112 protein-coding genes and 2 tRNA genes (2 of these 114 only partly in view) are annotated in these 113,963 nt (G+C 69.9%); 84 read left to right on the top strand and 30 right to left on the bottom strand.

Annotated elements, in window-relative coordinates:
* The 24 genes from AB0300_RS03485 to AB0300_RS03600 form a co-directional block, all read left to right on the top strand.
* Position 1: a 1-nt sliver of a hypothetical protein gene (locus tag AB0300_RS03485; RefSeq protein ID WP_025105093.1), read on the top strand. The gene continues 572 nt to the left of window position 1, outside the view; just 1 of its 573 coding nucleotides falls inside the window; its start codon lies beyond the left edge, outside the window; the stop codon is cut by the window's left edge — 1 of its three bases falls inside, at position 1.
* Between the two features lie 25 nt (positions 2-26).
* Complete coding sequence (locus AB0300_RS03490) at positions 27-1,796, top strand: penicillin-binding protein 2 (protein ID WP_025105092.1); 1,770 nt, start codon at positions 27-29, stop codon at positions 1,794-1,796.
* A 27-nt stretch (positions 1,797-1,823) separates the two neighbouring features.
* A complete protein-coding gene (murF, locus tag AB0300_RS03495) occupies positions 1,824-3,236 on the top strand; it encodes a UDP-N-acetylmuramoyl-tripeptide--D-alanyl-D-alanine ligase (RefSeq protein ID WP_366215475.1) in 1,413 nt (470 codons plus the stop codon).
* Complete coding sequence (gene mraY, locus AB0300_RS03500; RefSeq protein ID WP_025105090.1) at positions 3,233-4,339, top strand: phospho-N-acetylmuramoyl-pentapeptide-transferase; 1,107 nt, start codon at positions 3,233-3,235, stop codon at positions 4,337-4,339. The genes murF and mraY overlap by 4 nt, the downstream gene beginning before the upstream one ends.
* On the top strand, positions 4,329-5,864 hold the full coding sequence (gene murD, locus AB0300_RS03505) for a UDP-N-acetylmuramoyl-L-alanine--D-glutamate ligase (RefSeq protein ID WP_366215476.1): 1,536 nt from the start codon (positions 4,329-4,331) through the stop codon (positions 5,862-5,864). Before mraY ends, murD begins: the two co-directional genes overlap by 11 nt.
* A complete protein-coding gene (ftsW, locus tag AB0300_RS03510; RefSeq protein ID WP_062633985.1) occupies positions 5,833-7,038 on the top strand; it encodes a putative lipid II flippase FtsW in 1,206 nt (401 codons plus the stop codon). Before murD ends, ftsW begins: the two co-directional genes overlap by 32 nt.
* Positions 7,035-8,111, top strand: coding sequence for a UDP-N-acetylglucosamine--N-acetylmuramyl-(pentapeptide) pyrophosphoryl-undecaprenol N-acetylglucosamine transferase (locus AB0300_RS03515; protein WP_366215477.1), 1,077 nt, complete (start codon positions 7,035-7,037; stop codon positions 8,109-8,111). The genes ftsW and AB0300_RS03515 overlap by 4 nt, the downstream gene beginning before the upstream one ends.
* A gap of 42 nt (positions 8,112-8,153) precedes the next feature.
* Complete coding sequence (gene murC / locus AB0300_RS03520) at positions 8,154-9,554, top strand: UDP-N-acetylmuramate--L-alanine ligase (protein ID WP_249521072.1); 1,401 nt, start codon at positions 8,154-8,156, stop codon at positions 9,552-9,554.
* A gap of 3 nt (positions 9,555-9,557) precedes the next feature.
* Positions 9,558-10,481, top strand: a complete 924-nt coding sequence (locus AB0300_RS03525) for an FtsQ-type POTRA domain-containing protein (protein ID WP_366215478.1) — start codon at positions 9,558-9,560, stop codon at positions 10,479-10,481.
* Positions 10,482-10,643: 162 nt separating this feature from the next.
* Positions 10,644-11,798 (top strand): cell division protein FtsZ, encoded by a 1,155-nt coding sequence (gene ftsZ / locus AB0300_RS03530; protein ID WP_025105084.1) that lies wholly within the window; start codon positions 10,644-10,646, stop codon positions 11,796-11,798.
* Positions 11,795-12,502: a YggS family pyridoxal phosphate-dependent enzyme gene (locus tag AB0300_RS03535; RefSeq protein ID WP_303708622.1), complete on the top strand. Its 708-nt coding sequence runs from the start codon at positions 11,795-11,797 to the stop codon at positions 12,500-12,502. Before ftsZ ends, AB0300_RS03535 begins: the two co-directional genes overlap by 4 nt.
* A gap of 43 nt (positions 12,503-12,545) precedes the next feature.
* Positions 12,546-13,019 (top strand): cell division protein SepF, encoded by a 474-nt coding sequence (gene sepF, locus AB0300_RS03540; protein ID WP_366215479.1) that lies wholly within the window; start codon positions 12,546-12,548, stop codon positions 13,017-13,019.
* Positions 13,020-13,022: 3 nt separating this feature from the next.
* A complete protein-coding gene (locus AB0300_RS03545; RefSeq protein WP_025105081.1) occupies positions 13,023-13,322 on the top strand; it encodes a YggT family protein in 300 nt (99 codons plus the stop codon).
* Positions 13,323-13,503: 181 nt separating this feature from the next.
* On the top strand, positions 13,504-14,106 hold the full coding sequence (locus AB0300_RS03550; protein WP_025105080.1) for a DivIVA domain-containing protein: 603 nt from the start codon (positions 13,504-13,506) through the stop codon (positions 14,104-14,106).
* Positions 14,107-14,157: 51 nt separating this feature from the next.
* Positions 14,158-14,688: a signal peptidase II gene (gene lspA / locus AB0300_RS03555; RefSeq protein ID WP_081811638.1), complete on the top strand. Its 531-nt coding sequence runs from the start codon at positions 14,158-14,160 to the stop codon at positions 14,686-14,688.
* 2 nt (positions 14,689-14,690) lie between these two features.
* Complete coding sequence (locus AB0300_RS03560) at positions 14,691-15,611, top strand: RluA family pseudouridine synthase (protein WP_025105078.1); 921 nt, start codon at positions 14,691-14,693, stop codon at positions 15,609-15,611.
* Positions 15,612-15,667: 56 nt separating this feature from the next.
* Positions 15,668-16,249 (top strand): GNAT family N-acetyltransferase, encoded by a 582-nt coding sequence (locus AB0300_RS03565; protein ID WP_366215480.1) that lies wholly within the window; start codon positions 15,668-15,670, stop codon positions 16,247-16,249.
* Positions 16,250-16,280: 31 nt separating this feature from the next.
* Positions 16,281-16,883 carry a sigma-70 family RNA polymerase sigma factor gene (locus tag AB0300_RS03570; RefSeq protein WP_025105076.1) on the top strand — a complete coding sequence of 201 codons (603 nt, stop codon included), beginning with the start codon at positions 16,281-16,283 and terminating at the stop codon, positions 16,881-16,883.
* Complete coding sequence (locus tag AB0300_RS03575) at positions 16,858-17,922, top strand: hypothetical protein (protein ID WP_366215481.1); 1,065 nt, start codon at positions 16,858-16,860, stop codon at positions 17,920-17,922. Before AB0300_RS03570 ends, AB0300_RS03575 begins: the two co-directional genes overlap by 26 nt.
* Before the next feature lie 38 nt (positions 17,923-17,960).
* Entirely contained in the window at positions 17,961-21,479 is a 3,519-nt protein-coding gene (dnaE, locus tag AB0300_RS03580; protein WP_025105074.1) for a DNA polymerase III subunit alpha, read from the top strand.
* A gap of 67 nt (positions 21,480-21,546) precedes the next feature.
* Positions 21,547-22,809, top strand: a complete 1,263-nt coding sequence (locus tag AB0300_RS03585) for a hypothetical protein (protein ID WP_366215482.1) — start codon at positions 21,547-21,549, stop codon at positions 22,807-22,809.
* Position 22,810: 1 nt separating this feature from the next.
* On the top strand, positions 22,811-24,115 hold the full coding sequence (hisD, locus tag AB0300_RS03590; RefSeq protein ID WP_062766863.1) for a histidinol dehydrogenase: 1,305 nt from the start codon (positions 22,811-22,813) through the stop codon (positions 24,113-24,115).
* 10 nt (positions 24,116-24,125) lie between these two features.
* The gene (gene nrdR / locus AB0300_RS03595; protein ID WP_025105071.1) at positions 24,126-24,596 is read left to right on the top strand and encodes a transcriptional regulator NrdR; all 471 of its coding nucleotides are present in this window, start codon (positions 24,126-24,128) and stop codon (positions 24,594-24,596) included.
* Positions 24,597-24,606: 10 nt separating this feature from the next.
* Positions 24,607-25,644, top strand: a complete 1,038-nt coding sequence (locus tag AB0300_RS03600) for a quinone-dependent dihydroorotate dehydrogenase (protein WP_366215483.1) — start codon at positions 24,607-24,609, stop codon at positions 25,642-25,644.
* Here the strand turns inward: AB0300_RS03600 and AB0300_RS03605 are convergent.
* Positions 25,619-26,191, bottom strand: coding sequence for a DUF3043 domain-containing protein (locus tag AB0300_RS03605; protein ID WP_366215484.1), 573 nt, complete (start codon positions 26,189-26,191; stop codon positions 25,619-25,621). The two genes, AB0300_RS03600 and AB0300_RS03605, sit on opposite strands and share 26 nt — an antisense overlap.
* A 45-nt stretch (positions 26,192-26,236) precedes the next feature.
* Here AB0300_RS03605 and AB0300_RS03610 point away from each other — a divergent pair, with 45 nt between their 5' ends.
* The 5 genes from AB0300_RS03610 to AB0300_RS03630 all read left to right on the top strand — a co-directional run bounded on the left by AB0300_RS03610 (position 26,237) and on the right by AB0300_RS03630 (position 31,281).
* Complete coding sequence (locus AB0300_RS03610) at positions 26,237-27,640, top strand: dipeptidase (protein ID WP_025105068.1); 1,404 nt, start codon at positions 26,237-26,239, stop codon at positions 27,638-27,640.
* 67 nt (positions 27,641-27,707) lie between these two features.
* Positions 27,708-28,070, top strand: coding sequence for an iron-sulfur cluster insertion protein ErpA (gene erpA / locus AB0300_RS03615; protein WP_025105067.1), 363 nt, complete (start codon positions 27,708-27,710; stop codon positions 28,068-28,070).
* A 139-nt stretch (positions 28,071-28,209) separates the two neighbouring features.
* Positions 28,210-29,106, top strand: a complete 897-nt coding sequence (gene coxB / locus AB0300_RS03620; protein ID WP_102209599.1) for a cytochrome c oxidase subunit II — start codon at positions 28,210-28,212, stop codon at positions 29,104-29,106.
* A gap of 3 nt (positions 29,107-29,109) precedes the next feature.
* Entirely contained in the window at positions 29,110-30,843 is a 1,734-nt protein-coding gene (gene ctaD / locus AB0300_RS03625) for a cytochrome c oxidase subunit I (RefSeq protein WP_025105065.1), read from the top strand.
* A 3-nt stretch (positions 30,844-30,846) separates the two neighbouring features.
* On the top strand, positions 30,847-31,281 hold the full coding sequence (locus tag AB0300_RS03630; RefSeq protein ID WP_126892922.1) for a cytochrome c oxidase subunit 4: 435 nt from the start codon (positions 30,847-30,849) through the stop codon (positions 31,279-31,281).
* A gap of 63 nt (positions 31,282-31,344) precedes the next feature.
* Here AB0300_RS03630 and AB0300_RS03635 read toward each other — a convergent pair whose 3' ends face one another.
* From AB0300_RS03635 to AB0300_RS03665, 7 genes are all read right to left on the bottom strand, one after another.
* Positions 31,345-31,764, bottom strand: coding sequence for a rhodanese-like domain-containing protein (locus tag AB0300_RS03635; RefSeq protein ID WP_315106168.1), 420 nt, complete (start codon positions 31,762-31,764; stop codon positions 31,345-31,347).
* A gap of 80 nt (positions 31,765-31,844) precedes the next feature.
* Entirely contained in the window at positions 31,845-32,369 is a 525-nt protein-coding gene (locus AB0300_RS03640; RefSeq protein ID WP_366215485.1) for a GNAT family N-acetyltransferase, read from the bottom strand.
* Positions 32,366-32,779, bottom strand: coding sequence for a Rid family hydrolase (locus tag AB0300_RS03645; protein WP_366215486.1), 414 nt, complete (start codon positions 32,777-32,779; stop codon positions 32,366-32,368). The genes AB0300_RS03640 and AB0300_RS03645 overlap by 4 nt, the downstream gene beginning before the upstream one ends.
* 78 nt (positions 32,780-32,857) lie before the next feature.
* Entirely contained in the window at positions 32,858-34,672 is a 1,815-nt protein-coding gene (locus tag AB0300_RS03650) for a cytochrome bc complex cytochrome b subunit (RefSeq protein WP_366215487.1), read from the bottom strand.
* Entirely contained in the window at positions 34,669-35,745 is a 1,077-nt protein-coding gene (locus AB0300_RS03655; RefSeq protein ID WP_025105059.1) for a Rieske (2Fe-2S) protein, read from the bottom strand. The genes AB0300_RS03650 and AB0300_RS03655 overlap by 4 nt, the downstream gene beginning before the upstream one ends.
* Before the next feature lie 36 nt (positions 35,746-35,781).
* The gene (locus AB0300_RS03660; RefSeq protein WP_025105058.1) at positions 35,782-36,582 is read right to left on the bottom strand and encodes a cytochrome c; all 801 of its coding nucleotides are present in this window, start codon (positions 36,580-36,582) and stop codon (positions 35,782-35,784) included.
* Positions 36,583-36,602: 20 nt separating this feature from the next.
* On the bottom strand, positions 36,603-37,160 hold the full coding sequence (locus tag AB0300_RS03665; protein WP_231729617.1) for a heme-copper oxidase subunit III: 558 nt from the start codon (positions 37,158-37,160) through the stop codon (positions 36,603-36,605).
* A gap of 288 nt (positions 37,161-37,448) precedes the next feature.
* Between AB0300_RS03665 and trpD the strand changes: the two genes are divergently transcribed.
* Positions 37,449-38,519 (top strand): anthranilate phosphoribosyltransferase, encoded by a 1,071-nt coding sequence (gene trpD, locus AB0300_RS03670; RefSeq protein WP_062766848.1) that lies wholly within the window; start codon positions 37,449-37,451, stop codon positions 38,517-38,519.
* Between the two features lie 2 nt (positions 38,520-38,521).
* A complete protein-coding gene (locus tag AB0300_RS03675) occupies positions 38,522-39,508 on the top strand; it encodes a PHP domain-containing protein (protein WP_025105055.1) in 987 nt (328 codons plus the stop codon).
* Positions 39,509-39,520: 12 nt separating this feature from the next.
* Here AB0300_RS03675 and AB0300_RS03680 read toward each other — a convergent pair whose 3' ends face one another.
* The 3 genes from AB0300_RS03680 to AB0300_RS03690 form a co-directional block, all read right to left on the bottom strand.
* Complete coding sequence (locus AB0300_RS03680) at positions 39,521-40,471, bottom strand: 5'-3' exonuclease (protein WP_062766845.1); 951 nt, start codon at positions 40,469-40,471, stop codon at positions 39,521-39,523.
* Between the two features lie 32 nt (positions 40,472-40,503).
* Positions 40,504-41,004, bottom strand: coding sequence for a hypothetical protein (locus tag AB0300_RS03685; RefSeq protein WP_366215488.1), 501 nt, complete (start codon positions 41,002-41,004; stop codon positions 40,504-40,506).
* A gap of 227 nt (positions 41,005-41,231) precedes the next feature.
* On the bottom strand, positions 41,232-41,744 hold the full coding sequence (locus AB0300_RS03690) for a hypothetical protein (RefSeq protein WP_366215489.1): 513 nt from the start codon (positions 41,742-41,744) through the stop codon (positions 41,232-41,234).
* Positions 41,745-42,002: 258 nt separating this feature from the next.
* Between AB0300_RS03690 and rpsA the strand changes: the two genes are divergently transcribed.
* The 7 genes from rpsA (at position 42,003) to AB0300_RS03725 (ending at position 50,211) form a co-directional block, all read left to right on the top strand.
* Entirely contained in the window at positions 42,003-43,457 is a 1,455-nt protein-coding gene (gene rpsA, locus AB0300_RS03695; RefSeq protein WP_025105051.1) for a 30S ribosomal protein S1, read from the top strand.
* Between the two features lie 144 nt (positions 43,458-43,601).
* On the top strand, positions 43,602-44,453 hold the full coding sequence (locus AB0300_RS03700; protein ID WP_366215490.1) for an ABC transporter ATP-binding protein: 852 nt from the start codon (positions 43,602-43,604) through the stop codon (positions 44,451-44,453).
* Positions 44,450-45,490, top strand: a complete 1,041-nt coding sequence (locus AB0300_RS03705) for an aliphatic sulfonate ABC transporter substrate-binding protein (protein WP_366215491.1) — start codon at positions 44,450-44,452, stop codon at positions 45,488-45,490. Before AB0300_RS03700 ends, AB0300_RS03705 begins: the two co-directional genes overlap by 4 nt.
* A complete protein-coding gene (locus AB0300_RS03710; RefSeq protein WP_366215492.1) occupies positions 45,487-46,344 on the top strand; it encodes an ABC transporter permease in 858 nt (285 codons plus the stop codon). Before AB0300_RS03705 ends, AB0300_RS03710 begins: the two co-directional genes overlap by 4 nt.
* Entirely contained in the window at positions 46,335-48,341 is a 2,007-nt protein-coding gene (gene acs, locus AB0300_RS03715; protein ID WP_366215493.1) for an acetate--CoA ligase, read from the top strand. The genes AB0300_RS03710 and acs overlap by 10 nt, the downstream gene beginning before the upstream one ends.
* Positions 48,338-49,642 (top strand): O-acetylhomoserine aminocarboxypropyltransferase/cysteine synthase family protein, encoded by a 1,305-nt coding sequence (locus tag AB0300_RS03720; protein ID WP_366215494.1) that lies wholly within the window; start codon positions 48,338-48,340, stop codon positions 49,640-49,642. The genes acs and AB0300_RS03720 overlap by 4 nt, the downstream gene beginning before the upstream one ends.
* A complete protein-coding gene (locus AB0300_RS03725) occupies positions 49,639-50,211 on the top strand; it encodes a CoA-binding protein (protein ID WP_085607851.1) in 573 nt (190 codons plus the stop codon). Before AB0300_RS03720 ends, AB0300_RS03725 begins: the two co-directional genes overlap by 4 nt.
* A gap of 26 nt (positions 50,212-50,237) precedes the next feature.
* On the opposite strand, the gene AB0300_RS03730 is transcribed toward AB0300_RS03725, so the two are convergent.
* Genes AB0300_RS03730 through AB0300_RS03740 form a run of 3 tightly spaced genes read right to left on the bottom strand, consistent with a single transcriptional unit; the run spans position 50,238 to position 51,874 of the window.
* The gene (locus AB0300_RS03730) at positions 50,238-50,768 is read right to left on the bottom strand and encodes a hypothetical protein (protein ID WP_139833351.1); all 531 of its coding nucleotides are present in this window, start codon (positions 50,766-50,768) and stop codon (positions 50,238-50,240) included.
* Positions 50,765-51,280 (bottom strand): signal peptidase I, encoded by a 516-nt coding sequence (locus AB0300_RS03735; protein ID WP_253247466.1) that lies wholly within the window; start codon positions 51,278-51,280, stop codon positions 50,765-50,767. Before AB0300_RS03735 ends, AB0300_RS03730 begins: the two co-directional genes overlap by 4 nt.
* 36 nt (positions 51,281-51,316) lie before the next feature.
* Complete coding sequence (locus tag AB0300_RS03740; protein WP_062634042.1) at positions 51,317-51,874, bottom strand: hypothetical protein; 558 nt, start codon at positions 51,872-51,874, stop codon at positions 51,317-51,319.
* Between the two features lie 126 nt (positions 51,875-52,000).
* On the opposite strand from AB0300_RS03740, the gene coaE reads away from it, so the two are divergent.
* From coaE to AB0300_RS03755, 3 genes are read left to right on the top strand one after another with little or no spacing between them, the layout of a single operon-like run.
* A complete protein-coding gene (gene coaE, locus AB0300_RS03745) occupies positions 52,001-52,600 on the top strand; it encodes a dephospho-CoA kinase (protein WP_025105041.1) in 600 nt (199 codons plus the stop codon).
* A gap of 57 nt (positions 52,601-52,657) precedes the next feature.
* On the top strand, positions 52,658-54,730 hold the full coding sequence (gene uvrB, locus AB0300_RS03750; protein ID WP_025105040.1) for an excinuclease ABC subunit UvrB: 2,073 nt from the start codon (positions 52,658-52,660) through the stop codon (positions 54,728-54,730).
* A gap of 11 nt (positions 54,731-54,741) precedes the next feature.
* A complete protein-coding gene (locus AB0300_RS03755; RefSeq protein WP_249521026.1) occupies positions 54,742-55,089 on the top strand; it encodes a TfoX/Sxy family protein in 348 nt (115 codons plus the stop codon).
* 12 nt (positions 55,090-55,101) lie between these two features.
* Here the strand turns inward: AB0300_RS03755 and AB0300_RS03760 are convergent, their stop codons facing one another.
* Complete coding sequence (locus AB0300_RS03760) at positions 55,102-55,350, bottom strand: hypothetical protein (RefSeq protein WP_060921196.1); 249 nt, start codon at positions 55,348-55,350, stop codon at positions 55,102-55,104.
* Between the two features lie 39 nt (positions 55,351-55,389).
* On the opposite strand from AB0300_RS03760, the gene AB0300_RS03765 reads away from it, so the two are divergent.
* From AB0300_RS03765 to AB0300_RS03840, 16 genes are all read left to right on the top strand, one after another.
* Positions 55,390-55,833, top strand: coding sequence for a MarR family transcriptional regulator (locus AB0300_RS03765; protein WP_315106120.1), 444 nt, complete (start codon positions 55,390-55,392; stop codon positions 55,831-55,833).
* Positions 55,834-55,896: 63 nt separating this feature from the next.
* Positions 55,897-56,652, top strand: coding sequence for a DUF4129 domain-containing protein (locus tag AB0300_RS03770; RefSeq protein ID WP_315106117.1), 756 nt, complete (start codon positions 55,897-55,899; stop codon positions 56,650-56,652).
* Positions 56,649-57,119: a hypothetical protein gene (locus tag AB0300_RS03775; protein WP_315106114.1), complete on the top strand. Its 471-nt coding sequence runs from the start codon at positions 56,649-56,651 to the stop codon at positions 57,117-57,119. The genes AB0300_RS03770 and AB0300_RS03775 overlap by 4 nt, the downstream gene beginning before the upstream one ends.
* Complete coding sequence (locus AB0300_RS03780; RefSeq protein ID WP_315106112.1) at positions 57,116-58,087, top strand: MoxR family ATPase; 972 nt, start codon at positions 57,116-57,118, stop codon at positions 58,085-58,087. Before AB0300_RS03775 ends, AB0300_RS03780 begins: the two co-directional genes overlap by 4 nt.
* A complete protein-coding gene (locus AB0300_RS03785; RefSeq protein ID WP_315106106.1) occupies positions 58,084-59,391 on the top strand; it encodes a DUF58 domain-containing protein in 1,308 nt (435 codons plus the stop codon). Before AB0300_RS03780 ends, AB0300_RS03785 begins: the two co-directional genes overlap by 4 nt.
* A complete protein-coding gene (locus tag AB0300_RS03790; protein WP_315106103.1) occupies positions 59,388-59,963 on the top strand; it encodes a hypothetical protein in 576 nt (191 codons plus the stop codon). The genes AB0300_RS03785 and AB0300_RS03790 overlap by 4 nt, the downstream gene beginning before the upstream one ends.
* Positions 59,964-59,972: 9 nt before the next feature.
* Complete coding sequence (uvrA, locus tag AB0300_RS03795) at positions 59,973-62,861, top strand: excinuclease ABC subunit UvrA (RefSeq protein WP_025105031.1); 2,889 nt, start codon at positions 59,973-59,975, stop codon at positions 62,859-62,861.
* Positions 62,861-64,765 carry an excinuclease ABC subunit UvrC gene (gene uvrC / locus AB0300_RS03800; RefSeq protein ID WP_062766796.1) on the top strand — a complete coding sequence of 635 codons (1,905 nt, stop codon included), beginning with the start codon at positions 62,861-62,863 and terminating at the stop codon, positions 64,763-64,765. Before uvrA ends, uvrC begins: the two co-directional genes overlap by 1 nt.
* 35 nt (positions 64,766-64,800) lie before the next feature.
* Complete coding sequence (rapZ, locus tag AB0300_RS03805; protein ID WP_025105029.1) at positions 64,801-65,673, top strand: RNase adapter RapZ; 873 nt, start codon at positions 64,801-64,803, stop codon at positions 65,671-65,673.
* A 63-nt stretch (positions 65,674-65,736) separates the two neighbouring features.
* A complete protein-coding gene (whiA, locus tag AB0300_RS03810; protein WP_025105028.1) occupies positions 65,737-66,714 on the top strand; it encodes a DNA-binding protein WhiA in 978 nt (325 codons plus the stop codon).
* 161 nt (positions 66,715-66,875) lie between these two features.
* Positions 66,876-67,502 carry a superoxide dismutase gene (locus AB0300_RS03815; protein ID WP_025105027.1) on the top strand — a complete coding sequence of 209 codons (627 nt, stop codon included), beginning with the start codon at positions 66,876-66,878 and terminating at the stop codon, positions 67,500-67,502.
* A gap of 115 nt (positions 67,503-67,617) precedes the next feature.
* Complete coding sequence (gene gap / locus AB0300_RS03820) at positions 67,618-68,628, top strand: type I glyceraldehyde-3-phosphate dehydrogenase (RefSeq protein WP_025105026.1); 1,011 nt, start codon at positions 67,618-67,620, stop codon at positions 68,626-68,628.
* A 10-nt stretch (positions 68,629-68,638) separates the two neighbouring features.
* Positions 68,639-69,853, top strand: coding sequence for a phosphoglycerate kinase (locus AB0300_RS03825; protein WP_102209576.1), 1,215 nt, complete (start codon positions 68,639-68,641; stop codon positions 69,851-69,853).
* Positions 69,844-70,635, top strand: a complete 792-nt coding sequence (gene tpiA / locus AB0300_RS03830; protein ID WP_025105024.1) for a triose-phosphate isomerase — start codon at positions 69,844-69,846, stop codon at positions 70,633-70,635. The genes AB0300_RS03825 and tpiA overlap by 10 nt, the downstream gene beginning before the upstream one ends.
* 80 nt (positions 70,636-70,715) lie before the next feature.
* On the top strand, positions 70,716-70,964 hold the full coding sequence (gene secG / locus AB0300_RS03835) for a preprotein translocase subunit SecG (protein ID WP_025105023.1): 249 nt from the start codon (positions 70,716-70,718) through the stop codon (positions 70,962-70,964).
* Positions 70,964-71,317 (top strand): RNA polymerase-binding protein RbpA, encoded by a 354-nt coding sequence (locus AB0300_RS03840; RefSeq protein ID WP_025105022.1) that lies wholly within the window; start codon positions 70,964-70,966, stop codon positions 71,315-71,317. The genes secG and AB0300_RS03840 overlap by 1 nt, the downstream gene beginning before the upstream one ends.
* 56 nt (positions 71,318-71,373) lie before the next feature.
* Here AB0300_RS03840 and AB0300_RS03845 read toward each other — a convergent pair whose 3' ends face one another.
* Both AB0300_RS03845 and AB0300_RS03850 read right to left on the bottom strand, forming a co-directional pair.
* Entirely contained in the window at positions 71,374-72,603 is a 1,230-nt protein-coding gene (locus tag AB0300_RS03845) for a hypothetical protein (RefSeq protein ID WP_249521020.1), read from the bottom strand.
* Positions 72,604-72,674: 71 nt separating this feature from the next.
* A tRNA-Gly gene (locus tag AB0300_RS03850) sits at positions 72,675-72,748 on the bottom strand.
* A 94-nt stretch (positions 72,749-72,842) separates the two neighbouring features.
* On the opposite strand from AB0300_RS03850, the gene AB0300_RS03855 reads away from it, so the two are divergent.
* From AB0300_RS03855 to clpX, 11 genes are all read left to right on the top strand, one after another.
* A tRNA-Pro gene (locus AB0300_RS03855) sits at positions 72,843-72,916 on the top strand.
* 60 nt (positions 72,917-72,976) lie between these two features.
* Entirely contained in the window at positions 72,977-74,455 is a 1,479-nt protein-coding gene (gene tig, locus AB0300_RS03860) for a trigger factor (RefSeq protein WP_085607830.1), read from the top strand.
* A 72-nt stretch (positions 74,456-74,527) separates the two neighbouring features.
* A complete protein-coding gene (locus AB0300_RS03865; RefSeq protein ID WP_366215495.1) occupies positions 74,528-75,022 on the top strand; it encodes a tetratricopeptide repeat protein in 495 nt (164 codons plus the stop codon).
* A gap of 81 nt (positions 75,023-75,103) precedes the next feature.
* A complete protein-coding gene (locus AB0300_RS03870; protein WP_025105018.1) occupies positions 75,104-75,691 on the top strand; it encodes an ATP-dependent Clp protease proteolytic subunit in 588 nt (195 codons plus the stop codon).
* Positions 75,692-75,708: 17 nt separating this feature from the next.
* A complete protein-coding gene (locus tag AB0300_RS03875; RefSeq protein WP_025105017.1) occupies positions 75,709-76,350 on the top strand; it encodes an ATP-dependent Clp protease proteolytic subunit in 642 nt (213 codons plus the stop codon).
* Between the two features lie 154 nt (positions 76,351-76,504).
* Positions 76,505-77,440 carry a sugar-binding transcriptional regulator gene (locus AB0300_RS03880; protein ID WP_060921184.1) on the top strand — a complete coding sequence of 312 codons (936 nt, stop codon included), beginning with the start codon at positions 76,505-76,507 and terminating at the stop codon, positions 77,438-77,440.
* Complete coding sequence (deoC, locus tag AB0300_RS03885; protein WP_025105015.1) at positions 77,437-78,438, top strand: deoxyribose-phosphate aldolase; 1,002 nt, start codon at positions 77,437-77,439, stop codon at positions 78,436-78,438. The genes AB0300_RS03880 and deoC overlap by 4 nt, the downstream gene beginning before the upstream one ends.
* Before the next feature lie 10 nt (positions 78,439-78,448).
* Positions 78,449-79,891, top strand: a complete 1,443-nt coding sequence (locus AB0300_RS03890) for an aldehyde dehydrogenase family protein (RefSeq protein WP_062766778.1) — start codon at positions 78,449-78,451, stop codon at positions 79,889-79,891.
* Positions 79,888-80,739, top strand: a complete 852-nt coding sequence (locus AB0300_RS03895; protein ID WP_025105013.1) for an aldehyde dehydrogenase family protein — start codon at positions 79,888-79,890, stop codon at positions 80,737-80,739. The genes AB0300_RS03890 and AB0300_RS03895 overlap by 4 nt, the downstream gene beginning before the upstream one ends.
* Positions 80,740-80,842: 103 nt before the next feature.
* Positions 80,843-81,367 carry a hypothetical protein gene (locus tag AB0300_RS03900; protein WP_366215496.1) on the top strand — a complete coding sequence of 175 codons (525 nt, stop codon included), beginning with the start codon at positions 80,843-80,845 and terminating at the stop codon, positions 81,365-81,367.
* Positions 81,368-81,485: 118 nt separating this feature from the next.
* Positions 81,486-82,754 (top strand): ATP-dependent Clp protease ATP-binding subunit ClpX, encoded by a 1,269-nt coding sequence (gene clpX, locus AB0300_RS03905; RefSeq protein ID WP_025105011.1) that lies wholly within the window; start codon positions 81,486-81,488, stop codon positions 82,752-82,754.
* An 8-nt stretch (positions 82,755-82,762) separates the two neighbouring features.
* On the opposite strand, the gene AB0300_RS03910 is transcribed toward clpX, so the two are convergent.
* The 3 genes from AB0300_RS03910 to AB0300_RS03920 are packed head-to-tail and all read right to left on the bottom strand — an operon-like array spanning position 82,763 to position 86,273.
* Positions 82,763-83,260 (bottom strand): GyrI-like domain-containing protein, encoded by a 498-nt coding sequence (locus tag AB0300_RS03910; RefSeq protein ID WP_366215497.1) that lies wholly within the window; start codon positions 83,258-83,260, stop codon positions 82,763-82,765.
* A gap of 19 nt (positions 83,261-83,279) precedes the next feature.
* A complete protein-coding gene (locus tag AB0300_RS03915) occupies positions 83,280-85,331 on the bottom strand; it encodes a M3 family metallopeptidase (protein ID WP_366215498.1) in 2,052 nt (683 codons plus the stop codon).
* Positions 85,332-85,340: 9 nt separating this feature from the next.
* Entirely contained in the window at positions 85,341-86,273 is a 933-nt protein-coding gene (locus tag AB0300_RS03920) for a LysR family transcriptional regulator (protein WP_366215499.1), read from the bottom strand.
* A gap of 81 nt (positions 86,274-86,354) precedes the next feature.
* Between AB0300_RS03920 and tdh the strand changes: the two genes are divergently transcribed.
* Genes tdh through AB0300_RS03940 form a run of 4 tightly spaced genes read left to right on the top strand, consistent with a single transcriptional unit; the run spans position 86,355 to position 89,460 of the window.
* A complete protein-coding gene (gene tdh, locus AB0300_RS03925; RefSeq protein WP_062634086.1) occupies positions 86,355-87,398 on the top strand; it encodes an L-threonine 3-dehydrogenase in 1,044 nt (347 codons plus the stop codon).
* A complete protein-coding gene (locus AB0300_RS03930) occupies positions 87,398-88,576 on the top strand; it encodes a glycine C-acetyltransferase (protein WP_366215500.1) in 1,179 nt (392 codons plus the stop codon). The genes tdh and AB0300_RS03930 overlap by 1 nt, the downstream gene beginning before the upstream one ends.
* Positions 88,577-88,630: 54 nt before the next feature.
* Positions 88,631-89,245, top strand: coding sequence for a helix-turn-helix domain-containing protein (locus AB0300_RS03935; protein WP_085607814.1), 615 nt, complete (start codon positions 88,631-88,633; stop codon positions 89,243-89,245).
* On the top strand, positions 89,242-89,460 hold the full coding sequence (locus AB0300_RS03940) for a hypothetical protein (protein ID WP_085607812.1): 219 nt from the start codon (positions 89,242-89,244) through the stop codon (positions 89,458-89,460). Before AB0300_RS03935 ends, AB0300_RS03940 begins: the two co-directional genes overlap by 4 nt.
* Before the next feature lie 84 nt (positions 89,461-89,544).
* Here the strand turns inward: AB0300_RS03940 and AB0300_RS03945 are convergent, their stop codons facing one another.
* A complete protein-coding gene (locus AB0300_RS03945) occupies positions 89,545-89,754 on the bottom strand; it encodes a hypothetical protein (protein ID WP_025105004.1) in 210 nt (69 codons plus the stop codon).
* Positions 89,754-92,348 (bottom strand): valine--tRNA ligase, encoded by a 2,595-nt coding sequence (valS, locus tag AB0300_RS03950; RefSeq protein ID WP_366215501.1) that lies wholly within the window; start codon positions 92,346-92,348, stop codon positions 89,754-89,756. Before valS ends, AB0300_RS03945 begins: the two co-directional genes overlap by 1 nt.
* 157 nt (positions 92,349-92,505) lie before the next feature.
* Between valS and AB0300_RS03955 the strand changes: the two genes are divergently transcribed.
* Positions 92,506-93,555, top strand: coding sequence for a P1 family peptidase (locus AB0300_RS03955; protein WP_062766748.1), 1,050 nt, complete (start codon positions 92,506-92,508; stop codon positions 93,553-93,555).
* Positions 93,556-93,567: 12 nt separating this feature from the next.
* Here AB0300_RS03955 and AB0300_RS03960 read toward each other — a convergent pair whose 3' ends face one another.
* The 8 genes from AB0300_RS03960 to AB0300_RS03995 all read right to left on the bottom strand — a co-directional run bounded on the left by AB0300_RS03960 (position 93,568) and on the right by AB0300_RS03995 (position 103,112).
* The gene (locus tag AB0300_RS03960) at positions 93,568-94,380 is read right to left on the bottom strand and encodes a serine hydrolase (RefSeq protein WP_062766745.1); all 813 of its coding nucleotides are present in this window, start codon (positions 94,378-94,380) and stop codon (positions 93,568-93,570) included.
* Positions 94,377-95,210 carry a serine hydrolase gene (locus tag AB0300_RS03965; protein WP_366215502.1) on the bottom strand — a complete coding sequence of 278 codons (834 nt, stop codon included), beginning with the start codon at positions 95,208-95,210 and terminating at the stop codon, positions 94,377-94,379. Before AB0300_RS03965 ends, AB0300_RS03960 begins: the two co-directional genes overlap by 4 nt.
* Positions 95,207-96,169 (bottom strand): LD-carboxypeptidase, encoded by a 963-nt coding sequence (locus AB0300_RS03970; protein ID WP_062634101.1) that lies wholly within the window; start codon positions 96,167-96,169, stop codon positions 95,207-95,209. The genes AB0300_RS03965 and AB0300_RS03970 overlap by 4 nt, the downstream gene beginning before the upstream one ends.
* Positions 96,166-97,815, bottom strand: a complete 1,650-nt coding sequence (locus AB0300_RS03975) for an ABC transporter ATP-binding protein (protein ID WP_366215503.1) — start codon at positions 97,813-97,815, stop codon at positions 96,166-96,168. Before AB0300_RS03975 ends, AB0300_RS03970 begins: the two co-directional genes overlap by 4 nt.
* Before the next feature lies 1 nt (position 97,816).
* Entirely contained in the window at positions 97,817-98,731 is a 915-nt protein-coding gene (locus AB0300_RS03980; protein WP_082758500.1) for an ABC transporter permease, read from the bottom strand.
* Complete coding sequence (locus AB0300_RS03985; RefSeq protein ID WP_366215504.1) at positions 98,728-99,771, bottom strand: ABC transporter permease; 1,044 nt, start codon at positions 99,769-99,771, stop codon at positions 98,728-98,730. The genes AB0300_RS03980 and AB0300_RS03985 overlap by 4 nt, the downstream gene beginning before the upstream one ends.
* Positions 99,772-99,843: 72 nt before the next feature.
* Positions 99,844-101,649, bottom strand: a complete 1,806-nt coding sequence (locus tag AB0300_RS03990) for an ABC transporter substrate-binding protein (protein ID WP_366215505.1) — start codon at positions 101,647-101,649, stop codon at positions 99,844-99,846.
* A gap of 314 nt (positions 101,650-101,963) precedes the next feature.
* Entirely contained in the window at positions 101,964-103,112 is a 1,149-nt protein-coding gene (locus tag AB0300_RS03995) for a M20/M25/M40 family metallo-hydrolase (protein WP_366215506.1), read from the bottom strand.
* Positions 103,113-103,205: 93 nt separating this feature from the next.
* On the opposite strand from AB0300_RS03995, the gene AB0300_RS04000 reads away from it, so the two are divergent.
* The 11 genes from AB0300_RS04000 to AB0300_RS04050 all read left to right on the top strand — a co-directional run.
* Positions 103,206-103,982, top strand: coding sequence for a GNAT family N-acetyltransferase (locus AB0300_RS04000; RefSeq protein ID WP_366215507.1), 777 nt, complete (start codon positions 103,206-103,208; stop codon positions 103,980-103,982).
* Positions 103,979-104,662 (top strand): SIS domain-containing protein, encoded by a 684-nt coding sequence (locus AB0300_RS04005; RefSeq protein ID WP_366215508.1) that lies wholly within the window; start codon positions 103,979-103,981, stop codon positions 104,660-104,662. The genes AB0300_RS04000 and AB0300_RS04005 overlap by 4 nt, the downstream gene beginning before the upstream one ends.
* Positions 104,659-105,807, top strand: a complete 1,149-nt coding sequence (gene menC / locus AB0300_RS04010) for an o-succinylbenzoate synthase (protein WP_366215509.1) — start codon at positions 104,659-104,661, stop codon at positions 105,805-105,807. Before AB0300_RS04005 ends, menC begins: the two co-directional genes overlap by 4 nt.
* A gap of 32 nt (positions 105,808-105,839) precedes the next feature.
* Positions 105,840-106,727 carry an aminotransferase class IV gene (locus AB0300_RS04015; RefSeq protein ID WP_338566262.1) on the top strand — a complete coding sequence of 296 codons (888 nt, stop codon included), beginning with the start codon at positions 105,840-105,842 and terminating at the stop codon, positions 106,725-106,727.
* 1 nt (position 106,728) lies between these two features.
* The gene (locus AB0300_RS04020; RefSeq protein ID WP_216353905.1) at positions 106,729-107,841 is read left to right on the top strand and encodes a dipeptidase; all 1,113 of its coding nucleotides are present in this window, start codon (positions 106,729-106,731) and stop codon (positions 107,839-107,841) included.
* Entirely contained in the window at positions 107,838-108,551 is a 714-nt protein-coding gene (locus AB0300_RS04025) for a type 1 glutamine amidotransferase (protein ID WP_303708669.1), read from the top strand. The genes AB0300_RS04020 and AB0300_RS04025 overlap by 4 nt, the downstream gene beginning before the upstream one ends.
* Positions 108,548-110,074 carry a serine hydrolase domain-containing protein gene (locus tag AB0300_RS04030; RefSeq protein ID WP_366215510.1) on the top strand — a complete coding sequence of 509 codons (1,527 nt, stop codon included), beginning with the start codon at positions 108,548-108,550 and terminating at the stop codon, positions 110,072-110,074. The genes AB0300_RS04025 and AB0300_RS04030 overlap by 4 nt, the downstream gene beginning before the upstream one ends.
* An 84-nt stretch (positions 110,075-110,158) precedes the next feature.
* Positions 110,159-111,772, top strand: coding sequence for an ABC transporter substrate-binding protein (locus AB0300_RS04035; protein WP_303708671.1), 1,614 nt, complete (start codon positions 110,159-110,161; stop codon positions 111,770-111,772).
* Positions 111,773-111,818: 46 nt separating this feature from the next.
* Complete coding sequence (locus tag AB0300_RS04040) at positions 111,819-112,766, top strand: ABC transporter permease (protein ID WP_249521689.1); 948 nt, start codon at positions 111,819-111,821, stop codon at positions 112,764-112,766.
* The gene (locus AB0300_RS04045; protein ID WP_062634134.1) at positions 112,763-113,575 is read left to right on the top strand and encodes an ABC transporter permease; all 813 of its coding nucleotides are present in this window, start codon (positions 112,763-112,765) and stop codon (positions 113,573-113,575) included. The genes AB0300_RS04040 and AB0300_RS04045 overlap by 4 nt, the downstream gene beginning before the upstream one ends.
* On the top strand, positions 113,572-113,963 hold the 5' end (the start) of the coding sequence (locus tag AB0300_RS04050) for an ABC transporter ATP-binding protein (protein ID WP_366215511.1). Its footprint extends 1,117 nt past the window's final position; the window shows 392 of its 1,509 coding nt (coding positions 1-392); the start codon lies at positions 113,572-113,574; its stop codon lies beyond the right edge, outside the window. Before AB0300_RS04045 ends, AB0300_RS04050 begins: the two co-directional genes overlap by 4 nt.

Here is a 113,963-nt window from a genome sequence, read left to right on the forward strand (position 1 = left end):
ACCATCCCGATCGACGGAGAGATCCCATGACGACACGAGCCACGCGCGGACCGCGGCGACGCACCGTCGTCGCACTGGCGGTCATCCTCTCGGTGCTGGTGGCGTTCGTCGTCCGCCTCATCGACATCCAGGTCGTGAGCGCCGACGAGCACGTCAGCCAATCCCTCGAGCACATCGGGGACGGGTCGACGATCCCCGGACAGCGCGGCTCCATCGTCGACGCGGAGGGCACCGTCCTCGCGTCGAGCGTCATGGTGTACGACGCCCAGCTCAGCCCGCAGGTGATCCGACTCACGGAGGAGAAGGACCCGGCGCTGCCGTGGGCCGAGGCCTCCGAGAAGATCGCCGAGATCACGGGCGTGCCGGGCGACGAGATCCGCAAGCGGGTCTCGGACGCCCTGGCCGAGAACCCGAACAGCCAGTACGCGCCCTTGAAGACCGGGTTGAACACCGAGCAGTACATCGCGCTCCGCGACCTCGGCCTCGGGTCCTACCTGGCGCTGAAGCCGCGCGAGACGCGGGTCTATCCGAACGGCGCGGTCGCCGGCAACGTGCTGGGCTTCCTCGACAACACGGGCGAGGCCAAAGCCGGTGTGGAGCAGCTCGAGGAGTCGTGCCTCGCGCCCGTGGACGGTGAGAAGACGTACCGCAAGGGCAAGGACGGGGTCGTGATCCCGGGCAGCGAGTCCGTCACCGACGCCGTGAACGGCGGCACCGTGCAGCTCACGATCAACAGCGACCTCCAGTGGTACCTCCAGCAGATGGTCGGCGAGGAGGCCCAGAAGCAGGGCGCGAAGGGCGGGACCGTGACGGTGGTCGAGGTGGGCACCGGCAAGATCCGCGCCGCCGCCGAGTGGCCCGCCATGGACCCCAACGACCTGGACTCCTCGACGCCGGAGACGCGTTACAGTCAGATCTTCCACCGCGACTTCGAGCCGGGCTCGACGTTCAAGGCGATCACGGCGGCGGCGGCGATGGAGGGTGCCGGCCTCACTCCGCTCAGCACCGTCACGGCCTCGTCGCGGGAGACCTTCCCCAACGGCGCCGTGGTCAACGACGCGTTCAGCCACCCCGCGTACAACTACACGCTGGCCGGCGGACTCATCGACTCGTCCAACACGGCGCTGTCGAAGTTCGGCACGATGGTCGCCCCCGAGGTCCGCTACGACTACCTGCAGCGATTCGGCGTCGGTCAGAAGACGCTGGACTTCCCCTCCGAGGTGGGGGGCATCCTCCACCCGGTGAGCGACTGGGACAGCCAGTCGCTCTACACGACGACGTTCGGCCAGTACTTCACCGTGACGGCTCCTCAGCTCGCCGGCGCGTACCAGGCCATCGCCAACGGCGGGGAGAAGATCGACCTGACGATGGTCGAGTCCTGCACCGCACCCGACGGGACGGTCACGGAGACCCCGAAGCCGAAGCACGAGCAGATCGTGAAGGAGCAGACCGCGGCCGATCTGACGCGCATGCTCGAGAACGTGGCCGTGCAGGGCGGGAACGCCGATCGCATCCAGGTGCCCGGCTATCGCGTGACCAGCAAGACCGGTACCGCACAGGTCTCCGACGGCAAGGGCGGCTACAAGGCGGGCGTCTACTACACCAGCATGGTGGGCTTCGCTCCCGTCGACGACCCCCAGTACGTCGTCGTGGTGACCCTCGACGAGCCGACTAAGGTTGTATCGTCCGCGGCCACCGCTTCCGCCTTCCAGAAGGCGATGACGCAGGTGATGAAGACCTATCGCGTGATGCCGTCCTCTGTCCCGATGGACGCGCTCCTCCCCAAGTTCGGATAGCCGGCGAGAGCCGCGCATGGAGATGACATGATCGCCCTGACGCTCGCTGAGATCGCCGCCGCCGTCGGTGGTGAGCTGCGCGTGGCCGGAGCGCACACGCCGGAGACGGTGGTCGACGGCATCGTCGACACCGATTCCCGAACCATGGAGGCCGGGTCGATCTTCGTCGCCAAGCCCGGAGCCGAGACGGACGGACACCGCTTCGTCGGCGCCGCCGTCGAAGCCGGCGCGGTGCTGGCGATCGTCGAGCGCCCGGTCGACGTCGCGGTTTCACAGATCGTCGTCTCGGATGCCGTCGCCGCGCTCGGCGACCTCGCCCGCGAGGTCGTGGCGCGCGTACGCGCTGGCGGGAACCTGCGCATCGTCGGCATCACCGGCTCCAACGGCAAGACGACGACGAAGAACTTCCTCGCCCGCATCCTCGAGGACGAGGGCGAGACCGTCGCTCCGGTGAAGTCTTTCAACAACGAGGTCGGCGCCCCGGTGACGATGCTCCGCGTCACGCACGACACCCGCTTCCTCGTGAGCGAGTTCGGCGCCGCCGCGCCGGGCAGCATCGCGCGGCTCGCCGGCCTCGTCGAGCCCGACCTCGTCGTCGTGCTCATGGTCGGGATGGCGCACGCCGGGGGCTTCGGCGGCATCGAGGCCACCGCGAAGGCCAAGTCCGAGCTCGTCGCCGCGGCCCGCGTGCCCGGCACGGCCGTGCTCAACGCCGACGACGCCCGGGTGTGGGCGATGCGCGAGCTCGCGGAGAGCCGCGGCCTCCGGGTCGTCGGCTTCGGCCAGTCCGCCGCGGCCGCCGTGCACGCGCGCGACATCGAGGTCTCGGCCTCCGGCACGCAGTGCGTGATCGAGGTCTCGGGGGAGCGGCTGCCGCTGCGGCTGCGCGTCCTCGGGGCCCACCACGTCACGAACGCCCTCGCCGCGATCAGTGCCGCCGTAGAGCTCGGTGTGGCCCCTGCCGACGCCGTCGCCCGCTTGGAGACCGTCGAGATCGCCGAACGCTGGCGCATGCAGCCCCTGGGCAACGACCGCGTCCGCATCATCAACGACGCCTACAACGCCAGCCCCGACTCGATGGCAGCCGCCCTGCGGACCCTCGCCCAGATCACCGGCCCCGACGAGCGCACCGTCGCCGTCCTCGGCGCGATGAGCGAGCTCGGCGAGAGCGCGGGGGAGGAGCACGACCGCATCGGCCTCCTCGCGGTGCGCCTCAACATCCGGCGCATCGTCGTCGTCGGCCCGGAGGCCCGTCGGCTCTACCTCGCCGCCGTCGGCGAGGGATCGTGGGACAGCGAGGCCGTGCATCTGCCGGACCAGGACGCCGCGTTCGAGTACCTCCGCACCGAGCTGCGCGACGGCGACCGGGTCCTCGTGAAGTCGTCCAACTCCGTGGGCCTCCGGCATCTCGGCGATCGTCTGGGAGAATTGTTCTCGTGAGGTCCCTCATCATGGCGGCGGCCATCTCGCTCGCCTTCACTCTCTTCCTGACTCCCGTCTTCCTCCGGCTCTTCCGGAAGTGGGGCTGGGGGCAGGTCATCCGCACCCCGGAAGCCGCCGGCAACCCGAGCCACGAGGCCAAGCGCGGCACGCCCACGATGGGCGGGGTCATCTTCATCCTCGGCTCGATCGTCGGCTACTTCACCGGCGTCCTCGTCAGCGGCGAGACCCCGGCGCTGTCCGCGATCCTCGTCATCTGGCTCATGGTGGGATTCGGCGTGGTCGGGTTCATCGACGACTACATGAAGGTGCGCAGCCAGCGCAGCCTCGGGCTGTCCGGATGGCGGAAGGTGATCGGGCAGCTCATCGTCGTGATCCCGTTCGGGATCGTGGCGCTGAACTTCCCGAACAAGTGGGGGCAGACGCCGGCCAGTGCGTCCATCTCCCTCTTCCGCGACATCACCTGGCTGAACCTCTTCGCGTTCGGCGTCATCCTCGGCTGGATCCTGTACCTCGCCTGGATCTCGATCATCGGGGTCGCGACCTCCAACAGCGTCAACCTCACCGACGGCCTCGACGGCCTCGCCGCCGGTGCCGGCGTGATCGTCGTCGGTGCGTACAGCCTCATCGCCTTCTGGCAGTTCAAGCAGCCCTGCATCGGCGGAGACCCCGGTTCCCTCGGCGGCTGCTACGAGGTGCGCGACCCGTTCAACCTCGCCATCATCTCGGCCTCGTTCGCCGCCAGCCTCATCGGCTTCCTGTGGTGGAACGCCCCGAAGGCCAAGGTGTTCATGGGAGATGTGGGTTCGATGGCCATCGGCGGCGTCATCACCGCGATGGCGGTCATGACCCGCACCGAGCTGCTGCTCCTCATCATCGCCGGTGTCTTCGTGCTCGCCTCCGGATCCGTGATCCTGCAGCGCGCCTACTTCAAGATCACCCGCGGCAAGCGGCTCTTCCTCATGAGCCCGTTCCACCACCACCTCGAGATGCGGGGATGGTCGGAGGTCACCATCGTGGTGCGCATGTGGATCATCGCGGGTCTGCTCGCCGTCTCCGCCGTCGGTCTCTTCTACGTCGAATGGCTGACCCGTGTCGGCTGAGCGCCTGGCCGGGCTGACGAGCTGGCACGCCGACTGGCGTGGCCTGCGCGTCGCCGTCCTCGGCCTCTCCATGACCGGCTTCTCCGTCGCCGACACCCTCGCCGAGCTCGGTGCCGACGTCCTCGTGCTCAGCGCGTCGGCGGAGGAGGAGTACGCCCGTCTGCTCCCCGTCATCGGCGCCCGGCTGGAGCTCGGTCCGCTGGACGCGGTGCCCGAGGCGCTGACGGCGTTCGCGCCCGAGGTCGTCATCGCCTCCCCGGGTTTCGCTCCGTCGCACCCCGTCATCCGCTGGGTCCAGGACGAGGGCATCGCGCTCTGGGGCGACGTCGAGCTCGCCTGGCGCGTGCGTGACAAGGTCCTCCGCGCGGACGGCACGCCGGCCGACTGGGTGCTCATCACCGGCACCAACGGCAAGACGACCACGACCCAGCTCACGGCGACGCTGCTCGTCGCCGGCGGACTGCGCGCCGCACCCTGCGGCAACATCGGCGTCCCCGTGCTCGACGCGGTCCGGGATCCGGCCGGCTTCGACGTGCTCGTCGTCGAACTCTCCAGCCACCAGCTCTGGTATCTCGGCCTGTCGCGCCCGGAGGGGGAGCTCTTCCCGTACGCCGCGGTCTGCCTCAACCTCGCCGACGATCATCTCGTCTGGCACGGCAGCGCCCAGGCGTACCGGGACGCGAAGGCCCTGGTCTATCGGAACACCCGCGTCGCCTGCGTCTACAACAAGGCCGACGAGGCCACCCGGCGGATGGTCGAGGAAGCCGAGGTCGTCGAGGGTGCTCGTGCCATCGGCTTCGACCTGGGCATCCCCGGCCCGAGCGACCTCGGCGTCGTGGAGGGGCTGCTCGTCGATCGGGCCTTCCTCGACGACCGGGCCCGCAGTGCCCTGGAGCTGACGACGGTCGCCGACCTGGAGGCGGCAGGCCTGTCGGCCCCGCACATCGTGCAGAACATCCTCGCCGCCAGTGCTCTCGCCCGGTCCCTCGGAATCGAGCCCGAGGCGATCCACGGGGCGCTGCAGAGCTTCCGGCTGGACGCGCACCGCATCGAGGTGGTCGCGCGGCATGCCGGCATCACCTGGATCGACGACTCCAAGGCGACGAACCCGCACGCCGCCGCCTCCTCGCTGCGCGCGTACCCGGGCGCGGTATGGGTCGTGGGCGGCGATCTCAAGGGCGTCGACATCGCCGATCTCGTCGCGGACGCCGGCTCGACCGCGCGCGCAGCGGTGGTCATCGGAGTGGACCGCACGGCCGTCGTCGCGGCATTCGAGCGACACGCGCCGACGGTGCCGGTCTTCGAGGTCGATGCTGGCGACACTGGACAGGTCATGAACCGCGTCGTGGAGATCGCGGCGGGGATCGTCGACGGGGAGGGCACCGTGCTCCTCGCTCCCGCCGCCGCATCCTTCGACCAGTTCTCCAGCTACGCGGATCGCGGCCACCGCTTCGCCGAAGCGGTGCAGGAATGGATCGATCGGGGGAGCACCGATGACGCAGGTGGCTCGCCCTCCGCGGTCTGAGTCGGGCGGGCTCGCGGCCCGGGTCTCGCTCGGGCGCCGGTTCACGCCGGTCTCGACCGAGTTCTTGCTGATCGCGTCGACCGCCCTGCTCCTCACGATCTTCGGCCTCGTCATGGTGCTGTCCGCGACGAGCGCCACCGCCGTGGCCAACGCGCAGAACCCGTTGGACGGCGCCCTCCGGCAGGGTGTGTTCGCCCTGCTCGGCATCCCGATGATGTTCCTCATCAGCCGCTTCCCCGTGGACTTCCTCAAGCGCATGGCCTGGCCGGCGCTGTTCGGCGCAGTGGCCCTCCAGCTCCTGGTGTTCACGCCGCTCGGCATCGCCGACGGCGGAAACCGGAACTGGATCCAGGTGGCGGGCTTCCAGATGCAGCCGTCCGAGTTCCTCAAGCTGGCGCTCGCCCTGTGGATCGCCGCGGTGCTGCTGCGCAAGCAGACCATGCTCGGCACCTGGCACCACGTCTTCATCCCCGTCGTGCCGGTCGGCGCGCTGGCGATCGGCACCGTGCTCGCGGGCAAGGACCTCGGCACCGCGATGGTGATGGTCCTCATCCTCCTCGGCTGCCTCTTCTTCTCCGGCGTGAAGCTGCGGCTGTTCATCATCCCGATGATCCTGGGCGTGGTCGCGGTGCTGGCCTACGCGCTCTCCAGCGAGGACCGCATGCGCCGCATCACCGCCACCTGCGACGACATGGCGCTGTACTACACGGACTGCTACCAGTCGATCCACGGCATCTGGGGCATGGCCTCCGGCGGTGTCTTCGGCCTCGGTCTCGGCAATTCCCAGGAGAAGTACGGGTGGCTGCCCGCCGCCGGCAACGACTTCATCTTCGCGATCGTCGGCGAGGAGCTGGGGCTGATCGGCTGCATCGTCGTGCTCGCCCTCTTCACGTTCTTCACCGTGGGCGCGTTCCACGTGATCCGCAAGACCTCGGACCCCTTCATCCGCGTCGCGGCCGGGGGGATCACGGTCTGGATCGTCGGCCAGGCGGTCCTGAACATCGGCGTCGTCATCGGGGTCTTCCCCGTCATGGGCGTGCCGCTTCCCTTCATGTCCCAGGGAGGGACGGCGCTCTTCGCGGTGCTCATCGCCTGCGGTGTGCTGCTGGCCTTCGCGCGGACCATCCCGGTCGCCGAGAAGCAGTCAGCCGAGCGGGGTAGGGTCGCGAGGTGACTTCGTACCTCCTCGCCGGCGGTGGCACCGCCGGCCATGTCAATCCGCTGCTCGCCGTCGCCGACGCGCTCCGCGAGCGCGACCCCGACGCGACGGTCCTCGTGCTCGGCACGGCCGAAGGCCTGGAGTCCCGCCTCGTCCCCGAGCGCGGCTACGAGCTGCTCATCGTCGACAAGGTGCCGTTCCCGCGGCGGCCGAACGCGCAGGCCGCCGCGTTCCCCGCGCGATTCCGTCGGGCGATCGCGCAGGTGCGCGCGCACATCCGGCAGCGCGGCATCGACGTCGTCGTCGGCTTCGGCGGCTACGCCTCCGCACCCGCCTACGTCGCCGCGCGTCGCGAGCGCGTGCCCTTCGTCGTCCACGAGGCCAACGCGAAGCCCGGGCTGGCGAACGTGCTCGGTGCCCGTGCGGCCGCGGGCGTGGGCGTCGCGTTCGCCGGGACGCCCCTCCGCGGAAGCGAGGTGGTCGGCATGCCGCTGCGGCGCGAGGTCATCACGCTCGACCGGGTGGCACGGCGCGCCGAGGCCGCGGAGTACTTCGGGCTCGACCCCGATCGCCCCGTGCTGCTCGTCTTCGGCGGCTCGCTCGGAGCGCAGCGCTTGAACGACGCTCTGGCGGATTCCTGGCGCGACATCCTCGCCGCCGGCTGGCAACTGCTGCACGTGACGGGGGAGCGCAGCGACCTTCCCGATCCGGGCGTCGCCGGCTATGCCCTCCGGCGGTACGTCGACCGCATGGATCTGGCGTTCGCCCTGGCCGACCTCATCGTGTCGCGCTCGGGGTCGGCGACGGTCAGCGAGATCAGCGCGCTCGGCATCCCCGCGCTGTACGTGCCGTACTCGGTGGGCAACGGGGAGCAGCGTCTGAACGCCGGGTCGGCCGTGGCCGCCGGTGCCGCGCAGCTCCTCGACGACGCGACCTTCGACGGCGACGCCGTCCGGCGTATCGTCGTGCCGCTGCTCGGCGATCCCGACCGCATCCGGAGGATGGCGGAGGCCGCGGAGACCGCGGGCACCCGCACCGGGACCGAGAACGTCGTGGCGATGATCGATCGTGCCCTCGGTGCGGCGTGACGCCGCCGACCGGACGCGAACGAAAAGTAGACTGAAGCGGACATGATCAGACCCGACCTCTCCCTCCCCATCCCCGACACGATCACCGCCGCGCACTTCATCGGCATCGGTGGATCCGGGATGAGCGGACTCGCCAAGATGTTCCTCGACGCGGGCATCCGCGTCTCCGGCAGCGACCGTGCCGACAGCGACAACCTGCGGGCGCTGGCCGCCGCGGGGGCGACGGTCCACGTCGGTCACGATGCCGCCCACCTCGGCGACGCCGACACGGTCGTGCACACCGGCGCCATCTGGCCGGAGAACCCCGAGTTCGTCACCGCCAAGGAGCGGGGCCTCCACGTCATCCACCGGTCCCAGGCGCTGCACTGGCTGATCGGCACGCGGCGCCTCGTCTCGGTGGCGGGCGCGCACGGCAAGACGACCTCGACGGGCATGATCGTCACCGCGTTGCGTGACCTCGGCGCCGATCCGCACTTCGTCAACGGTGGCGTGATCGAGCAGCTCGGCACGTCCAGCGCCACCGGGAGCGGCGACCTCTTCGTCATCGAGGCCGACGAATCGGACGGCACCTTCCTCCTCTACGACACGGCGGTGGCGCTCATCACGAACGTCGACCCCGATCACCTCGACCACTATGGCTCGGACGAGGCCTTCCACGACGCCTTCGTGCGCTTCGCGGACGCCGCGTCGGAGGCGGTCGTCATCTCCAGCGACGACCCCGGCGCGCTCCGGGTCCTGGCAGGACTGTCCCACCCGCGGGTCCTGACGTTCGGTCAGGCCGAGGGTGCCGACGTCCGAGTCAGCGAGATCGTTACGGCAGGTCCCGTCGCCGCGGTCGTCTCGCACGGCGGCGAGACCGAGCGCATGCAGCTCGCCGTCCCCGGCGTGCACAACGCGATCAACGCCACCGGGGCGGTCGCCGTGCTGCTCGCGCTCGGCCACCCGCTCCGCGACGCCGTGCGCGCCGTCGAAGGCTTCGCGGGGACCGTCCGTCGTCTCGAGCGTCATGGCGAGGAGCGCGGGGTCACGGTCTACGACGACTACTCCCACCACCCGACCGAGGTGCGTGCGGCGCTCGAAGCCATGCGCAGCATCGCCGGCTCCGGACGGTTGATCGCGATCCAGCAGCCGCACACCTACTCGCGGACGCAGCACATGTACCAGGAGTTCGCGGACGTCCTGGAGGAGCTCGCCGACCACACCGTGATGCTGGACGTCTACGGCGCCAGAGAAGATCCGGTGCCCGGCGTCACCGGCGAGCTGGTGAGCGGCGCGTTCCACGACCCCTCCCGTGTGCACTTCGTCGCCGACTGGCAGGAGGCGGCCGACTACACGGCATCCGTGGCGACCGACGGCGACTTCGTCGTGACCCTCGGCTGCGGCAACGTCTATCAGATCATCCCGCAGGTGCTGGACTCGCTGCGCCGGACCGACGGGGCGTAGCCCATGCGCCGGCCGCCCCCGCTCCCGAGCGCCCCGGATGCACCGGAGGAGACGGACGCCGCATCCGCGCGCAGCCTCCGCCGCCGCGGTGCCGCTCCGTCGCCGGCGGACGAGGCTGTCCAGGACGATCTCGGCGCCCCCGGGGTCGAGGGGGAGCAGGAAGCGGCCGTCCCGAGCTCCTCGATGGACGTCTGGCGGGCTGCGCGCGCGCGTCGCAAGGCCCTCCGCGCGGAGATCCGTCGGTTCACCCAGCGCTCGCGTCGGCGCCGCATCACCTGGCTGAGCGTCGTCGGCGCGATCGTGCTGCTGATCGGCGGAAGCGTCGCGGCGGCCTACAGTCCGCTCTTCGCGGTCGAGCGCATCACGGTCACCGGGACGACCACGATCGATCCGGCGGTGATCGAGGGCGCGTTGGCGGACCAGATGGGCACGCCGCTCGCGCTCGTCGACACCAGTGAGGTCAAGGCCGCGCTGCTGGCCTTCCCGCTCATCGAGACCTACGCGCTGGAGGCGAGACCCCCGCACGACCTCACGGTCCGTATCGTCGAGCGCACACCGATCGGCGTGATCGAGTCCGATGCCGGCTTCACCCTCGTCGACGCCGCGGGCGTCGCGCTCTCGACGACCGAGGAGCGCCCGGCAGGTCAGCCGCTGGTGGAGGTCGAGGGGGGCGTGGACTCCTCGGCGTTCCGCAGCGCCGGGCTCGTCGTGCGTGCCCTCCCCGCCGACATCCGCAGCGCCCTCACGGGGGTCCGTGCCTCGACGGCGGACGACGTGACCCTCACCCTCGACTCCGGCCTCACGGTCGTGTGGGGGAGCGAGGAAGACAGCGCGCTGAAGGCGCTCGCGCTCTCCGCGGCGCTCGTGAAGAACCCCACGGCCTCGTCGATCGACGTGACCTCGCCCGACGTCGCGGTCGTCGGCTGAGCGCTTTCCGCAGGAATGGCGCGACACGCCCACGGCGTTGCGGGCGCGCGGGCGGGCGGCGCTTACCTTCGATCTGAGAGAACGCAATACCGGGAAATACTTTACACCTCTAGTTGAGGTTTAAGGTTCCCCCTTCCAGGCTCTACTAATCGGAGGCCGGCCATGAGCCAGAACCAGAACTACCTCGCCGTGATCAAGGTCGTCGGCGTCGGCGGTGGCGGCGTCAACGCCGTCAACCGCATGATCGAGCTCGGTCTCCGCGGAGTCGAGTTCATCGCCGTCAACACCGACGCCCAGGCGCTGCTCATGAGCGACGCCGACGTCAAGCTGGACGTGGGCCGCGAGCTCACCCGCGGCCTCGGTGCCGGTGCCGACCCCGAGGTGGGTCGTCGTGCCGCAGAGGACCACGCGGAGGAGATCGAGCAGGCGCTGACCGGCGCCGACATGGTCTTCGTCACCGCCGGAGAGGGCGGTGGCACCGGAACGGGTGGCGCTCCCGTCGTCGCCCGCATCGCGAAGTCGATCGGTGCGCTCACCATCGGTGTCGTCACGAAGCCGTTCTCCTTCGAGGGGCGTCGCCGCCAGAGCCAGGCCGAGGCGGGCGTCGCGAAGCTGAAGGAAGAGGTCGACACCCTCATCGTCGTCCCGAACGACCGTCTGCTCGAGATCAGCGACCGCGGCATCTCGATGATCGAGGCGTTCGCCACCGCCGACCAGGTCCTCCTCGCCGGTGTGCAGGGCATCACCGACCTCATCACGACCCCCGGTCTCATCAACCTGGACTTCGCCGATGTGAAGTCGGTCATGCAGGGAGCCGGATCCGCCTTGATGGGCATCGGCTCGGCCCGCGGCGCCGACCGCGCGATCAAGGCGGCGGAGCTCGCCGTCGAGTCGCCGCTGCTCGAGGCCTCCATCGAAGGCGCCCACGGGGTGCTGCTCTCGATCCAGGGTGGCTCGAACCTCGGCATCTTCGAGATCCACGACGCGGCGGACCTCGTCAAGGAGGCCGCGCACCCCGAGGCCAACATCATCTTCGGTACGGTCATCGACGACACGCTTGGCGACGAGGTGCGGGTGACCGTGATCGCCGCGGGCTTCGACGGCGGGGAGCCCTCGCTGCGACTGGACCCGATGGTCGTCTCGCGTCCCTCGACCGCATCCCTTCCCGAGGTGGCGCTGTCGGAGACCAGCGAGCCTGCGGCCGAGAAGAGCACGCCCGAGCCCGCCCCGGCGCCCGCGGCACCGCGCACGCCGGCGACGAGCATCGAGCCGGCCTTCGCCGACGACGACATCGACATCCCCGAATTCCTGAAGTGACGACACCGGTCGGCGCCTCGGCGCCATCGGATCTGGCCGCGCGGCTGTCGGCGATCGACGACAGGATCGCCGACGCCGCGCGTGCCGCCGGGCGGTCTCCCGCGGAGATCACCCGGATCGTCGTCACGAAGTTCCACCCCGCTTCGCTGGTGCGCGATCTGCACGCACTCGGGGTGCACGCGGTGGGGGAGAACCGACAGCAGGAGCTCACCGCCAAGGCGGGCGAGCTCTCCGCGCTCGACCTCAAGTGGCACTTCATCGGACAGGGACAGACGAACAAGGCCGCGGCGATCAGGCGGAGCGCCGACGTCGTGCACTCCGTGGACCGTGACCGGTTCGCCGATGCCCTGCATCGTGCCGCAGAGACCGACGAGGTGCTCGACGTGCTCGTGCAGGTGAACCTCACCGAGGACGAGGGCAGGGGAGGGGTGGCGCCGGCGTCGGCGGTGGCGTTGGCCGAGCACGTGCTCAGCCTGCCCTCGCTGCGGCTCCGGGGCGTGATGGCCGTCGCGCCCCTCGACGAGGACCCCGCGAGCGCCTTCGCCCGTCTGCACCACATCGCCGCCGACGTGCGGACCGTCGCTCCCGACGCGACGTGGATCTCCGCCGGGATGACCGGCGACTTCGCCGAGGCCATCGCCGCCGGCGCGACACACCTGCGGATCGGTTCCGCAATCACGGGACCGCGCCCCGCCCGGGGTTAACCTGTGACAAGACCAGCCCGAAACGTTCGAACCGGAGGACACGATGGGTAACCCGCTGAAGAAGACCATGGTGTATCTCGGCCTCGCCGACGAGGAAGAGGTCTACGAAGAGGAGACGCCGGCACCCGCGCGCGCCCAGCGCGAGCGCGAGCGTGAGCGCGAAGAGCCGGCTCCGGCCCCCGTCACGCCGCTCCGTCGTCCCGTCGCCGTCCGCCAGTCCGCAGCAGGAGCCGTGAACGAGATCCTCACCGTCCACCCGAAGCAGTACCGCGACGCCCAGCTGATCGCGGAGAGCTTCCGCGAGGGCGTCCCGGTCATCATCAACCTCTCCCAGATGAGCGACGCCGACGCGCGCCGCCTCATCGACTTCGCGAGCGGTCTCTCCCTCGGCCTCTACGGCCGGATCGAGCGGGTGACCTCCAAGGTCTTCCTGCTCTCGCCGGAGAACATCGCGGTGTCCGGTCACGGGGGTATCGCGCACGCAGACGCCGAGTCTGCGGGCTTCGACCACTCGTAGACCGTGCAGCTGGTCTCGGTCCTCGCCAGCATCGTCCATCTGGTGCTGCTGGTCTACATCCTCGTGCTCTTCGCGAGGCTCATCCTGGATTACATCCCGATGTTCAATCGGGAATGGCGTCCGAAGGGCTTCGGCCTCGTCGCCGCGGAGGCGGTGTACACCGTCACCGATCCGCCCATCCGGTTCTTCCGGCGGATCATCCCTCCGCTGCGCATCGGTCAGCTCTCGCTGGACTTCGGCTTCGCGCTGACCCTTCTGGTCGTCCTGATCCTGATGAACATCGTCCGGTTGTTCATCCGCTGACCACCCCGCGTGTCGCGCCCGGGGACGGCCTCGAGTTCTCCGAGCCTGGGTGTCGTGGCATCGCGACCCCAAGGCTCGGGGGCTATGCTGGCACCCAGGTGCGCGCCCCGGGTTCGCGCCACATCACGAACACGCCATACATCGGTACTGGCAATCGAACTCATCGAAAGAGGAGCCACCCATGGCACTTACCCCGGATGACGTCGTCACCAAGCAGTTCCAGCACGTCCGCTTCAAGGACGGCTTCGACCCGGACGAGGTCGACGACTTCCTCGACGAGATCGTCATCGAGTGGCGCAAGGCCCTCGAGGAGAACGCCGAGCTGAAGGCGAAGCTCGCCGCGTACGAGTCGGGTTCCACCCCTGCTCCCGCTGCCGCCGCCGAGCCGGCTGCCGCTGCATCCACCCCGGCCCCCGCGGCCGAGGCCCCCGCCGCCGACGCCGCACCGACCGGCTCCGCCACCGCCACCGCCGGCATCATCGAGCTCGCGCAGCGTCTGCACGACGAGCACGTGGCCGAGGGTGAGGCCAAGCGCAACCAGCTCATCTCCGAGGCCGAGGCCGAGGTCGCCCGCATCCGCACCGAGGCCGAGGCGAAGCAGCGCGAGGAGACCGCACGTCTCGAGCGCGAGCGCAACACGCTGGAGGCCCGCATCACCGAGCTGCGCAACTTCGAGCGCGACTACCGCTCGCAGCTCCGCGGCTACATCGAGGGCCAGCTCCGCGAGCTCGACGAGAAGTCGGGCTCCACGGACTCGACGCCGGTCTCCGCGATCGGCCTGTAAGGCGCCCTCTTGTCAGGACGTCGTCCCCTTCGTCGGTCGGCGGCCGGCGCGATCGTTGCGATTCTCGCAGCGGTCGTGCTGGCCGCCGATCAGTTTGTGAAGTACCTCACCATCGAGAACCTGCCGCTGCACGAGGCGGTCCCGGTTCTCGGAGAGTTCCTGCAGCTCTACTACGTGCGCAATCCCGGCGCGGCGTTCTCGCTCGGCTCCGGCGTGACGTGGATCTTCACCATCGCCCTCGCGGTCGTCGCGGGCGTCATCGTCTGGAAGGCGTTTGGCCTGCGGTCGCGTCTCTGGGCGGTCGTCCTCGGCTGCCTCCTCGGGGGCGTGCTGGGGAATCTGTCTGACCGTCTGTTCCGGGAGCCCGGGTTCCCCGTGGGTCACGTCGTGGACATGATCTCCATGCCGTGGATGATGCCGGCGATCTTCAACGTCGCCGACATCTTCATCGTCACCGGGATGATCTCGGTCGCCCTGCTCGTGGTGTTCGGCCTCCGGTTCGACGGCACGCGTGAGCGCGACCACGCCCCGGTCGAGACCGACGAGGACGCCGAGGCCGCCGCCGCGTCCGAGGGGCGCTGAGCGTGGAGTCCCGCTCGCTGCCCGTCCCGGACGGGCTCGACGGCACGCGGGTCGACGCCGCCCTCGCCAAGCTCCTCGGGTTCTCGAGGACCTTCGCGGCGGAGGTGGCCGCGTCCGGCGGCGTCCGCCTGGACGGCGTCACCCTCGACAAGTCGGACCGCCTGCGGGGCGGTGCCTGGCTCGATGTCGAGTGGGAGCCGAAGGAGGGGCCGAAGATCGTCCCCATCGCGGTGCCTGAGCTGGGCATCGTCTACGACGACGACGACATCGTCGTCGTCGACAAGCCGACGGGCGTCGCCGCCCACCCCTCGCTCGGGTGGGAGGGCCCCACGGTCGTCGGTGCGCTCGCCGCCGCGGGGTTCCGCGTCGCGACCAGCGGTGCACCGGAGCGTCAAGGCGTCGTGCACCGGCTGGATGTGGGGACGAGCGGACTCATGGTCGTCGCCAAGAGCGAGGCCGCCTACACCGCTCTCAAGCGGGCGTTCAAGGAGCGCACGGTCGAGAAGATCTACCACGCGGTGGTGCAGGGGCATCCGGACCCGCTCGTGGGCACGATCGATGCGCCGATCGGTCGGCACCCGAACCACTCGTGGAAGTTCGCCGTCGTCCCGGACGGCAAGCCCTCCGTGACGCACTACGAGACGCTCGAGGCCTTTCCCGGTGCCTCCCTGCTCGAGATCCACCTGGAGACGGGCCGTACGCATCAGATCCGCGTGCACATGGCGGCACACCGGCACCCGTGCGTCGGGGACCCGCTCTACGGCGCCGACCCGACGCTCTCGGCCCGCCTCGGACTCACGCGTCAGTGGCTGCATGCGCATCAGCTGGCCTTCGCCCATCCGACGACGGGGGAGTGGGTGCAGTTCGCCTCGCCCTATCCGGAGGACTTCCAGCACGCGCTGGACGTGCTGCGCGGGGAATAGTCCATCCGCCGGGGCGTCAGCGCGCCGGTGTCCGTGGTCTCCGCCACACTGACCGCATGAGCATCGTGGTGCGCCCGGCGTCGGTCTTCGACGACGTCGCCGTGGTCGTGGGACCGAAGAAACCGACGTCGAACGTCTGCTTCTGCCTGAGCTATCGGATCGGCAACAAGGAGAACGTCTCCCTTCGCGGTCCCGCACGGGCCGAGCGGGTGCGTGAGCTCTGCCACCAGGATCCTCCTCCCGGCGTGCTCGCCTACCTCGACGACGAGCCGGTCGGCTGGGCGGCGTTGCACCCTCGACGCGACACGAGCTTCGCGCGCAATCGCCTCATCCCGCATGTCGACGACCTCGACGTGTGGTCGCTGTGGTGTTTCCGGGTCCGCCCTGGGCACCGCAAGCAGGGGGTCTCCCACGCTCTCATCGAAGGCGCGGTCGCCTATGCCCGGGAACGCGGCGCGCCCGCGATCGAGGGCTATCCGGTCGACAACGCCGGGGCGAAGGTGAATCTCACGATGGCGTACGTCGGGACCCGGCGGCTCTTCGAAGGCGCGGGGTTCGAGAAGGCGGCGGACACGGGTTCGGTCCTCGACGGTTTCCCTCGCGTGCTCATGCGGCTGGACCTCCGCGAGAAAGCGTGAACCGGATTCCGCTTCCCGGGCAATACAGAGTGTGAACACAGACAGCGAGGTCATCGCCCGGTCGCTCGACGAGCCGCGGGCGTTCTCTGCCATCTTCGAGCGGCACGTGCGCCCGGTCGGCGGGTACATCCGGCGGCGGGTCGGCGAGGATGCGGTCGACGACGTGCTCAGCGAGACGTTCCTGGTCGCGTTCCGCCGTCGGGCGTCTTTCGATCTCGATGTCGTGTCGGCCCTCCCGTGGCTCCTCGGTATCGCCACGCGGATGGTCAAGCGGCATCGTGCCGCCGAAGTGCGGCAGTGGCGGGCTTTCGAGGCTACGTCCGCCGCGGCCGGACCCGGCGAGCACCCGTACGCGGCCTCGGATGCGCGGCTGGACGCCGACGCGGCCCTGCGAGCGCTCGCACCCCGCATCGCCGGTCTTCCCGCCCGAGACCGCGATGTGCTTCTCCTGCATGCGTGGGGCGACCTCACATACGAGCAGATCGCCGAGGCCCTCGGCATCCCGGTCGGGACGGTGCGGTCGCGGCTCCACCGGGTGCGACGACGACTCGCCCCGCCGGGTTCGCGCGGGCAGACCCGACTGACATGGATGGCGAAGGAGGAGAGCGATGCTGCTTATGGAACGAGTGCGTGACCTCGGTGCGGATCGGGCGGAACCGTCGGAGGAGAGCGTCCGTCGTGCCCGCGCCGCTCTGGCGACCGCGGTGTCCGCCGCACATGCTCCGCGGGGCGGGCGACGACGGGCGCGGGTGTGGACCGGCCTCGTCATCGGGGGGCTGACGGCCGGAGCCGCGGTGGTGGCGCTGGGCGCCGGAGGCCTCCTGTTCCCGGTGATGCCCGATGCCGCCGCTGCGGCGGTGCTCGAGCAGGCGGCGAGCGTCACCGTCGACGCCCAGGACCTCGCCCCGGGCGCGGGACAGTACATCCGGATCGAGACCGTCGACGAGTTCGTCCAGTTCTGGGATGGAGACGCCGCCGACGACGGCGACGACGACACGTTCGCCTTCAACGCCTCCCGCGACACGGGGGACGCCGCCGTCCTGGTCAGGGACACGCGGGTGCTGTACGTCCCTGCCGACCGCTCGGCGGACTGGTTCTACGACTGGGGGAACGCCGAAGTCGTACGGTCGTTCGGCGCGCAGGGCACGCGCGCCGCACAGGAGTGGCCCTCGTCACCCGGAGCGGCGATCCGCGAGCGCGGCACGGTGCAGGTCCTCCCGGGCGGCGCCTGGCCGGTCGGCGACGGCGATCCGGCACCCGTCCCGCACCTGGCGGACGGCTATCGCCCGTACTACGAGGAGATGCCGCGGGAACCGTCGGCGTTGCGGGACTGGCTGCGTGCCCGCTCCGGCCTGACCGGTGCGGAGGGTGATCGGTGGGTGGTGGCGAGCCTCTCCGACCCGTCCGCGATCAACCTCATGCCGGCCGAGCTGAGAGCGGCCTTCTTCCGCGCGATCGCCTTGATCCCGGGCTTCGAGCTGGTCGACGAGGGCGACGGCACGGCCACGCTGCGCTATGCGGTTCCCGGCCACCGGACGACGACCATCGTCGTCGACACGGATCACGGACTCGTGGACTCGATCGCGGAGGGCTACGGGTCAGGAGGGGTCATCGGCGACACGCCGGAGTCGACGACGAGCGTCGTCACCGAGGTGGTGGACGAGGTGCCGTGAGGCCGGCCGATGTCGATGGCCGAACGTAGACTCGAAGCATGGCATCCGACTCCTTCGTCCACCTGCACGTGCACAGCGAGTACTCGATGCTCGACGGGGCTGCGAAGATCAACGCGATGACGCAGGCGGCCGCCGATTACGGCATGCCGGCGATCGCGGTGACGGACCACGGGAACACCTTCGCGGCGTTCGAGTTCTACAACGCCGCGCGCAACGCCGGCATCAAGCCCATCGTGGGTCTCGAGGCGTACGTCACCCCGGGCACGCACCGCAGCGACAAGACCCGCGTGCAGTGGGGCTCGGCAGACCAGCGCAGCGACGACGTGTCGGGTTCGGGCGCGTACACCCACATGACCATGTGGAGCCAGAGCACGGAGGGCATGCACAACCTCTTCCGGCTGAGCTCGCTGTCGAGCATGGAGGGGTACTACTTCAAGCCGCGTATGGACCGCGAGCTGCTCCAGACGTACGGCAAGGGGCTCATCGCCACGACGGGGTGCCCGTCCGGCGAGGTGCAGACGCGGCTGCGGCTCGGCCAGTACGACGCCGCCCGCGCGGCCGCGGCGGAGTTCCAGGACATCTTCGGCAAGGAGAACTACTTCGCCGAGATCATGGACCACGGCCTGTCGATCGAGCGCCGGGTCATGACGGATCTGCTGCGTCTCGCGAAAGACCTCGGCATCCCGCTCGTGGCGACCAACGACTCGCACTACACCCACCAGCACGAGGCCGACGCCCACGCGGCCCTGCTGTGCGTGCAGTCCGGGTCCACGCTCGACGACCCGAACCGCTTCAAGTTCGACGGCGACGGGTACTACATCAAGACCGCGGCCGAGATGCGGCAGCTCTTCCGGGACCACCCGGAGGCCTGCGACAACACGCTCCTGATCGCCGAGCGCTGCGAGGTGGAGTTCAACACCTCGGCGAACTACATGCCGCGGTTCCCGGTCCCCGAGGGCGAGACCGAGGACAGCTGGCTCATCAAGGAGGTCGAGAAGGGCCTCCACTACCGGTACCCGAACGGCATCCCGGACAAGGTGCGCAAGCAGGCCGAGTACGAGACCGGCATCATCCTCCAGATGGGCTTCCCCGGGTACTTCCTCGTCGTCGCCGACTTCATCAACTGGGCCAAGGACAACGGCATCCGGGTCGGTCCGGGGCGCGGCTCCGGTGCGGGTTCGATGGTCGCCTATGCGATGAAGATCACCGACCTCGACCCTCTCGAGCACGGTCTGATCTTCGAGCGGTTCCTCAACCCGGACCGCGTGTCGATGCCCGACTTCGACGTCGACTTCGACGACCGCCGCCGCGGCGAGGTCATCGAGTACGTGACTAGGAAGTACGGGTCCGAGCGGGTCGCACAGATCGTCACGTACGGCACGATCAAGTCGAAGCAGGCCCTCAAGGACGCCGGTCGTGTCCTCGGCTTCCCGTTCAGCATGGGAGAGCGGCTCACCAAGGCGATGCCCCCGGCCGTCATGGGGAAGGACATGCCCCTCGACGGCATGTTCGACTCCGCGCACCCGCGCTACAAGGAGGCGAGCGAGTTCCGGGCTCTCATCGAGACCGACCCCGAGGCGAAGACGGTCTTCGACCGCGCGCTCGGCCTCGAGGGGCTGAAGCGGCAGTGGGGCGTGCACGCCGCCGGCGTCATCATGTCGTCCGAGCCCCTGCTCGACATCATCCCGATCATGCGTCGCGAGCAGGACGGTCAGATCGTCACGCAGTTCGACTATCCGTCGTGCGAGTCCCTCGGTCTGATCAAGATGGACTTCCTGGGCCTCCGGAACCTCACGATCATCTCGGACGCGCTCGACAACATCCGCATGAACCGGGGCGAGGAGCTCGATCTCGAGCACCTCGGTCTCGACGACCCCGCCGTCTACGAACTGCTGGCCCGCGGCGACACGCTCGGCGTCTTCCAGCTCGACAGTCCGCCGCTGCGCTCGCTGATGCGGCTCATGAAGCCCGACAACTTCGGTGACATCTCGGCCCTCATCGCGCTGTACCGTCCCGGGCCGATGGGAGCCAACTCCCACACCAACTACGCGCTGCGCAAGAACGGGCAGCAGGAGATCACCCCGATCCACCCCGAGCTGGCGGAGCCGCTCGCCGAGATCCTGGAGGAGTCCTACGGGCTCATCATCTACCAGGAGCAGGTCATGGCGATCGCGCAGAAGGTGGCCGGGTTCAGCCTCGGTCAGGCCGACATCCTGCGCCGAGCGATGGGAAAGAAGAAGAAGTCCGAGCTGGACAAGCAGTACGCCGGTTTCGCGGCGGGCATGACCGAGCGCGGCTTCGGGGAGGGAGCGGTCAAGGCTCTCTGGGACATCCTCCTGCCGTTCTCGGACTACGCCTTCAACAAAGCGCACTCCGCTGCCTACGGGCTCGTGTCGTACTGGACCGCCTACCTCAAGGCACACTACCCGGCCGAGTACATGGCCGCCCTCCTCACGAGCGTCGGCGACTCGAAGGACAAGATGGCGCTCTACCTGAACGAGTGCCGCCGGATGGGGATCAAGGTGCTCCCGCCGGACGTCTCGGAGTCGATCAACTTCTTCGCGGCCGTCGGCGACGACATCCGCTTCGGTCTCGGGGCGGTCAGAAACGTCGGCACGAATGTCGTCGACGGCATCGTGCAGTCGCGCAAGGATGAGCGGTTCACCTCTTTCCATCACTTCCTCGACACGGTGCCGCTGCACGTCGCCAACAAGCGCACGGTGGAGTCGCTCATCAAGGCCGGCGCCTTCGACTCGATGGGGGACACCCGTCGGGCGCTCCTCGAGATCCACGAAGACGCCGTGGAGGCGGCTGTCGACAGGAAGCGCAACGAGGCGCAGGGCGCCATCGGCTTCGACTTCGACAGTCTCTATGACGGCATGGAGGAGGCGGCACCCGCGAAGGTCCCTCCGCGTCCGGAGTGGATCAAGAAGGACAAGCTCGCCTTCGAGCGCGAGATGCTCGGCCTCTACGTCTCCGATCACCCGCTCGCGGGTCTCGAGGTGCCGCTGGCCAAGCACGCCTCGATCTCGATCCACGACCTCAACAACTCCGAGGACCTGCAGGACGGCGATCAGGTCACCGTGGCGGGCCTCGTCACGAGCGTGCAGCACCGAGTGGCGAAGGCGAGCGGCAACCCCTACGGCATGATCACCGTGGAGGACTTCAACGGCGAGGTCACCGTGATGTTCATGGGAAAGACCTACCTCGAGTTCCAGCACACGCTGCAGCAGGATGCGATCCTCGCCGTGCGTGGGCGCGTCTCCCGCCGCGACGACGGCCTGAACCTGCATGCCCAGTCCGCCTTCGCCCCCGACGTCGGCTCCTTCGATGCGGCAGGGCCCCTGTCGCTCGTCCTCGCCGAGCAGCGCGCGACGGAACGGGTCATGACCGAGCTGGCCGAGGTGCTCCGACGGCACAGCGGCGACACCGAGGTGCTGCTCCGCGTGCACCGCGGAGGCACCGCGAAGGTGTTCGAGGTGCCCATGCCCGTGAAGGTGTCGGCCGACCTCTTCGGCGACCTCAAGTCGCTGCTCGGACCAACCTGTCTGGGGTGAGCGGGTAGGATCGGGAGCCGTCGAGAGCACCGGAAAGTCGTGGTGCGCCGATGAGGAAAGGACGACTATGAGCACGGATCTTCCCGAGCCGGATGCCGAGGCGGTGTTCAGCGACGAGGACGGCGTCCTCTACGACGACGAGGTCACGCCGGAGTACGGCATCCTCGGATTCACGCTGCGCGAGCTGCTGATCGTCGGAGTCTGGCTGGTCTCCTTCCTCGTGTCCTTCTTCCCGCTCAGCGGCGGGATCTCGCTCTGGGGCATCGGCATCCAGTGGATCCTGCCGATCGGCGTGCCGACGGTCGCCGTGTTCCTCCTCGTCCTCCGGCGGTTCTCGCCCGACGGCATCCGCCGCGTGGGGTCGCTCGGCATCGATCAGTTCGCCTCCGTGGCCTTCTCGGTCTCGGCGTGCGTGTGGGCCGGCAACCTGTGGCTCGCCCTGTCGGCCGTCATCTCCACCGGCAACTGGGGTCTGCCCTGGAACGCCGTCATGCAGGTCATCACCTCGACCGCGCTCGTCGTGCTCACCGTCTTCGCCCCGCTCATCCCGGGCCTCAAGGAGGACTTCCAGGGGCGGCTCGTCACTCTCGCGCACCGCAACGCGAACCCGGTCCGCCCCGTGATCGCTCGTCCGCGTCCCGAGACGACCACGGACACCACCACCGCCGCGGAGGCCGACGCGTCGCCGTCCGTGACCACCGCGGCTCCGGCGGAGGATGAGACCGCCGTGATCGCGACTCCCGACAGCGCATCGTCGACAGCGGATGTCGCCCCCGCGGAGGCCCGCACCGCTGATGCGGCCTCCGATGAGGGCTCCGATGACGCCGCCGACGGCGGGATCGCGGACGACGCGGGTCGGGTCCCGCTCACCGCGCACGCCTCCGGAGGGGGGACCGGAACTGTTCCCGTCTCCTCAGAGCCGGAGTACGCCCCGCCGTACTCGCGCCGCTCCCGTGGCGAGCAGCCCGAGATCGTGTCGGACACCGGCAGCATCGAGTCCCTCCTCGGAGCCAAGGCGCTCACCGAGGAAGAGCTCGCCGCATACCGGGAACCGGAGGCGGACGACGCGACGGCCGTGCACCCGGTCGTCGGCGACAGCCGTGAGGACGGGTACGCCGCGCCGCGCGAGAACGCGGACGTGGCGCAGCCCTTCTGGATCCTCGCGCCGACGGAGCGCGACGTGCACGACGAGCGCGGCGAGCCGATCTTCCGTATCGGTCCGACGGCCTGGGCCCTCGTGATCGAGGATCGGGGCGGCGCGTTCGTGGTCCGTCATGACGACGGCCGCATCGGCTACCTCCACGACATCGCCGGCATCACGAAGGGCTGACATGCGCACGATCGATCTGCGGGGGCGCGAGCTCTCGCCCGCCGACATGCTCGCGGCCGTCCCGCGCGCGACTCAGGCGCGGGCCGAGGCTCTGGACACCGCCGCGCGTCTCGTCGACGATGTCCGGGAGCGCGGCGAGGAGGCCCTCCGCGAGCAGGCGGAGCGCTTCGACCGCGTCACCGGCCACGCGGTGCGGGTGCCCGCGTCCCACCTCCAGGAAGCTCTGGAGGGGCTGGCCCCCACAGTGCGCGCGGCCCTGGAGGAGGCGATCCGACGCGTGCGATCGGCGTCGGCCGCGCAGGTGCCGGCCCCGCAGGTCACACGTTTCGGCGACGGCGCGACCATCACGCAGCGCTGGCAGCCGGTCTCCCGCGTCGGGGTCTACATCCCCGGCGGCAAGGCCGTCTACCCGTCGAGCGTCGTCATGAACGTCGTGCCCGCGCAGGTCGCCGGGGTGCAGCAGATCGCCCTCGCCTCGCCACCGCAGGCGGATGAGGACGGCCGCGTGCACCCGACCATCCTGGCTGCGGCCGCGCTGCTCGGGGTCTCCGAGGTCTATGCCATGGGCGGAGCCGGAGCCATCGGAGCCCTCGCCCACGGCGTCGGAAGCCTGGGACTCGATCCCGTCGACGTCGTGTCCGGACCGGGCAACAACTACGTCGCCTCCGCGAAGCGCGCCGTCGCGGGCGTGGTCGGCACCGACTCCGAAGCCGGGGCCACCGAGATCCTGGTCGTCGCGGACGCCACGTCCGACCCGCGGCTCATCGCCGCCGACCTCGTGAGCCAGGCCGAGCACGACGAGCAGGCCTCTGCCGTCCTCGTGACGGACTCCGTGGAGATCGCGGAGCAGGTCAGGGGAGAGGTCGAACGGCAGGCGGGGCGCACGCGGCACAGCGAGCGCGTCGCGGCCGCACTGTCCGGACCGCAGTCGGCGATCGTGCTCGTGGACGATCGGGCGATGGCTGTCGCGTTCAGCAACGCCTACGCCCCGGAGCACCTGGAACTGCACCTCGCGGATGCGGAGGAGGCGGCAGCCGCCTTCACGAGCGCCGGTGCCGTCTTCGTCGGCGATCAGACCCCGGTCAGCCTCGGTGACTACATGGCCGGCAGCAACCACGTCCTGCCCACCGGAGGGCAGGCGCGCTACGCCCCGGGCCTGGGCGCCTACACGTTCCTCCGCCCGCAGCAGGTCGTCTCGTACGACCGTGCCGCTCTGGCTGCGGTCCGGGAGGGCGTGGTCGCATTGGCCGACACCGAGGTGCTCCCCGCCCACGGCGAGGCGATCGAGGCCCGTTTCACCGCGTAGGATCTGTCAGATGCACTGCCCCTTCTGCCGTCACCCCGATTCGCGCGTCATCGACTCGCGCACCAGCGACGACGGTCTGTCCATCCGTCGGCGTCGTCAGTGCCCGGAATGCGGCGGACGGTTCTCGACGACGGAGACCGCGAGCCTCAACGTCATCAAGCGCTCGGGCGTCATGGAGCCCTTCAGCAGGGAGAAGGTCATCTCCGGTGTCCGGAAGGCCTGCCAGGGGCGGCCCGTGACGGAGGCGGACCTGGCGATCCTCGCTCAGCGCGTGGAGGAGGCGGTCCGGCAGACGGGGGTCTCCCAGCTCGACACGAACGAGATCGGCCTCGCCATCCTCGGCCCGCTGCGTGAGCTCGACGAGGTCGCCTTCCTCCGCTTCGCGAGCGTCTACCAGGCGTTCGACTCGCTCGAGGACTTCGAGTCCGCGATCAGCGACCTCCGGGCCGACCACGCGAAGGCGGAGGCGGCGGACCGGTAATCTGGCAGGGATGTATCCGCTGCTCTTCCGCGCCGTCCTCTCGCGCTTCGACCCCGAGTTCGCCCACCACGCCGGCATGGCGGTGATCCGCGTCCTCGGTGTGCCGCCGTTCTCGTGGGCCACCCGTGCGATGACCCGCCCGGACCCCTCGCTGCGGGTCGAAGCCCTCGGGCTCACGTTCCCGTCACCGTTCGGCGTCGCCGCCGGGTTCGACAAGAACGCCGTCGGGGTCCGCGGACTCGCGGCGCTCGGCTTCGGCCACGTCGAGGTCGGCACGATCACGGCAGTCCCGCAGGAGGGCAACCCGAAGCCGCGCCTGTTCCGGCTGGTCGAGGACCGGGCGGTCATCAACCGCATGGGCTTCAACAACCGGGGCGCGGATGCCGCAGCCCGCCGCCTCGCCCGGCTCCGCCGCGGCGCGCCGGACACGGTGATCGGCGTGAACATCGGCAAGAGCCGCGTGGTGGACGTCGAGGACGCGGTCGCCGACTACGTCGCCTCCGCCACCAGACTCGCTCCGCTCGCCGACTATCTCGCGGTCAACGTCTCGTCGCCGAACACCCCAGGGCTGCGGGGCCTGCAGGCGGTCGAGACCCTGGCGCCGCTGCTGCGCGCCGTCCGTGACGCGGCCGGGTCCACTCCGCTGCTCGTGAAGATCGCCCCCGATCTGCCGGATGACGAGATCACCGCGATCGCGCGGCTCGCGGTCGACGAAGGGCTCGCGGGCATCATCGCCCACAACACGACGATCAGCCGTGACGGCCTGCGGACCGATGCGGCCGTCGTCGAAGCGGCCGGCGCCGGGGGGCTCTCGGGGGCTCCGCTCAAGCAGCGGTCGCTGGAGGTGCTCCGGGTCGTCCGTGCGGCGGTGCCGGAGGACTTCTGCGTGATCGCGGTGGGCGGTGTGGAGACGGCCGCCAATGTGCAGGAGCGTCTGGATGCCGGGGCGACCCTGGTCCAGGGCTACACGGCGTTCCTCTACCGCGGCCCGTTCTGGGGCCGCGAGATCAACCGCGGACTGGTCAGTCGGGGTACTGCCCCCGCTTGACCTGCGGCTTGGGCAGGCGCATGAAGCGCATCTGCAGAGCCCGCATGCCGGCGTACCAGCCGAGACCCCTCTCGACGCGGTCCTTGCCGAACTTCGCGGCCGCCTTGCGCTTGACCCGCATGCCGAGGAGGATCATGCCGCCGATCGCGATCACGAGGTACACCATCATGAACAGGTACGCGTAGAACGAGATCATCATGTTCGTCGGCAGCAGCGAGGCCAGGATGACGAGGACCATGACGCCCATGACGAACTCGGCGGGGTGCCAGCCGGCATCGACGTAGTCGCGCACCCATCGACGCTGCGGGCCCTTGTCGCGCGCGGGGAGGTACTTCTCCTCACCGGCGGCCATGCCGGCCTGTGCCTTCGCGCGGCGCTCGTTGAGCTCGGCGCGGGCCGCGGCCTTGGCCTCCTTCGTGTTCGCCACGAGGGGGCGGCGGCGGGCGGCCTCCTGCTCGGCGCGGGTCGGCGTCGCGCGTCCCTTGCCGACGGCAGGCGTCTGGGGGGCGTCGTCGTTCGTCGAAGGGGAGGCGGGGGTAGTGGCCACGAGGTTCCTCGGTTCGCTGGGGTGGGTCGCCTTAAGATTACTCGCATGACCTCACCTGCACTTCCCAGCGAGTCCGACGCCGCCGTCCTCGAAGCAGTCGCCACCGGTATCCCGTCCGCGCTGTCGGACCTCGGGAACCTCGTGCGCATTCCCGGCATGGCCTGGCCGGCCTTCGACCAGACGCAGCTCGAGCGCAGCGCCGACGCCGTCGCCACGCTCGCGCGTGGCACCGGTGTCTTCGACGAGGTGAGGGTGCTCCGTGCCGACATCCCCGGCACCGACGAGCAGGGCCAGCCCGCCGTCCTCGCGACGCGCGCGGCGCGGAACGGGAAGCCGACGATCCTCCTCTACGCCCACCACGACGTGCAGCCTCCGGGGGAGGACGCCCTGTGGGAGACGCCGCCGTTCGAGCCGACGGTGCGTGACGGCCGCCTGTACGGACGCGGCGCCGCGGACGACAAGGCCGGCATCATGGCCCACATCGGCGCGATCCGCGCGGTCGCCGACGTGCTCGGCGACGACCTCGACCTCGGGATCGCGATGTTCGTCGAGGGGGAGGAGGAGTACGGTTCGCGGTCCTTCGCGCAATTCCTCTCCGACAACAAGGACGCCCTCCGCGCCGATGCGATCGTCGTCGCGGACTCGGGCAACTGGGATTCCGTCACGCCGGGCCTGACCGTCTCCCTCCGCGGCAACGCACGCTTCACCCTGAAGGTGCGCACGCTCGACCACGCGTCCCACTCTGGAATGTTCGGTGGCGCGGTGCCCGACGCGATGATGGCGACCGTGCGTCTCCTCGCCACCCTGTGGAACGAGGACGGCTCCGTCGCGGTCGAGGGCATGACCGCTCGGGACGCCGAGACACCCGAGTACACCGAGGAGACGCTGCGCGACGAGGCCGGGCTCCTCCCGGGGACGACGCCCATCGGCGACGGCACGATCCTCAGCCGCATCTGGAACAAGCCCTCCGTCACCGTGATCGGCATCGATGCGACGAGCGTCGCGGCGGCGTCGAACACGCTGCTCCCGGAGGTGACCGTGGTCATCAGCGCACGTGTCGCCCCCGGACAGTCCGGCCAGGAGGCCTACGAGGCTCTCGAGCGGCACCTCCGTGCCCACGCCCCGTTCGGCGCCGAGCTGACCTTCTCGGACGTCGACCTCGGCAACCCCTTCCTCGTGGACACGAGCGGGTGGGCGGTCACCCTCACCCGCGACGCGATGCGCGACGGGTATGGGGTCGCTCCGGTGGACCTGGGCGTCGGCGGGTCGATCCCGTTCATCGCCGACCTCGTGCGCGAGTTCCCGGAGGCGCAGATCCTCGTGACGGGCGTGGAGGATCCGCACTCCCGCGCGCACAGCCCGAACGAGTCTCTGCATCTCGACACCTTCCGGCATGCCGTGGCGACCGAGGCCCTGCTCCTCGCCCGCATGAACGCGCGGGAGATCTGAGCCTTCCGTCCGCACCGGCGGTAGAATCGTCGAAGAGCACGTACCCGGCCCCGTCACGAGGAGCGACATGAGCGACACCACCCTGTCCGCAGAGACCACCCGCGCACACGGCGTCAAGCTGACGGACGCCGCCGCCACGAAGGTGAAGAACCTTCTCGAGCAGGAGGGCCGCGACGACCTCCGTCTGCGTGTCGCCGTGCAGCCCGGCGGCTGCTCGGGCCTGATCTACCAGCTCTACTTCGACGAGCGCTACCTCGAAGGCGACGAGACCGTCGACTTCGACGGTGTCGAGGTCATCGTCGACAACATGAGTGTTCCCTACCTCGACGGCGCCTCGATCGACTTCAAGGACACCATCTCGGAGCAGGGCTTCACCATCGACAACCCGAACGCGGCGGGCAGCTGCGCCTGCGGCGACAGCTTCCACTGACACGTTCTTCCCGCGAACGGCCGCCGTCACGTCCCGTGACGGCGGCCGTTCCGCTTCTCAACCTGCATGGTTGGCATGAATCAGGTGTGAGGTTGCTCTAGACTTGGACATGCCTTGTCCGCGATCTGAAAGGTGCATCGTGCCCTCGAAACGCCGCCTTCGTTGGGCCGCACTCCCTGTGGGAGTTGTGGCAGCTGTGGCTCTGGCGGGATGTACTCCCACCGAGCTGAACGGCTTTCTTCCGGGCTTCGTGGATGGTGGTCCGGCAGCAACCAACCAGACGGAGCGCGTGTCGTCCCTCTGGGTGAACTCCTGGATCGTGCTCCTCGCGGTCGGTGTCGTCACCTGGAGCCTCATGGCCTGGGCTGCGATCGCGTACCGCCGCCGCAAGGGCCAGACCGGCCTCCCGGTGCAGATGCGCTACAACATGCCGATCGAGATCTTCTACACGATCGTGCCGCTCATCCTCGTGCTGGGCATGTTCTTCTTCACGGCTCGCGACCAGACCGAGATCGAGACGAAGTGGGACGACCCCGACGTCGAGATCACCGCGATCGCCAAGCAGTGGGCGTGGGACTTCCAGTACAACGGCGAGACCGAGGAAGACACCGTGTGGACCATGGGCATCCAGGCCCAGCCCGACGCGGAAGGCAACATCGACCAGGCGGAGCTGCCGACCCTGGTGCTGCCGGTCGACCAGAAGGTCACCATCAACCTGCAGTCGCGCGACGTCATCCACTCCTTCTGGATCATCGACTTCCTCTACAAGAAGGACATGTTCATCGGGAAGGACAACTCCTGGTCCTTCATCCCCACCCGTGAAGGCGAGTACGCCGGCAAGTGCGCCGAGCTCTGCGGCGAGTACCACTCGATGATGCTCTTCAACGTGAAGGTCGTCTCGCAGGACGAGTACGCCGCCTACCTCGAGACCCTCGAGGAAGAGGGCAACACCGGGGACATCACCGACGCGTACGACCGTCTCTCGAACCTCCCCGGCACCTCCGGGAAGACCGACACCGAGGAAGGAGAGGAGTAAGCCATGTCGACCACTGAAGCTCCTCGCACCGACGAGGCACCTCGCTCCCGTCCCACCACCCTGCCCGCGCGCCAGGCTGCTCTGATGAGCTCCTCCCGCGTCGAGCAGAAGGGCAACATCGTCGTCAAGTGGATCACCTCCACGGACCACAAGACGATCGGGTACATGTACCTCATCGCCTCGGTGATGTTCTTCCTCCTGGGCGGCGTGATGGCGCTGGTGATCCGTGCCGAGCTGTTCGCGCCGGGCATGCAGATCGTCCCGACGAAGGAGCAGTACAACCAGCTGTTCACGATGCACGGCACGATCATGCTGCTGATGTTCGCGACGCCGCTGTTCGCCGGCTTCGCTAATGCGATCCTGCCGCTGCAGATCGGTGCTCCGGACGTCGCCTTCCCGCGTCTGAACGCCTTCGCCTTCTGGCTGTTCCTGTTCGGCTCGACCATCGCGGTCGCCGGCTTCCTCACCCCGCAGGGTGCGGCCTCGTTCGGCTGGTTCGCGTATCAGCCCTTGGCCAACGCGTCGTTCTCGCCAGGAGCGGGCGGAAACCTCTGGATGCTCGGTCTCGGCATCTCGGGCTTCGGTACCATCCTCGGTGCCGTGAACTTCATCACGACGATCATCACGATGCGTGCTCCCGGCATGACGATGTGGCGGATGCCGATCTTCAGCTGGAACACGCTCATCACCAGCCTCCTGATCCTGATGGCCTTCCCGGTCCTCGCCGCGGCGATCTTCGCCGCCGCCGCCGACCGCGTGCTCGGTGCGCACATCTACGACCCGGCCAACGGCGGTGTCCTGCTCTGGCAGCACCTCTTCTGGTTCTTCGGCCACCCCGAGGTCTACATCATCGCGCTGCCGTTCTTCGGCATCGTCTCGGAGATCTTCCCGGTGTTCAGCCGGAAGCCGATCTTCGGGTACAAGACCCTGGTCTACGCGACGATCGCGATCGCGGCCCTGTCCGTCGCCGTGTGGGCGCACCACATGTACGTCACCGGCTCCGTGCTCCTGCCGTTCTTCGCTCTGATGACGATGCTCATCGCGGTGCCCACGGGTGTGAAGATCTTCAACTGGATCGGAACGCTCTGGCGCGGCTCGGTGACGTTCGAGACCCCGATGGTGTTCTCGCTCGGCTTCCTCGTGTCGTTCGTCTTCGGTGGCCTCACCGGTGTGATCCTCGCGGCCCCGCCGCTGGACTTCCACCTCAGCGACAGCTACTTCGTCGTGGCGCACTTCCACTACGTGGTGTTCGGCACAGTCGTGTTCGCGATGTTCGCCGGTTTCTACTTCTGGTGGCCGAAGTGGACGGGTCGCATGCTGAACGAGCGTCTCGGCTACGTGCACTTCTGGATGCTGTTCGTCGGCTTCCACATGACCTTCCTCATCCAGCACTGGCTCGGTGTCGACGGCATGGTGCGTCGCTACGCGGACTACTCTGCGGCGGACGGCTGGACGTGGCAGAACCAGGTCTCGACGATCGGTGCGATCATCCTCGGCGCCTCGATGCTGCCGTTCTTCCTGAATGTCTGGATCACGGCCCGCAAGGCGCCGAAGGTCACGGTGAACGATCCCTGGGGCTACGGTGCCTCGCTGGAGTGGGCGACCTCGTGCCCGCCGCCGCGGCACAACTTCACGTCGATCCCGCGCATCCGCAGCGAGCGTCCGGCGTTCGACCTGAACCACCCGGAGGCCGCGGAGTTCGCGACCACCGCACCCGGCGAGCGAGAGGGCCACTGAGCCATGCGCGACAACGTCATCATCTGGTGGGTCCTGACCGCGTTCTTCGCCCTCGTCGGCGTCGTCTACACGGGCTGGAACATCCTGGCTCACCCCGGGCTTCCGCTGGTGAACCAGGTCGAGTGGGTCGGTACCGTCGCCCTGTTCTTCTCGGCCTTCATGGGCGCCATGGTCGCCTTCTACCTCGACCGGACGCACAAGGCGCAGAACGGTGAGCTGCCCGAGGACATCCTCACGTCGGACATCGACGACGGTGACCCCGAGCTCGGCGAGTTCAGCCCGTGGTCCTGGTGGCCGCTGGTGCTCGCGGCTTCGGCGGGAGTGTTCGTCGTCGGCCTGGCGGTCGGTCACTTCCTGCTCCCGATCGGTCTCGCGATCTTCGTGGTCGCGATCGTCGGCTGGGTCTACGAGTACTACCGCGGTAACTTCGCCCGCTGAGTCTCCTCACAACCCGAAGGCCCCCGGATCACTCCGGGGGCCTTCGTCGTTCCTGCGATCCGCTCACACGCGGGTGCGGATGCGGGGGATCCCGGTCAGCGGGTCGACGGGACGGTGGTGCACACCCTCGGCGTCTTCGACGGGATATCCCTCGCGGGCCCAGTACTCGAAGCCGCCGATCATCTCGCGCACGCGATAGCCGAGACGAGCGAACTCGAGCGCGCCGCGGACACCGCCGTTGCATCCGGGGCTCCAGCAGTAGACGACGACCTCGGCATCCGCCGGGATCTCCTCCGGGGCACGGTGCGCGATCTCGCTGTGAGGCATGTGGAGCGCGCCGGACACGCGCCCTTGGGCGAATGCCTCGCTCGAGCGGACATCGACCACGACCAGTGCGCGGCCGGCGGCACGGTCGGCGTGCACGTCGCTGGGGTCGGTCTCGAAGGCGAGGCGGGCGGCGAAGTAGTCGAGGCGATCGATCATGAGCCCAGACTAGGGACGCGCGGGCGCCGCCGACCGAGGGATACCGTCGTGCGTCGCGCGAATCCTGCCGTCGTGGCCGGTCAGAGCGCCGCGGTCATCTGGATCCGCCGTCCGCACCGGGTCAGGCCCAGACGCTCTTCGACGGCGACGAGCTCACGGAGGAAGTCGGTGTCCGGCGTGGACTCCGTGAAGCCGCAGCGGGAGTAGAAAGGGGCGTTCCAGGGGACGTCCGCGTAGGTGCGCAGCGTGAGCTGTGTGCGGCCCCGACGGCGGGACTCGTCCTGAGCCGCCATGACGAGGGCGCGACCGATACCGCGGCGACCGGAGGCGGGGTGCACGGACAACTGCTCCAGATGGGCGTACCCGGGTCCCTCCAGCACCTGAACGAACCCGACCGGCACCTCGAGTCCGCCGGCAGCCTCCGTCGTAGGGGAGCAGGTGGCCACCAGGACGAATCCCTCGGCGCGCCGGCGGTCGTCGGCTGTCGACGGCGGGGGCCAGTCCTCGGCACCGAAGCGATCGGTCAGAAGGCGGTCAGCGGCGCGCTCGATCTCCTCCAGGACGGCATGGTCCTGATCCGTCGCGTGTCGGATGAGGGTGGTCATGCACGGTCCGCGGGGAGAGCGGCGACCGCCTCGATCTCGACGAGCTGGTCGTCGTAGCCGAGGACGGTCACGCCGAGGAGGGTGCTGGGGACGTCGTGAGGCCCGAACGCGGCGTGGATGACGTCCCAGGCCGTGATGAGGTCCCGCTGCGCGGAGGAGGCCACCAGGACCCGCGTGCTGATGACATCCGTCAGAGTGGCGCCGGCAGCCGTGAGCGCGCCCTGCAGCGTCTCGACACACCGTGCCGCCTGAGCGGCGTAGTCTCCGGGGGCTGTGGTCGTCCCATCGTCCTCCAACGGGCAGGCTCCGGCCAGGAAGACCAGACGCGCGTCAGCGGGGGCGGTGGCGGCGTACGCGTAGGGGGCGTCGGCGAGGAGGGGAGCACGGAGCAGGCGGACGACCGAAGACATGAGACGATCCTCTCATCAGGGGAGAACGATGAAGGCCCCGTCCGAACGGACGGGGCCTTCATCGAAGGGGAGCGACGACTACTCGTCGTCCTCCGACTTCTTCTTCCGAGGCTTTTTGACGGGCTCGGTCGAGATCACCGTGCTGGGCGTGTTCGGCGTTTCGTCGACGTGCGTCTCGTCGACCGTGAGCGACGCGTCCGGGAACCCGGCACGCTCGTGAGCGCCCTGGATCTCGGCGGCCTCCGCCTCCTCGTTCCCCGCAGTGACGTGATGCTGGTGCGCATCCGCGGCGTCGATCTCGGCCTGCGTGAGCGGGGCGAGACGGTCCTCGAAGAACCAGCGGGACATCGCAGAACGGAGGTTCTCCGTCCACGGGATGCGGCCCTTGGCGTTCGGGCGGACGACCAGCGGCTCGTAGCCGTCGACGTCGATGAGCTTCCAGCGGTCGTAGACGTCGACCGGCTGGTGCACCTCGATGAACTCGCCGCCGGGGAGGCGGACGATGCGTCCGGACTCGAAGCCGTGCAGGACGATCTCGCGGTCCTTCTTCTGGAGCGCGATGCAGATGCGCTTCGTGACGAAGTAGCCGATGATCGGGCCCAGGAACAGCAGCGCCTGCAGCGTGTGGATGACGCCTTCCATGGTGAGCATGAAGTGCGTGGCGATGAGGTCGGACGAGGCCGCCGCCCACAGGACCGCGTAGAAGATGACGCCGGCGACGCCGATCGCGGTGCGGGTGGCCGCGTTGCGCGGACGCTGGGCGATGTGGTGCTCGCGCTTGTCGCCGGTGACCCACGCCTCGATGAACGGGTAGATCGCGACGATGACGATGAACAGACCGAGCACGGCCACCGGGGCCAGGATTCCGAACGACCAGGTGTGGTCGAGGAACACGATGTCCCAGTTCGACGGGGCCAGGCGGAGCGCGCCGTCCGCGAACCCGATGTACCAGTCCGGCTGCGTACCGGCCGAGACGGGGGAGGGGTCGTAGGGGCCGTAGTTCCAGATCGGGTTGATCTGGAAGAACGTCGCGATCAGCACGATGGTGCCGAAGACGATGAACAGGTAGCCGCCCATCTTGGACATGTAGACCGGCATCATCGGGTAGCCCACGACGTTGTCGTTCGTGCGGCCGGGGCCGGCGAACTGCGTGTGCTTGTTGATGATCATGAGCATCAGGTGCACCGCGATGAAGGCGATCACCAGCATCGGGAGCAGCAGGATGTGCAGGGTGTAGAGGCGTCCCACGATGTCGGTGCCCGGGAACTCGCCGCCGAAGAGGAGGAAGGAGGTCCAGGTGCCGATCAGGGGGAGACCCTTGATCATGCCGTCGATGATGCGCAGGCCGTTGCCCGAGAGCAGGTCGTCGGGGAGCGAGTAGCCGGTGAAGCCCTCGGCCATCGCGAGGATGAACAGCACGAAGCCGATCACCCAGTTCAGCTCGCGCGGCTTGCGGAACGCGCCTGTGAAGAACACGCGCAGCATGTGCACGCCGATGCCGGCGATGAAGACGAGCGCGGCCCAGTGGTGGATCTGGCGGACCAGGAGGCCACCGCGGAGGTCGAACGAGATGTGCAGCGTCGACTCGAGAGCCGAGGACATCGCGATACCGCGCATGGGGGCGTAGGCGCCGGTGTAGTGGGTCTCCACCATCGAGGCCTGGAAGAAGAACGTCAGGAAGGTTCCGGAGAGGAACACGACGACGAAGCTCCAGAGCGCGATCTCACCGAGCATGAACGACCAGTGGTCGGGGAAGATCTTGCGACCGAGCTCCTTGACGAAGCCGGAGAGGCTCGTGCGCTCATCGATGTAGTTCGACGCGGCGCCGACGAAGCGGCCGCCGAGAGGCGCCTTGGTGTCCTTCTCGTCCTTGGACAGCGTTGCGGTGCTCAATGGCGCTCCCAGAAGCTCGGGCCGACGGGTTCGGTGAAGTCGCTGCGTGCGATGAGGTAGCCCTCGTCGTCCACGGTGATGGGCAGCTGAGGCAGCGGCCGAGCGGCCGGGCCGAAGATGACCTTCGCGTGGTCCGTGACGTCGAACTGCGACTGGTGGCACGGGCACAGCAGGTGGTGGGTCTGCTGCTCGTACAGCGCGACGGGGCAGCCGACGTGCGTGCAGACCTTGGAGTACGCGACGATGCCGTCGTAGGACCAGTCCTTGCGGTCCTCGGCCTCGATGAGCTGCTCCGGGCGGAGGCGCATCATCAGCACGATGGCCTTGGCCTTCTCCTCGAGGTAGCCCTCATCGTGACCGAGCTCCGCGAGGTCCTCCGGGATCACGTGGAAAGCGGAGCCGAGCGTGACGTCGGCGGCACGGATGGGGGTGCCGTCGGGGTCGCGGACGAGGCGCATGCCCTCATCCCACATCGTGTGCTTCAGCAGCGCGACCGGGTCGCCTGCGGTGGGGTCGTCCGGCGTGGAGTGCGGGGCGAGGCCACGGAACAGCGTCACACCGGGGATGATCGACGCGACGATCGCCGCGAACAGCGAGTTGCGGATCATCGTGCGGCGACCGAAGCCGGACTCCTCGTTGGCGTCGGCGAAGGCCTTGATGGCCGCCTCACGCGTCGAGTCCTTGCCCCGGGTGGGGTGGCGGAGCTCGACGTGCTCCTTGTCGGACATGAGGGCCTTCGACCAGTGGATCGCGCCGATGCCCAGGGCCAGCAGCGCGAGCGCGATGCCGAGACCGATGAAGAGGTTGTTCTGACGGATGTCGATGAGAGCGCCGCTCTCGATCGGGAACAGCATGTAGGCGGCGACCGCCCAGATGCTGCCGGCGAGCGACAGGTAGAACAGCGTGTAGACGGTGCGGACGGCGGCCTTCTCGGCGCGCGGGTCCTTGTCGGTCATCCGCTCGCGGTGCGGCGGAAGCCCGGGGTTCTGCACGGGATCGCTGACTGCGACACCCAGCCCCGGAGAGGGCTGGTAGGCCCTGTCAAGAGCCTGCGAGTCGTCGTCGTGTGCCATGGTGCTCCTCGTACGTTCCTCTTCGATGAATAAGCGTCAGTTGGACTTCGCCGTGATCCACACGGTGATGGCGACCAGAGCGCCGATACCGAAGATCCACACGAACAGGCCTTCGGAGACCGGTCCGAGCGAGCCGAGGGAGAAGCCGCCGATCTGGACGGACTGCTGCTGGAAGAGCAGAGCCGAGATGATGTCGCGCTTGTCCTCGTCGGACAGGTTCATGTCGCCGAAGACCGGCATGTTCTGCGGGCCGGTGACCATGGCCGCGTAGATGTGCAGCGCGCTGGTCTCCGTGATGGCCGGAGCGTACTTGCCCTCGGTGAGAGCGCCACCGGCGGCGGCCACGTTGTGGCACATCGCGCAGTTGACGCGGAAGAGCTCGGCGCCGTGCGCCACGTCGCCTTCGCCGTCGATGATCTCGTCAGCGGGGTACGTCGGGCCGGGGGCCTCGGACTGCACGTAGGCCGCCATCGCGAGGATCTGCTCCTCGGTGAACTGCGGCTCCTTCTGCGGAGCCTGCGGTCCCTGCATCTGCAGCGGCATGCGGCCGGTCGACACCTGGAACTCCACCGCCAGCTCGCCGACGCCGTAGAGGCTCGGGCCGTTGGGGGTGCCCTCCAGGTCGAGGCCGTGGCAGGTGGCGCAGTTCGCCGTGAACAGTTTCTCGCCGTCCTCGACCGTCAGCTGCGTCGATGCCGTGGGGGCGTCGTTGGCGGCGAATGCCGCGGTCGCACCCGCGTACACCGCGCCGGTGATCATGAGGCCTGCTCCGATGAGCGCGGCCGCCGCCAGTGGGCTGCGACGACCGCTCGAACGGCGCTTCTTCTCTCGTGCCATCTCGGGGATCAGCTCCGCTCTTATTTCAGGAAGTAGATAACGAAGAACAGCACGATCCAGACGACGTCGACGAAGTGCCAGTAGTAGGACACCACGATCGAGGAGGTCGCCTCCTTGTGCCGGAAGTTCTTGACGGCGTACGCGCGGCCGATCACCAGGAGGAACGCGACGAGTCCGCCGGTGACGTGGAGGGCGTGGAAGCCGGTGGTGAGGTAGAACGCCGAGGCGTACGAGTCCGCCTGGATAGGCATGCCCTCTGCGACGAGCTGGGCGTACTCCCACACCTGGCCGGACACGAAGATCGCGCCGAGGGCGAAGGTGAGGAAGAACCACTCGACCATGCCCCAGCCGAACAGGCGACGGCGGCCGGCGCCGTTCTTCTGGCCCTTGCCGATCTTGTACGGCTGCAGGTCTTCGGCGGCGAACACGCCCATCTGGCAGGTGAACGAGGAGAGCACGAGGATCGCCGTGTTCACTGCCGCGAACGGCACGTTCAGGAGCTCGGTACGGTCGGCCCACAGCTCGGGGGAAGTGCTGCGGAGGGTGAAGTAGATCGCGAAGAGTCCCGCGAAGAACATCACCTCGCTGCCGAGCCACACAATGGTGCCGACAGCTACCGGGTTGGGCCGCTTGATGGTTCTCGCCGCCGGGGCATACGTCGCTGAGGTCGTCACCCCTCCATTATGGCCGATCCGCGGGCGTGATTCTTGCACCCGCGCCCCTCGATTCGCCCGTCGAGGACTTAGGGGACCCTAAGAAAACACTGCGAATACCCGGTGAATACGCGGGAAACGTCGCTCTTCCGCGGGCTGCGCGCTCGCCCGGATCGATCTGCACGTTTTCTCCGCGCCGATAGGATCGCACACATGGCTGATTCCCTGACCTGGTCCGATGTGCTCACCTCTCTCCTGGAGCGTCGCGACCTCAGCGTGTGGGAGTCGACGTGGGCCATGCGCCAGATCATGAACGGCGACGTCTCCGAGGCGCAGCTCGCCGGATTCCTCGTCGCTCTGCGGGCGAAGGGGGAGACGATCGATGAGATCGTCGGCTTCCGCGACGCGATCCTCGAGGCGGCCGTGCCTCTGCCGGTCTCCCCGAACGTGCTGGACATCGTGGGCACGGGCGGCGACCGCGTCGGGACGGTGAACGTGTCGACGACGGCCGCCGTCATCATCGGTGCCACGGGAATCCCCGTGGTCAAGCACGGCAATCGCGCCGCGAGCTCGGCCTCGGGCTCCTCCGACGTCCTCGGTGCACTCGGCCTCGAGCTCTCCCTCGACCCCGCGGCGGTCGCCTCGATCCTCGACCGGACGGGCATCACCTTCGCCTGGGCGGGGGCGTTCCACCCCGGGTTCAAGCACGCCGGTGCCGTGCGGTCGCAGCTCGGCGTTCCGACCGTGTTCAACATGCTCGGCCCGCTCTGCAACCCCGCGCGTGCCGAGGCGAACGCGGTCGGTGTCGCCCAGATGGAGCGCGTCCCGCTGATCACCGGCGTCTTCCGGACGCGGGGAGCGACGGCGCTGGTCTTCCGCGGCGACGACGGCCTCGACGAGCTCACGACCACCGGGCACAGCCGCATCTGGGAGGTCACCCGTGGAGACATCCACGAGCACGACCTCGATCCCCGTGATCTCGGCATCCCGCTCGCCGACCTCTCCGACCTCATCGGCGGCTCTCCCGCCCACAACGCCGAGATCCTCCGCCGGACGCTCGCGGGGGAGCAGGGGCCGGTACGGGACATCGTGCTCCTCAACGCCGCCGCCGGCATCGTCGCCTTCGAGCTGTCGCAGGACGCGACCCAGGTGCAGCGGCCGATCCTCGAGCGGCTCCGCGATGCGCTCGCCCGTGCGTCCGCCGCGGTGGACGACGGGCGCGCGCTGGCCAAGCTGGATCAGTGGATCGGCGTCAGTCGCGAGCTGGCCGCGCCGAAGGAGTGAGCATGGACCCGGTCGACGCGCTGCTCGAGATCGCTTCGCTGCTGGAGCGCGAGCGGGCGTCACGCTACCGGGCCAAGGCGTTCCGCCAGGCGGCGGCCACATTCCAGGATCTTCCGTCCGACGTGCAGGGCGACCCGACGCGTCTCCGCGCAGCCAAGGGCATCGGGGAGTCGACCTTCGCCGTCATCCGCCAGGCGCAGGCAGGAGAGGTGCCGGAGTACCTCGTGGAGCTCCGCGGTGACGTCGAACCGGAGAAGGTGTCGGTGCTCCGCGGGAAGCTGCGCGGAGACCTGCACGCCCACACCGAGTGGTCGGACGGGACGACGTCCATCGAGGTGATGGCCGCTGCCGCCCGCGCGCAGGGCCACGAGTACCAGGCCATCACCGACCACTCGCCGCGCCTCCGTGTCGCGCGAGGACTCTCGGCGGAGCGACTCCGCGAGCAGATCCCGCAGGTGCGGGCGCAGTCGGGCGACGGCTTCACACTGCTCGCCGGCATCGAGGTGGACATCCTGGAAGACGGAGCGCTCGATCAGGAGGACGCCCTCCTCGCGGACCTGGACATCGTCGTTGCCTCGGTGCATTCCAAGCTCCGCATGGACGGACGGGCGATGACCGCGCGGATGATCGCGGCCGTCTCGCATCCTCGGGTGAACGTCCTTGGACACTGCACCGGCCGGCTCGTCCAGGGCGACCGGGGCACGCGCCCGCCCTCGGCCTTCGATGCTGCCGCGGTGTTCGCGGCGTGCGCGGAGAACGGGGTGGCGGTCGAGATCAACTCGCGCCCCGAGCGTCAGGACCCGCCGGACGAGCTCATCGCGATCGCGCTCGAGGCCGGATGCCTCTTCTCGATCGACTCCGACGCGCACGCTCCCGGACAGCTCTCTCTGCTGGACCACGGCGCCGAACGTGCGGAGCGCGCCGGGGTGCCGGCGTCGCGCATCGTCACGACGTGGGGTCTGTCGCGCCTCCTCGCCTGGGCGGAGTGACGTCCGGCCGCGTCAGCCCTCGGTGATCTGGCTCGCGGCCGCGGTGACCGCGGTGACGGCCCGGGTCATCGAGCTTCCGAGGTTCCAGCGCTCGGCGAGGGCCGTGGCTTCCGCCGCTTCGTCCGGCGTGAGGGCTCGCAGCGCGACATCGGGAGCGGTGATCGGGAGCTCCGTGGCGACGGCGACGACCGTGGGGGCGACATCGAGATACGCCTGCGCGTCGAGGATCTTCGCGCGGATGCCGGCGCTCATGCCCTCGCCCGCTTCCGCGGCTTCCCGGATGCCGACGAGGTCGCCGTGCTTCTGCAGCAGGGTGGCGGCGGTCTTCTCGCCGATCCCGGCGACGCCCGGGAGTCCGTCCGACGCATCGCCGCGCATCGTCGCGAAGTCCGCGTACTGCGAGGGGAGCACCCCGTACTTGGTGACCACAGTGGCGTCCGTCACGACCTCGAGGTTGCTCATGCCGCGCGCCGTGTAGATCACACGCACGTCGCGCTCGTCGTCGACGAGCTGGAACAGGTCGCGGTCGCCGGTGACGATGTCGACGGGCATCGTCGCGTGCGTCGCGAGGGTGCCGATGACGTCATCCGCCTCGTGCTCGGCGACGCCGACGATCGGGATGCCGAGGACCGCGAGCGTCTCGCGGATCAGCGGGATCTGCGCCTCCAGCGGGTCGGGCACTTCCTCGACGTCGGGCGCACCCGCCACGACCTCCACAACGCGGTGCGTCTTGTAGCTGGGGATGAGGTCCACTCGCCACTGCGGGCGCCAGTCGTCGTCCCAGCACGCCACGACGTGGGTCGGCTGATAGGTGGTCACGAGCTTCGCGATCATGTCCAGCAGGCCGCGCGCCGCATTGATGGGGGAGCCGTCGGGGGCTGTCACCTTGTCGGGGACGCCGTAGAACGCGCGGAAGTAGAGGCTGGCGGTGTCGAGCAGCATGAGGCGTTCGGCGCGGGTCATGGATTCAGGGTAGAGCGTGCCCCGCGGGGTGCTCAGCAGCCCGCAGCCGCGGGTCGTTCTTCACACGTCCGTGCCACGAGCGCGGTGGTCGCCTCGTAGATGCGGATCTGCCTGGATGCGCCATCGACCGAAAGCTCGCCGGACACCGGGAACCAGCCCCCGCCGACGTCGACCTCCGCCGTATAGGCGACCGTCGTCCTCGTCGTGTAGGTGCCGCGTCGGGTGTAGACGTGGCTCGTGGGGGTCGCGGTGAAGGGCGCTTGGCCGAGCGTCGCCCACGTGCGGCCGCCGTCCGGCGCGGTGGCCGTCGTCCCGTCGCCGTGGTCGAAGACGACCCGCACGGGTGTGAAGCGCACCGTCACCGGCCGGTCGAGGAGTGTGCCGCTCACCGTGTGTGCCGCGACGGTCGCCACGAAGTTCGTCGCCATCCCCACGACGCCGGCGTTCCCGGGCTCCGCTGTCATCGTCACGGGGTCGGGCGCGAACTGTGCGAGGTCCTCGATCGTGAGCGGGTGCTCGGACTCCTCCGTCACCCGCACTCCGTACATGCCGCACGACCGGCGCAGCGCCGTGTCCGTCTTGCACGGTTCGCGTTTTGGTTCTGGGGCGGAGGGATTCACCGTCTCGGGCTGCAAGCCCTTGTCGAGCGGCCCGCGGGCTGACACGGTCACGTTCGACCCGTCAGTGCCCGCGAGGAAGTCGGAGAAGCCAGGTGAATCGGCGCCAGAACCCGATGGAACCAGTAGCACGAGCAATGCGATCAGTCTGAACACCGAACACTCTCGTTCTGGTTGGCGGAGTCGATAGTTAGAGTTCCTCCTGCCTTCCTCAACAGCACCAACTCGAGTGCGTAAATGTCGGGGCGGTCAGCGGTGACTGCCGATGAGCCATCCTGGTTCGTGATTTCGACATCGGAAACGTCGAGACACGCATAAGCCTGGACCTGCTCGTAGGGTTCCTCGCTGGCCACCCCTTCGAAGTGGATGATGGTGGTTTCGCCACTCACCGTCTGACCCTCAGCATGCATCCGCGAGAAGTTCTTGCGGTCGGCTGCCTCGACCGCGCCGCTGGAAAGCTCGAAGAGCGGCTCAAAGGTAGCTGGGTCGCGAGTGTCGACGTGGTTGAGCGCGTCGACATACTCGGCAAAGGTGGCCTCGGCGGCGGCGAAAGCCTCTTCCTCGGAGGCGAAGGGGGGGGAGGGGGTCGGCGTGGGCTCCGGAGTGGGGGCGCAGCCGGACAGGGCCGGGACGCCGAGGGCCAGCACGGCGAGCATGCGGAGAGCGGTGGGCGACATCACCGGGCCACCGTACGCGGAATGGACGGAGCGGCGCCGACGTTATCCACAGAGAAGCTCGCACGAATCCGCTCTTTCGCGGACGGCAACTTCTGATAGCCTGAACTGTCACTCGTGGCGTGTACATGCATGCCCAGGTGACGAACACACCACAATCCACCTGCTGCGAAGCACATCCCGGCCGTGCGCGGCCATGCTCCGCAGCCCGAGTATCCATTCACAAGGACAACCCACTACATGACTACCGCAACGACCGCCCCGGCCACCAAGCAGGTCGCCATCAACGACATCGGATCTGCTGAGGACTTCCTGGCCGCGGTCGAGAAGACCCTGAAGTTCTTCAACGACGGCGACATCATCGAGGGCACGATCGTCAAGATCGACCGCGATGAGGTCCTGCTCGATGTCGGCTACAAGACCGAGGGTGTCATCCCCTCGCGCGAGCTCTCGATCAAGCACGACGTCGACCCCAACGAGGTCGTCAAGGTCGGCGACGAGGTCGAGGCCCTCGTTCTCCAGAAGGAGGACAAGGAAGGCCGCCTGATCCTCTCCAAGAAGCGTGCACAGTACGAGCGCGCCTGGGGAGACGTCGAGAAGATCAAGGAGAACGACGGCGTCGTCACCGGTACGGTCATCGAGGTCGTCAAGGGTGGACTCATCGTCGACATCGGCCTCCGTGGCTTCCTCCCGGCCTCGCTCATCGAGCTCCGTCGCGTCCGCGACCTCACGCCGTACCTCGGCCAGGAGATCGAGGCGAAGATCCTCGAGCTCGACAAGAACCGCAACAACGTCGTCCTGAGCCGCCGCGCGCTGCTCGAGCAGACGCAGTCGGAGTCGCGCACCACGTTCCTGAACAACCTGCACAAGGGTCAGGTCCGCAAGGGTGTCGTCTCCTCGATCGTCAACTTCGGTGCGTTCGTGGACCTGGGTGGCGTGGACGGCCTCGTGCACGTCTCCGAGTTGTCCTGGAAGCACATCGAGCACGCCTCCGAGGTCGTCGAGGTGGGCCAGGAGGTCACCGTCGAGATCCTCGAGGTCGACCTCGACCGCGAGCGCGTCTCCCTGTCGCTGAAGGCGACGCAGGAGGACCCGTGGCAGGTCTTCGCCCGCACCCACGCGATCGGTCAGGTCACGCCGGGTAAGGTCACCAAGCTCGTTCCGTTCGGTGCGTTCGTCCGCGTCGCCGACGGCATCGAGGGCCTCGTGCACATCTCCGAGCTCTCCAGCAAGCACGTCGAGCTGGCCGAGCAGGTCGTGTCGGTGGGCGAAGAGGTCTTCGTCAAGGTCATCGACATCGACCTCGAGCGTCGTCGCATCTCGCTGTCGCTGAAGCAGGCCAACGAGTCGGTCGACCCCAACGGCACCGAGTTCGACCCGGCTCTGTACGGCATGCTCGCCGAGTACGACGAGAACGGCGAGTACAAGTACCCGGAGGGCTTCGACGCCGAGACCGGTCAGTGGAAGGAAGGCTTCGACGCCCAGCGCGAGGCATGGGAGCAGGAGTACGCTGCGGCCCAGGCTCGCTGGGAGGCGCACAAGGCTCAGGTTGCGAAGGCGGCCGAGGCCGAGGCTGCGGCCGGCGACGACTTCGGCGGCCAGTCCTTCTCGAGCGAGTCGGCCGGCGCCGGCACGCTCGCCGATGACGAGGCTCTCGCGGCTCTGCGCGAGAAGCTCTCGGGCGGCAACTCCTAAGCACCACTCCGAAAAGGGTCGTCACCCCGCCTCACGGCGGGTGTGGCGGCCCTTTTCGCATGCCCGGAATCCGGCGGAGCAGCTGCGTGACGCAACGTTACGACCGCATTCGTAACATTGCGGAGCCTCCGACAGCATGGGGACATGACCGCCCTCCTGCCCGCTGCGTCGCGCACCGCTGAGGCCTCGACGACGTCGGGCTCCGCACAACCCGTGCGCTTGGACGGCATCGCGCGGTCGTTCCCGCTCGCTCAGGGGCGACGCGAGGTGCTCCGCGGCATCGACCTGGATATCACCGCAGGGGAGATCGTCGCCGTCGTGGGTCCGTCCGGGTGCGGGAAGTCGACGCTGCTGCGCCTCATCGGCGGACTGGACATCCCTACGCGCGGGACGATCCGTCTGGACGGCTCCGGTGTCGCCGACGTCGACGAGCGCACGGCGATCGCGTTCCAGGAGCCGCGGCTGCTCCCGTGGCGTACGCTCGCGCAGAACGTCGAGCTCGGTCTTCCCCGGGGCGTCTCCCGCCGTTCCGGACGCGCCCGGGTCGGCGAACTCCTGCAGCTCGTGGGACTCGAACACGCCGCCAACCAGCGCCCCCGTGAAGTGTCCGGAGGCATGGCGCAACGGGCTTCCCTCGCCCGGGCTCTCGCCAGGAACCCCGGAGTCCTGCTGCTCGACGAGCCGTTCGGCGCGCTCGACGCCCTCACGCGCCTCCGCATGCACGACCTGCTCCTGAAGATCCAGGCGGCCGAGCCCACCACGGTGCTGCTCGTGACCCACGACGTGGAGGAGGCGCTCTATCTCGCTGATCGCGTGCTGCTGCTGCGCACCGTCGGCGACGCGGACGACCCCGCGTCGTCCGTCGCGCGGACGATCCGCGTACCCGGCATCCGCCCCCGAGACCGCGCCGACCGCGGCCTCGCCGACCTGCGCGCCGAGCTCCTCGAAGGGCTCGGCGTCGACACGCACCACCACACCCCCGAGGAGACCCGATGAGCACCATCACCCGCCGCATCATCCCTGCGATCGCCGTCGCCGGGACGATGATGCTCGTCGCCACCGGCTGCGTCGCCGGGGAGAACGCGTCCGCCGAGGCCGAGTCCACCCCGGCCGGGAACGGCGAGTGGTCGGCGGACACGCTGTCCATCGACTTCGCGACCTACAACCCGCTCAGCCTCGTGATCCGCGACCAGGGCATCCTGGAGGACATCCTCGGCGACGACGTGACCGTCGAATGGGTGCAATCCGCCGGGTCGAACAAGGCCAACGAGCTCCTCCGCTCGGGTTCGGTCGACGTGGGATCGACGGCGGGCTCGGCCGCGCTGCTCGCCCGCGCGAACGGTTCGCCCATCCAGGTGATCGACGTCTTCTCCCAGCCCGAGTGGTCGGCCATCGTCGTCGGGCCCGACAGTGACATCGCCTCGGTGGAGGATCTCAAGGGCGCCTCCGTCGCGGCCACCAAGGGCACGGACCCCTACTTCTTCCTCCTCCAGGCGCTGGAGGAGGGCGGGCTGTCGCTGGCTGACGTCGAGGTGCAGAACCTCCAGCACGCCGACGGCCGCGCGGCGCTCGACGGCGGTTCCGTCGACGCATGGGCGGGTCTCGACCCCATCATGGCCGCCGCGGAGCAGGAGTCGGGCGACAAGCTCATCTATCGCAACGTCGACTTCAACACGTACGGCTTCCTCAACGCGACCGAGGACTTCATCGACAACCACCCCGACCTCGCTCAGGCCGTCGTCGACGCCTACGAGGAGGCGCGTGCGTGGGCGCTGGAGAATCCGGAGGAGACCGCCGCCCTGCTGGCAGAGGTCGCCGGTATCGACCTCGAGGTCGCGACCACGGTCATCCACGAGCGGTCGAACCTCGACGTGGACGGCGTCCCCGGCGATGACCAGCTCGCGGTGCTCGAGAAGATCGCTCCGGTGCTCGTCGAGTCCGGCGACGTCCAGGGCGGGCAGGAATCCGTCGACAAGGCGCTGTCCAGCATCATCAACGACACCTTCGCGACGAAGGCGGGCGCAGGCGAGTGACCGGTCTCGAGGATCGGGTGGTCGTCCCGGCGGAATCGCGGGACGCGCTCGAGTTCGCGAAGGGTGCTCCTCGGCGGGGGACAGGAGGAGCACGGCGTGGTCTGCCGCCCGTCGTGCGGATCGTCGCGGGTCTCCTGCTCCCGGCCGCGATCCTCATCGCCTGGCAGGTGGTCACGACGGCCGGTCTCATCGAGCCGTACCGCCTCCCGGCGCCGGCGTCGGTCTTCCAGGCCGGGGTGGAACTCGCCGAGTCCGGACAGCTCTGGACCCACATCGCCATCTCCGTCCAGCGGGTGCTGCTCGGGTTCGCGTTCGGCTCGGTCGTCGGCCTCGCCGCAGCCGGCATCGTCGGGCTCTCACGCTGGGGTGACGTGCTGCTCAGCCCGAGCCTCGCCGCGGTTCGCGCGGTGCCGTCGCTCGCCTGGGTGCCGCTGCTGATCCTGTGGATGCAGATCGGCGAGGAGTCCAAGGTGACCCTCATCGCGATCGGTGCGTTCTTCCCGGTCTACACGACCGTCGCCTCCGCGCTCCGGCACGTGGACCCGCAGCTCGTCGAGGCGGGACGCTCCTTCAGCCTGCACGGCTGGTCGCTGTTCCGGACGGTGCAGCTCCCGGCCGTCGTGCCGTCCGTCGTCGCGGGCCTGCGCCTCGCCCTCGCCCAGGCGTGGCTGTTCCTGGTCGCCGCCGAGCTGATCGCCTCGTCCATGGGGCTCGGTTTCCTCTTGACCGACTCCCAGAGCACGGGGCGCGTCGACCGCATCCTGCTCTCCATCGTGCTGCTCGCGCTGCTCGGCACCATCACCAACGGCGTGCTCGCGCTGCTGGAGAAGTACCTGCTGCGGCGATGGACGTGACGACGACCGAGGCTCGGCTGCAGGAGGTACGGGTCTATCCTCCGTCGCCCGCGTTCCTCGACGCCAACGTGACCGCGGACGCCTACGAGCGCGCGGCCGCTGATCCTCTGGCCTTCTGGGAGGACGCGGCGCGCCGACTGGACTGGGCCGAGCCGTGGACGGCCGTGCACGAGTGGGAGCCGCCCGTCGACGGTGCCGTCCCCGCGGCGCGGTGGTTCCTCGGCGGACGGCTGAACGTCGCGGTGAACTGCGTGGACCGTCATGTCGACGCCGGACGCGGAGACAAGGTCGCGCTGCATTTCGAAGGGGAGCCCGGCGACCGGATCTCGGTGACCTACGCCGACCTGCAGCGTCGTGTGGCTCAGGCGGCGCACGCGCTGGAAGACCTCGGGATCCGACCGGGGGACCGCGTGGTGATCTACCTCCCTGTGCTCGTGGAGACCGTGGTCATCACGCTCGCGTGCGCGCGGATCGGAGCCGTCCACTCGCTCGTGTTCGGAGGGTTCTCCGCGGAGGCCGTGCGGTTCCGGCTCGAGGACACCGGGGCGAAGCTGCTCGTCACCAGCGACGGCCAGTTCCGGCGGGGGACGGCGACCGAGGTCAAGTCCGCCGCCGATGCCGCCGCTGCGGGACTGCCGGACCTCGAACACGTCCTCGTGCTCCGTCGCACCGGACAGAGCGTCCCGTGGACCGAAGGCCGGGACGTGTGGTGGCACGATGTCGTCGACACGGCTCCCACCGCGCATCGGGCGGAGGCCTTCGACGCCGAGCACCCGCTCTTCATCATCTACACCTCCGGCACGACCGGGAAGCCCAAGGGCCTCGTGCACACCTCCGGTGGCTACCTGACCCACGCGAGCTGGGCGCACTGGGCGCACTTCGACGCCAAACCCGACGACGTCCATTGGTGCACGGCCGACCTCGCCTGGGTCACGGCCCACACCTACGAGATCTACGGGCCGCTGTCGAACGGGCTCACCCAGGTCATCTACGAGGGCACGCCGGACACTCCGCGCCGCGAGCGGCACCTGGAGATCATCGAGCGCTACGGCGTCACGGTCTACTACACGGCCCCGACGCTCATCCGGACGTTCATGACCTGGTTCGGCGACGAGCTGCCGAGCGGCCACGACCTGTCGACCCTGCGACTGCTCGGCACGGTGGGGGAGGCGATCAATCCGGAGGCCTGGGTGTGGTTCCGCCGGAACTTCGGGCGGGAGGAGCTCCCCGTCATCGACACGTGGTGGCAGTCGGAGACCGGCGCCGCGATGATCGCCCCCCTGCCCGGCATCATGCCGCTGAAGCCCGGCTCTGCGTCGGTCCCGCTTCCGGGCATCGACGTCGCGGTGGTCGACGAGAACGGGGACGAGGTGGCGCCGGGCCGATCCGGGACGCTGGTCGTCCGGCGCCCGTGGCCGGGGATGGCGCGGACCGTCTGGGGGAACCCGGAGCGCTACCGCGACGCATACTGGTCCGCGTACGCCGGCGTGGGCGCGCACGGCGGCTACTACGTCGCCGGAGACGGGGCGACCCGGGACGCCGACGGGTTCATCTGGATCCTGGGCCGGCTCGACGACGTCGTGAACGTGTCCGGTCATCGCCTCTCGACGATCGAGATCGAGTCGGCGCTCGTGGCGCACGAGACGGTCGGCGAAGCCGGGTCCGCCGGCGTGGCGGATCCGGTCACCGGGCAGGCGGTCGTGGCGTTCGTCACCCCGTCCGGCCGGGCGGAGATCGACGCGCACGCGCTGCGCGCTGAGGTCGCCCGCGCGATCGGTCCGGTCGCGAAGCCGAAGCACATCGTCGTCGTGCCGGACCTGCCCAAGACACGCTCGGGGAAGATCATGCGCCGCCTGCTCGCGCAGCTCTGGGATGCCGAACAGGATCGGCGCGCGGGACGCACTCCGCAGGCCCTCGGCGACACGACGTCACTGCAGAACCCCTGGGCCGTCGACGACATCGCCGGCGCTCTCGCCGCAGAATCGAGGACATCATGACCGAGGACCACCGCTTCGGGTTCCGCACCCGCGCTCTGCACGCCGGCGGCACACCGGACGCCGCCACCGGAGCGCGGGCGGTGCCGATCTACCAGACGACGTCGTTCGTCTTCGACGATGCGGCCGACGCCGGGAATCTCTTCGCGCTGCAGAAGTACGGCAACATCTACTCGCGCATCGGCAACCCCACCGTCGCCGCCCTGGAGGAGCGGCTGGCCTCGCTGGAAGGCGGTATCGGGGCGGTGGCGACCGCCTCCGGGATGAGCGCCGAGTTCATCACGTTCGCTGCCCTCGTGGGCGCGGGCGATCATGTCGTCGCCGCCGCGCAGCTCTACGGCGGCACGGTGACGCAGCTCGACGTCACCCTGCGACGGTTCGGCGTGGCGACGACGTTCGTCAGCTCCTCCGACCCGGCCGACTTCGCCGCGGCCATCCGTCCGGAGACCAAGGTCGTCTACGTCGAGATGATCGGGAACCCGTCGGGCGAGATCGCCGACATCGCGGGTCTCGCCGCCGTCGCGCATGAGGCGGGGGTGCCGCTCGTCGTCGACGCCACGCTGGCCACCCCGTACCTCGCGCGCCCGCTGGAACACGGGGCGGACATCGTCATCCACTCGGTCACGAAGTTCCTCGGCGGTCACGGCACGACCCTCGGCGGCGTGGTCATCGAGAAGGGCACCTTCGACTGGGGGAACGGCAAGTTCCCGCAGATGACCGAACCGGTGGCCTCCTACGGCGGGATCTCCTGGTGGGGGAACTTCGGCGAGTACGGATTCTTGACCAAGCTGCGCTCCGAGCAGCTGCGCGACATCGGGCCGGCGCTGAGCCCGCAGTCGGCCTTCGCGCTCCTGCAGGGCGTCGAGACGCTGCCGCAGCGCATCGACGCCCACATCGCCAACGCCCGGGTCGTCGCCGAGTGGCTGGCCGCCGACCCCCGCGTGTCCTACGTCACCTGGGCGGGGCTGGAAGGTCATCCGCATCACGAGCGTGCCGCGCGGTACCTGCCGCTGGGACCGGGATCCGTGTTCGCGTTCGGGGTCGCCGCCGAGGACGGCCGCGCCGCGGGGGAGGCGTTCATCGAGAACCTGCAGCTCGCGTCCCACCTCGCCAACATCGGCGACGCCCGCACCCTGGTGATCCACCCGGCCTCCACCACGCACCGCCAGCTCACCGAGGAGCAGCTCGTCGCCGCGGGCGTGCGTCCCGACCTGATCCGCATCTCTGTCGGCCTGGAAGACGCCGAGGACATCATCTGGGACCTCGACCAGGCCCTCACCCTCGCGACGGGAGCCCACCGATGAGCACGACCTCCGCCGGCGACGCCTGCGCCATCCCGTCGACCACGGATGCCGCCAGCTGCGCGCTCCCCGCTGCCGTGGAGCCGGGCCGCACCTGGACCGGGCCCTCGCAGCCGCAGCGGTTCGGACTGCTGCGGCGGGCGCGATCGATCGCCATCGTCGGTGCCTCCGGGAATCCGTCACGGGCCTCGTACTTCGTCGCGACCTACCTGCTGTCCAGCACGGCCTACGACGTCTATCTCGTGAACCCGAGGGAGACCGAGATCCTCGGCCAGCCGGTCTACCCGTCGTTGAGCGCCCTGCCCGTGCAGCCCGACATCGTGGACGTGTTCCGTCGTCACGACGACCTCCCGGGGGTCGCGCAGGAAGCGATCGACAGCGGAGCGAAGACCCTGTGGCTCCAGCTCGGCTCCTGGAACGAGGATGCCGCCGCGATCGCGGAGGCGGCCGGGCTCTCGGTGGTCATGGACCGCTGCATCAAGATCGAGCACGCCCGCTTCCACGGCGGCCTGCATCTCGCCGGCTTCGACACCGGGGTGATCAGCTCCCGACGGCAGCTGCTCGCGCGCTGAGGGGTGCCGCGCCCCGCCCAGGAGGCTCAGGTGCAGATCGTGTTCGCCGTGGTGCGCTGCAGCGTCACGGCAACCTGAAGGTCGGTGAGGTGCCAGTCGAGGCTGCGGCCGGTGAGCCGGGGCAACGAGGAGCACGTCCACGCGGGGTCCGGCGTGACGTGGCTGCCCGGGAGCACCCCCGCAGCGGTCCACGAGGTCCACGTCCGGGGAAGGCCCGTCGCCTTCTTCAGATCCACGTCGACGTCGACGTGGTGCGACCCGCCCGGGGCGTTCGTGCTGATGTAGAAGTGGCCGGAGGTGTCGCTGATCTCCTCGTAGCGGATCGCCGTGATCGCGCAGCTGGTGGGAGCGGCCGACGGGCTGCTGTAGGCCTTGCACGTGTTCCCCGCGAACGGCGACAACCATGCCGAGGCGGACGTCACCGTCGCCGTGACCACGGTCCGATCCGTCCACGCCGCGGTGGTGGTCGAGACGCTTCCCTGGGCGACGGCCAGGAAGACGAACGCCATCGCGACCGCGAAGCCGGCCATCGGGGAGACCCGTCGTGCCGGCATCACGTGGTCAGCGGCTTCCGCGCCGGTCGCTCCCCGGGGCTCATCATGCTCAGGCCGAGCAGCCCCAGGAGTCCGAGGAGCAGCGGGACGGCGACGGCGGGCGTGGTCATCCGCATGATGGTGGTCCCCCAACCGGGAAGCTGCACCGCCGGCTTCCAGACATCGCCGGTCACCGGATAGTCGAGAGCGTCGGAGAACTCGTTGTTGTCGCCCTTCATGGTGATCGTGCGCGCGCCGTCGGCGGCTTCGATGGCGGTGATGCGATGGGTCACCAGGGAGTCGGTCAGCGCGCTCCGAAGGCTGACGACGTCACCCACCTCCAGAGAGTCGGCGGGGACCTTCGTGGCGATGAGGAGATCGCCTGTCATGATCCCGGGCTCCATCGAGCCCGAGATCACGACGAGCGGCTGGATGAGCCCGATCGCCGTGGCGCCCCAGACGACGCCGCAGCCCACGCCCGTGGCAGCCAGCGCCCAGAGCACGGGCAGGGCGAGCCGGCGGAGGATCTGCACCACGGTTCGTCTCTTCGTTCTCTGCTGCGGGGCGAGGGGTCAGTTGGTGGCGGTGGCGGAGACCGTGACGAGGATCGTGCCGGTCTTGCCCTGGTTGCTCGTCGGCCAGTCGGCCGGGGTGGTGACGACGAGGTCGAACTCATCGGTCGCCGTGGAGCCGGAGGAGGTCAGCGACGCCGCGAGCCCGGTGATCGTCGCCGTCGGCTTGACCGTGAAGTCCGTCGCCGTGTTGCCGGGGGCGTACTCGACGGTCGAGGTGAGTGCGGCGTTGACGGAGCTGGCGTTCTTCACCCAGAGCTTGATCGTGCGGGTCTCGCCCGGGAGCAGGTTGGCCAGCTTCTCCGCGGGCACGACGAGCTCGATGCTGTTCTTCGCGGCCGACTCCTTCCAGGTGGTCCCGTCGGTGGAACCCTGGAGGTTGAAGGTGGCTCCTGCGGCCGGGGCGCTGAAGAAGGTGTTGTCGGTCCACGCGGCGCTCGTGAGCGCGGCACCGATCCCTCCGGTCGCGAGCACGGCCAGCGCGAACGCCATGATCGGGCGCCGCCGGGAGCGTCGCTCGGTGCGGTCAGGGCGTGCGGGGGCATCCGTGTTCGTCATGGCTTCGACGTTACGCAGCGCACCTCAGGGGACCGTCAAGTCTTCCTCAAGAGGGACCGAAGCTTTCCCGATTGTTCGGCGGCAGCGTCGTGCGCCGCCCTCGGACAGGCGTGGCAGGATGGTCGGATGCCCCTCATCGCTCTCACCGGAGGCATCGCGTCGGGAAAGTCCACCATCGCGAACCGGCTCGCCGAACTCGGCGCGGTGGTCGTCGACGCGGATCGGATCGTGCGCGAGGTGCAGGCGCCCGGATCCGCGGTGCTCGGCGCGATCGCGCGGACGTTCGGTGACGAGGTCATCGCCGAAGACGGGTCGCTCGACCGAGCCGCTCTCGGTGCGACCGTGTTCGCCGATCCGGGCCGTCTCGCACAGCTGAATGCCATCGTGCACCCGGCCGTACGGGCCGAGTCCCAGCGTCGTTTCGACGCCGCCTTCCAGGCTGATCCGGATGCCGTCGTCGTGTACGACGTGCCGCTTCTCGTGGAGGCTCGTGTCGACGACCCCTGGGATGCGATCGTCGTCGCGCATGCCCCGGAGGAGGTCCGTCTCGAGAGGCTCGTGCACCTGCGCGGGATGACGCCCGACGACGCCCGCGGACGGATCGCCGCCCAGGTTCCGGACGACCGACGGCTCGCGATCGCCGACGTCGTGATCGACACCGCAGGATCGATCGCGGACACGCTGGCCCAGACGGACGCGCTCTGGAACCGGCTCCGCGCAAGCTGAAGCGGTGTCGCCGCCGGACGCGGCCCCGATGTCGGAGGGGCGGCATACGCTTGATGTATGCAGCCCACCCGCAGTGTCCGCCCCTTCGAGGTCATCAGCGAGTACGCCCCTGCCGGTGACCAGCCGCAGGCCATCGCCGAGCTGGCCTCCCGTATCAACGCGGGCGAGACCGACATCGTGCTGCTCGGCGCCACCGGAACGGGCAAGTCGGCGACCACGGCCTGGCTCGTCGAGCAGGTGCAGCGTCCCACGCTCGTGCTCGCGCACAACAAGACCCTCGCGGCACAGCTCGCCAACGAGTTCCGCGAGCTCATGCCGAACAACGCCGTCGAGTACTTCGTCTCGTACTACGACTACTACCAGCCCGAGGCCTACGTCCCGCAGACGGACACCTTCATCGAGAAGGACTCCTCGATCAACGCGGAGGTCGAGCGGCTCCGCCACTCGACGACGAACTCCCTGCTGAGCCGGCGTGACGTGGTCGTGGTGTCGACCGTCTCCTGCATCTACGGCCTGGGTGCTCCGGAGGAGTACCTGCGCGCCATGGTCGCGCTGCAGGTGGGGGAGCGGTACGACCGCGACGCCCTGATCCGTCAGTTCATCGCGATGCAGTACAACCGCAACGACGTCGACTTCTCGCGGGGAAACTTCCGCGTGCGCGGCGACACGATCGAGATCATCCCGGTGTACGAGGAGCACGCCATCCGCATCGAGCTGTTCGGCGACGAGATCGAGGCGCTCTACTCGCTTCACCCGCTCACGGGCGAGGTCATCGAGAAACTGGACGCCGTGCCGATCTTCCCCGCCTCGCACTACGTCGCGGGCACCGACGTCATCCAGCGCTCCATCGGCACCATCGAGCACGAGCTGGAGGAGCGGCTGAAGGAGTTCGAGCGTCAGGGCAAGCTCCTCGAGGCGCAGCGCCTCCGGATGCGCACGACCTTCGACCTGGAGATGCTCCAGCAGCTCGGATTCTGCTCCGGCATCGAGAACTACTCGCGTCACATGGACGGACGCATGCCCGGCGAGCCCCCGCACACGCTCCTCGACTTCTTCCCGGACGACTTCCTGCTCGTCATCGACGAGTCCCACGTCACGGTGCCGCAGATCGGCGCGATGTACGAAGGCGACGCGTCCCGCAAGCGCACCCTCGTCGACCACGGATTCCGGCTGCCGAGCGCGATGGACAACCGACCGCTGCGCTGGGACGAGTTCAAGAACCGCGTGGGGCAGACCGTCTACCTGTCCGCCACCCCCGGCAAGTACGAGATGGGCATCGCCGACGGCGTGGTGGAGCAGATCATCCGCCCGACCGGCCTCGTCGACCCGGAGATCATCGTCAAGCCCTCGAAGGGGCAGATCGACGATCTCCTCGAAGAGATCCGGCTTCGCGTGGAGCGGGACGAGCGCGTGCTCGTCACGACGCTCACGAAGAAGATGGCGGAGGAGCTGACGGACTTCCTCGGCGAGCACGGCGTCCGGGTGCGCTACCTGCACTCCGACGTCGACACCCTGCGCCGCGTCGAGCTCCTCAGCGAACTTCGCGCCGGTGTGTACGACGTCCTGGTCGGTATCAACCTGCTGCGCGAGGGACTCGACCTCCCGGAGGTGTCGCTCGTCGCGATCCTCGACGCGGACAAGGAGGGCTTCCTCCGCTCCGGGACCTCACTCATCCAGACGATCGGCCGCGCGGCGCGCAACGTCTCGGGTGAAGTCCACATGTACGCGGACAACATGACGGACTCCATGGCCAAGGCCATCGAGGAGACCGACCGTCGGCGTGAGAAGCAGATCGCGTACAACAAGGAGCACGGCATCGATCCGCAGCCGCTGCGCAAGCGCATCGCCGACATCACAGAGGTGCTGGCGCGCGAGGGTCAGGATACGGCGGAGCTGATGTCCGGCCGGGGCCGCGCGTCGGGCAAGGGCAAGTCGCCGACGCCGAACCTGCGGCGCACCGGGATCGCGGCCGAGGGCGCTCAGCAGCTGGAGGCCACGATCCAGGACCTCACCGATCAGATGCTCGCGGCAGCCGCGGAGTTGAAGTTCGAGCTCGCCGGGCGCCTGCGCGACGAAGTGCAGGATCTGAAGAAGGAGCTCCGGTCGATGGAGCGGGCCGGGCACGCGTAGATGGAGCCGAGATGGATGCCGCAGGAGAGGAACTCGCGGACCGCGTCCGCGCACTGCTCGGGGCCGACCCTTCCATAGAGGAGCGCCGGATGTTCGGGACCAGGGCATTCCTCGACGAGGGGCGCATCCTCGTGGGTGCCCGGAAGGACGGGACGCTTCTCGTCCGCGTGGATGAGGAGAACGGGGCTGTCGCCGTGACGCTGCCCGGGGCCGCGCGTGCCGTGATGGGATCCCGCACCATGGGGTCCGGCTGGATCGATGTCGCAGCCTCGGCGATCGCCGACGACGCCGCGCTCATGACGTGGATCGACATGGCCCGCGAGTCGGTCGGCGCCGCGCTCGCCGATGACGACGACTGACGCCGAGGGAGCTTACGGGCAGTGCACCAGCGTCTTCGGGCCCGAGCGATCGATCTCGTGCTCGGTCATCGGCGCGCCGCACAGCGGACAGGCCCGTTCGGCGCGCTCCGCGGCGCTGGGCGGCGGCGTCTTCTCGTACGGCCCGACCGAGGCCGGGCCGGCGAGACGCACGAGGTTGGTGTTCACCCAGGTGTAAAGGCCCCCCGCCTCGCGGATGCGGGTGCGAAGAGGGGGGCGGCTGGAGTCGCGTGACATGTTCATTAGTGTACTAATGATTCGTGCGGATGTATAGTCAGGACCGTGACTGACACCGACGATCTGCTCCGGCTCGAGAATCAGCTCTGCTTCGCCGTGGTCACGGCGGCGCGGAACGTCGTGGCGATCTACCGGCCGATCCTCGAGCCGCTCGGGTTGACGCACCCGCAGTACCTGGTGATGCTCGCCCTGTGGGAGCGGTCGCCGCGGACCCTGAACGACCTCGCCGCCGACCTCGCGCTGGAGCCCGCGACCGCGTCGCCCCTCGTCAAGAGGCTCGAGGCCGACGGCCTGGTGACGCGCCAGCGCAGCAGTGAAGACGAGCGCCGACTGGAGATCACGCTCACCGATGCCGGAGCGGCTCTGCGTGCGAGGGCCGTGGATGTGCCGCGGCAGGTGATGGCCGCCGTGGGGATGGGCATCGGCGAGATCGCCGCCCTCCGCGACGGGCTCGGGGCCTTCGCGGGGCGGCGCCCCGAGCAGAGCTGACCCGTTCCGCGGCACCCTGGTGCGGAACGGGGCCGTCTCGGGTCGCGCCCCTAGGGTGGAGGCATGTCGCGCCCAGAGCCTCCGGTCCGTGCACCGGAGGCCGTGCGCCGGTCATGGCCCACCGCGCCGCTGCTCGGCCTCGCCGCGATCGCCGGACTGTTCGGGGTCCTCATGCTCGCTGCCGCGGGACAGAGCACCCCGGAGTTCTCGTCGTCCCGATCGGAGAGCACGGCGCCGCCCCCGGAAGACGTCGTCCTCCCGGTCCCGTCGACGACCGGGACACCACCGCCCCCGGAGTCCTGGGGCGAATCCGCTCTCGCGCAGATTCTCGGGGTGGTCTTCGGGGCGCTGCTGACGCTGGCCGTCCTCGCGCTCGTCCTCGTGGTCCTGCGCCAGCTCCTCCGCTTCCTCCGACGGCTGTGGCAGGCACGTCCGCTCGATCGTCGTGAGGTCACCGCTGCCGCCGGGGAGGACGGTGGCAGCACTCCCGCGGTACCTCCGAACGAGGAGGTCATCCGCCGCGGGGCCTCCGCCGCGTTGCGCACCGTGACAGCGAGGCCCGATCCCGGTGATGCGATCGTCGCCGCGTGGGTCGGACTGGAGGAATCCGCCGCCGACGCCGGCCACGGTCGCGGAGCCGCCGAGACGCCGGCGGAGTTCACGGCCCGGGTGGTCGGTGCCCGCCGGAGCATCGCGGCCGACGTGCTCCGGCTCCAGGGGCTGTACGAGCGGGTCCGCTTCGGTGGGCTGGTCGCAGACGAGCAGGACCGACAGAGCGCCGTGGTCGCCCTCCGGGGCATCAAGGAGGGGTGGCGGTGAAGGGCATCGTCGTGACGGTGATCAGCGCCCTCATCGGGGCCGCTCTCCTCACCGTGCTCATCGTGCTCGGAGTGCCTGCCGCCTTCGCCGTGGCCTGGACCCTCCTCCTGCTCGCGGTGGTCGCGGCCACTCGGCAGGTCTTCGTCGACGAGGCGGTCGTGTGGCCGCCGGAGGCGCCGCGAGCGGAATCGCGCGGCTCGGACGTGTCGCGGATGGCCTGGGCGATCAACACCCGCACGGGCGTCGCCGGGCACGTCGTCGTGCGGCGCGTGCAGGGGGTCGTCCGGCGCCGCCTCGCCCATCGCGGCCTCGACCTCGACGATCCTGACGACCACCCGCGCATCGACGCGATGCTGGGGGACGGCGTTCGAGCGTCCCTGCACGCGCGTGACGTGCAGCGTGCCGACATCGAGCGCGTCCTCGACGCCCTCGACCGCATCCCGACCGACACGGAGGAGACTTCATGACCAACGATGAGACCGCGCAGATCGCCGACGTCGGACGCCGCGTGCTCGCCGGCGTCCGGACAGCGGTGGTCGGGATGGACGAGCCTCTGACTCTGGCGCTCGCCACGATCCTTGCCGGGGGACATGTGCTCTTCGAGGACGTCCCCGGCCTCGGCAAGACGCTCGCCGCGCGGAGTCTGGCGGAGGCCCTCGGCCTGGACTTCCGTCGGCTGCAGTGCACTCCTGACATGCTTCCCGGCGACGTCACCGGCTCGTATGTGTACTCGCCCTCGACCGGAGAGTTCGCCTTCCGCCCCGGCCCCCTCTTCACGGGCCTGCTGCTCGCGGACGAGATCAACCGGACGACGCCGAAGACGCAGTCGGCGATGCTCGAGGCCATGGCCGAGCGCCAGGTGACGGTGGAGGGCAATCGGTTCGCCCTCCCACGGCCCTTCCACGTGATCGCGACCTCGAACCCGATCGAGTACGAGGGGACGTACGCGCTGCCCGAAGCCCAGCTCGACCGGTTCATGGTGCGGCTCGCCGTGGGCTATCCCGGCGCTGAGGAGGAGGCGCGCATCATCCTCGACCGCGTCGAGCGGCAGAGCCCGGATGTCGAGGTCGCACCCGTTCTGGACGCGGAGGGCCTCCAGCGCCTCCAGGCCGCGGTCGAGCGCATCCACGTCGATCCCGACGTCGTGCGGTACGCCGTCGAACTCGCCCGCGCCACCCGCGAGGCCGCGACGGTGGCCGTGGGCGCGTCCCCGCGCGGCTCGCAGGCGCTCGTCCTCCTCGGCCGCGCGCTCGCCGCGCTGGACGGCCGGGCGTATGTGCGGCCGGACGACATCAAGCGCATCGCGGTGCCGGTCCTCGCTCACCGCCTGACGCTGACGCCGCAGGCCTGGGCGCAGGGCGTCGATCCGCGGACGGTGGTGGACGCGGCGCTGGCTCGGACGCCGGTGCCTCCGACGGTCGCGACGACGCCGTGACGGACGAGACGGCGACCGAGTCCACCGCCGCACTCACGTGGCGGCGCACGCCGGTCATCGCGCTCGGCATCGCCGGCGCCGCGATCCTCGCGGCGGTCGGGCTCGCCTCCTCGCGTCCGGACGTCGTCGCCCTCGGGCTGCCGCTGGCGCTGACCGCGGGCTGGGCGCTCCTCTCGCGCCCCCGTCCCGGACACGCACGCATCGCGCTGCGGGCCCAGGCCGTCGGCGACGGTGACCGCCCGGAGGTGCGGACCACCGTGGACGTGCTGCTGACGGCCGACGCCGTCCAGGTCGCGGTGGATCAGGACGGACGGCGCACCGGCCTCGCGGACGTACGGCCCGGCGCCGCGTGCGTCACGGCCCGCAGTGCTCTGCAGCACTCCGGTCCGAGCGAGCCGCTCGGCGTGACCGCGCGGGGATCCGACCTCGACGGTGCGTGGGTCACGGGGCTCCTTCCCCGGACGGCGGTCGTCTGGAACGCGCCCCCGCGCGGCGTGCGGATCAGCGCCCTCCCGGTGGCGCCGCGACTCACCGGACTCCACGGTGCCCATCCGGGCTCGCGCCCCGGTCAGGGTGGGGACTTCCGCGACATCCAGCCCTTCGTCCCGGGGGATGAGCTCCGGCGGGTGGACTGGCGGGCGACCGCGCGAGTCGCCCGTCGCCCCGGCGACCTCCTGGTGCGCAGGGACGATGCGCTGAGCGATTCCTCGGTGGTCATCGCGATCGACACCGCCGAAGACCTGGGTGCCGTCGTCGCCGCGTGGGGGAGCGGCGACGCCGATCGCTCCGGGGTCACGTCGCTCGATCACGCGCGTGAGGCTGCCCTGGCGATCGCCACGGCCGCCACCGGAGTCGGGGACCGGGTCGCCTATCACGCGCTCTCCCCGGACGGGGTGTCGCTGCCGTCCGGTGGAGGAGTGCGGCACCTCGCCCGTCTCCGCCGCGCCATCGCGGCCACCGGCCTCGGCGCCGACCCCTCGTATCGTCGCTCGCCGGTGGTGCCGCCCGGCTCGATCGTCTTCGTGCTCTCGACGTTCGTCGACGGGGTCGCCGCGCGGCTGGCAACGAGCTGGCGTGCCGCGGGCCACGCCGTCGTGGCGGTCGACGTGCTCCCTGTGCCGGAGGCGACCCGCCTCACCAGGGAACAGCGGATCGCGCTTCGCACGCTGCTCGCCGAACGCGCCGACATCCTGACGGAGCTGGACCACGCGGGCATCGAGGTGGTGCCGTGGTCGAGCGGAGCCGATGCGGCGATGCGGCTGGCGGCGCGTCGTCTCACGCGCCGGGGGACGGGGCGCCGATGAGTCGTTCCGTCCGCTCGTTCCGCACCGGCGCCGCGGTGCCGGGCATCGTCATCCGGCTCGCGATGGTCGCCGTGGCCGCCTGCGGGGCCCTGCTGCTCATCCCGTTCCCGCTGTGGCAGGGCATCGCGGTGCTCGCCGCGCTCGTCGCCGTCGCGATCCCGCGCAGCCTCGCCGCCTGGGTGGCGCTCGCGTGCCTGCCGTTCGGGGTGATCCTCACCGAGCCGGATCCCGGCCGGACGGCGCTGGCGCTGCTGTGCGTGCATGCTCTGCACGTGTGCGCGTCGCTGAGTCTCGTGGTGCCGCCGTCCTCGCGTGTGGCCCTCCCGGTCCTGCTTCCGACCGCCGGCCGCTTCCTCACGGTCCAGCTGCTCGCCCAGCCGGTCGCGTTCGGAGTCTGGCTGCTCACCGAGCGGCAGATCACCGGGACGACCGCGCTCCTGGCACCGGTCGCCGCGGCGATGCTGCTGGGTGGGGTCCTGCTCGCGGTCCGCGCTGCGAGACGGGCCGACGTGGCGGCTGCAGGAACCGGGGCGTTCGGCGTTCTCGGAGCCGATGTCCGTGGCCCCTCGTAGACTTGTTCGGTGCCCATCGTCCCCGTTGCTTCCCCAGGAAAACTCAGTGTCCGCGGCGCCCGCGTGCACAATCTCAAGAACGTCGACATCGATATCCCCCGTGACTCGCTGGTGGTCTTCACCGGCCTCTCCGGATCGGGGAAGTCGAGCCTCGCCTTCGACACGATCTTCGCCGAGGGGCAGCGCCGGTACGTCGAGTCGCTGAGCGCCTACGCGCGGCAGTTCCTCGGTCAGGTCGACCGGCCGGACGTCGATTTCATCGAGGGGCTGAGCCCGGCGGTGTCGATCGATCAGAAGTCGACGAACCGCAACCCCCGGTCCACGGTCGGCACGATCACCGAGATCTACGACTACATGCGTCTGCTCTGGGCGCGTATCGGCGTTCCGCACTGTCCGGTGTGCGGCGAGAAGATCCAGCGGCAGACCGTCCAGCAGATCGCCGACCAGCTCATGGAGCTCCCGGAGCGCACCCGCTACCAGGTGGTCGCGCCGATCGTCTCCCAGAAGAAGGGCGAGTTCGTCGACCTGTTCCGGGAGCTCGGGGCGAAGGGCTACTCGCGGGCGATCGTCGACGGCGAGCTCATCCAGCTGGCCGAGCCTCCGACGCTCAAGAAGAGCTACAAGCACGACATCGCGGTGGTCGTCGACCGCCTCGTCGCCTCGCCCGACATCCTCGGACGCGTGACCGACTCGGTGGAGACCGCTCTCGGTCTCGCCGGTGGGGTCGTGCAGATCAACTACGTGGACGGCGAGGGCGACGACGCCTGGCAGACGTTCTCGGAGAAGCTCGCGTGCCCGAACGGCCACGCGCTCACCCTCACCGAGATCGAGCCGCGCACGTTCTCCTTCAACGCGCCGTTCGGTGCCTGCCCCGCGTGCTCGGGCCTCGGCACCCGCATGTCGGTGGACGTCGATCTGATGCTCGGCGACGAAGACCTCTCGATCCGCGAGGGCGTCATCATCCCGTGGACCACGCAGGGCAAGGGGCTCTTCCAGTACTACGAGCGCCTCCTCGAAGGACTCTCCCGCGACCTCGACTTCTCCCTCGACACCCCGTGGCGCGAACTGCACTCCGACGTCAAGGAGGCAGTCCTGCGCGGAGAGAACTACAAGGTCACCGTCAAGTGGAAGAACCGCTACGGCCGTGAGATGCGCTACGCCTCCGGTTTCGAGGGCGTGGTGCCGTACATCGAGCGGCAGTACCTGCAGGCCGAGTCCGACACCCAGCGCAGCCGGTGGGGCGAGTACCTCCGCGAGGTCCCGTGCCCGGTCTGCAACGGCGACCGTCTCAAGCCCGAGGTGCTGGCCGTGCAGGTGCACGGTCACTCCATCGCCGAGGTCTCCCACCTGAGCCTGGCCGATGCCCGGGCCTTCATGGAGAAGCTGCACCTCACCGACCGCGAGGCCAAGATCGCCGCCCAGGTGCTCCGTGAGATCCGCCTGCGCCTCGACTTCCTCCTCCAGGTCGGTCTGTCCTACCTCAACCTCAGCCGTTCGGCCGGCTCGCTGTCGGGTGGCGAGGCCCAGCGCATCCGCCTCGCCACGCAGATCGGCTCCGGTCTCACCGGCGTGCTCTACGTCCTCGACGAACCGTCGATCGGACTGCACCAGCGCGACAACCGCCGGCTCATCGAGACGCTGCTCACGCTTCGCGATCTCGGGAACACCCTGATCGTCGTCGAGCACGACGAGGAGACCATCGAGGCCGCGGACTGGGTGGTCGACATCGGTCCGGGGGCCGGTGTGAACGGCGGGGCCGTGGTCCACTCCGGGCCGTACTCGGCGCTGCTCGCCGACACCGAGTCGATGACCGGGGACTACCTCTCGGGCCGTCGGGAGATCCCGATGCCGGCGAAGCGTCGGAAGATCGACAAGAAGCGCATGCTCAGCGTCGTGGGCGCCCGCGCCAACAACCTCCGCAACGTCACGGCCGACTTCCCGCTCGGCGTGCTGACCGCGGTCACCGGCGTCAGCGGATCCGGGAAGTCGTCCCTCGTGAACGACATCCTGTATCAGGTGCTCGCGTCGCGGCTCAACGGGGCGCGGACGGTGCCGGGCAAGCACACGCGCGTGACCGGGCTCGACAACCTCGACAAGGTCGTGCACGTCGACCAGGCGCCGATCGGCCGCACCCCGCGATCGAACCCGGCGACCTACACCGGTGTCTTCGACCGCATCCGCACGCTCTTCAGCGAGACGCCCGAGGCGAAGGTCCGCGGCTACCAGCCCGGACGCTTCAGCTTCAACGTCAAGGGCGGACGCTGCGAGGCGTGCTCGGGCGACGGCACGATCAAGATCGAGATGAACTTCCTCCCGGACGTGTACGTGGACTGCGAGGTGTGCCACGGCAAGCGGTACAACCGCGACACCCTCGCCGTGCACTACAAGGGCAAGAACATCGCCGAGGTGCTGGAGATGCCCATCGAGGAGGCGGCCGAGTTCTTCGAGCCGATCCAGGCCATCCACCGCTACATGAAGACCCTGGTCGACGTGGGGCTGGGATACGTGCGCCTCGGGCAGTCGGCGACGACGCTGTCGGGCGGTGAGGCGCAGCGCGTGAAGCTCGCGACCGAGCTCCAGCGCCGCAGCAATGGTCGGAGCATCTACGTGCTCGACGAGCCGACGACGGGTCTGCACTTCGAAGACGTGCGCAAGCTCCTCGAGGTGCTGAACGGTCTGGTCGACAAGGGCAACACGGTCATCGTGATCGAGCACAACCTCGACGTGATCAAGTCGGCCGACTGGGTGATCGACCTGGGTCCGGAGGGTGGTTCCGGCGGCGGCACGATCCTCGCCACCGGCACGCCGGAGCAGATCGCGCGGGTCGAGGAGAGCCACACCGGCCAGTTCCTCGCCGAGATCCTGGGTGAGGGGCGCTCCGCGCGGAAGGCCAGCTGATGGCCGACGTGCTGCCGTACAAGCCCCGGGCGGGCGAGATCCCGACCGACCCGGGGGTGTACCGGTTCCGCGATGCCAACGGCCGGGTGCTGTACGTCGGGAAGGCGAAGAACCTCCGTCAGCGGCTGTCGAACTACTTCGCTCCGCTGCGGACACTGCACGAGCGCACGCGCCGGATGGTGACGACGGCGGCGTCGGTGGAGTGGACCGTCGTGCCCACCGACGTCGATTCCCTCCAGCTCGAGTACATGTGGATCAAGGAGTTCGATCCGCCGTTCAACGTCAAGTACCGGGACGACAAGTCGTACCCGTTCATGGCGGTGACGCTCGGGGACGAGGCGCCGCGTGTGCTGGTCACCCGCAACCGGAAGATCCCCGGGGCCCGCTACTTCGGTCCGTACCCGAAGGTCTGGGCGGTGCACGAGACCATCGACCTGATGATCAAGGCGTTCCCGATCCGCACGTGCAGCGACGCCAGTTACAAGCGGGCGATGCAGACGGGGCGTCCGTGCTTCCCCGGGCAGATCGGCAAGTGCGGTGGGCCGTGTTCGATGACGGTGTCGATCGAGGAGCATCGCGCCATGGTCGACGACTTCGTCGCATTCATGGCGGGCGGTGACGAACGCTTCACCCGCGAGCTCACGCAGCGCATGCTCGCGGCGTCGGCGGCCATGGACTACGAGGCAGCCGCGAAATACCGTGACAAGCTCTCGGCGATCGAGGCCGTGCTCGGCAAGAGCGCCCTCGTGCTCCCGGCCGACGAGGACGCCGACCTGTTCGGCATCGCGGAGGACGAGCTCGCCGCCGCCGTGCAGCACTTCGTCATCCGCGGTGGTCGTGTTCGAGGCGTCCGGGCCCTGACGATCGAGAAGGAGATCGACATCACGGGTGGGGAGCTCGTGGAGCAGGTCCTCCAGCAGGCGTACGGCGAGGCCCAGGACGTGCCGCGCCGCATCCTCGTGCCGGTGCTTCCCGACGACGCTTCCGAGCTGGAGGTGTGGCTGCGCGAACGCCGGGGCCGGAAGGTCGAGATCGCCGTGGCGCATCGCGGCCAGCGCGCCGACCTCATGCGCACGGCCACTCTGAACGCCCAGCAGGCGCTGATCAGGCACAAGACGCGTCGGACGAGCGACTACGTCGCGCGCACGCAGGCGCTCACCGATCTCCAGGAGGCGCTGGGGATGGAGGAGGCACCGCTCCGGATCGAGTGCTTCGACATCTCGCACCTCGGCGGCACCAACGTGGTGGCGTCCATGGTCGTGTTCGAGGACGGGCTGCCGCGCAAGGACCAGTACCGCACCTTCAACATCGCGGAGACCACCGACGACACCGACTCCATGTACCAGGTGCTGCGGCGTCGGCTCGCCTACCTCGACCGCCCGGAAGAGCAGGAGACCGTCGACCCCACCACCGACGAGGTGGTCGCGGAAGACGTCGGCGAGGCGGGGGTGCGCCGGAAGCCCCGGTTCGCCTACCCGCCGCAGCTGCTGCTCGTGGACGGTGGTCAGCCGCAGGTCGAGGCCGCCGCGCGGGCACTGCGCGACGCCGGACACACGGAGATCGCCGTCTGCGGCATCGCCAAGCGTCTGGAGGAGATCTGGTTGCCGGGAGACGACTTCCCGGTCATCCTGCCGCGGACGAGCGAATCCCTCTATCTGCTCCAGCGTCTTCGCGACGAGGCGCATCGGTTCGCCATCACGCACCAGCGCAAGAAGCGCAAGAAGGACATCACCACGGTGCTCGCCGAGGTCCCCGGTCTCGGGGCCTCGCGGATCAAGGTCCTCCTCAAGCACTTCGGGTCGGTCACCGCGCTGCGTGCCGCGGAACCTCAGCAGATCCAGGAGGTCCAGGGGATCGGTCCGGTGCTCGCCCAGAACATCCATACGCACCTGTCCACTCGCTAGGCTGGGAGGCCGAGGGGGAGAAGGAGCAGTGAGCGATGTCTGACGGGGAACAGGGCGAATTCCTCATCGTCACCGGGATGTCCGGCGCGGGTCGGACCACGGTGGCGAACGCGCTGGAGGATCTCAGCTGGTACGTCGTCGACAACCTGCCGCCGCAGATCCTCCGACCGCTGCTCGATCTCACCGGCATGGGGGGCGACGCGCTGCCGAAGGTCGCGGCGGTGGTCGACGTGCGCGGCCGCAACCTCTTCGACGACTTCCCGGGTGTCGCTCGCGTGCTGCGCACCAGGGGATCCATCCGCGTGCTCTTCCTGGACGCCTCGGACGACGTCCTCGTCCGTCGCTTCGAGGCCGTACGGCGCCCGCATCCGCTTCAGGGCGACGGCACCCTCCTCGACGGCATCCGGACCGAGCGCGCCCGGCTCGCCCCGATCCGCGAGGCCGCGGATCTGGTGATCGACACCTCGGCGTTGAACATCCACCAGCTCGCGACCAAGGTCTCGGACATCTTCTCGGAGGAGGGCGAGGCGCGGCACCGGGTCACCCTGCTCAGCTTCGGCTTCAAGTACGGGCTGCCCACCGACGTCGACGTCGTGGCCGACATGCGCTTCCTCCCGAACCCGTATTGGAACGAGGACCTGCGCGGTCTCACCGGGCAGGACGAGACCGTGCGGGAGTACGTGCTCTCCCGGGACGGCGCGGAGGAGTTCCTCGACGCCTACGCGAAGGCTCTCGTGCCCGTCCTCGAGGGGTATCAGCGCGAGAACAAGAGCCACTCCACGATCGCCATCGGGTGCACGGGCGGCAAGCACCGTTCGGTCGCCATGTCCGAGGAGCTCGCCCGTCGACTGGCGGGAATCCCGGGCGTCGCGGTCAACGTCCGCCACCGTGACCTCGGCAGGGAATAGGCCCCCGAGCGAGTAAGCTGGAGGTTTGCGTCGCGACCCGGCGCGTGAACGTGAAGGAGTCTCGTGGCACTAACCACCGACGTCAAGGCTGAGCTCGTCAGCATCCGCAATGCACCCCCGACGGTGCGCGTCGCTGAGGTGACGGCCATCCTCCGGTTCGCCGGTGGTCTGCACTCCATCGCCGGCCGTGTGGCGGTGGAAGCGGAGGTCGATGCCGAGACCCTCGCCCGCCGTGTGGCCCGCGACCTCGCCGAGATCTACGGCGTCCGCCCGGAGATCGCCCAGGTGCAGTCGAGCACCGCCAACGACGGCGCCCGCTGGGCCGTCCGCGTCATCGCGCAGGGGGAGACCCTTGCCCGCCAGACCGGACTGCTCGACCAGCGTCGCCGCCCGGTCCGCGGACTGCCGAACCGCCTCACCACGGGGTCCCGTGCGGAGATCGCCGGCCTCTGGCGCGGGGCCTTCCTCGCCGCGGGTTCGCTGAGCGAGCCGGGCCGCTCCGCGATGCTCGAGGTCGCCTGCCCGTCGTCCGAGGCCGCCATGGCGCTCGTGGGTGCCGCCCACCGCCTCGGTGTCGCCGCGAAGGCGCGCGAGGTCCGCGGGCTTCCCCGCGTCGTCGTGCGCGAGGGGGAGGCGATCCGCACCATCCTCAGCGAGATGGGCGCCCAGCGCACCGCTCTCGCGTGGGAGGAGCTGCGACAGCGCCGCGAGGTGCGCGCCGGCGTCAACCGTCTCGTCAACTTCGACGACGCGAACCTCCGCCGTTCCGCGCAGGCGGCCGTGGCGGCATGCGCCCGTGTCGAGCGCGCTCTCGAGATCCTGGCCGACGAGGTGCCCGACCACCTCCGTGTCGCCGGCGAGCTCCGCCTCGCACACCGCGACGCCAGCCTCGACGAGCTCGGTCACCACGCCGACCCTCCGCTCACCAAGGACGCCGTGGCCGGCCGCATCCGCCGCCTGCTGGCGATGGCGGACAAGCGCGCGCAGCAGGAGGGCATCCCGGGGACCGAGGCCGCCGTCCCCGCCGGTCTCGACGTCTGATCCGGGTGACGCCGCCCTGAACGGCGTGTCAACCCCCGGAAGGATCCGGACACCCGAGGCGTTGTCGTCAGTAGGATGAAAGTCGTCCGCTCTCCGTCGCACATCGGCGACGCGGAGCATCGGCAAGCGCCGCGGCGCGGCGCGGATTGGATGAATGCGATATGGCAACCTACACGCTCCCCGACCTTCCCTACGACTTCGCCGCTCTCGAGCCGCACATCAGCGGCAAGATCATGGAGCTGCACCACGACAAGCACCACGCGACCTACGTCGCGGGCGCCAACACCGCCCTGGAGCAGCTGGCCGAGGCCCGCGAGAGCGGCAACCTCGCGAATGTGAACAAGCTCGAGAAGGACCTCGCGTTCAACCTCGGCGGCCACGTCAACCACTCGATCTTCTGGACCAACCTCTCGCCGAACGGCGGCGGCCAGCCCGAGGGCGAGCTCAAGGCGGCCATCGACGAGTACTTCGGCTCCTTCGAGAAGTTCCAGGCGCACTTCACCGCCGCCGCCACCGGGATCCAGGGTTCCGGCTGGGCCGTCCTGAGCTGGGACTCGATCGGCTCGCGCCTCATCATCCAGCAGCTCTTCGACCAGCAGTCGAACACCGCGCAGGGCACCATCCCGCTGTTCCAGCTGGACATGTGGGAGCACGCCTTCTACCTCGACTACCTCAACGTGAAGGCCGACTACGTCAAGGCCGCGTGGAACATCGCCAACTGGGAGAACGTCGCCCAGCGCCTCGAGGTCGCCCGTCAGCAGACGAACGGCCTGCTGGTACTGTCGTAATCGGGTCGCGTCCCGGCGGGCCCACGGCTCGTCGGGGCGCCATCTCAGCCAAAAAACCCGCGCATGGCGCACGCTCGACGGCGGCGCTCGGCGCATGAGAAACAGGGAGACCTGAGTGTCTGTCAAGATCGGTATCAACGGCTTCGGCCGCATCGGACGCAACTACTTCCGCGCAGCTCTCGCGCAGGGAGCAGACCTTGAGATCGTCGCGGTCAACGACCTCACCGACAACAAGACCCTGGCACACCTGCTGAAGTACGACTCGGTCAGCGGCGTCCTCGACGCCGAGATCACGTACGACGACGACAGCATCACCGTCGACGGCAAGGAGATCAAGGCCTTCGCAGAGCGTGACCCCGCCAACCTCCCGTGGGGCGAGCTGGGCGTGGACATCGTCATCGAGTCGACCGGCTTCTTCACCAACGCCGACGCCGCGCGCAAGCACATCGACGCCGGTGCGAAGAAGGTCCTCATCTCGGCTCCGGCCACGGGTGACGACCGCACCATCGTCATGGGCGTGAACGAGGAGACGTACAACCCGGAGACGGACCACATCATCTCCAACGCCTCCTGCACCACGAACTGCCTCGCGCCGCTGGCCAAGGTGTTCAACGACGCCTTCGGCATCGACCGCGGCTTCATGATGACGGCCCACGCCTACACCGCCGACCAGAACCTGCAGGACGGTCCCCACAAGGACCTCCGCCGCGCCCGCGCCGCCGCGATCAACATCACGCCGGCCTCGACGGGTGCCGCGAAGGCCATCGGCCTCGTCCTCCCGGAGCTGAACGGCAAGCTCAGCGGCTCCTCCTACCGCGTGCCGGTCCCCACGGGCTCGATCGTCGACCTGACGCTCATCACGGACCGCGAGAACCTCACGGTGGACGAGGTCAACGAGGCCTACAAGAAGGCTGCGGCCGAGGGGCGTCTGGCCGGGTACCTGCAGTACAACGAGGACCCGATCGTGTCGAGCGACATCGTGCACAACCCGCACTCGTCGATCTTCGACTCGACGCTCACCAACGTCAGCGGCAACCTGATCAAGGTCTCGAGCTGGTACGACAACGAGTGGGGCTACTCCAACCGTCTCGTCGACCTGACCGAGTACGTCGCCGAGCGCATCTGAGCTCCGACACATGACTCTGCGCACCCTGGACTCACTGGGTTCGCTCGAGGGCAAGCGCGTCATCGTCCGTTGTGATCTGAACGTCCCCCTGCGGGACGGGGTCATCACGGACGATGGCCGTGTCCGCGCCTCGCTGCCGACCCTGAAGACCCTCATCGACGCGGGCGCCCGCGTCGTCGTCTGCTCGCACCTCGGCCGCCCCGACGGCGCGCCCGACCCGCAGTACAGCCTCGAGCCGGTCGCCCAGCGGCTGTCCGAGCTGCTCGGCGCCCCGGTCGCCTTCGCCGGCGACACCGTGGGCGAGGCCGCGAAGGACGCCGTGGCGTCCCTCGAGAACGGTCAGGTCGTCGTGATCGAGAACCTCCGGTTCAACCCGGGGGAGACGTCGAAGGACGACGCCGAGCGCGGTGCCTTCGCGGCGCAGCTCGCGGAGCTAGGCGACGTGCTCGTCTCCGACGGCTTCGGCGTCGTACACCGCAAGCAGGCGAGCGTCTACGACCTCGCGAAGCTGCTGCCCTCGGCGGCGGGGCTCCTGATCGCGACCGAGCTCGATGTGCTCGATCGCCTGACGGAGAACCCGGAGCGGCCGTACGCGGTGGTGCTCGGCGGGTCCAAGGTGAGCGACAAGCTCGGAGTCATCTCGCACCTGCTGCCGCGGGTGGACCGCATCCTCGTCGGCGGCGGCATGCTCTTCACCTTCCTGAAGGCACAGGGGCACGCCGTCGCGTCGAGTCTTCTCGAGGAGGACCAGCTCGAGACCGTCCGCGGCTACATCGCCGAGGCGGCCGAGCGCGGCGTGGAGCTCGTGCTCCCGACCGACGTGGTCGTCGCCGCCTCCTTCGGTGCGGACGCGGACCACGAGGTGGCCGCCGCGGACGCGATCGAGGAGACGGCGTTCGGTTCGTCGGGCATCGGCCTCGACATCGGACCGGAGACCGCCGCACGCTTCGCCGAGGTTATCCGCGGATCGAAGACGGTGTTCTGGAACGGCCCGATGGGCGTGTTCGAGTTCCCGGCCTTCGCTGCGGGAACCAAGGCGGTCGCGCAGGCACTGACCGAGGTCGACGGCCTCAGCGTGGTCGGCGGCGGCGATTCCGCCGCGGCCGTCCGCCAGCTCGGATTCACCGACGATCAGTTCGGGCACATCTCGACCGGCGGCGGCGCGAGCCTCGAATTCCTCGAGGGCAAGAAACTACCTGGGCTGGAGGTCCTCGGATGGGCGTGAGCTCCCGTACCCCGCTGATCGCGGGCAACTGGAAGATGAACCTGGATCACCTGCAGGCGGTGGCGTTCGTGCAGAAGCTGCACTGGACGCTGAAGGACGCCAAGCACGAGGACGGGTCCGTGGAGGTGGCGGTCTTCCCGCCCTTCACCGACATCCGCAGCGTGCAGACGCTGATCGACGCGGACAAGATCCCGTTCGCGTTCGGTGCGCAGGACGTCTCGGCGCACGACTCCGGTGCGTACACCGGCGAGATCTCCGGGGCGTTCCTGGCGAAGCTCGACGCGAAGTACGTCATCATCGGACACTCCGAGCGTCGCGAGTACCACGCCGAGTCCGACGAGATCGTGGCCGGCAAGGTGAAGGCTGCGCTCAAGCACGGCCTCTCCCCGGTGATCTGCGTGGGCGAGACGGCGGAGGACCTGGAGAAGTTCGGTGCCAGCGCCGTTCCGGCCGGACAACTCGAAGCCGCCCTTCAGGGCGTCTCCCCGTCGGCCGACATCGTCGTGGCGTATGAGCCCGTCTGGGCCATCGGGTCGGGCCAGGCGGCCACCCCGCAACAGGCGCAGGACGTCTGCGCGGCGCTCCGCGGCGTGATCGCGAAGGTCCTCGGCGACGAGGCGGCGGCCCGCACCCGCATCCTCTACGGCGGATCGGTCAAGGCGGCGAACATCGCCAGCTTCATGCGCGAGCCTGACGTGGACGGCGCTCTGGTCGGCGGCGCGAGCCTCGTCGTCGACGAGTTCGCGGCGATCATCCGCTTCGAGAAGCACGTCGGCGTGTGAGTGCGGCGGGGCTCCGGCCCCGCTGCACCGTATACTTGACCGTTACGGGGGCGCTCCGGCCCCAGCGAAAGGCTCTTTCCGTGGCAATTCTCGAGTTCGTCCTGCAGGTCGTGCTGGGCATCACCAGCGTCCTGCTGACTCTCCTCATCCTCTTGCACAAGGGTCGCGGCGGCGGCCTGTCCGACATGTTCGGCGGCGGCATGACCACTGCGGTCGGCTCCTCCGGTCTCGCGGAGCGGAACCTGAACCGCTTCACGGTCGTCCTGGCGCTCACGTGGTTCATCGCCATCGTGGCGCTCGGCCTCATCACGAAGTTCGAGGTGATCTGATGGCTACCGGTGGAAACGCGATCCGCGGTACCCGCGTCGGTTCCGGTCCCATGGGGGAGCAGGACCACGGCTACCACGCCGACCGCATCGCGGTGTCGTACTGGGACGGTCTCGGCAACGAGACGGTCCGCTACTTCGCCGCCGGTCTCCCCGAGGAGGAGATCCCGGAGATCATCGATCACCCGCAGTCCGGTCTTCCGGCCGGGCGCGACAAGGAGAACCCTCCTGCCGTCGCCAAGGCCGAGCCGTACAAGACGCACCTGGCCTACGTGAAGGAGCGTCGCACGGACGAGGAGGCCGTCCAGCTCCTGGAGGACGCCCTCACCCAGCTTCGCGAGCGTCGGGGTCAGTGACCGCCGATTGAGCGAGAGGAGAAGCCGCCGTGGTGACCACGGCGGCTTCTTCCGTCTCAGCGGCAGCCGGCCGCCGCGTCGATGTAGTTCTGCGGGGGATACCCGTAGGCCCAGACCCCGTTGGCGTCGTCCGTGAAGCCCATGCTGATCGCCCAGGCCGTCGCCCACTTCTCGATGCTGTCCTGGGTGGACGAGTCGTACATGCCCTCGCACTTCACGCTGATGGCATGGCCCACCTCATGGGCGACGAGCGCGCGGCTGCGTTCGGCGGGCCACTGCTCCGCCACCGAGTCCGACAGCTGGATGACCGCGCGCCCCGGATCGTCCCACCACCAGGTGGTGTACCCGCCCATGCTGCCGTTGTACCCGGCGCCGTTGACGAGAGGGGCCCAGTCGAATTCCAGCAGGACGCCGGGCGCGAGAGACCGCGCGAACGCCTCCACCTCGAGGCGGGCGTTCTGCAGCGGACCGGCCTTCTCCGCGAGCTCCGCGTTCTCCGCGGAGACGACCTCGGTGGCGGCCTGCTGCAGGGCGACATAGGCGGCCGCGGCCGCGTCGTCGACCTCGGTGACGGCGAGAGCGTCGGATGCGGCTCCGCGCAGAGCGATCACGGCGGCGTTGCGAGTGGACGGATGCGCGGTCTCGAAGGCGCCCGCGGCCTCGGCCGCGGCGGTGAGCACGGACACGCCGGTCGTCCGCACCGCGTCCACGCTCGCGGCGGCGGACGCGGAGGCGCTGTCCATCGACTCGGCGACGTCGCGCAGGATGCTCTGGTCCTCGGCGAGACGGCTCGTCGCGGCGAAGAGGTCCCAGAACCAGCCGGGTTTCGTCTCGTCGGCTGGGAGCCGCGTCGCGAGGACGTCCTCGGCCTCGCCGCCGGTGGTCTCGCCCTCCGCCACGGCGGAGTCCAGGGCCGCCCAGAGATCCTCCGGAACGGCGAGGGCAGGCGCGCCGGTGTCGATGATGACATGGCCGGCATCCGTCGCCGCGATCAGATCGGCGGTCCGCTGCCGGAGTTCCGTCTGCTGGGCGGTCACCGATCGAGTGGCGTCCTCGACCCCGCTGGCGGCCTCGTCGTACCCCTGGTTCGCGACGAGCTGCGTGATGCCGAGACCCGCCAACACCGCGACCGTGCCGACGGTGCCGGCGAGGACGCCCCTGAGCGATCGCCGGTCGCGCGGCGGCCGGGGGACGCCGGACGGCGAGGAGAGGACGGCCGGGAGGCGATGCCCACCCGGAGCCGGCACCATGGCGGTCGCGGCAACCGACGGCGGAGGGGCGGTCACGAGGCGCTCATCTCGGCAGGCCTTCCGGTCGGGAGCTGATCCTGTCAGCGTATTCGACCGAGGTGACAACGTGGAGGGGGTGACGGGAATCGAACCCGCGCAATCAGTTTGGAAGACTGAGACTCTACCATTGAGCTACACCCCCGGAACCGGAGTCCGGACTCCATCGATCATAGCGGACGGTCGGGCATGCTCCTGTCCGTTAGACTCGGTTGGGCTGAATCTGCGTGCGGATTCCCCGGGGCGTAGCTCAGCTTGGTAGAGCGCCCGCTTTGGGAGCGGGAGGTCGCAGGTTCAACTCCTGTCGCCCCGACTCGACCCCACGACCTTCCAGCCGCGTTCTGCGCGGAAACCACAAGGAGAACACACCAGCATGGCGAACAGCACCGTCGAGAAGCTGACCCCGACCCGGGTCAAGCTCACCATCACGGTCACCCCGGACGACCTCAAGCCCAGCATCGCGCACGCCTACGAGCACATCGCGCAGGACGTCCAGATCCCCGGCTTCCGCAAGGGCAAGGTGCCCGCTCCGATCATCGACCAGCGCATCGGCCGCGGCGCCGTCATCGAGCACGCCGTGAACGAGGGCCTGGACAAGTTCTTCCGCGAGGCGACCGCCGAGCACAAGCTCCGCATCGTCGGCCGCCCGTCGGCCGAGATCACGCAGTGGCCGAACGAGAAGGACTTCTCGGGCGACCTGCTCGTCGACGTCGAGGTCGACGTGCGGCCGGAGATCGAGCTCCCCGACTACGCGGGCATCACCCTCGAGGTCGACGCCGTGGAGGCCGACGAGGCCGCCCTCGACGCCGAGCTCGAGAACATGCGCGCCCGCTTCGGCACGCTCATCCCCGTCGACCGCCCCGCGGCCAAGGGCGACTTCGTCGAGCTGGACCTCGTCGCCACCATCGACGGCGCCGAGATCGACCGCGCCGAGGGCGTCTCCTACGAGATCGGCTCCGGCGAGCTCCTCGAGGGCATCGACGACGCGATCGAGTCGCTCACCGCCGGTGAGGACACCACCTTCCGCTCCGCCCTCGTCGGCGGCGACCACGCCGGCAAGGAGGCGGAGGTCTCCGTCACCGTCAAGGCCGTCAAGGAGCGCGAGCTTCCCGAGGCCGACGACGAGTTCGCGCAGATCGCGAGCGAGTTCGACACGATCGCCGAGCTGCGCGACAGCCTGCGCGAGCGCGTCGAGCAGCAGGGCGTCTTCACGCAGGGCTCCGCCGCCCGCGACAAGCTCGTCGAGACGCTGCTCGCGCAGATCGAGATCCCGGTCCCGCCGCAGCTCATCGAGGACGAGGTGCACAACCACCTCGAGGGCGAGGGCCGTCTCGAGGACGACGTGCACCGCGCCGAGGTGACCGAGGCCAGCGAGAAGCAGTTCCGCACGCAGGTGCTGCTCGACACGATCGCCGAGCAGGCCGACGTGCAGGTCTCGCAGGAGGAGCTCTCGCAGTACCTCATCCAGTCCGCCGCGCAGTACGGCATGGCGCCGCAGGAGTTCGTCGAGGCGCTGCAGTCCTCGAACCAGCTCCCCGCGCTGGTCGGCGAGGTCGCCCGGAACAAGGCGCTCGCGATCGCCCTGGGCAAGGTCAAGGTCGTGGACACCAACGGCAAGGCCGTCGACCTCTCCGACTTCGTCGTGACCGACGACGAGGCCGAGTCCGAGGACGAGAAGCCCGCCGAGGCCGAGGAGAAGCCGGCCGCGAAGAAGAAGGCCCCCGCCAAGAAGGCGGCCGCCAAGAAGGATGCCGACGCGGACGAGAAGCCCGCTGCGGAGAAGAAGCCCGCCGCCAAGAAGCCGGCGGCGAAGAAGGCTCCGGCCAAGAAGGACGCCGACACCGCCGAGTGATCGGCACGGTCGAGTGAAGAGGGCGGGTGCTGCGGCATCCGCCCTCTTTCTCATCGAGGGAAGGACGACGGGATGACGAGCTGGGACGACCGCATCGAGCAGGTGTGGGCGGAGGCCTCCGGAGAGGAGGTCGGCGACGAGACGATCGCGCGCATCGACGCCCTCGCCGCCGAACGGGGTGCGGACGACGCGAGGGTCGAGTTCGAGCGCGCCGGTGCTCGCGATTCCGCCGGGCGCCCGGCGGAGGCCGTGGAGCTGTACCGCCGCGCCCTGGCGCTCGGCCTCGACGAGGAGCACCGCCCGCAGTGCGTGATCCAGCTCGCGAGCTCGCTGCGCAACCTCGGTGACTACGACGAGGCGCTGCGGGTGATCCGCGCCGAGGAGGAGATCGCGGCGGACGGGGCGTATCGGGACGCGGTCGCGGTGGTGCACGCCCTCATCCTCGCGAGTGCCGGCCGGCCCGCGCAGGGCCTGTCGGTGGCCATCCTCGCGCTCGTCCCGCACCTGCCGCGCTATCACCGGTCGATGACGGCGTACGCGCACGAGATCGCGGGCAGCGACACCTGATATGCCGACGGCGAACACGACCTAGGGGCTGTGCGCGCGCCGGTAGATTCGAATCACTGAAACACGGAAGCAGGAGCTGACATGGCTGAACCCCTCGTCGCGACAAGCGTCTTCGACAGGTTGCTGAAGGACCGCATCATCTGGCTCGGCTCGGAGGTGCGAGACGACAACGCCAACGAGATCTGCGCGAAGATCCTCCTTCTCGCCGCCGAAGACTCCGAGAAGGACATCTACCTCTACATCAACTCGCCCGGCGGCTCGATCACCGCGGGCATGGCGATCTACGACACGATGCAGTTCGTGCCGAACGACATCGTCACCGTCGGCATCGGCATGGCCGCGTCCATGGGCCAGCTGCTGCTGACGAGCGGCACCAAGGGCAAGCGCTACATCACGCCGAACGCCCGCGTGCTGCTGCACCAGCCGCACGGCGGCTTCGGCGGCACCGCGAGCGACATCCAGACCCAGGCGCAGCTCATCCTGTCGATGAAGAAGCGCCTCGCCGAGATCACCGCGTCGCAGACCGGCAAGCCCGTCGAGCAGATCAACGCCGATGGCGACCGCGACCGCTGGTTCACGGCGGAGGAGGCCCTCGAGTACGGCTTCGTCGACCACATCCGCGAGCACGCCAGCGACGTCACCGGCGGCGGCGGCACGGGCGTCGAGTAAGGATTCGAGAGGACACCATGTACACACCCACGTTCCAGTCCGCCGGAAACCTGCCCTCCAGCCGGTATGTGCTGCCGCAGTTCGAGGAGCGCACCGCCTACGGCTTCAAGCGCCAGGACCCGTACAACAAGCTGTTCGAAGACCGCGTGATCTTCCTCGGCGTGCAGGTCGACGACGCGTCGGCCGACGACGTCATGGCACAGCTCCTCGTCCTGGAGAGCCAGGACTCCGAGCGCGACATCACCATGTACATCAACTCGCCCGGTGGCTCGTTCACCGCGATGACGGCGATCTACGACACGATGCAGTACGTCGCGCCGCAGATCCAGACCGTCGTGCTCGGCCAGGCGGCCTCGGCCGCGTCCGTGCTGCTCGCGGCCGGTGCCCCCGGCAAGCGTCTCGCCCTGCCGAATGCGCGCGTGCTGATGCACCAGCCCGCGATGGGGGAGGCCGGCCACGGTCAGGCCTCCGACATCGAGATCCAGGCGGCGGAGATCCTCCGCATGCGCACCTGGCTCGAGGAGACCATGGCCCGTCACACCGGCAAGCCGGTCGAGCAGGTCAACCGCGACATCGATCGCGACAAGATCCTCTCGGCCAACGAGGCGCTGGAGTACGGCATCGTCGACCAGGTGCTCACCTCGCGCAAGCGCGCGTAGTCCGCATCCGCAGAGAAGGACGCCCGTCGAATCGACGGGCGTCCTTCTCGCATCTCCGGCGGATGCGCGCGGGAGGATGGCGGGACTGCGCATACGAGCAGACGGGTGCGCGAACGCTGAATCCGGCCTACCCTGGAGGAGGAAGGAGGACACCGTGGAAGAAGATCTGCTCATGGTCCGGGTCGCCGAGCTGTACTACGACGAGGACAAGACGCAGGACGAGATCGGTGGTCTCCTGAAGATCTCCCGCTGGAAGGTCGGGCGCCTCCTCACGCAGGCGCGTCAGCGCGGCATCGTCCGCATCGAGATCGTCCACCCGCGCGCCCGTCGGCTCGGCCTCGAACGCGAGCTCGTGGAGCGGTTCGGCTTGACCGACGCGGTGGTCGTCCCCTCGCCGGAGGGCGACGAGGGCACCCTGGAGCGCGTCGCTCAGGCGGCGGCCGACTTCCTGACCGCCCTCCGTCCGGTTCCGCGCACGCTCGGCGTGAGCTGGGGCAAGACCCTCCGCGCCGTGGCCGAGGCCCTGCCCGACGGCTGGGCGAACGGCGTCACCGTCGTGCAGCTCAACGGCGGTGTCAGCCTCAACCGGCGCTCGGGAGGGGCCGCAGGACTCGCGGTGACCATCGCCCAGCGCGCGTCCGGCCAGGTCTCGCTGCTGCCGAGCCCCGCGATCCTGGAGCACGTCGAGACGAAGCAGGCCATCGAAGGCGACCGCACCGTCGCGGCCGTGCTGGAGGAGGCGGCGGACGCCCAGGCGTTCCTGTTCACCGCCGGACCGTGCGATGCGACCTCCGCCCACGTCGAGAACGGCTATCTCACGGCCGCCGACGTGGAGGAGCTGGCACGTCGCGGTGCCGTCGGCGACGTCCTCGGGCGCTACGTCGACGCCGAGGGCAACATCGTCGACCCGCAGCTGGACGCCCGCACGGTCGGCGTCTCGCTCGACCGCCTGCGCGGCGCCGCGCGGGCCATCTTCGTGACGGCGGGTCCCGCCAAGCACGACATCGCGCGCACGGTCGTGACCAGCGGCCTGTGCGGGGTCCTGGTGACCGATGAGACCACAGCACGAGCATTGTTGGAGGAACAGTGACGACGACAGAACTCAGCCGCAGGACGGCGGTGGACGTCCTCGGCGGTGAGCCGGACGACGCGACCCTCCGTCGTTTCCTGCACGGCCTCCCCGGCGTGGACGCCGTCGGGCTGGAGCAGCGCGCTGCCGGCCTCGGCACGCGCTCCATCAAGACGACGTCGAAGGCGTGGGCGCTGGACACGATCATCAAGCTGATCGACCTGACCACCCTGGAGGGGGCGGACACCCCTGGCAAGGTCCGTTCGCTCGTCGCCAAGGCGAAGAACCCGGATGCGGCGGATCCGTCCACGCCTCGGGTGGCGGCCGTGTGCGTCTACGGCGACATGGTCGCCGGAGCGGTCGAGGCCCTCGGCAGCCTGCACGGCGACCCCGACGACGGCCTCATCTCGGTCGCCGCGGTGGCCACCGCCTTCCCGAGCGGCCGGTCCTCCCTCGCGATCAAGCTCGCCGACACCGCGGAAGCGGTCGCCGCGGGTGCGGACGAGATCGACATGGTCATCGACCGCGGTGCGTTCCTGTCCGGCCGCTACGGGCTGGTGTTCGATCAGATCGCTCAGGTCAAGGAGGCGTGCCGCCGTGAGGACGGCTCGTACGCCTCGCTCAAGGTGATTCTCGAGACCGGCGAGCTGAACACGTACGACAACATCAAGCGTGCCTCCTGGCTCGGCATCCTCGCCGGCGGCGATTTCATCAAGACCTCGACGGGCAAGGTGCAGCCGGCGGCGACGTTGCCGACCACGCTACTCATGCTGGAGACGGTGCGCGACTGGTATCGCGGGACGGGGGAGCGGATCGGCGTGAAGCCCGCCGGCGGCATCCGCTCGTCGAAGGACGCGGTCAAGTACCTCGTCACCGTCGCCGAGACCGTGGGGGAGGAGTGGCTCCAGCCGCACCTGTTCCGCTTCGGCGCCTCGAGCCTGCTCAACGACGTGCTCCTGCAGCGCCAGAAGCTCACCACCGGCCACTACTCCGGCCCCGACTACGTCACGATCGACTAGGACACCCGACATGTCATTCCTGGAATACGCTCCGGCTCCGGAGTCCACGGCGGTGCTGAACCTCAAGGACAGCTACGGGCTGTTCATCGACGGCGAGTTCGTCGACGGCTCCGGCACCCCCTTCCGCACCATCTCCCCGGCGACGGAGAAGGAGATCGCCGAGATCGCCTCCGCCGACGACGCGGACATCGACCGCGCTGTCGCCGCGGCCCGTCGCGCCTACGACAAGGTCTGGTCGCGCATGAGCGGCCGCGACCGGGGCAAGTACCTGTTCCGCATCGCCCGCCTCGTGCAGGAGCGCGCCCGCGAGCTCGCCGTCGCCGAGAGCCTCGACAACGGCAAGCCCATCAAGGAGAGCCGCGACGTGGACGTGCCCCTCGTCGCGTCCTGGTTCTTCTACTACGCGGGCTGGGCCGACAAGCTCGACTACGCCGGGCTGGGTGCGAACCCGCGTGCTCTGGGTGTCGCCGGTCAGGTCATCCCGTGGAACTTCCCGCTGTTGATGCTCGCGTGGAAGCTCGCGCCCGCGCTGGCGGCCGGGAACACGGTCGTGCTCAAGCCGGCCGAGACCACGCCGCTGACGGCACTGATCTTCGCCGAGATCCTGCAGCAGGCCGATCTCCCTGCCGGTGTCGTGAACATCGTCACCGGAGCCGGGGCGACCGGTGCCGCCCTGGTCCGTCACCCGGACGTCGACAAGGTCGCCTTCACCGGCTCGACGGGTGTGGGTCGCGACATCGCCCGCGCCGTGGCGGGGACGAACAAGAAGCTGACGCTGGAGCTGGGCGGCAAGGCCGCGAACATCGTCTTCGACGACGCGCCGATCGATCAGGCCGTCGAGGGCATCGTCAACGGCATCTTCTTCAACCAGGGCCACGTGTGCTGTGCGGGCAGCCGCCTGCTGGTGCAGGAGTCCATCCATGACGAGGTCGTCGACCGGCTGAAGAACCGGCTGTCGACGCTGCGTCTCGGTGACCCGCTCGACAAGAACACGGACATCGGCGCGATCAACTCCGCCGCGCAGCTCGCCCGTATCCGTGAGCTCAGCGACATCGGCGAGGCCGAGGGTGCCGAGCGCTGGACCGCCGACTGCGCGATCCCGGAGCAGGGCTTCTGGTTCGCTCCGACGATCTTCACCGGCGTCGAGGCCTCGCACCGCATCGCCCGCGACGAGGTCTTCGGGCCGGTGCTGTCGGTCCTCACCTTCCGGACGCCCGCTGAGGCGATCGCCAAGGCCAACAACACCCCGTACGGTCTCTCCGCCGGCATCTGGTCGGACAAGGGCTCGCGCATCCTCGCCGTCGCCGACCGGCTGCGCGCGGGCGTCGTGTGGGCGAACACGTTCAACCGTTTCGACCCGTCGAGCCCGTTCGGCGGCTACAAGGAGTCCGGGTACGGCCGCGAGGGCGGTCGCCAGGGCCTCACCGCCTATCTCAAGGGAGCCGCAGCATGAGCAAGCGACTGACCGTTCCGAAGACCTACAAGCTCGCGATCGGCGGGGCCTTCCCCCGGAGCGAGTCCGGACGCACGTACGAGGTCGTCTCCCGCAAGGGCGCCTTCCTCGCCAACGCCGCCAAGGCCTCCCGCAAGGACGCCCGCGATGCGGTCGTCGCCGCGCGCGCCGCCGTCAAGGGCTGGTCGGGGGCGACGGCCTACAACCGCGGCCAGGTGCTCTACCGGGTCGCCGAGGTCCTGGAAGGGCGTCGCGCGCAGTTCGTCGACGAGATCGTGGCGCAGGAGGGCATCTCGTCCTCGGCGGCCACGGCGCAGGTCGACGAGGCGATCGATCTCTGGGTCTGGTACGCCGGCTGGTGCGACAAGTACGCCCAGGTGGCGGGAAACGCGAACCCCGTCTCCGGTCCGTACTTCAACATCTCGGTGCCCGAGCCCACCGGTGTGGTCGCCATCGTGGCCCCGCAGGACTCGGCGCTGCTCGGCCTGGTGTCGGTGGTCGCCCCGGCCCTCGTCGCCGGGAACACCGTCGTCGTGGTCGCGAGCGAGCAGTACCCGCTCTCCGCGATCAGTCTCGCCGAGGTGCTCGCGACCAGTGACGTGCCAGGGGGCGTGGTGAACGTGCTCACCGGCTCGCCGGCGGAGATCGCGCCGTGGCTCGCCTCGCACCAGGATGTGAACGCCCTCGATCTCGCCGGCGCGGGCGCGCTGGAGTGGGTCGACATGCAGATCGCCGCGGCGGAGACGCTGAAGCGCGTGCTCGCCCCCGGCGACGTGGTCGCCTCGCCGGAGCGGATCGCCGCGTTCACCGAGGTCAAGACGGTCTGGCACACCAAGAGCATGGTCTGACGACACGTCAGGATGACCGAGGGCCCCGTCGCGCACCGCGCGGCGGGGCCCTCGTCGTGCGAGCAGCGTGCGGGCGCCGCCAGTGCTGTGGTTTCATGGCGGCATGATGGCGATCTCCGGCATCCGCGCCCGCCCCGGGCGAGTGACGCTCGTGCTGGCAGCGATCCTGCTGCTCGGCGGCTGCGCTGCGGCGCCGGCCGGCGTCGCCGCCGGAGAGCCGACGCCGACTGTGACGCCCACCGCCGCCTGCCCGCAGGTGGACGGCGCCGAGCTTCCGCCGGAGTGTGCGCCGTACGACCCGGAACACGCGATGGAACAGAACGACCGGCATCGTGAGCGGATGGAGACGTCGGCCGAGGCGCGGGCCGCCGCCGAGCGGCCGGCGGCGGACCTCCGCGTGCGTCTCGAAGCGCTGCGCACGGAGGGCATGATCTCCGTGACCGCCGTCGAGGACGCCTTGCGCGAGGTCGGCCTCGTCCATCACGTCGCCCGGGGAGATGCGCGCGCGGTGGCGTTCGGGGCCGACGGTCCCGAGGGTGGCTGCGTCTTCGGGGAACTGCGTCCCGACGAGGTCCGCGTCGAGGTCGGCGGATACATCATGGACGGCGGCTGCCTCCCCGCGGAATGACGGTGGAGGCACCGTCGTCCGCCGGACCCGCCGAACGACTCGTCGCCAATGCGGCCCGGTGTCGTATGCAGCGGTTAGGCTCGAAGAACGATCCTGATCCCCCCCGAGGAGGACGCGCATGGCCCGCATCGGTGAAAGCGCTGACCTGTTCAAGTGCTCTTTCTGCGGAAAGAGCCAGAAGCAGGTGCAGCAGCTCATCGCCGGACCCGGCGTGTATATCTGCGACGAGTGCGTCGAGCTCTGCAACGAGATCATCGAAGAGCGCATGGCGGAGTCGTCTGCCGAGGGTGTCGCCGAGTTCGAGCTGCCGAAGCCCCGCGAGATCTTCACCTTCCTCGAGGAGTACGTCGTCGGACAGGAGCCCGCGAAGCGTGCGCTGTCCGTCGCCGTCTACAACCACTACAAGCGCGTGCGCGCTCACGGCACCCTGCAGCCTGCTGAGCAGAAGGCCGAAGAGGTCGAGATCGCCAAGAGCAACATCCTGCTCATCGGACCCACGGGCTGCGGCAAGACCTACCTGGCGCAGACGCTCGCCAAGCGCCTCAACGTGCCGTTCGCCGTCGCCGACGCGACGGCACTGACCGAGGCGGGCTACGTCGGCGAAGACGTCGAGAATATCCTCCTCAAGCTCATCCAGGCCGCCGACTACGACGTGAAGCGCGCCGAGCAGGGCATCATCTACATCGACGAGGTCGACAAGATCGCCCGCAAGGCCGAGAACCCGTCGATCACCCGCGACGTGTCGGGCGAGGGCGTGCAGCAGGCGCTGCTGAAGATCATCGAGGGCACGGTCGCCTCGGTGCCGCCGCAGGGTGGTCGCAAGCACCCGCACCAGGAGTTCCTGCAGATCGACACCTCGAACGTGCTCTTCATCGTGGCCGGCGCCTTCGCCGGGCTGGAGGACATCGTCTCGGCGCGCGTGGGCAAGCACGGTGTCGGCTTCGGTGCTCCGCTGCACGACAAGGGCAAGGACCTCGACCTGTTCAGCGAGGTGCTCCCGGAAGACCTCCACAAGTTCGGTCTCATCCCGGAGTTCATCGGTCGTCTGCCCGTCGTGACGAACGTGTCACCGCTCGACCAGGCCGCCCTCATCGACATCCTCACCGGTCCGCGCAACGCCCTCGTCAAGCAGTACCAGCGCATGTTCGAGCTCGACGGCGTCCAGCTCGAGTTCGAGGAGGACGCGCTGCGATCGATCGCCGACCTCGCCGTCGAGCGCAAGACCGGTGCCCGCGGACTCCGTGCCATCCTCGAGGACGTGCTCGGTCCGGTGATGTTCGAGATCCCCTCTGCCGAGGACGTCGCGAAGGTGATCATCACCCGTGCCGCCGTCGACGAGGGCGCCCCGCCCACCATCGTGATGGAGCGCAAGCGCAAGAGCGCCTGAACGCCTGCTCAGGCCACGGGCATGAGCAGGTCCGTGCGGAGCTCGTCGGGATCGACACCGGGGTCCGAGACGTAGACCTCGATCCAGACGCCGCGCGGGTGCAGCCCCGCCTCCGCGGCGCGCGCGACCAGCCCGGCCCACCCGGCACCGAGACCGTCGTAGGAACCGAAGACGCTGCTCGCGACGGCCTGCCCGGTCGGCAGGGTCGAGGGGATGATGGCTGCCCCGTCGCCCGTGGCGATCGGGTCCGAGGGTGGGGCCTGGACCGGGAAGCCGAGCTCCAGGTCGAACACGCCCATCGGATCGCCGTGGTAGATCGCGAGCGCCGGGCCGGCGGGAATCAGGGTGCCCGCAGCGAAGGCGGCACCGATCGCCGCGTATCCGGAGTCGAAGGCATCGCGGAGGTCGGCGATCCGGATGCCCTCGTGGCGGATGACGGCCAGGGGGACGGCGTCCAGCTCCAGGGTGTCTGCGGGGCCGAACGGAGCGTCAGGGAATGCGTCCATGCGCTCAGGGTCTCACGACTCAGGAATCCAGTCCACGGCGTTTCAGGAGCGGCTCGATCTCGGCGTCCCGACCGCGGAAGTCGCGGTACGCGGCCAGCGGGTCCTTCGAACCGCCGACCCCGAGCAGCCGGTCGCGGAAGCGGTCCCCATTGGCGCGGGTGAGGCCGCCGTTCTCCCGGAACCACTCCACGGTGTCGGCGTCGAGCACCTCGCTCCAGATGTATGAGTAGTACCCGGCGCTGTAGCCGCCGGAGAAGACGTGGGCGAAGTAGGTGGAGGAGTACCGGGTCGGGACGGCGGGGTCGTCGAGGCCGATGTCCGCCAGCGCGGCCGCCTCGAAGCCGGCGACATTGTCCACTGTGTCCTCGGCGGAGAGCCGGTGCCACGCCTGATCCAGCCACGCCGCGGCGAGGTACTCGCTGGTCGCGTGCCCCTGGTCGAAGGTCGCGGTCGCTCGCAGCCGCTCCACGATGGCGGGATCCAGCGGCTCACCGGTCTCGTGGTGCCGGGCGTAGTGGTCGAGGACCTCGGGCCAGAGGATCCACATTTCGTTCACCTGGCTGGGGAACTCGACGAAGTCGCGGAACACGTTGGTCCCGGCGAAGTGCGGGTAGGTCACCGTGGCGAACAGGCCGTGCAGAGCGTGCCCGAACTCGTGGAACAGCGTCGTCACCTCGTCGAGCGTCAGCAACGTGGGCTCGCCGTCCCCGGGCTGCGGGACGTTGAGGTTGTTGACCACGACCGGGGCGCTGCCGCGCAGACGGGACTGGCTGACGATCGCGTTCATCCAGGCGCCGCCGCGCTTGGAGTCGCGGGTGTAGAGGTCGAGCACGTAGAGCCCGAGCGGGGAGCCGTCGGCATTGCGCACCTCGAAGACGCGGGCCTGCGGGTGGTAGGCCGCGAGGTCGTGTCGTTCATGGAAGGTCACCCCGTACAGGCGGGTCGCCGCGAAGAACACGCCGTCCTGCAGCACGCGCTCCGCCTCGAACCAGGGGCGCAGGGCGGCGGTGTCGATGTCGTAGCGGGCGGTGCGCACGCGCTCGGTGTAGAACGCCCAGTCATGGGCCTCCACGGGGAAAGGCTCCGGTTCGGTCTCGTCGACGATGGCCTGGAGCGCGTCCCGTTCGGCGCGGGCGTTGCGCGCGGAGGGCGCGGCCAGTCGTCGCAGCATCCGCTCGACGGCCTCGGGGGAGCCCGCCGTCTCGTCGGCGGTGACGTAGGCGGCGTGCGAGGCGTAGCCGAGGAGGCGCGCGCGCTCGGCGCGGAGGCGCACGATCTCGCGCAGCACCGGACGGTTGTCGTTGCCGTTGTCCCGCGAGCCCCGCGCGCGGGACGCCGCCATGATCCGGCGGCGGGATTCCCGCACCGCGAGCCGGGCGAGCGCCGGATGGCCGGTGAACAGCGGCAGGGTGAGGAGGTAGCGGCCGTCGAGCCCGCGGTCGGCCGCGGCGCGTGCGGCGGCGGACAGCTCACCCGGGCTCAGGCCCTCCAGGTCGGCCGCGGCGTCGAAGACCACGGCGAGGTCGTTCGTATCGCTCAGCAGGTTCCGCTCGAACGTGTTCGTGAGCACCGACAGCTTCTGGTTCAGAGCCGTGAGCTGCGCCTTCGCCTCGTCGACGAGCGCGGCGCCGGCATGCGTCATCTCGCGGTGGTGGCGCTCCACGAGATACCGCTGCTCAGGATCGAGGTCGAGCGCCTCGCGCTGCTCGTACACGTGGGCCACGCGCGCGTAGAGGGCCGCATCCAGCGTGATCGCATCCTGATGGGCAGCCATGAGCGGCGCGAGCTCCTCGTCGATCGCCTGGATCTCCGGCGTGGCATCGGCGGAGCTCACCGTGTAGAACGCGTGCGCCACCCGGTCGAGGAGCGCGCCGGACCTCTCCAGTGCCTCGAGGGTGTTCTCGAACGTCGGCATCGACCGCACGCGGGTGATGTTCGCAACCTCGGCGAGCTGCTCCGCGAACCCGGCGCGGAAGGCGGGGAGGTAGTGCTCCGGACGGATGGCCCGATAGTCCGGGAGCCCGAAGGGGAGGGTCGACGGCTGCAGCAGCGGGTTCGTGGCGTCGCTCATCCTCCGAGCCTAGCCATCGCCGTCCCCGGAACGCTCCGCGCTCAGACGGGTCATCACCTCTCGCAGGGCGTCGACGACGACACGGACCGAGCGGCGGCGCAGGTTCTCCGGCCGTGCGAGGACGTCGATCATGCGGTGCGTGCTCACGCCTCGGAGCGGGATGCGCACGATGGCACGATCGTCCACGCTGCGCGAGGTGAACCGGGGGAGCATCCCCATGACACCACCGGCCGCGACCACCGCCGACACCGCACCGTAGTCGTTGATGCGGTGCCGGACCTCGACCGGGCGGCGGGCGACGGCGGCGACGGCGCGGAGCACGTCGTCGGGGGAGTACCCCACACGGCTCGTCACCCACTGCTCGTCGGCGATCTCGTCCGGCGAGAGGGTGCGGCGACCGGCGAGAGGGTGCTCGGCGGAGACGGCGACGTCCAGAGGCTCGCGGACGAGACCCACGGCGCGGACACCCTCGGTCGGCCACGGCGCGGAGTGCTCCATCCGATGGGCGAGGACGAGGTCGTACCGCGCGGTGAGCCCGGGGAACTCGCTCTGCGCGACGTCCTCGTCCGTGAGACGCACGGTCGGGGCGTGCTCCTTGCCGGACAGCTCCCGCACGAGTGGGCCGAAGAGCGCCTGACCGACGCTGTGGAAGCCGCTGATGCTCACCTCTCCCGTCGCCGCGCCCTCGAAGTCGTCCAGGGCGTGGCGCGCCGCCGCCATCGCGTCGATGGCCTCGGCTCCGGCTGCTGCCAGGACCTCGCCGGCGGCGGTCAGCACGAGGGTACGGCCCTGGCGACGGGTGAGCGGGGCCGGGAAGGAGCGCTGCAGTGCGGCGAGCTGCTGCGAGACCGCGGAGGGGGTGACCCGCAGCGCCTCGGCGACGGCGGTCGCGCTTCCCAGCGCTCCGAGTTCGCGGAGGATCTGGAGCTGGTGGAGTTCCACGACGACAGTTTAGTTCCTACTACAGAGCGGATGCAGAAGATGCCGATTGTTCTACAGCAACGGATGCGATGAGATCAGAGCATGAGAGCTCTGTTCAAGGAGGAACCCGGCGCCGGCCTCGCGCTCGTGGAGCGTCCCGACCCCGTCGCGGGTCCCGGCGAGGTCGTCATCCGTGTCCTCCGCACCGGCATCTGCGGAACCGATCTGCACATCCGGCGATGGGACGACTGGGCGGCCTCCGCGATCGCCGCGCCTCTCATCCCGGGACACGAGTTCTACGGGGAAGTCGTCGAGGTCGGGCCGCTCGTCCACGACATCGCGGTCGGCGACCGGGTGTCCGGCGAAGGACACATCGTCTGCGGCACCTGCCGGAACTGCCGCGCCGGACGGCGGCAGATGTGCATCCGCACGATCGGACTCGGGCTGCAGCGCGACGGCGCCTTCGCCGAGTACCTCTCGCTGCCGGCGACGAACGTGTGGGTCCACCACGCCGAGGTCACCCCGGAGCTCGGCGCGATCTTCGACCCGCTCGGCAACGCCGTGCACACCGCCCTCCGCTTCCCGCTCGTCGGTGAGGACGTGCTCGTCACCGGGTGCGGTCCGATCGGCCTGATGGCGATCGCCGTCGCCCGGCATGCGGGCGCCCGCTTCATCGTCGGGACCGACGTGAGCGCGCCGCGCCTGGAGATGGCGCGCGGGATGGGAGCCGACGAGGTCGTCGACGTCTCCCGCCAGGAGATCCGCGACGCGCAGCGGGCGCTCGGCATGCGCGAGGGCTTCGACATCGGCTTCGAGATGAGCGGCGCGGCGTCGGCGCTCCCGGCGATGATCGACAACATGAACCACGGCGGACGCATCGCCATGCTCGGGCTGCCGTCGACCGGGTTCGACATCGACTGGGGCAAGCTCGTCACGCACATGCTCACGATCACCGGGATATACGGCCGGGAGATGTTCGAGACGTGGAACGCCATGGGCGCGATGCTCCAGACGAGTGCGACGTTGCGCGAAGCGATCGGCCGGGTGATCGCCGAGGTCGTACCGGCGCGCGACTGGGAGCGCGGATTCGCGGCGGCGGAGTCCGCCGGCACGGGCAAGATCATCCTCGACTGGACGGAGCTGTGATGTACGCGACCTTCAAGGACCATGTGGCGCAGGAGCTGGCGGGAATCGAGGAGGCGGGGCTCACCAAGCACGAGCGCGGCATCCGTGGACCGCAGCGGGCGGAGATCACGGCCGACGGCGCCGAGGTGCTCAACTTCTGCGCCAACAACTACCTGGGGCTGGCCGACGACCCGCGCATCCTCGCTGCGGCCCGGACGGCCCTGGACGAGTGGGGGTACGGCCTCGCGAGCGTCCGCTTCATCTGCGGCACGCAGGAGCAGCACCTCGAACTGGAGCGTCGGCTCGCGGACTTCCTCGGCACCGATGACGCGATCCTCTACTCCTCCTGCTTCGACGCGAACGGCGGTGTCTTCGAGACGCTGTTCTCCGCGGAGGACGCGATCATCTCGGACGAGTTGAACCACGCGTCCATCATCGACGGGATCCGGCTGTCCAAGGCGCGCCGGCTCCGGTACCGCAATCGCGACATGGCGGATCTGGAGGAGCAGCTGCGGGCGGCCGCCGATGCCCGGTTCCGCGTGATCGTGACCGACGGTGTCTTCTCGATGGACGGCTACATCGCCCCGCTGGCCGAGATCTGCGACCTGGCGGAACGCTACGACGCGCTCGTCTTCGTGGACGATTCGCACGCGGTCGGCTTCGTCGGCGAGAACGGACGCGGGACGCCGGAGCTGTGCGGCGTCGCGGATCGCGTGGACATCTACACCGGCACGTTCGGCAAGGCGCTAGGCGGCGCCTCCGGCGGGTACGTCGCCTCGCACGCGGAGATCGTCGCGCTGCTGCGTCAGCGCTCCCGCCCGTACCTGTTCTCGAACACCCTCGCTCCGGCCATCGTGGCCGGCACGCTGACCGCGCTCGACCTGGTCGAGGGATCGGCCGACCTCCGAGCGCGGCTGCGCGACAACGCGGCCCTGTTCCGCGCCCGGATGGCGGAGGAGGGGTTCGACCTGCTTCCGGGGGAGCACCCGATCGTGCCCGTCATGTTCGGCGATGCCGGTCTCACAGCCAGAATCGCCGCGGCGATGCAGGACCAAGGCGTGTACGTGACCGCGTTCAGCTTCCCGGTGGTGCCGCGGGGCAAGGCGCGCATCCGGGTGCAGCTCTCCGCTGCGCACACCCCCGACCAGGTGGAGCGGTGCGTAGCGGCCTTCGTCGCGGCTCGGGATTCCGTGAGCTGATCGGATGCAAAGAAAGACTTGCAAAGAGTTGTTTGCAAGCGTATCTTTGCATTCATGACGAACGAGACGCAGGTACGGACACTGGATGCGGGGGCGCTCAAAGCGCTCGCCCATCCGCTGCGGGTCAGGATCTTCGATCTGCTCGCCTCTCGTGGTCCTCAGACGGCCAGCTCTCTCGCGGCGCTCGTGGGGGAGACCTCGGGATCCACCAGCTACCACCTCCGCGCCCTCGCGGCCCACGACCTCATCCGCGAGGTGGAAGGCCGGGGCACGGCACGGGAGCGATGGTGGGAGCGTCCGAAGGGCCGGATCGACGTGCCGGGGCCGGACGAGCAGATGTCGCCGGCGAACCGCGCTGCGGCGCAGATCGTGACCTCGGAGTTCTTCCGACTCCGGCACGAAACGCTGATGCGGTACCTCAACCGCCCGGAGTCCGAGGTCCCCGAGGGCTGGCGCGACGTGGGCGTGACGATCACCACGCACCTGGACATGACCGCGGAGCAGGCGATGTCGCTGCGGGCCGAGCTGGAGGCGGTCGTGGAGAAGGCGATCGCGCAGTACCGCGGTCAGGAGGGGCCCGACGTGCGCCGCGTCTCCCTCCGCGCCGAGATCTTCGATCTGCCGACACCGGATGGTGCGGCCACGACCGAGGCGACGGAGGCATCATGACCGCCGCGACTCTGCACCTCGTCAGCCCCACGCGGACGGAGCGCGGCCTGCTGCGCCTCGCCGACCGGGTCACCGCCATGATCGAGCACCGGATCGAGCGTCGCGCACAGCGGCGGACCCTCGCCCTCGACCTCCTCCGCGAACAGCAGGCCCGCCGCCACGACCCGCACGCCGTGGATCATCTCCTCGCGCAGCTCGGAGCCCCGCGCCGCTGACCCGAGACCCCGGGTACGCGTCGAGACCCCCTCCTTCCCGCGCGGGAAGGAGGGGGTCTCGACGATGAAGCGGGGTCTCGGGGATCAGAAGGGGCGGGCGATGACCTCGCCGGACGGGGTCTGGAGGACCTCCCAGCCGGCGTCGAGCTCGGCGATCGCGCGGCCCTCGAGCCAGGTGAGGGTCCAGTGGCCGGTGAGGCCCTGGGACTCGACCTCGGCGATGGCGGGACGCAGCGCCTCGGGGACCGACGCGGGCGGCTGGGCACCCGTGGCCCACCGCGTGCCGAGCTGCATCAGGAGGCCTCGACCGGGGCGAGCTCGATCGCGGTGACCGCGAACTCCTCCGCCTCGGTGATCTCGAGCTCGGCGATGCGGCCGACCGCGCGGAGATCGTCCGCCGCGGCGCGCAGGGCCTCGACCTTCGCGGCGGGAGCGGCGATGGCGGCACGGGAGACCGGGGTCTTCTGCGATGCCTTCGCCTCGGTCTTCGCGCGCCGGATGCCGATGAGCGCCTCGCTCGCGGCGGCCAGCACGGCCGGGTCACCCTCGATGCCGAGCTTCTCGGGCCACGCTGCGGTGTGCACGGAGCCTTCCTCGAACCACGACCAGGCCTCCTCGGTGGCGAAGGAGAGCACCGGCGCGAGCAAGCGGAGCAGCGTGGACAGCGCCAGACGCAGCGCGAGGGCGGCCGAGGCCTGGCCCACGTCGTTCTGGTTGTAGGCGCGCTCCTTCACGAGCTCCAGGTAGTCATCGCAGAAGGTCCAGAAGAACGCCTCGGTCAGCTCCAGCGCCCGGGCTGCGTCATACCGGTCGAAGGCCGCGGTCGCCTCGGCCACCACGCCGTCGAGTGCCGTGAGCATCGAGGCGTCGAGCGCGTGCGTCACCTGAGCGCCATCGGGCACCGGGAACGACAGCACGAACTTGGCGGCGTTGAGCACCTTGATCGCGAGACGCCGGCCGATCTTCACCTGGGTCGGGTTCTGCGGGTCGAAAGCTGCGTCCATGCCGAGGCGGCTCGACGCCGCCCAGTACCGCACCGCGTCCGAGCCGTGGGCGTCGAGCACGTCGGCCGGGGTGACCACGTTGCCCTTCGACTTCGACATCTTCTTGCGGTCGGGGTCGACGATGAAGCCCGAGATGGCGGCGTTCTTCCACGGGGCGCGGCCGTCTTCGAGCGTGGAGCGCAGCATGGTCGAGAAGAGCCAGGTGCGGATGATGTCCTGTCCCTGCGGGCGCAGGTCGAACGGAGCGGTGAGCTGCCACAGCTCCTCGTCGCGCTGCCAGCCGCCCGCGAGCTGCGGGGTCAGCGACGAGGTCGCCCACGTGTCGAGGATGTCGGCCTCGGCGTCGAACCCGCCCGGCACGCCGCGCTGGGCCTCGGTGTAGCCGGCCGGCACATCCGTGGTCGGGTCGATGGGCAGCGCGGCCGCATCCGGGGTGAGCACCCGGTCGTAGTCGCGCTCCCCGTTCTCGTCCAGCGCATACCAGAGCGGGATCGGCACGCCGAAGAACCGCTGCCGGGACACGAGCCAGTCGCCCGTGAGGCCGCCGACCCAGTTCTCGTAGCGGACCCGCATGAAGTCGGGGTGCCACGCCAGCTCGGTACCGTGCGCGAGGAGCTGATCGCGCAGCTCCCCGTCGCGGGCGCCGTTGCGGATGTACCACTGCCGGGTCGAGACGATCTCGAGCGGGCGGTCGCCCTTCTCGAAGAACTTCACGGCGTGCTGGAAGGGCTTGCCGACGGCGGTCATGTCGCCGGTCTCCTGCAGCTTCTCCACGATCGCCTTGCGGGCGCTGAAGACCGTCTTGCCCGCCACGTTCTCCGCGTACCAGGCGCGTGCGTCGGCGTCGGCCACGATCGACGGGGCCTCGGCGAGGAAGCGGCCGTCGAGACCGATCGTCGTCATGTTCGGCAGGGACTCGCCGGCGGCGGTGCGCAGCTCGCGCCACCAGATGATGTCGGTCACGTCGCCGAAGGTGCAGACCATGGCCGCGCCCGTGCCCTTGTCGGGCTGGGCGAGGTGGTGGCCGTGGATCTCGATCTCGGCGCCGAAGTAGGGCGTGCGGATCTTGGTGCCGATGAGGTGCTTGTGCGGTCCCTCGGGGTGGGTCACGATCGCGATGCACGCGGGGAGGAGCTCGGGGCGCGTGGTGTCGATCGCGATGGAGCCGGAGCCGTCCGCGAAGGGGAACTCGATCGTGTGGTACGCGGCCTGCTGGTCGCGGTCCTCGAGCTCGGCCTGCGCGATCGCGGAGCGGAAGTCGATGTCCCACAGCGTCGGCGCGAGGGCCTGGTATGCCTCGCCGCGCTCGATGTTGCGGAGGAAGGCGAGCTGGCTCTGCCGGATCGTGTCGTCGGAGATGGTGCGGTAGGTCTGCGTCCAGTCCACGCTCAGCCCGAGCTGACGGAACAGCGCCTCGAACTGCTTCTCGTCCTCGATCGTGAGGCGCTCGCACAGCTCGATGAAGTTGCGACGGCTGATCGGCTGCTGGTCCGCGGCCCGGCTCGACTTGTTGTCGCCGCCCTCGAACGGCGGGGTGAAGTCGGCGTCGTAGGGGAGCGAGGGGTCGCAGCGCACGCCGTAGTAGTTCTGCACGCGGCGCTCGGTGGGCAGGCCGTTGTCGTCCCAGCCCATCGGGTAGAACACGGTCTTGCCGCGCATGCGCTCGTACCGGGCCTTGACGTCGGTGTGCGTGTAGGAGAACACGTGACCGATGTGGAGGCTGCCCGAGGCGGTGGGCGGCGGGGTGTCGATCGAGTAGACGCCCTCACGACCGAGCTCGGCGGCGCGCAGACGGTCGAACAGGTATGTGCCCTGCTCCGCCCAGGCGGCGTCCCACTTCGCTTCGAGACCTTCGAGTGCGGGCTTGTCGGGAATGGCGGACATGGAGGTCTCCTCGAGCGATGTATGCGGCACTGTGTGAGCGTGCCTGAGTGTGGGTGGTGCCGCCCAGTCTACCGAGCGCACGGGCGGGGCGCTCGACCCGGCGGAGCCTCCGGCGCGGCGCTGCGGTCGGTCCCTCCGACGCTGGAAGGATCGGAGCATGACACCGCCGTCGTCCTCGTCCTCCCGTCCCCGTCTCGCCGACCTCGGTGTGCCGTCCGGAGCCTTCCCGCGCGGCGCGGAGAACGCGATCACCGACGTCCCCGGTGTGCGGGTGGGGCATGCCACGCTGCACGGCGACGGTCTGCACACGGGCGTGACGGCGATCGTCCCCGACGCCCTCACCGCCGAGCGTCGGAGCCTTCCCGCGAACCTCTCCGTGGGCAACGGCTACGGCAAGCTCGTCGGCGCCACACAGCTCCGGGAGCTCGGGGCGCTGGAGACGCCGATCCTGCTGACCTCGACGCTGTCCGTGTTCCGCGTCGCGGACGCGCTGCTCGGGCATCTGCTGGCGACGCCGGCGCACGCACGGACGACCACGCTGAACCCGGTGGTGGGCGAGACGAACGATGGGTTCCTCTCCGATATCCGACGGCGCGCCGTGGGGCAGGAGCAGGTGGCGGCGGCCCTGGCCGCGGCGGCTCCGGGAGCGGTCGCGGAGGGAGGCGTGGGCGCCGGTGCCGGGACCGTCGCCCTCGGGTACAAGGGTGGCATCGGCACGGCATCGCGGCTGGTCGAGGTCGCGGGGCGCTCGCGCACCGTGGGGGCGCTCGTGCAGACCAACTTCAGCGGCACGCTGCGGATCGCGGGAGTCCCGCTGCCCGCGGAGGAGCTGCTCGCCGATGCTCCGGCACAGCCTGTGGGCAATTCCTGCATGATCGTCGTCGCGACGGACGCGCCCGTCGAGGGGCGGCAGCTGGGCCGTGTGGCCAACCGGGCCGTGTTCGCGATGCGCGGTGTCGGCGCCGACTATGCGCAGGGCAGCGGCGACTACGCGATCGCCTTCTCGGTGCACGACCAGGCGGACGGCGGTCCGGCGGCGGACGACGAGCTCTCGCCGCTCTTCGCCGCGACGATGGACGCGGTCGAGGAGGCCCTGGTCAACTCGGTGCTCGCCGCGGAGACCACCGTGGGCCCCGAGGGGCGGACGGCGCACGCGGTGCCGATCGACCGGGTGCGGGAACGCCTGGCTCGCGCCGGGGTCGTCTGAGCCGCGGCGGTCTCAGTCGGCGAGCGCGGCGTGGATGCCCTCGCCGATGCGGCGCATGGCGGCCAGCACCGGTCCGCGTCCGTCGGCGCCCCGGTCCCAGCTCGCCAGGACGGCGTACGCGATCCGGCGGGTGGGGGACATGACGATCCCGGTGTCGGCGCGGACGCGGGAGATCGTGCCGGTCTTGTTCAGCAGCCACACGCCGCGATCGAAGCCCCAGTGCGCGAGCGGGTCGAGGTCGAAGGCCGACGCGACCATCGACAGGTCCATGCCCGCGCCCAGCCAGCGGCGCAGCGTGTCGGCCGAGGCGGGGGAGAGATCGGTCCCATCGGCCAGGCGCGACATGAAGAGCACGAGCTCCGCGGCGTTCGCGTGCGACAGCGTCTTCGGGGCACCGGGCGGGATCGGCCACCGCACGATGTCGTCGAGGGCCGAGGCGGTGTAGCCGAGCGCGCGCGTGTGCTCCTGCACGGTCGGGATGCCGATGACGCGGCCTAGCGTGTTGGTCGCGGCGTTGTCGCTCACGGCCCCGATGAGCGCGGCCACGTCGTACAGCGACAGCTCGGACGCCTGCAGCAGGTACCAGAGGCCGGAGTCCTCGATCGCCTCGACCGGCCGTCGGGTCACGCGCTCGTCGAGAGTCCGCGTGCCAGCGTCGACCTCGGCGAGGAGGCGGTGCAGGAGGAAGATCTTGCCGACGCTCGCCGTGTCCTGCACCGTCTCCGGGTCATGGCGCAGCAGCACCTCGCCGGAGTCGATGTCCTGGACGAGGATCGACCACACCGTGCCGTTCTCGTCGGGGAGCTCCACGTCGATCGCGCTCATGCGTCCTCCTCGTCTCGTGCGCGTCCGGTGACGTGCGTGCGGATGAGCTCGCCGACCGCGCGCATGCCGTCGAGCACGGGCGCGCGGAGATCGGCCGCGGAGTCCTTCCAGTTCGCCGCGACCGCATACGCGACGGCGGCCCTCGGGCCCCGCAGCAGCCCGACGTCGACGCGGGCGAAGCTCACGCTGCCGGTCTTGTGACGCAGCACCATGCCCTGATACTCGGCCTCGACGTGGGCGAGGGGGTCGAGGAGGAAGGCGTCGGCGGTCATCGACGTGTCGGTGTCGGCGGCGAGCCAGTCCAGCACCCGGGCGCTCACCGCGGGGGAGAACGCCTCGCCCGCCCCGAGTCGGCGCATCACGTCGGACAGCTCGGCCGCGGTGCCGAACGACGGCGTCCAGGGCAGGTCGGGGGTGCGCTCGTTGCGGATGTAGTCGTGCAGGGCGGTGTCGCGGTATCCGAGTGCCGGAGCGACGGCCCGCACCTCCTCCAGACCGCAGAGGTGGATCAGGGCGTTCGTGGCGAGGTTGTCGCTCACCGCCCCGACGAGGAGCGCCGCGTCGTGGACCGTGATGCGCTGATCGTGCATGCGGTACAGCAGCCCGGAGTCCTCGACGCGGTGCTCGTCCGGGATCTCGATCCGGTCGTCCTCGGCGAGCGCGCCCGCCTCCAGCCGTCGAGCGACCTCGAGGAGCAGGAAGATCTTGCCGATGCTCGCGGTCTCGCACTGCGTGTGCGGCTCGTGCTCGGCCAGGGTCTCCCCGGTGCCGGCGTCGACGAGCCGGATCGACCAGGTGACGCGGGGATCGAGGGGCGGAAGGGCGATCATGGCCGTCCCACCGTGAGGCGGGGTTCGTCGCCGGTCGCGTCCAGCACCCCGTCGACACCGAGCGGGATGGTCAGGGCGTGCGGGTCGTGGCCGAAGCCCTGCTCCCACAGCACGGGGACCCCGGCGTCCTGGAACTCGTCCCGCATGAGCGCGTGGACGAGGTCGAGGTCGCCGCACTCGTGCCAGGAGCCGAGCACGATGCCCGTCGCCTGGGCGAGACGGCCCGCGCGCCGGAGCTGCGTGACGAAGCTGTCCAGGCGGTACGGCTCCTCGGTGATGTCCTCCAGGAACAGGATGCCGGGGGAGGGGACGTCCGCCTCCGGGGCGCCGAGTCCGGCGGCGAGCAGGCTGAGGTTGCCGCCCGTGAAGCGCCCTTCGGCGCGGCCCGGCGTCATGATCTCGGTCTTCGGGCCGATGAGCTCCCGCCCGCGCCAGGGTTCGAAGAGCCAGCGCTGCACGTCGTCGCGCACCTGCTCGGAATCGCGGAAGACGTTGTTCCCTGCCATCGGGCAGAAGAGCGTCGCGACGTCGAGGTGCGCGCGCCACGTCTCGTGCAGGGCGGTCACGTCGGACGAGCCCGTGAGGAGCTTCGGCCGCCCGTCCCGGCGCAGCGCCCCGCGGCGCATGTCGGCCCAGTCGATGCCGTCGAGGAGGCGCAGGGCGCCGTAGCCGCCGCGGGCCGTGACGACGGCGTCCACGTCCGGATCGAGCCAGGCGTCGACGAGGTCGGCGCGGCGGAGGTCGTCCGGCCCCGCGAGGTACGACGCGCGCGGGTGGGGCGTGAGGACATGCTCACCCACCCGGACGTTCAGCCCCCAGGACTCGTAGTAGCCGACGGCGCGCTGCGTGTTCTCCTCGTTGCCGGGACCGGACGGCGAGACGATCGCCACCGTGTCGCCGGGCTGCAGGGGAGCCGTGTCGAGATACGGCGACACCGCCGCCTCCGTCAGGGTGCTCATGCCGTCTTCTCCTCGATGCGCGGCGCCGCGGACAGCAGGTGCCGGGTGTACTCGTGCTGCGGGTTCAGCAGCACCTCTTCGGTGGGTCCGTGCTCGACGATCTGTCCGTGGTACATCACCGCGACCGTGTGGGCGATGTTCCAGGCGAGACCGAGGTCGTGCGTGATGACGAGGGCGGAGAGCCCGAGGCGGCGGCGCAGCTCCAGCAGGAGTCCGAGGATCTCTCCGCGCACGGACGCGTCGAGCGAGGCGACGGGTTCGTCCGCGATGAGCAGCTGCGGCTGCACGGCGAGCGCACCGGCGATGACGACGCGCTGCCGCTGCCCGCCGCTGAGCTCCTGCGGGATGGCGCCGAAATACCGCTCCGGCGGGGTGAGCTCCGCGTCGGCGAGGCTCTGTGCCACGCGTTCGCGCTCGTCGCCGGGGAAGCGCTGCACGCGCAGCCCCTCGGCGACGGACTCGTAGACGCTGTGCTTGGGGTTCAGGGCGGCCCACGGGTCCTGGAGCACGAGCTGCACCTGCGAGCGGAACCGCGCGAGGTCGCGACCTTTCGACGGGATCGGTGCGCCATCGAAGAGGATCTGCGACCCGGGGTCGGCGGGCTGGAGTCCCATGAGCGCGCGGGCGAGGGTCGACTTGCCGGAGCCGGACTGGCCGACGAGCGCGACGATCTCGCCCTTACGCACGGAGAGGTCGACGTCGCGGACCGCATGCACGGGGCGCCCGCCGGAGCGGTAGGTGACGTTGACTCCGCGCGCCTCCAGCAGCACCTCGTCGCCGTAGGTGATCTCCGGCACCTCGTCCGCATCGCGGCCGTGCCGCGTCACCGGGGCCATCCGCGAGGCGGGGTCGCCGATCGTGGGGAAGGCGTCGGCGAGCTGTCGCGTGTACGCCTCCTGCGGGGTCGTGCAGACCGCGTAGCTCTCGCCGACCTCGACGAGCTCGCCGTCGCGCATGATGGCGATCCGGTCGCACGCCGTGGCGAGCACCGAGAGGTCGTGGCTGATCATGAGCATCGAGATGCCGCGCTCCGCCACCAGACGCGAGATCATGTCGAGGATCTGCTTCTGCACGATCACGTCGAGTGCGGTGGTCGGCTCGTCCGCGATGATGACCTCGGGATCGCAGGCGAGGGCCATCGCGATCATCACGCGCTGCTTCTGGCCGCCGGAGAGCTCGTGCGGGTACGACTCGCTCTTCTGCTGCGGCAGGTCGACGATGTCGAGCAGCTCCCGGACCCGCTCCTTGCGCGCCTTCTCGCCCTTCCATCGGTCGGAGGCGTGCAGCTCCAGCGCCTCCAGGAGCTGCCAGCCCACCGTGCGGACCGGGTTGAGCGAGTGCATCGCGCCCTGGAACACGATGGACGTCTGCGCCCAGCGCACGGCGCGCAGCTGCCCGAAGGACAACGTGGCGACGTCCCGGTCGCCGAGCAGCACGCGGCCGCTGAGCCGGGCGTTGCGCGGCAGGAGCCGCAGGACGCTCATGGCGAGAGTGGACTTGCCGGAGCCGGACTCGCCGGCGATGCCGAGCGTCTGCCCGGCGGGGAGGGTGAGCGAGACGTTGCGCACGGCCGCCACCTCGTCCCGACCCGACCGCCCCGAGGTGCGGTACGTGATGGAGACGTCGTCGAAGATCAGGTCGGGCATCTCAGCGGCTCCTCAGCGTCGGGTTGGTGATGTTCTCGACGGCGCGGCCCATCAGGGTGAACGACAGCACGACGAGGACGATGGCGATGCCGGGCACGAGCACGTACCACCAGTAACCGCTGGTCGCGGCGGAGACGTCCATCGCGTTCTTCAGGATCGAGCCCCACGATTGCAGCGTGGTGTCGCCGAGGCCGAGGAACGCCAGGGTGGATTCGGAGATGATCGCCGAGCCGACCGTGAGGGTCGTGTTGGCGAGCACGAGCGGGAGCACCCCGGGGAGGAGGTGCTTCATGATGATGTGCCAGTGCCCGGCGCCGAGGGCCCGCGAGCGCTCGATGTAGTCGCGCGATTCGACGGACAGGGTCTGCGCGCGGACGACGCGGGCGGTGCCGGCCCAGGAGGTCAGGCCGATCGCGATGATGATCGTCCAGACGCCGCGGCTCAGCACCGACGACAGCACGATCGCGAGGATCAGCGACGGCAGCACGAGGAAGAAGTCGATGATGCGCATCATCAGCCCGCCGAAGAAGCCGGTGAAGTGGCCGGCCGAGAGACCGACGAGGGTGCCGATGATCATCGACATCGCCGTGGCGGCGAGGCCGACGAGCAGCGACACCCGGGCGCCCCACACCATGCGGACCCAGATCTCGCGCCCCTGATGGTCGGTGCCGAGGGGATGCTCCCAGGACGGCGGGGCGAAGCGCTGCACGTCGACGAGCTTCGTGACGTCGAGCATGCTGGCGGGGGCGATCACGGGGGCGAAGATCGCGATGAGCGCCACGATCACGAGGAAGACGAGGCCCACCATGCCCGCCCGGTGCTGGGCGAACTGCCGGCAGAAGTCGACGAAGGCGGTGCCGCGGCGGTGCCACGCCAGGGCGCGGGGCGAACGGATGGTCGGGGATGCCGTGGTCATGCGCGCCTCACCCTCGGGTCGAGCTGCCGGTAGATGAGGTCCGCGATGAGATTCATCGCGATGATGATCGTGGAGAACACCACGAACGTGCCCTGCAGGAGCGGGAGGTCGGGGCCGGAGATGGCCTCGAAGGTGAGCTTCCCGAGCCCGGGCCAGGAGAACACCGTCTCCACCGTTACGGCCCCGGCGATGAGACCGCCGATGTGCATGAAGACGAGGGTGACGGTCGGCAGCAGGGCGTTGGGGACGGCGTGCCGACGGCGGACGAAGTCCTCCCGGAGGCCCTTGGCCCGCGCGGTGGTGAGGTAGTCGGCGCCCATCTCCTCGAGGAGCGAGCTGCGCATCACCATGAGGTACTGCGCGTACACGACCGCGACCATCGTGATCACCGGGAGCACCATGTGCGAGATCACGTCCAGGACCGCACCGACCGGATCGGTGGGCGGGTTGGGGGAGACCATGCCTCCGGTCGGGAACCAGTGCAGCGTGCCTCCGAAGACCATCAGGAGCAGCAGGGCCAGCCAGAAGGTCGGCACCGACCAGAACACGAGCGACGTGCCGGAGACGATGCGGTCGAAGGTGGAGCCGTGCTTCCAGGCCGCCTTCTGTCCGAGCCAGAGGCCGAGGGCGATCGCGATGATCGCCGCCGTGCCGGTGAGGAGGATCGTGTTCCAGAAGTACTGGCCGATGAGGTCGGACACCGACGTGCGGTAGACGTAGCTCGTGCCGAAGTTCAGGGTGAAGACGTTGCCGAGGTAGTCGATGAACTGCTGCCACAGGGGCTTGTTCAGACCGAGCTGCTCGCGCAGCTGGTCGGCCTGCTCGGCGCTCATCCCGCGCTCGCGGGCGATCGAGGCCACCGGATCGCCCGGCAGGATCTTGAAGGCGAAGAATCCGAGGAGGATCACCATCGCCAGGCTGATGGCCGCGCCGCCGAGCTTGACCAGGAAGTAGCGGAGGGCGCCGACGCCCTTCGGCTGCTCCTCGGCCGCGGCGCTCGTCGCGATGGCGGAGGTGGACGGGGGTACCGCGTTGGACATGGGGGTCTCCTTACAGCGGACCGGGAGACGCCGCGGGGGCGGAGGCCCGCCACCCGCGGCGTCTCTCCGGACTCATTCGACGTCGGCGATGTTGCGGCGACGGATCAGGAAGAAGATGAGCCCTCCGATGATGACCACCCCCACGACGATGCCTCCGATGAGGAGTCCGGTGTTCGTGCCGGTGCCGCCGGCGGTCGCGCCCTCGACGGGCTCGACGGTGAGGTAGCCCCAGTAGCCGGCCTGGTTGGCGATGATGCCGCCGTCCTTCGGCTGCAGCGTGAAGCCCGTGAAGCGGTCGGAGCGGTAGGCCTCCAGCGAGTTGGCGTACCAGGTGGCGACCTGCGCGGTGTCGGTGTAGTTCAGCGCGAGCATGTCGTGCACGATCTCCTGACGCTTCTCGGCGTCGATCTCGGAGCGCTGCGCGGCGTACATCTCGTCGAACTCCGGGTTGCAGTACCCGTCCTGCGTGGTGCCGCCGGTGCCGTCGGTCGCGGTCGGCAGGTTCATGCAGGTGTTGATGCCCAGCTGGTAGTCCGGGTCGGGGTTGACCGACCAGCCGCTGAAGTACAGGTCGTAGTCGCCGGAGGTGGCCTTCGCGCTGATCGTGTCGGAGTCGGTGGACTCGACCGTGATCTCGATGCCGATGTCCTTCATCCACGGGACGAAGAAGTCGGAGATGGACTGCTCGTTCGCGTCGTCCGCGTCCGTCAGCAGGCGCAGGCTCAGGCGCTGGCCGTCCTTCTCGCGGATGCCGTCGGTGCCGGGAACCCAGCCCGCCTCGTCGAGCTTCGCCTGCGCGGCCTCGGGGTCGAAGCCGACGATCACGTCGTCGTCGTCGGCGAGGTGCCACTTCGGGAAGGACGCCGGGATGAAGCTCGTCGCGAGCGTGCCCTCGCCGTCCAGGACCTTGTCGAGGAGGGTCGCCGTGTCGGTGCCGAGACGGATGGCCTGGCGGACCTCGAGCTCCTTCAGCGCGGCGTTGCCGGTGCCGTAGGGCACGTTGTCGCGCGTCTGCTGGCCGACGTTGATGCTGATCGAGTGGTACCGGCGGCCCTCACCGGAGTGCGTGGTGATGCCGTCGACGCCTTCGAGCGCCGAGAACTGCGTCGGGGTGAGGCCGGTGACGAGGTCGACGTCGCCCGCCTTGAGCGCCTGCACCTGGGCGTCCGAGTTCGTGTAGTAGACGTACTGGATCGCATCGATCTTGGGGGCGCCGCGCCAGAAGTTCTCGTTCGCCTTCAGCACGATGGACTGGTTGGCCGAGTAGCTGTCGAGGACGAACGGGCCGGAGCCGACCACGTCGGCGTCGTTGGTGAAGGTCGTCGGGTCGTCGACCTCCTCCCAGATGTGCTTCGGGACGATCGGGATCTCCGAGCCGGGGTTCGGGGCCTGCGGGGTCTTCAGGGTGATCACGACGGTCTTGTCGTCCGGGGCCTCGACGGTGTCGAAGTTGGAGACGAGGTTGCCGTTGGCGGTACCGAGCGCGGGCACCGTCATCATCTGGTCGTACGTGTACTTCACATCGGCGGAGGTGATGGGCTCGCCGTCCGACCAGACGAGGTCGTCCTGGAGGGTGAAGGTCCACGTCTGGCCGCCGTCGGTCGCCTCCCAGCTGTCGGCGAGGCCCTTCGTGGGGGAGCCGTCCTCGGCGTCGTTCTGCACGAGCGACTCGTAGACGTACCGGATGATGTTCGTCGGCGTCAGGTAGATCGAGATGAACGGGTTGAACGTGTCCACGAACCCGGAGGTGGCGATCCGGAGCGTCGTGTCGGAGGCCGGGGATTCGGTGGCGGCGCTGACGGACTGCGCCTGAGCGGCACCGACCGGAGCGGCGAGGAGGAGCGCGGAGGCGATCGCGGCGGCGGTCAGACTTCGCACGGTTCTGGAGCGGGGGGCAAGACGCATGGAAGGTCCCTTCGGGCGCCGCCCGGATCCACAGTGAAGCCGGGTCGGTGCTGACCATGCAAGCGGAAGACGGCCCCGTGGTCAAGACATTCGATGCGTATCGCGGAAGAAAAATCGCGCAGACCGGAAAGATCGCCGGCCGTCGAGCGGGTGTAACACGGCGGAAACACGCGGATGCCAGGATGCGCGCATCGGAACGAGGGGAGCAAAGGATGACACCTCGACGCGGACATCCGGAACGTATCTCGGGCCGGTTCGGGTCGGGCACGGGAACCGGAATCGTATCGTCACTCCGCCGGGACGGTGAGCACGGCACGCAGGAGCGCGATGCGTTCGTGCAGGGAGGAGCGCAGGAAGTGCTCGTCCAGCGCATGCGCACCGCCGCCCCGGGGGCCGAAGCCGTCGACGGTCGGCAGACCCTGTCCGCCGAGGAGGTTCGTGTCGCCCGCGCCGGCCGCGGGGCGGCCGTCGACCTGCTGGCCGAGCGCAGCACCGGCCGCGGCGATCCGGGCGAGGAGGTCGGTGTCCTCCGCCGAGGCCTGCCAGGCGGGCCGGGCACTCAGCACGGCGACGTCGAGGCGGGCGCCGGGGCGCACCGGTGCCAGCTCCTGGAGGGCGCTGAGGACGCGCTGCTCGCTGTCCGGGTCTTGGAAGCGGAGGCCGATCTCGGCGGCCGCGTGCGCCGGCACCACATTGGTCCTCGCGCCGCCGTCGATGACGCCGACGTTGCACAGCACCGGACTCGGAAGCTCCGGGTCGGCCACGATCGTGCGGACCAGGAGGAGCTGGTCGACGAGCTCGTCGATCGCGGAGACGCCATGCTCGGGGTCGAGGGCGGCGTGGGCCGCGCGGCCGGTGACGGCGATGCGCACCCGGGCGCTGCCGCGGCGGCCGACCTTGAGGGCGCCGTCGGGATGCGGGGACTCGAATCCGATGGCGCAGGCCGCGCCCCTGGCCCGTTCCGCGAGCTGGGGGCCCGAGACGGGGGAGCCGATCTCCTCGTCCGCGACGAGCACGATCCGCACGGCGCGCCGCTGTGCGAGCGGCACGGACTGCAGGTGCCGCAGGGCCTCGAGCATCACCACGATGCCGGCCTTCATGTCGTAGGCACCGGGGCCGCGCACGACATCGCCGTCCTCGGCCCACGGCAGGTCGTCCGGCAGCGTGCCCGCCGGCCAGACGGTGTCGGTGTGGCCGACGAGGAGAACCGGGTCTCCGGTACCGGGGACGTCGATGACGAGATCCGTCCCGAGCTCGTGCGGGATCCGCTGGACGCTGCCGCCGACGCCGGCGAACCAGGCGGACAGCAGGTCGGCGATGCGGGCGCTCGCCTCCGTGTCGCGGCTCGGCGTCTCGATCAGCACGAGTTCGCGCACGAGTGCGATGATGTCGTCGGAAGGATGGTCCCCGTCGCGCACTGCCGAGAGAGTCGTCACGGTTACGAACCGTATCTTGCCCCTTGATCGCCCCGCAACCCGCCGATAGCATCGCTCTCAGCAGCAGGACTCCTCGATCTTAGGAAACGTATCGTGCCTCATTCTTCGGTGGCCGCCGGTGTCGCCCACGGCTGCCGCGAACTCACCCGGTACACCGAGTTCCGTGAGGCCGCCGCGCTGTACGCCCGCGTCTTCGCGTACACGGAGAACGAGTACGCCCTCAACGCCAACCTGCTCACCGCCCTCGCGCGCAACGGCGGTTCCGCGGTCGGCGCCTTCGCCGACGACGGGGAGCTGATCGGGTTCGCGTACGGGTTCGCCGGCTGTGACACCACCGGCGCGTCCTTCCACTACTCGCAGGCGGCCGCTGTCGATGCCGCGCACCAGGGACGCGGCGTCGGCCAGGCGCTCAAGCTCGCGCAGCGTGCCGTGGCCCTGCGCTGGGGGCAGCGGACGATGCGGTGGACGTTCGATCCGCTGCTGTCACGCAACGCGCACTTCAATCTGAGCTCTCTCGGCGCCGTCGGCATCGCGTACGAGCGCGACTACTACGCCCGCCCCGACACCGACCGCCTGGTGGTCTCGTGGGACCTGGACGCTGCCGATCGTCCGACCCGCCGGTCTCTTCCCGTCCCTCCCGTGCTCGGGCCGGACGACTGGGGGCGGGCCGTGGCGGCGGACGGCGGCACCTGGATCGCGATCCCGACGCGACGCGGCGCCCTCGACGCCGAGGAGCGCGCGGTGCTGCGGCGGGATCTGGAGCGGACGATGACCGCGGCATTCCGCCGCGGGGACGTCCTCGTCGGGGCCACGCGCCTCGACGACGACACGGCGGTCTACCGCGCGACACCTCGGGAGGGCACGGCATGAACGACCACGACCACGAGGATCGCGACCTCGTCTCTCCGCGAGACCGCTACGGCGAGCGCATCCGTACCAACCTCTCCGCCGAGAGCATCCAGGCGCGGATCATCGAGACCGAGCAGCGCACGCTCGCCCAGACCTTCGAGGAGCTCAGCCGCTCGGCACAGGTGCCGCAGGCCGCGGCGCTGCTGCTCGGTGCCCGGCGACGCTACGTCGCCGGCGAGGGCAAGGCGGCGGCGTACGCGCAGCTCCTCAACGCGGATCTCTCGGCGACGCTGTCGAACGTCTTCCTCGTCGACGGGCACGCGCTGCAGCCGCTCACCGTGCTCACCGACGTCCGGGCCAGCGACGTGCTCATCGCGTTCTCCCTGCGGCGCTACCGGGAGGAGACCGTGCGGCTCGGGCGGCTCTTCCACGAGGCGGGCGGTCAGCTCGTCGTGATCACCGACAGCGAGGATGCCCCGCTCGCGTCCATCGCGACCTCGCTCATCCGGGTGCGCACGGGATCGGCGTCGTACGCCGACTCGCCGACCCCGGTCGCGGCGGTGTGCCACCTGCTGAGCGCGCTCACCACGGCGAGCGCGAAGGGAGCGCGACGGCGGCTCGCCGAACGTGACCGGCTGGTGGCGCGCCTGGGTCTCTACGGCCCCGAGACCGCGCGGGCCCGCCCGGAGGAGGACGCGTGAGGGTCGTCCGCGTCCGGCTCTTCGCCCTGCGTCAGCCGCTGCGTCACAGCTTCGAGACGAGCTCGCACCGCAAGTCCGGCATCGAGCACGTGCTCGTCGAGGTCACCGATGCCGACGGCCAGACGGGGTGGGGGGAGATCGCGTCGCCGTCCGATCCGTTCTACGGAGCGGAGACCACGGTCACCGCGTGGGAGATCGCGACCCGCTACCTGGTGCCCGCGCTGATCCGTGCCGAGGGGGAGGACCCGGCGGAGCTGGAGGCGTCATGGGCGCGAGTCCGCGGGCACGAGTTCGCGAAGGCCGGGTTCTCCGGCGCGGTGTGGGACCTGGCCTCCCGGAGGCGGGGGATCGCGCTCGCCGCGGCCCTCGGCGGGACGCGCGACGAGGTCGTCGCGGGGGTGTCGCTGGGCATCGAGCCGTCGATCGACGAGCTGCTGGCCCAAGTGGAGCTGCAGCGCGCCGCCGGCTACCCCCGAGTCAAGCTCAAGATCGCTCCGGGCTGGGATGTGGAGCCGGTGCGTGCGGTGCGCGCCGCCTACCCCGACCTCGACCTTCACGTGGACGCGAACGGCGCGTATGCCGATGACGAGCGGGCGGCCGCGGTGTTCGCACGCCTGGATCGCGAGGCGCTCACCATGATCGAGCAGCCCTTCGCGCCGCGGGATCTCGTGGCCCACGCTGATCTGCAGGCGCGGCTCGACACGGACGTGTGCCTGGACGAGTCGGTCGTCGACCTCGGCGACCTGCGGACCATGATCCGGCTGGGGGCGGGGCGGGTCCTCAACATCAAGGTGTCGCGGATGGGCGGGCTCACCGTCGCCCGCGCGGCGCACGACGTGGCGCGGGACGCGGGCATCCCCGTGTGGTGCGGCGGGATGCACGAGTTCGGCGTCGGGCGGGCTGCGAACGTCGCGCTGTCCTCGCTCCCCGGTTTCCTGCTGCCGTCGGATGTGTCGGGATCGGACAAGTACTACGAGTCGGACATCATCGCGCCTCCGGTGACCGCCGTCGCCGGTCGCGTCACGGTCCCCACCGGACCGGGGATCGGACACGAGGTGCTCGCCGAGCGCATCGCCCGTGACGCGTCCCGCGTCTTCGACTCCTCCGCGGCCGAGGCCCCTGAGGCCGTCCTGACCGCGGGCTGACCGGCCCCCGAACCCTGCGAGAGCGGAATCCCATGCGCGCACTGCTGCTGTACCGGCTCGATCTCGCCGCCGAGGCGGCGGAGGACGGGATCCATGCCGTCGATCCGCGGGAGCCGATCATCCGGGCGACGGACCTCGGCGTCACCCGCGGCGACGGCGTCTTCGAGACCGCCGTGGTGCGCGGAGGAAGGCCGCAGGCCCTGGAGGCGCATCTCGTGCGGATGGAGCGTTCGGCGCAGCTCCTAGGGTTGCCCGCGCCAGGCCGCGAGCGGTGGGCGCGGGCGGTGCGCCGCGCGGCCGCCGAGGTCTCCCGCCCCGGAGTGCTCCGCGACGGGGAGATCGCCTCGATCAAGTTCGCGATGACCCGCGGGGACGAGATCGACCCGGCCGGACCGACGGGGTGGGTGCTCGGCTTCGCGGGAGAGGACCCGGAGGCCGTCCGCGCGCGGGGCGTCTCCGCGGTGGTGCTCGACCGCGGGTACCGGCACGACGTCATGGAGACGGCGCCCTGGCTGCTGCAGGGAGCGAAGTCCCTCGCCTACGCCGTGAACCAGGCGGCCCTGCGGGAGGCACGGAGCCGGGGTGCGGACGATGTCGTCTTCGTCAGCGCCGACGGGTTCGTCCTCGAAGGGCCGCGGTCGACGCTGATCGCGCGGCTCGACGGGGCGCTGGTCACGCCACCGCCCGAGTACGGGGTGCTCCCCGGGACGACCCAGGCCGACGTCTTCGCGGGACTCGCCGAGGTGCCCTCCCGCGTCGGTCCGATGATGCGGGACGATCTGGAGCGGGCGGACGCCCTCTGGCTCTGCTCCAGCACCCGCGGTGCGGTGCCCGTGCGGGAGCTGGACGGCGTCGCGCGCGCCATGGACCCGGTGCTCACCGCGCGGATGAACACGGTGCTGGATGGACGAGAGGACTGAGATGGTCGACGCGGACCTGCCGATCGATCGGGTGATCGACGGCCACAACGACCTCGCCTGGGCGAGCAGGACGCTGCTCGGCTACCGGGTCGCGGAGCTCTCCGGCCCGGTGGCGGCCACGCAGACGGATCTGCCGCGACTGACCGCGGGCGGGGTCGCCGGCCAGTTCTGGTCGGTCTGGGTCGATCCCGTGCTGGAAGGGGCGGAGCAGGTGGTGGCCACGCTCGAGCAGATCGACTTCGTGCACCGCCTCGTCGACGCCCACCCGCAGCGCTTCGCGATCGCTCGGACGGCAGCCGACGCGCGTGCGGCGATGGCGGAGGGGAGGATCGCCTCGCTCATCGGCATCGAGGGCGGCGACCAGCTCGGCGGATCGCTGGCCGTGCTGCGGCAGTTCGCGCGTCTCGGCGCGCGGTATCTCACCCTCACCTGGTCGCGGACGATCGCCTGGGCGGACTCCGCGACCGACGAGGCGCGCCACGGCGGTCTGACGGACTTCGGACGCGAGGTGGTGCGCGAGATGAACCGCATCGGTGTGCTCGTCGACCTCTCGCACGTCGCTCCGACGACCATGCGGCATGCCCTGGAGATCACGACCCGCCCGGTGATGGTCAGCCACTCCGGCGCCTTCGCCCTGTGCGACCATCCTCGCAACGTGCCGGACGACGTGCTCGCCGCGATCGGCGCGCAGGGCGGCGTCGTGATGGTGCCGTTCGTCCCCACGTTCGTCTCGCAGGCCCGCCGCGACTGGTGGGAAGCCGGTGGAGAGGGGGAGGCCCCCCGCGTCGGCGTCGCGGACGTCGCCGATCACCTGGATCACGTGCGTCGCGTGGCCGGCGCGCATGCGGTCGGGATCGGTGCCGACTACGACGGCTCCGATGTGATGCCGGACGGTCTCGGCGACGTCTCGGGGTACCCGGCGCTGTTCGCCGAGCTGCGGCATCGCGGCTGGTCGGAGGACGACCTCCGGGCGGCGGCGCACGAGAACGTCCTCCGCGTGCTGGAGGCGTCGGACCCCGACCACGAGGCTTTCCTCGCGGGCAGCGCAGGAGAACCGGCCGCGGCCGCGCTCGTGCCGGCGGTCGACACGACGATCCGGGAGGGGGCGCTGTGAACCCGCGCGTCCTCGTGATCGTGAACTCCGCGAGCTCCGGCCCGCGCCGCCTCGGCACCTGGCTGCGGGAGAAGGCGATCGACGTCGACGAGGTCGTGGGAGCCGAGCAGCCGCTGCCCGCCTCCCTGGACGGCTACGCCGGACTCGTCATGCTGGGCGGCGGGCTCATGCCGGACGACGATGATCGCGCGCCGTGGCTCGCGGCAGAGCGGGCGCTCGCCGCGGAGGCCATCGACCGTGACCTCCCCACCCTCGGCATCTGCCTGGGCGGTCAGCTGCTCGCCCACGTGGCCGGCGGCGAGGTCGCCGAGAAGACCGGACCCATCGAACGCGGCGCGACCCCCATCCGCCCCACCGCCGCGGGACGTGCCGACACCCTGTTCGCGGCCCTCGGCGATGAGGCTCCGATGATCGAGAACCATCAGGACATGATCACGCGGCTGCCATCCGCGGCGGTGCTGCTGGCGACGAGCGCCGCCGTCGAGAACCAGGCCTTCCGGCTGGGGGCGCGGGTGCGCGGGGTGCAGTTCCATCCCGAGGCCTCCGCGGCCGACCTCGCCCGATGGGACGACGCGGCACTGCGGGGAGAGGGACGCTCGCTTCCCGCGCTCATCGCCGCCGCCGAGCGCGTGCACGACCACAACACCGCGGCCAGCCGCGCGCTCATCGAGGCCTTCGCCGACGAGGTGCGCGCCGGGGTCCCCGTATGACCGGGCAGGATGCGGATCTCCTCGTCATGGCCGAGTCCGCCGCGGAGGCACTCCGCCACGGCCTGGACGAGCGCGCGCGTCGTGCCGCTCCGGCCGCCATCGCCGCGGTGGCCGAACGGGGAAGGGTCCGCGCAGTGCTCACCCACGGCCATCCTCGCGCCGATGAGGCCCCGACGACGCGGGACACGGTCTTCCGCATCGCCTCGATGTCCAAGAGCTTCCTGGCCGCCACCGTGCTCTCCCTTCGAGACCGCGGCCTGCTCGACCTCCACGCGCCGATCCGCACCTATCTGCCGGAGGTCCGGCTGCGGCATCGGGGTGCGGACGTCGAGGTCACCGGCGACCTGTTGCTCTCGAACCGGTCCGGTCTGGGGGAGGACAACGCCTGGGTGGACCGGCATCTCGGCGCCTCCCGTGCGGAGATCGCCGCCCTGTTCGCGGGTGGGGTGCACCTCGCGGCCGCGCCGGGAACCGTCTACCAGTACTCCAACCTCGGCCAGTCGCTGCTCGGCCGCGTCGTGGAAGCGGTGACGGACCGGGACGTGGAGGACGTGATCCGGGAGACCCTGCTCGAGCCCCTCGGGCTGCGCCGGACGGCGCACGTGTCGGACGGCTACGCGCCGGAGACGCTGGCCGGCGGGTTCCGGACGTTCGACGACGGCACCACGTTCCGCCCCGAGCCGTTCGTGGGGTCCGGCGCGCTCGGCTGCATCGGCAGCATGTTCAGCACCGTCGACGACATCGCGAGATGGATGTGGTTCCTCGGCTCGGCCTTCACCGACGACCCGCTGGCGCCCGCCGTGCTGGCTCCGGCGTCGCGACGGGAGCTGCAGCAGGCCCGCACCCCCATCCCGGTGCCGTCGGCGATGTTCGACGGGCGCGATCTCGCGGGGGCCGGCTACGGCTACGGCCTCTTCGTCGAGGACGACCGGCGGTTCGGGCGGATCGTGCAGCACTCCGGCGGTCTTCCCGGATTCTCGGCGCACATGCGCTGGCACGCGGCCAGCGGCATCGGCGTCGTCGCCTTCGGGAACTCCGACGAGTTCGGCGCCCGGCGGATCGCAGGCGCCGCGCTCCAGCAGCTGCTCGAACGGACGGACGCCCCCTCCGCGGTCCTGCACCCGTGGGCGGAGACGGTCGCCGCCGCGCAGGCTCTCGACGCCGCGATCCGCTCGGGACGGCCCGCCGCCACGTACCCGTTCCTCGCCGACCATGTGCTCGATGACATCCCGGCCGACGTCCGCGATGCCCGGCTGGAGGCACAGGTCCAGGAGATCGGCGGAATCCGCGAGGACCAGGACCCGTTCCCCGACCGTGTGGTGGCCGCGGCGACCGAGGCCGAGCTGCGCTGGCGGATCGTGGGGAACCGCGGCGACCTCCTCGTCGACATGCGGCTGGTCGGGCTTCCGGAGCCTCGGGTACAGGGGCTGGGCGCGGCGGTGGTCGCGCCGGGACAGACGCGTGTCGAGGGGGAAGGGGCCGGGGCCGCAGAGCGACACCGGATCATCCTGTCGTCGCCCTGATCCCGGGTCGGACACAGATCGACCGGGTCCAAAAAACCGCCCTAGGATGGAGACATCCCGACCCGTCCGTTCTGAGGAATCCCCATGCCCGCCACCCCTGTGCGTCGCCTCCTTCCCCTCGCTGCGCTCGCCGCCGCCACCGCCCTGGTGCTGACCGCGTGCGCGGGCCCGTCCACGGACAGCGACGGCGGTGAGCTCGTGTGGTCGATCGAGGGCGCGAACCTGTCCGCGGGGCACATGGACCCGCAGGTGAGCCAGCTCGACGTCTCCGGCATGGTGCAGCGCGCGGTGCTCGACTCCCTGGTGTTCCAGGAGGACGACGGCACGTTCAGCCCGTGGCTCGCGAAGAGCTGGGACGTCTCGCCGGACAGCACGGAGTACACCTTCACGCTGCGCGACGACGTGACCTTCACCGACGGCGAGCCGTTCGACGCGGAGGCCGTGAAGGCGAACTTCGACCGGATCGTCGACCCGGAGACCGCCTCGGCCCAGGCGGCGAGCATGCTCGGTGCGGACTTCTACGCCGGCACCGAGGTCGTCGACGACCACACGGTGAAGGTCTCGTTCACGCAGCCGTATGCGCCGTTCCTGCAGGCGGCCAGCACCCCGCAGCTCGGCTTCTACTCGCCGGCCGTGCTCGCCGAGTCGGCCGACAAGCTCAAGGCGGGCGGCCCCGACGTCACGGTCGGCACCGGACCCTTCGTGCTCACCGAGTACACCGCCGACCAGGAGATCGTCTACACGCGCAACGACGACTACGCCTGGGGTCCGCACGAGACGAAGGCGCCGGCGTTCGAGACGCTGCGCGTGCAGATCCAGCCGGAGGCGTCGGTGCGTACCGGAGTGATCGAGAGCGGCGAAGCCGACCTCGCCAGTAACATCCCGCCGAACCAGGTCGCCGGTCTGGACGACGCCGGCGTCACGGTCGACTCGGTGGAGTACCCCGGACTGCCCTACTCGCTCTACCTGAACGAGAAGTACGGCGTCTTCGCCGACGAGAAGGTGCGGCAGGCGTTCGCCCGCGGCATCGACGTCGACGCGGCGGTCGAGGAGATCTACTTCGGGCAGTTCCCGCGGGCGTGGAGCGTCCTCGGCAGCACGACCCCGGGCTATGACGCGTCGCTGGAGGACTCCTGGCCGTTCGATCAGGACGCCGCGAACGCCCTGCTCGACGAGGCCGGCTGGACGGAGCGCGACGCGGACGGCATCCGCATGAAGGACGGCGAGCGCCTGTCCGTGCGATGGATCGCCTGGACTCCGGTCCCCGACGACCGCGCGGCGCTGGCCAACGCGATCCAGTCGGATCTCAAGGCCATCGGCTTCGAGGTGCAGCGCGAGGAGCTGGAGCCCGGTGCCTACAACGCCCAGTACGAGCCGAAGACGTTCGACCTCACCGACTGGGGCTTCTCCGGCGTGGACGCCGACTTCCTCCGTGCGCACCTGCACACCGACGGCTTCCAGAACGCCTCGCAGGTGAGCGACCCGGAGATCGACGCGCTCCTGGAAGAGGCCGTCGCGTCGAGCGACCAGGACGCCCGCAACGAGCTCTACACGCAGCTGCAGGAGTGGAACGCGGAGTACACGGCCATCGTCCCGCTCTACAGCCCCTCGGCGATCACAGCGGTCGGCGAGCGCGTGCAGGGTCTGGACTACGACCTCTACGGGCGGCCGCTCTTCTACGATGTGAGCCTCGGCTGACATCCGGCGGCCGTCGTTTCGAGGGAGCGGGCGGAGTGATCGAACCGTGACGGCGGTGCTCGGCCGCGCCCTCGGGCTCGTCGCCTCGGTGGTCATCGTGCTGTGGGGCGCCGCGACGGTCGCGTTCCTGGCCTTCCGGGTGATCCCCGGCGACCCGGTCTCGGTGATGCTGGGGCCGCAGGCGCAGGTGAGCGAGGCGGTCAAGGACGGCATCCGCGCCGATCTCGGGCTCGACCGCCCGCCGCTGGAGCAGTACGTCGGCTTCATGGGGCAGCTCGCCCGGGGTGACCTCGGCGAGTCGTACCAGCTGCGGCTGCCGGTGACCGAGGTCATCGGACGGCAGCTGGGTGCGACGGTGCAGCTCTCGGCCCTGGCGCTGGGGATCGCCATCGTCCTCGCCCTCGCGGTCGCGGTCTTCGTGCGGGGCCGCGTCGGGCGCACCGTCGCCGCCGGCGTCGAGCTCGTGGTGCTCTCCTCGCCGGTGTTCTGGATCGGGCTGCTGCTGCTCAGCGTCTTCGCGTTCGGTCTCGGCTGGTTCCCCGTCTCGGGCACCCGCAATCCGGCGACCATCGTCCTCCCGGCGATCACGCTCGCCCTCCCGGTGGCCGCACTGCTCAGCCAGGTGCTGCGTGATGGGCTGATGCAGGCGGAACGGATGCCCTTCGCGGAGACGGTCCGTGCGCGGGGTGCCGGACCCACCTGGTTCACGCTGCGGCACGGGGTGCGCCACGGCGCCGCGTCGGCGGTCACCCTCGCGGCCTATCTCACCGGCTCAGTCCTCGGGGGTGCGGTTCTCGTCGAGACCGTGTTCGCCCGGCCCGGCCTGGGGCGGGTCACCCTCGCCGCCATCAACGACCGCGATCTCCCCGTCCTCACCGGCATCATCCTGCTGAGCGCTCTCGTCTTCGTCGTCATCAACGTGGTGGTGGAGCTCGTGCATCCGCTCATCGACCCCCGCGTCGCCGCCTCCTCCCGACCCGGAGTCGTCCGATGAGTCGGGGGCAGCGCATTCTTCTGGGCTCCGCCGTGCTCGTGCTGGCGGTGGTCGCCGTCGCCGCCCTGTGGCCGGGGCTGCTCGCCACGCACGATCCGCTGCAGACCGAGGTCCGGGCCGCTCTGCTGCCGCCGAGTGCCGAGCACCTCTTCGGCACCGATCAGAGCGGCCGCGACGTGTACTCCCGCGTGGTGTTCGGCGCGGGGCGCTCGGTGGGGATCGGGCTTCTCGCCACCGCCATCGCCCTCGCCGCGGGCCTGCTCGTGGGGGCGCTCGCCGGCATGTCCCCTCGGGGTGTGGACGTCACGCTCATGCGCATCAACGACGTGCTCATGGCGTTCCCGGAGTTCCTGGTGGCGCTCGTCGTGGTGGCCGTGCTGGGTCCGGGACCGGTGAACATCGCCATCGCGGTGACGCTGGCCGCCGCACCCGTGTACGTGCGCCTCGCCCGCGTGCAGACCAGGACGCTGCGCGTGGCCGAGCATGTCGAGGCCGCCCGGATCCTCGGCGTGCCGCCGCTGCGGGCGTTCCGCCGCCACGTCGTGCCCGGTGTGCTGGGTGCGCTGAGCGTGCTGGCGACCATCGGCATCGGGTCGAGCATCCTCGCCGCCGCCGGACTGAGCTTTCTGGGTCTCGGGCCGTCCGAGCCGACCCCGGAATGGGGCCTCATGCTCGCCGGCGGGCGCAATGTGCTCGGACAGGCCTGGTGGGTGTCGGTCTTCCCCGGACTCGCGATCACGCTGACGGTGGTGTGCGCGACGGTGGTCGGACGCATCCTCCGAGCGCGGGCGGACGGGAGGGACGCATGAGTGCGGCGCTGGAGGTCGAGGGGCTGCGGATCGCCTTCGCGGGGACTCCCGTCGTGGAGGACGTCTCGTTCACGGTGGACGCCGGCGAGTGCGTGGCGATCGTCGGGGAGTCGGGGGCGGGGAAGTCGCTCTCGGCCCGCGCTCTGCTCGGCCTCACGCCGCCGACGGCAGACGTCGCCGTCGACCGGCTCCGCATCGACGGGGTGGACGCCGCCACCCTGACCGAGCGCGGCTGGCGGCGGCTCCGGGGGACCAGGATCGGCCTCGTCTCGCAGGACGCCCTCGTGTCACTGGACCCGTTGCGACGGATCGCGGACGAGATCGCCGAGCCGCTGCGGCTGCACCGCCTCGTGCGCGGGCGCGCGGCCCTCGCCGCGCGGGTGCGGGA

The sequence above is a fragment of the Microbacterium sp. NPDC078814 genome, assembly GCF_040702645.1.
In the GTDB taxonomy this organism is placed as follows: Bacteria; Actinomycetota; Actinomycetes; order Actinomycetales; family Microbacteriaceae; genus Microbacterium.

What these genes read in the sequence shown, in the direction of transcription:
- AB0300_RS03490 (WP_025105092.1), top strand. Translation starts at nt 27, where the DNA reads ATGACGACACGAGCCACGCGCGGACCGCGGCGACGCACCGTCGTCGCA.
- murF (WP_366215475.1), top strand. Translation starts at nt 1,824, where the DNA reads ATGATCGCCCTGACGCTCGCTGAGATCGCCGCCGCCGTCGGTGGTGAG.
- ftsW (WP_062633985.1), top strand. Translation starts at nt 5,833, where the DNA reads ATGACGCAGGTGGCTCGCCCTCCGCGGTCTGAGTCGGGCGGGCTCGCG.
- murC (WP_249521072.1), top strand. Translation starts at nt 8,154, where the DNA reads ATGATCAGACCCGACCTCTCCCTCCCCATCCCCGACACGATCACCGCC.
- AB0300_RS03525 (WP_366215478.1), top strand. Translation starts at nt 9,558, where the DNA reads ATGCGCCGGCCGCCCCCGCTCCCGAGCGCCCCGGATGCACCGGAGGAG.
- ftsZ (WP_025105084.1), top strand. Translation starts at nt 10,644, where the DNA reads ATGAGCCAGAACCAGAACTACCTCGCCGTGATCAAGGTCGTCGGCGTC.
- sepF (WP_366215479.1), top strand. Translation starts at nt 12,546, where the DNA reads ATGGGTAACCCGCTGAAGAAGACCATGGTGTATCTCGGCCTCGCCGAC.
- AB0300_RS03550 (WP_025105080.1), top strand. Translation starts at nt 13,504, where the DNA reads ATGGCACTTACCCCGGATGACGTCGTCACCAAGCAGTTCCAGCACGTC.
- AB0300_RS03565 (WP_366215480.1), top strand. Translation starts at nt 15,668, where the DNA reads ATGAGCATCGTGGTGCGCCCGGCGTCGGTCTTCGACGACGTCGCCGTG.
- AB0300_RS03575 (WP_366215481.1), top strand. Translation starts at nt 16,858, where the DNA reads ATGCTGCTTATGGAACGAGTGCGTGACCTCGGTGCGGATCGGGCGGAA.
- dnaE (WP_025105074.1), top strand. Translation starts at nt 17,961, where the DNA reads ATGGCATCCGACTCCTTCGTCCACCTGCACGTGCACAGCGAGTACTCG.
- AB0300_RS03585 (WP_366215482.1), top strand. Translation starts at nt 21,547, where the DNA reads ATGAGCACGGATCTTCCCGAGCCGGATGCCGAGGCGGTGTTCAGCGAC.
- hisD (WP_062766863.1), top strand. Translation starts at nt 22,811, where the DNA reads ATGCGCACGATCGATCTGCGGGGGCGCGAGCTCTCGCCCGCCGACATG.
- nrdR (WP_025105071.1), top strand. Translation starts at nt 24,126, where the DNA reads ATGCACTGCCCCTTCTGCCGTCACCCCGATTCGCGCGTCATCGACTCG.
- AB0300_RS03600 (WP_366215483.1), top strand. Translation starts at nt 24,607, where the DNA reads ATGTATCCGCTGCTCTTCCGCGCCGTCCTCTCGCGCTTCGACCCCGAG.
- AB0300_RS03610 (WP_025105068.1), top strand. Translation starts at nt 26,237, where the DNA reads ATGACCTCACCTGCACTTCCCAGCGAGTCCGACGCCGCCGTCCTCGAA.
- erpA (WP_025105067.1), top strand. Translation starts at nt 27,708, where the DNA reads ATGAGCGACACCACCCTGTCCGCAGAGACCACCCGCGCACACGGCGTC.
- ctaD (WP_025105065.1), top strand. Translation starts at nt 29,110, where the DNA reads ATGTCGACCACTGAAGCTCCTCGCACCGACGAGGCACCTCGCTCCCGT.
- AB0300_RS03630 (WP_126892922.1), top strand. Translation starts at nt 30,847, where the DNA reads ATGCGCGACAACGTCATCATCTGGTGGGTCCTGACCGCGTTCTTCGCC.
- AB0300_RS03635 (WP_315106168.1), bottom strand. Translation starts at nt 31,764, where the DNA reads ATGATCGATCGCCTCGACTACTTCGCCGCCCGCCTCGCCTTCGAGACC.
- AB0300_RS03640 (WP_366215485.1), bottom strand. Translation starts at nt 32,369, where the DNA reads ATGACCACCCTCATCCGACACGCGACGGATCAGGACCATGCCGTCCTG.
- AB0300_RS03645 (WP_366215486.1), bottom strand. Translation starts at nt 32,779, where the DNA reads ATGTCTTCGGTCGTCCGCCTGCTCCGTGCTCCCCTCCTCGCCGACGCC.
- AB0300_RS03655 (WP_025105059.1), bottom strand. Translation starts at nt 35,745, where the DNA reads ATGGCACACGACGACGACTCGCAGGCTCTTGACAGGGCCTACCAGCCC.
- AB0300_RS03660 (WP_025105058.1), bottom strand. Translation starts at nt 36,582, where the DNA reads ATGGCACGAGAGAAGAAGCGCCGTTCGAGCGGTCGTCGCAGCCCACTG.
- AB0300_RS03665 (WP_231729617.1), bottom strand. Translation starts at nt 37,160, where the DNA reads ATGTTCTTCGCGGGACTCTTCGCGATCTACTTCACCCTCCGCAGCACT.
- trpD (WP_062766848.1), top strand. Translation starts at nt 37,449, where the DNA reads ATGGCTGATTCCCTGACCTGGTCCGATGTGCTCACCTCTCTCCTGGAG.
- AB0300_RS03675 (WP_025105055.1), top strand. Translation starts at nt 38,522, where the DNA reads ATGGACCCGGTCGACGCGCTGCTCGAGATCGCTTCGCTGCTGGAGCGC.
- AB0300_RS03680 (WP_062766845.1), bottom strand. Translation starts at nt 40,471, where the DNA reads ATGACCCGCGCCGAACGCCTCATGCTGCTCGACACCGCCAGCCTCTAC.
- AB0300_RS03690 (WP_366215489.1), bottom strand. Translation starts at nt 41,744, where the DNA reads ATGCTCGCCGTGCTGGCCCTCGGCGTCCCGGCCCTGTCCGGCTGCGCC.
- rpsA (WP_025105051.1), top strand. Translation starts at nt 42,003, where the DNA reads ATGACTACCGCAACGACCGCCCCGGCCACCAAGCAGGTCGCCATCAAC.
- AB0300_RS03700 (WP_366215490.1), top strand. Translation starts at nt 43,602, where the DNA reads ATGACCGCCCTCCTGCCCGCTGCGTCGCGCACCGCTGAGGCCTCGACG.
- AB0300_RS03705 (WP_366215491.1), top strand. Translation starts at nt 44,450, where the DNA reads ATGAGCACCATCACCCGCCGCATCATCCCTGCGATCGCCGTCGCCGGG.
- acs (WP_366215493.1), top strand. Translation starts at nt 46,335, where the DNA reads ATGGACGTGACGACGACCGAGGCTCGGCTGCAGGAGGTACGGGTCTAT.
- AB0300_RS03720 (WP_366215494.1), top strand. Translation starts at nt 48,338, where the DNA reads ATGACCGAGGACCACCGCTTCGGGTTCCGCACCCGCGCTCTGCACGCC.
- AB0300_RS03725 (WP_085607851.1), top strand. Translation starts at nt 49,639, where the DNA reads ATGAGCACGACCTCCGCCGGCGACGCCTGCGCCATCCCGTCGACCACG.
- AB0300_RS03740 (WP_062634042.1), bottom strand. Translation starts at nt 51,874, where the DNA reads ATGACGAACACGGATGCCCCCGCACGCCCTGACCGCACCGAGCGACGC.
- coaE (WP_025105041.1), top strand. Translation starts at nt 52,001, where the DNA reads ATGCCCCTCATCGCTCTCACCGGAGGCATCGCGTCGGGAAAGTCCACC.
- uvrB (WP_025105040.1), top strand. Translation starts at nt 52,658, where the DNA reads ATGCAGCCCACCCGCAGTGTCCGCCCCTTCGAGGTCATCAGCGAGTAC.
- AB0300_RS03755 (WP_249521026.1), top strand. Translation starts at nt 54,742, where the DNA reads ATGGATGCCGCAGGAGAGGAACTCGCGGACCGCGTCCGCGCACTGCTC.
- AB0300_RS03760 (WP_060921196.1), bottom strand. Translation starts at nt 55,350, where the DNA reads ATGAACATGTCACGCGACTCCAGCCGCCCCCCTCTTCGCACCCGCATC.
- AB0300_RS03770 (WP_315106117.1), top strand. Translation starts at nt 55,897, where the DNA reads ATGTCGCGCCCAGAGCCTCCGGTCCGTGCACCGGAGGCCGTGCGCCGG.
- AB0300_RS03780 (WP_315106112.1), top strand. Translation starts at nt 57,116, where the DNA reads ATGACCAACGATGAGACCGCGCAGATCGCCGACGTCGGACGCCGCGTG.
- AB0300_RS03790 (WP_315106103.1), top strand. Translation starts at nt 59,388, where the DNA reads ATGAGTCGTTCCGTCCGCTCGTTCCGCACCGGCGCCGCGGTGCCGGGC.
- uvrC (WP_062766796.1), top strand. Translation starts at nt 62,861, where the DNA reads ATGGCCGACGTGCTGCCGTACAAGCCCCGGGCGGGCGAGATCCCGACC.
- rapZ (WP_025105029.1), top strand. Translation starts at nt 64,801, where the DNA reads ATGTCTGACGGGGAACAGGGCGAATTCCTCATCGTCACCGGGATGTCC.
- AB0300_RS03815 (WP_025105027.1), top strand. Translation starts at nt 66,876, where the DNA reads ATGGCAACCTACACGCTCCCCGACCTTCCCTACGACTTCGCCGCTCTC.
- AB0300_RS03825 (WP_102209576.1), top strand. Translation starts at nt 68,639, where the DNA reads ATGACTCTGCGCACCCTGGACTCACTGGGTTCGCTCGAGGGCAAGCGC.
- tpiA (WP_025105024.1), top strand. Translation starts at nt 69,844, where the DNA reads ATGGGCGTGAGCTCCCGTACCCCGCTGATCGCGGGCAACTGGAAGATG.
- AB0300_RS03840 (WP_025105022.1), top strand. Translation starts at nt 70,964, where the DNA reads ATGGCTACCGGTGGAAACGCGATCCGCGGTACCCGCGTCGGTTCCGGT.
- tig (WP_085607830.1), top strand. Translation starts at nt 72,977, where the DNA reads ATGGCGAACAGCACCGTCGAGAAGCTGACCCCGACCCGGGTCAAGCTC.
- AB0300_RS03865 (WP_366215495.1), top strand. Translation starts at nt 74,528, where the DNA reads ATGACGAGCTGGGACGACCGCATCGAGCAGGTGTGGGCGGAGGCCTCC.
- AB0300_RS03870 (WP_025105018.1), top strand. Translation starts at nt 75,104, where the DNA reads ATGGCTGAACCCCTCGTCGCGACAAGCGTCTTCGACAGGTTGCTGAAG.
- AB0300_RS03875 (WP_025105017.1), top strand. Translation starts at nt 75,709, where the DNA reads ATGTACACACCCACGTTCCAGTCCGCCGGAAACCTGCCCTCCAGCCGG.
- AB0300_RS03890 (WP_062766778.1), top strand. Translation starts at nt 78,449, where the DNA reads ATGTCATTCCTGGAATACGCTCCGGCTCCGGAGTCCACGGCGGTGCTG.
- AB0300_RS03895 (WP_025105013.1), top strand. Translation starts at nt 79,888, where the DNA reads ATGAGCAAGCGACTGACCGTTCCGAAGACCTACAAGCTCGCGATCGGC.
- AB0300_RS03900 (WP_366215496.1), top strand. Translation starts at nt 80,843, where the DNA reads ATGATGGCGATCTCCGGCATCCGCGCCCGCCCCGGGCGAGTGACGCTC.
- clpX (WP_025105011.1), top strand. Translation starts at nt 81,486, where the DNA reads ATGGCCCGCATCGGTGAAAGCGCTGACCTGTTCAAGTGCTCTTTCTGC.
- AB0300_RS03910 (WP_366215497.1), bottom strand. Translation starts at nt 83,260, where the DNA reads ATGGACGCATTCCCTGACGCTCCGTTCGGCCCCGCAGACACCCTGGAG.
- AB0300_RS03915 (WP_366215498.1), bottom strand. Translation starts at nt 85,331, where the DNA reads ATGAGCGACGCCACGAACCCGCTGCTGCAGCCGTCGACCCTCCCCTTC.
- tdh (WP_062634086.1), top strand. Translation starts at nt 86,355, where the DNA reads ATGAGAGCTCTGTTCAAGGAGGAACCCGGCGCCGGCCTCGCGCTCGTG.
- AB0300_RS03930 (WP_366215500.1), top strand. Translation starts at nt 87,398, where the DNA reads ATGTACGCGACCTTCAAGGACCATGTGGCGCAGGAGCTGGCGGGAATC.
- AB0300_RS03935 (WP_085607814.1), top strand. Translation starts at nt 88,631, where the DNA reads ATGACGAACGAGACGCAGGTACGGACACTGGATGCGGGGGCGCTCAAA.
- AB0300_RS03940 (WP_085607812.1), top strand. Translation starts at nt 89,242, where the DNA reads ATGACCGCCGCGACTCTGCACCTCGTCAGCCCCACGCGGACGGAGCGC.
- AB0300_RS03945 (WP_025105004.1), bottom strand. Translation starts at nt 89,754, where the DNA reads ATGCAGCTCGGCACGCGGTGGGCCACGGGTGCCCAGCCGCCCGCGTCG.
- valS (WP_366215501.1), bottom strand. Translation starts at nt 92,348, where the DNA reads ATGTCCGCCATTCCCGACAAGCCCGCACTCGAAGGTCTCGAAGCGAAG.
- AB0300_RS03955 (WP_062766748.1), top strand. Translation starts at nt 92,506, where the DNA reads ATGACACCGCCGTCGTCCTCGTCCTCCCGTCCCCGTCTCGCCGACCTC.
- AB0300_RS03960 (WP_062766745.1), bottom strand. Translation starts at nt 94,380, where the DNA reads ATGAGCGCGATCGACGTGGAGCTCCCCGACGAGAACGGCACGGTGTGG.
- AB0300_RS03965 (WP_366215502.1), bottom strand. Translation starts at nt 95,210, where the DNA reads ATGATCGCCCTTCCGCCCCTCGATCCCCGCGTCACCTGGTCGATCCGG.
- AB0300_RS03970 (WP_062634101.1), bottom strand. Translation starts at nt 96,169, where the DNA reads ATGAGCACCCTGACGGAGGCGGCGGTGTCGCCGTATCTCGACACGGCT.
- AB0300_RS03975 (WP_366215503.1), bottom strand. Translation starts at nt 97,815, where the DNA reads ATGCCCGACCTGATCTTCGACGACGTCTCCATCACGTACCGCACCTCG.
- AB0300_RS03980 (WP_082758500.1), bottom strand. Translation starts at nt 98,731, where the DNA reads ATGACCACGGCATCCCCGACCATCCGTTCGCCCCGCGCCCTGGCGTGG.
- AB0300_RS03985 (WP_366215504.1), bottom strand. Translation starts at nt 99,771, where the DNA reads ATGTCCAACGCGGTACCCCCGTCCACCTCCGCCATCGCGACGAGCGCC.
- AB0300_RS04005 (WP_366215508.1), top strand. Translation starts at nt 103,979, where the DNA reads ATGAACGACCACGACCACGAGGATCGCGACCTCGTCTCTCCGCGAGAC.
- AB0300_RS04015 (WP_338566262.1), top strand. Translation starts at nt 105,840, where the DNA reads ATGCGCGCACTGCTGCTGTACCGGCTCGATCTCGCCGCCGAGGCGGCG.
- AB0300_RS04020 (WP_216353905.1), top strand. Translation starts at nt 106,729, where the DNA reads ATGGTCGACGCGGACCTGCCGATCGATCGGGTGATCGACGGCCACAAC.
- AB0300_RS04030 (WP_366215510.1), top strand. Translation starts at nt 108,548, where the DNA reads ATGACCGGGCAGGATGCGGATCTCCTCGTCATGGCCGAGTCCGCCGCG.
- AB0300_RS04035 (WP_303708671.1), top strand. Translation starts at nt 110,159, where the DNA reads ATGCCCGCCACCCCTGTGCGTCGCCTCCTTCCCCTCGCTGCGCTCGCC.
- AB0300_RS04045 (WP_062634134.1), top strand. Translation starts at nt 112,763, where the DNA reads ATGAGTCGGGGGCAGCGCATTCTTCTGGGCTCCGCCGTGCTCGTGCTG.